Annotated in this window: 106 protein-coding genes, 1 tRNA gene and 2 pseudogenes (2 of these 109 only partly in view); 54 read left to right on the top strand and 55 right to left on the bottom strand. The window is 60.5% G+C overall.

Annotated features, from left to right (window positions below; all coding sequences use genetic code 11):
- On the top strand, positions 1-743 hold the 3' portion of the coding sequence (locus NL123_RS06505) for a CgnE/CgnB domain-containing protein (protein WP_494357432.1). 217 nt of this gene lie to the left of the window's left edge; only the last 743 of its 960 coding nucleotides appear in the window; the start codon falls outside the window, past its left edge; it ends in the stop codon at positions 741-743.
- 196 nt (positions 744-939) lie between these two features.
- On the opposite strand, the gene rluB is transcribed toward NL123_RS06505, so the two are convergent.
- The 5 genes from rluB to NL123_RS06480 form a co-directional block, all read right to left on the bottom strand.
- Positions 940-2,151: a 23S rRNA pseudouridine(2605) synthase RluB gene (gene rluB, locus NL123_RS06500; RefSeq protein WP_025858414.1), complete on the bottom strand. Its 1,212-nt coding sequence runs from the start codon at positions 2,149-2,151 to the stop codon at positions 940-942.
- A 187-nt stretch (positions 2,152-2,338) separates the two neighbouring features.
- Positions 2,339-3,259 (bottom strand): SMC-Scp complex subunit ScpB, encoded by a 921-nt coding sequence (gene scpB, locus NL123_RS06495; protein WP_248483997.1) that lies wholly within the window; start codon positions 3,257-3,259, stop codon positions 2,339-2,341.
- A gap of 12 nt (positions 3,260-3,271) precedes the next feature.
- Positions 3,272-4,090, bottom strand: coding sequence for a segregation and condensation protein A (locus NL123_RS06490; protein ID WP_494357431.1), 819 nt, complete (start codon positions 4,088-4,090; stop codon positions 3,272-3,274).
- Positions 4,091-4,720, bottom strand: coding sequence for an L-threonylcarbamoyladenylate synthase (locus NL123_RS06485; RefSeq protein WP_248483999.1), 630 nt, complete (start codon positions 4,718-4,720; stop codon positions 4,091-4,093).
- 13 nt (positions 4,721-4,733) lie between these two features.
- Positions 4,734-5,597 (bottom strand): PHP domain-containing protein, encoded by an 864-nt coding sequence (locus NL123_RS06480; protein ID WP_248484001.1) that lies wholly within the window; start codon positions 5,595-5,597, stop codon positions 4,734-4,736.
- 87 nt (positions 5,598-5,684) lie between these two features.
- On the opposite strand from NL123_RS06480, the gene NL123_RS06475 reads away from it, so the two are divergent.
- The 7 genes from NL123_RS06475 to NL123_RS06445 all read left to right on the top strand — a co-directional run bounded on the left by NL123_RS06475 (position 5,685) and on the right by NL123_RS06445 (position 11,169).
- Positions 5,685-6,281, top strand: a complete 597-nt coding sequence (locus NL123_RS06475) for a septation protein A (protein WP_071489418.1) — start codon at positions 5,685-5,687, stop codon at positions 6,279-6,281.
- Position 6,282: 1 nt separating this feature from the next.
- Positions 6,283-6,582 carry a YciI family protein gene (locus tag NL123_RS06470; protein ID WP_071489417.1) on the top strand — a complete coding sequence of 100 codons (300 nt, stop codon included), beginning with the start codon at positions 6,283-6,285 and terminating at the stop codon, positions 6,580-6,582.
- A 106-nt stretch (positions 6,583-6,688) separates the two neighbouring features.
- A complete protein-coding gene (locus tag NL123_RS06465; RefSeq protein ID WP_494357430.1) occupies positions 6,689-7,096 on the top strand; it encodes an SH3 domain-containing protein in 408 nt (135 codons plus the stop codon).
- Between the two features lie 7 nt (positions 7,097-7,103).
- The gene (locus NL123_RS06460; RefSeq protein WP_494357429.1) at positions 7,104-7,781 is read left to right on the top strand and encodes a response regulator transcription factor; all 678 of its coding nucleotides are present in this window, start codon (positions 7,104-7,106) and stop codon (positions 7,779-7,781) included.
- Between the two features lie 121 nt (positions 7,782-7,902).
- Complete coding sequence (locus NL123_RS06455; protein ID WP_248484005.1) at positions 7,903-8,367, top strand: LTXXQ domain protein; 465 nt, start codon at positions 7,903-7,905, stop codon at positions 8,365-8,367.
- Between the two features lie 68 nt (positions 8,368-8,435).
- A complete protein-coding gene (locus tag NL123_RS06450) occupies positions 8,436-9,779 on the top strand; it encodes a sensor histidine kinase (protein ID WP_248484007.1) in 1,344 nt (447 codons plus the stop codon).
- 40 nt (positions 9,780-9,819) lie between these two features.
- The gene (locus NL123_RS06445) at positions 9,820-11,169 is read left to right on the top strand and encodes a CoA transferase (protein ID WP_494357428.1); all 1,350 of its coding nucleotides are present in this window, start codon (positions 9,820-9,822) and stop codon (positions 11,167-11,169) included.
- A gap of 107 nt (positions 11,170-11,276) precedes the next feature.
- Here NL123_RS06445 and NL123_RS06440 read toward each other — a convergent pair whose 3' ends face one another.
- Entirely contained in the window at positions 11,277-12,140 is an 864-nt protein-coding gene (locus NL123_RS06440; RefSeq protein ID WP_248484011.1) for a DNA-3-methyladenine glycosylase family protein, read from the bottom strand.
- Positions 12,137-13,564, bottom strand: coding sequence for an arginine-ornithine antiporter (gene arcD, locus NL123_RS06435; RefSeq protein ID WP_494357427.1), 1,428 nt, complete (start codon positions 13,562-13,564; stop codon positions 12,137-12,139). Before arcD (NL123_RS06435) ends, NL123_RS06440 begins: the two co-directional genes overlap by 4 nt.
- A 435-nt stretch (positions 13,565-13,999) precedes the next feature.
- Between arcD (NL123_RS06435) and arcD (NL123_RS06430) the strand changes: the two genes are divergently transcribed.
- From arcD (NL123_RS06430) to NL123_RS06375, 12 genes are all read left to right on the top strand, one after another.
- Positions 14,000-15,427, top strand: a complete 1,428-nt coding sequence (gene arcD / locus NL123_RS06430; protein WP_494357426.1) for an arginine-ornithine antiporter — start codon at positions 14,000-14,002, stop codon at positions 15,425-15,427.
- Between the two features lie 20 nt (positions 15,428-15,447).
- Positions 15,448-16,704: an arginine deiminase gene (arcA, locus tag NL123_RS06425; RefSeq protein WP_248484017.1), complete on the top strand. Its 1,257-nt coding sequence runs from the start codon at positions 15,448-15,450 to the stop codon at positions 16,702-16,704.
- A 12-nt stretch (positions 16,705-16,716) separates the two neighbouring features.
- On the top strand, positions 16,717-17,727 hold the full coding sequence (locus tag NL123_RS06420) for an ornithine carbamoyltransferase (RefSeq protein ID WP_058423254.1): 1,011 nt from the start codon (positions 16,717-16,719) through the stop codon (positions 17,725-17,727).
- A gap of 138 nt (positions 17,728-17,865) precedes the next feature.
- Positions 17,866-18,795, top strand: a complete 930-nt coding sequence (gene arcC / locus NL123_RS06415; RefSeq protein WP_310863295.1) for a carbamate kinase — start codon at positions 17,866-17,868, stop codon at positions 18,793-18,795.
- 18 nt (positions 18,796-18,813) lie between these two features.
- On the top strand, positions 18,814-19,176 hold the full coding sequence (locus tag NL123_RS06410; RefSeq protein ID WP_058423256.1) for a DUF5064 family protein: 363 nt from the start codon (positions 18,814-18,816) through the stop codon (positions 19,174-19,176).
- Positions 19,177-19,350: 174 nt separating this feature from the next.
- A complete protein-coding gene (gene gcsR, locus NL123_RS06405) occupies positions 19,351-20,859 on the top strand; it encodes a transcriptional regulator GcsR (protein WP_095017427.1) in 1,509 nt (502 codons plus the stop codon).
- Positions 20,860-21,176: 317 nt separating this feature from the next.
- Positions 21,177-21,560 carry a glycine cleavage system protein GcvH gene (gcvH, locus tag NL123_RS06400; protein WP_010208126.1) on the top strand — a complete coding sequence of 128 codons (384 nt, stop codon included), beginning with the start codon at positions 21,177-21,179 and terminating at the stop codon, positions 21,558-21,560.
- Positions 21,561-21,570: 10 nt separating this feature from the next.
- The gene (gene gcvP, locus NL123_RS06395) at positions 21,571-24,411 is read left to right on the top strand and encodes an aminomethyl-transferring glycine dehydrogenase (protein ID WP_494357425.1); all 2,841 of its coding nucleotides are present in this window, start codon (positions 21,571-21,573) and stop codon (positions 24,409-24,411) included.
- Positions 24,412-24,571: 160 nt separating this feature from the next.
- Positions 24,572-25,948 (top strand): L-serine ammonia-lyase, encoded by a 1,377-nt coding sequence (locus NL123_RS06390; protein WP_494357424.1) that lies wholly within the window; start codon positions 24,572-24,574, stop codon positions 25,946-25,948.
- Positions 25,949-25,987: 39 nt separating this feature from the next.
- Positions 25,988-27,112, top strand: a complete 1,125-nt coding sequence (gcvT, locus tag NL123_RS06385; protein WP_494357423.1) for a glycine cleavage system aminomethyltransferase GcvT — start codon at positions 25,988-25,990, stop codon at positions 27,110-27,112.
- 392 nt (positions 27,113-27,504) lie between these two features.
- The gene (locus NL123_RS06380; protein WP_248484028.1) at positions 27,505-27,720 is read left to right on the top strand and encodes a cold-shock protein; all 216 of its coding nucleotides are present in this window, start codon (positions 27,505-27,507) and stop codon (positions 27,718-27,720) included.
- 96 nt (positions 27,721-27,816) lie between these two features.
- Complete coding sequence (locus tag NL123_RS06375) at positions 27,817-28,305, top strand: RDD family protein (RefSeq protein WP_494357422.1); 489 nt, start codon at positions 27,817-27,819, stop codon at positions 28,303-28,305.
- Positions 28,306-28,435: 130 nt separating this feature from the next.
- Here the strand turns inward: NL123_RS06375 and nadA are convergent, their stop codons facing one another.
- The 20 genes from nadA to NL123_RS06275 form a co-directional block, all read right to left on the bottom strand.
- Positions 28,436-29,494 carry a quinolinate synthase NadA gene (nadA, locus tag NL123_RS06370; protein ID WP_248484030.1) on the bottom strand — a complete coding sequence of 353 codons (1,059 nt, stop codon included), beginning with the start codon at positions 29,492-29,494 and terminating at the stop codon, positions 28,436-28,438.
- Positions 29,495-29,733: 239 nt separating this feature from the next.
- Positions 29,734-31,020: an OmpP1/FadL family transporter gene (locus tag NL123_RS06365; RefSeq protein WP_494357421.1), complete on the bottom strand. Its 1,287-nt coding sequence runs from the start codon at positions 31,018-31,020 to the stop codon at positions 29,734-29,736.
- A gap of 317 nt (positions 31,021-31,337) precedes the next feature.
- Positions 31,338-31,413 (bottom strand) — tRNA-Lys (locus NL123_RS06360).
- A gap of 63 nt (positions 31,414-31,476) precedes the next feature.
- Positions 31,477-32,151 (bottom strand): 7-cyano-7-deazaguanine synthase QueC, encoded by a 675-nt coding sequence (gene queC / locus NL123_RS06355; protein ID WP_058423303.1) that lies wholly within the window; start codon positions 32,149-32,151, stop codon positions 31,477-31,479.
- A gap of 16 nt (positions 32,152-32,167) precedes the next feature.
- Positions 32,168-32,815, bottom strand: coding sequence for a 7-carboxy-7-deazaguanine synthase QueE (gene queE, locus NL123_RS06350; protein WP_025854757.1), 648 nt, complete (start codon positions 32,813-32,815; stop codon positions 32,168-32,170).
- Positions 32,816-32,980: 165 nt separating this feature from the next.
- Positions 32,981-33,811, bottom strand: coding sequence for a tol-pal system protein YbgF (gene ybgF / locus NL123_RS06345; protein WP_058423266.1), 831 nt, complete (start codon positions 33,809-33,811; stop codon positions 32,981-32,983).
- A 6-nt stretch (positions 33,812-33,817) separates the two neighbouring features.
- Positions 33,818-34,318 carry a peptidoglycan-associated lipoprotein Pal gene (gene pal / locus NL123_RS06340; RefSeq protein WP_003209827.1) on the bottom strand — a complete coding sequence of 167 codons (501 nt, stop codon included), beginning with the start codon at positions 34,316-34,318 and terminating at the stop codon, positions 33,818-33,820.
- A 55-nt stretch (positions 34,319-34,373) separates the two neighbouring features.
- A complete protein-coding gene (gene tolB / locus NL123_RS06335; RefSeq protein WP_071496536.1) occupies positions 34,374-35,654 on the bottom strand; it encodes a Tol-Pal system beta propeller repeat protein TolB in 1,281 nt (426 codons plus the stop codon).
- 17 nt (positions 35,655-35,671) lie between these two features.
- Entirely contained in the window at positions 35,672-36,745 is a 1,074-nt protein-coding gene (gene tolA / locus NL123_RS06330; protein WP_071496535.1) for a cell envelope integrity protein TolA, read from the bottom strand.
- Positions 36,745-37,197 carry a protein TolR gene (gene tolR / locus NL123_RS06325; RefSeq protein WP_161793227.1) on the bottom strand — a complete coding sequence of 151 codons (453 nt, stop codon included), beginning with the start codon at positions 37,195-37,197 and terminating at the stop codon, positions 36,745-36,747. Before tolR ends, tolA begins: the two co-directional genes overlap by 1 nt.
- Before the next feature lie 23 nt (positions 37,198-37,220).
- Complete coding sequence (tolQ, locus tag NL123_RS06320) at positions 37,221-37,916, bottom strand: protein TolQ (protein WP_015885609.1); 696 nt, start codon at positions 37,914-37,916, stop codon at positions 37,221-37,223.
- A gap of 1 nt (position 37,917) precedes the next feature.
- Entirely contained in the window at positions 37,918-38,373 is a 456-nt protein-coding gene (ybgC, locus tag NL123_RS06315) for a tol-pal system-associated acyl-CoA thioesterase (RefSeq protein WP_025854760.1), read from the bottom strand.
- A gap of 139 nt (positions 38,374-38,512) precedes the next feature.
- Positions 38,513-39,571, bottom strand: a complete 1,059-nt coding sequence (ruvB, locus tag NL123_RS06310; protein ID WP_122758512.1) for a Holliday junction branch migration DNA helicase RuvB — start codon at positions 39,569-39,571, stop codon at positions 38,513-38,515.
- A complete protein-coding gene (gene ruvA, locus NL123_RS06305; protein WP_003175802.1) occupies positions 39,572-40,183 on the bottom strand; it encodes a Holliday junction branch migration protein RuvA in 612 nt (203 codons plus the stop codon).
- A gap of 64 nt (positions 40,184-40,247) precedes the next feature.
- Positions 40,248-40,772, bottom strand: a complete 525-nt coding sequence (gene ruvC / locus NL123_RS06300; protein ID WP_025854762.1) for a crossover junction endodeoxyribonuclease RuvC — start codon at positions 40,770-40,772, stop codon at positions 40,248-40,250.
- 157 nt (positions 40,773-40,929) lie between these two features.
- The gene (locus tag NL123_RS06295) at positions 40,930-41,676 is read right to left on the bottom strand and encodes a YebC/PmpR family DNA-binding transcriptional regulator (RefSeq protein WP_071489392.1); all 747 of its coding nucleotides are present in this window, start codon (positions 41,674-41,676) and stop codon (positions 40,930-40,932) included.
- 136 nt (positions 41,677-41,812) lie between these two features.
- A complete protein-coding gene (gene aspS, locus NL123_RS06290) occupies positions 41,813-43,588 on the bottom strand; it encodes an aspartate--tRNA ligase (protein ID WP_248484035.1) in 1,776 nt (591 codons plus the stop codon).
- Between the two features lie 107 nt (positions 43,589-43,695).
- Positions 43,696-43,917 carry an FmdB family zinc ribbon protein gene (locus NL123_RS06285; protein ID WP_003209804.1) on the bottom strand — a complete coding sequence of 74 codons (222 nt, stop codon included), beginning with the start codon at positions 43,915-43,917 and terminating at the stop codon, positions 43,696-43,698.
- 166 nt (positions 43,918-44,083) lie between these two features.
- On the bottom strand, positions 44,084-44,428 hold the full coding sequence (locus tag NL123_RS06280) for a ribbon-helix-helix domain-containing protein (protein ID WP_071496533.1): 345 nt from the start codon (positions 44,426-44,428) through the stop codon (positions 44,084-44,086).
- A gap of 180 nt (positions 44,429-44,608) precedes the next feature.
- Positions 44,609-45,082 (bottom strand): Dps family protein, encoded by a 474-nt coding sequence (locus NL123_RS06275; protein WP_003193874.1) that lies wholly within the window; start codon positions 45,080-45,082, stop codon positions 44,609-44,611.
- Between the two features lie 414 nt (positions 45,083-45,496).
- Here NL123_RS06275 and NL123_RS06270 point away from each other — a divergent pair, with 414 nt between their 5' ends.
- Positions 45,497-46,099, top strand: coding sequence for a cold-shock protein (locus tag NL123_RS06270; protein ID WP_058423272.1), 603 nt, complete (start codon positions 45,497-45,499; stop codon positions 46,097-46,099).
- A 67-nt stretch (positions 46,100-46,166) separates the two neighbouring features.
- Here the strand turns inward: NL123_RS06270 and NL123_RS06265 are convergent, their stop codons facing one another.
- Together NL123_RS06265 and NL123_RS06260 are read right to left on the bottom strand one after the other, a co-directional pair.
- Positions 46,167-46,373, bottom strand: coding sequence for a SlyX family protein (locus NL123_RS06265; protein WP_015885618.1), 207 nt, complete (start codon positions 46,371-46,373; stop codon positions 46,167-46,169).
- A gap of 3 nt (positions 46,374-46,376) precedes the next feature.
- The gene (locus tag NL123_RS06260) at positions 46,377-46,802 is read right to left on the bottom strand and encodes an HIT domain-containing protein (protein ID WP_071489388.1); all 426 of its coding nucleotides are present in this window, start codon (positions 46,800-46,802) and stop codon (positions 46,377-46,379) included.
- Positions 46,803-47,547: 745 nt separating this feature from the next.
- Between NL123_RS06260 and NL123_RS06255 the strand changes: the two genes are divergently transcribed.
- Positions 47,548-48,849, top strand: coding sequence for an OprD family porin (locus NL123_RS06255; protein ID WP_248484037.1), 1,302 nt, complete (start codon positions 47,548-47,550; stop codon positions 48,847-48,849).
- A 192-nt stretch (positions 48,850-49,041) separates the two neighbouring features.
- On the opposite strand, the gene NL123_RS06250 is transcribed toward NL123_RS06255, so the two are convergent.
- Together NL123_RS06250 and NL123_RS06245 are read right to left on the bottom strand one after the other, a co-directional pair.
- Entirely contained in the window at positions 49,042-49,884 is an 843-nt protein-coding gene (locus NL123_RS06250) for a mechanosensitive ion channel family protein (protein ID WP_248484039.1), read from the bottom strand.
- A gap of 135 nt (positions 49,885-50,019) precedes the next feature.
- Positions 50,020-50,505: a YajQ family cyclic di-GMP-binding protein gene (locus NL123_RS06245; protein WP_010208088.1), complete on the bottom strand. Its 486-nt coding sequence runs from the start codon at positions 50,503-50,505 to the stop codon at positions 50,020-50,022.
- A 123-nt stretch (positions 50,506-50,628) separates the two neighbouring features.
- On the opposite strand from NL123_RS06245, the gene NL123_RS06240 reads away from it, so the two are divergent.
- The 3 genes from NL123_RS06240 to NL123_RS06230 are packed head-to-tail and all read left to right on the top strand — an operon-like array spanning position 50,629 to position 54,210.
- Positions 50,629-51,546, top strand: coding sequence for a putative 2-dehydropantoate 2-reductase (locus tag NL123_RS06240; protein WP_248484041.1), 918 nt, complete (start codon positions 50,629-50,631; stop codon positions 51,544-51,546).
- Positions 51,547-51,592: 46 nt separating this feature from the next.
- Entirely contained in the window at positions 51,593-53,629 is a 2,037-nt protein-coding gene (locus tag NL123_RS06235) for a sensor histidine kinase (RefSeq protein WP_494357420.1), read from the top strand.
- A gap of 2 nt (positions 53,630-53,631) precedes the next feature.
- Entirely contained in the window at positions 53,632-54,210 is a 579-nt protein-coding gene (locus tag NL123_RS06230) for a cob(I)yrinic acid a,c-diamide adenosyltransferase (RefSeq protein WP_058423278.1), read from the top strand.
- A gap of 125 nt (positions 54,211-54,335) precedes the next feature.
- On the opposite strand, the gene NL123_RS06225 is transcribed toward NL123_RS06230, so the two are convergent.
- The 3 genes from NL123_RS06225 to secA all read right to left on the bottom strand — a co-directional run bounded on the left by NL123_RS06225 (position 54,336) and on the right by secA (position 59,370).
- The gene (locus tag NL123_RS06225) at positions 54,336-55,280 is read right to left on the bottom strand and encodes a Nudix family hydrolase (protein WP_248484045.1); all 945 of its coding nucleotides are present in this window, start codon (positions 55,278-55,280) and stop codon (positions 54,336-54,338) included.
- Between the two features lie 13 nt (positions 55,281-55,293).
- Positions 55,294-56,511: a bifunctional glutamate N-acetyltransferase/amino-acid acetyltransferase ArgJ gene (gene argJ / locus NL123_RS06220; protein WP_065889944.1), complete on the bottom strand. Its 1,218-nt coding sequence runs from the start codon at positions 56,509-56,511 to the stop codon at positions 55,294-55,296.
- Positions 56,512-56,634: 123 nt separating this feature from the next.
- A complete protein-coding gene (secA, locus tag NL123_RS06215) occupies positions 56,635-59,370 on the bottom strand; it encodes a preprotein translocase subunit SecA (protein WP_248484047.1) in 2,736 nt (911 codons plus the stop codon).
- 305 nt (positions 59,371-59,675) lie between these two features.
- On the opposite strand from secA, the gene NL123_RS06210 reads away from it, so the two are divergent.
- On the top strand, positions 59,676-60,131 hold the full coding sequence (locus NL123_RS06210; RefSeq protein ID WP_494357419.1) for a DUF721 domain-containing protein: 456 nt from the start codon (positions 59,676-59,678) through the stop codon (positions 60,129-60,131).
- A gap of 4 nt (positions 60,132-60,135) precedes the next feature.
- On the opposite strand, the gene NL123_RS06205 is transcribed toward NL123_RS06210, so the two are convergent.
- Complete coding sequence (locus NL123_RS06205) at positions 60,136-61,614, bottom strand: helicase HerA-like domain-containing protein (protein WP_494357418.1); 1,479 nt, start codon at positions 61,612-61,614, stop codon at positions 60,136-60,138.
- Between the two features lie 204 nt (positions 61,615-61,818).
- On the opposite strand from NL123_RS06205, the pseudogene NL123_RS06200 reads away from it, so the two are divergent.
- Positions 61,819-62,802: pseudogene (locus NL123_RS06200) on the top strand (cache domain-containing protein); the annotation flags it as partial.
- Positions 62,803-62,943: 141 nt separating this feature from the next.
- Positions 62,944-63,708, top strand: a complete 765-nt coding sequence (locus tag NL123_RS06195; RefSeq protein ID WP_375166131.1) for a methyl-accepting chemotaxis protein — start codon at positions 62,944-62,946, stop codon at positions 63,706-63,708.
- A 257-nt stretch (positions 63,709-63,965) separates the two neighbouring features.
- Here NL123_RS06195 and purU read toward each other — a convergent pair whose 3' ends face one another.
- Entirely contained in the window at positions 63,966-64,814 is an 849-nt protein-coding gene (gene purU, locus NL123_RS06190; RefSeq protein WP_010208067.1) for a formyltetrahydrofolate deformylase, read from the bottom strand.
- A 349-nt stretch (positions 64,815-65,163) separates the two neighbouring features.
- On the opposite strand from purU, the gene mvaT reads away from it, so the two are divergent.
- Entirely contained in the window at positions 65,164-65,538 is a 375-nt protein-coding gene (gene mvaT / locus NL123_RS06185) for a histone-like nucleoid-structuring protein MvaT (RefSeq protein ID WP_016970296.1), read from the top strand.
- A gap of 89 nt (positions 65,539-65,627) precedes the next feature.
- On the opposite strand, the gene sbcB is transcribed toward mvaT, so the two are convergent.
- Entirely contained in the window at positions 65,628-67,055 is a 1,428-nt protein-coding gene (gene sbcB, locus NL123_RS06180) for an exodeoxyribonuclease I (protein ID WP_494357417.1), read from the bottom strand.
- A 167-nt stretch (positions 67,056-67,222) separates the two neighbouring features.
- On the opposite strand from sbcB, the gene NL123_RS06175 reads away from it, so the two are divergent.
- The 6 genes from NL123_RS06175 to NL123_RS06150 are packed head-to-tail and all read left to right on the top strand — an operon-like array spanning position 67,223 to position 73,905.
- Positions 67,223-67,915 carry an RDD family protein gene (locus NL123_RS06175; RefSeq protein WP_058423285.1) on the top strand — a complete coding sequence of 231 codons (693 nt, stop codon included), beginning with the start codon at positions 67,223-67,225 and terminating at the stop codon, positions 67,913-67,915.
- On the top strand, positions 67,912-68,892 hold the full coding sequence (locus tag NL123_RS06170) for a stage II sporulation protein M (protein ID WP_494357416.1): 981 nt from the start codon (positions 67,912-67,914) through the stop codon (positions 68,890-68,892). The genes NL123_RS06175 and NL123_RS06170 overlap by 4 nt, the downstream gene beginning before the upstream one ends.
- Positions 68,879-70,405 carry a DUF4129 domain-containing protein gene (locus tag NL123_RS06165; protein ID WP_494357415.1) on the top strand — a complete coding sequence of 509 codons (1,527 nt, stop codon included), beginning with the start codon at positions 68,879-68,881 and terminating at the stop codon, positions 70,403-70,405. Before NL123_RS06170 ends, NL123_RS06165 begins: the two co-directional genes overlap by 14 nt.
- Positions 70,405-71,574: a DUF4350 domain-containing protein gene (locus NL123_RS06160; RefSeq protein WP_494357414.1), complete on the top strand. Its 1,170-nt coding sequence runs from the start codon at positions 70,405-70,407 to the stop codon at positions 71,572-71,574. Before NL123_RS06165 ends, NL123_RS06160 begins: the two co-directional genes overlap by 1 nt.
- Entirely contained in the window at positions 71,571-72,566 is a 996-nt protein-coding gene (locus NL123_RS06155; RefSeq protein ID WP_494357413.1) for an AAA family ATPase, read from the top strand. The genes NL123_RS06160 and NL123_RS06155 overlap by 4 nt, the downstream gene beginning before the upstream one ends.
- Before the next feature lie 7 nt (positions 72,567-72,573).
- The gene (locus NL123_RS06150; RefSeq protein ID WP_248484066.1) at positions 72,574-73,905 is read left to right on the top strand and encodes a DUF58 domain-containing protein; all 1,332 of its coding nucleotides are present in this window, start codon (positions 72,574-72,576) and stop codon (positions 73,903-73,905) included.
- A gap of 77 nt (positions 73,906-73,982) precedes the next feature.
- Here the strand turns inward: NL123_RS06150 and NL123_RS06145 are convergent, their stop codons facing one another.
- Together NL123_RS06145 and NL123_RS06140 are read right to left on the bottom strand one after the other, a co-directional pair.
- Complete coding sequence (locus tag NL123_RS06145) at positions 73,983-74,342, bottom strand: PilZ domain-containing protein (RefSeq protein ID WP_248484068.1); 360 nt, start codon at positions 74,340-74,342, stop codon at positions 73,983-73,985.
- 227 nt (positions 74,343-74,569) lie between these two features.
- Positions 74,570-74,944: a tetratricopeptide repeat protein gene (locus tag NL123_RS06140; RefSeq protein ID WP_494357412.1), complete on the bottom strand. Its 375-nt coding sequence runs from the start codon at positions 74,942-74,944 to the stop codon at positions 74,570-74,572.
- A gap of 173 nt (positions 74,945-75,117) precedes the next feature.
- Here NL123_RS06140 and pyk point away from each other — a divergent pair, with 173 nt between their 5' ends.
- Positions 75,118-76,569: a pyruvate kinase gene (gene pyk / locus NL123_RS06135; RefSeq protein ID WP_058423290.1), complete on the top strand. Its 1,452-nt coding sequence runs from the start codon at positions 75,118-75,120 to the stop codon at positions 76,567-76,569.
- Between the two features lie 184 nt (positions 76,570-76,753).
- On the opposite strand, the gene NL123_RS06130 is transcribed toward pyk, so the two are convergent.
- Together NL123_RS06130 and NL123_RS06125 are read right to left on the bottom strand one after the other, a co-directional pair.
- Positions 76,754-77,503 carry an enoyl-CoA hydratase-related protein gene (locus tag NL123_RS06130; RefSeq protein ID WP_494357411.1) on the bottom strand — a complete coding sequence of 250 codons (750 nt, stop codon included), beginning with the start codon at positions 77,501-77,503 and terminating at the stop codon, positions 76,754-76,756.
- A gap of 30 nt (positions 77,504-77,533) precedes the next feature.
- Positions 77,534-78,466: an iron-sulfur-binding ferredoxin reductase gene (locus NL123_RS06125; protein WP_494357410.1), complete on the bottom strand. Its 933-nt coding sequence runs from the start codon at positions 78,464-78,466 to the stop codon at positions 77,534-77,536.
- Positions 78,467-78,682: 216 nt separating this feature from the next.
- Between NL123_RS06125 and NL123_RS06120 the strand changes: the two genes are divergently transcribed.
- The 4 genes from NL123_RS06120 to NL123_RS06105 all read left to right on the top strand — a co-directional run bounded on the left by NL123_RS06120 (position 78,683) and on the right by NL123_RS06105 (position 85,223).
- Positions 78,683-80,206 (top strand): fumarate hydratase, encoded by a 1,524-nt coding sequence (locus NL123_RS06120; protein WP_010208051.1) that lies wholly within the window; start codon positions 78,683-78,685, stop codon positions 80,204-80,206.
- A gap of 325 nt (positions 80,207-80,531) precedes the next feature.
- The gene (locus NL123_RS06115; protein ID WP_248484075.1) at positions 80,532-82,298 is read left to right on the top strand and encodes a sensor histidine kinase; all 1,767 of its coding nucleotides are present in this window, start codon (positions 80,532-80,534) and stop codon (positions 82,296-82,298) included.
- Positions 82,292-83,617, top strand: a complete 1,326-nt coding sequence (locus tag NL123_RS06110) for a sigma-54-dependent transcriptional regulator (protein WP_248484077.1) — start codon at positions 82,292-82,294, stop codon at positions 83,615-83,617. The genes NL123_RS06115 and NL123_RS06110 overlap by 7 nt, the downstream gene beginning before the upstream one ends.
- Before the next feature lie 286 nt (positions 83,618-83,903).
- On the top strand, positions 83,904-85,223 hold the full coding sequence (locus NL123_RS06105) for an MFS transporter (protein ID WP_058423295.1): 1,320 nt from the start codon (positions 83,904-83,906) through the stop codon (positions 85,221-85,223).
- Between the two features lie 53 nt (positions 85,224-85,276).
- Here the strand turns inward: NL123_RS06105 and NL123_RS06100 are convergent, their stop codons facing one another.
- On the bottom strand, positions 85,277-86,032 hold the full coding sequence (locus NL123_RS06100; RefSeq protein ID WP_494357409.1) for a COG4705 family protein: 756 nt from the start codon (positions 86,030-86,032) through the stop codon (positions 85,277-85,279).
- A 160-nt stretch (positions 86,033-86,192) separates the two neighbouring features.
- On the opposite strand from NL123_RS06100, the gene NL123_RS06095 reads away from it, so the two are divergent.
- Positions 86,193-86,825 carry a flavin reductase family protein gene (locus NL123_RS06095; RefSeq protein ID WP_494357408.1) on the top strand — a complete coding sequence of 211 codons (633 nt, stop codon included), beginning with the start codon at positions 86,193-86,195 and terminating at the stop codon, positions 86,823-86,825.
- A 124-nt stretch (positions 86,826-86,949) separates the two neighbouring features.
- Here NL123_RS06095 and NL123_RS06090 read toward each other — a convergent pair whose 3' ends face one another.
- Positions 86,950-87,195 (bottom strand): hypothetical protein, encoded by a 246-nt coding sequence (locus tag NL123_RS06090; RefSeq protein ID WP_071496503.1) that lies wholly within the window; start codon positions 87,193-87,195, stop codon positions 86,950-86,952.
- Between the two features lie 42 nt (positions 87,196-87,237).
- Positions 87,238-87,579 (bottom strand): antibiotic biosynthesis monooxygenase family protein, encoded by a 342-nt coding sequence (locus NL123_RS06085; RefSeq protein ID WP_010208042.1) that lies wholly within the window; start codon positions 87,577-87,579, stop codon positions 87,238-87,240.
- A gap of 328 nt (positions 87,580-87,907) precedes the next feature.
- Between NL123_RS06085 and NL123_RS06080 the strand changes: the two genes are divergently transcribed.
- Entirely contained in the window at positions 87,908-88,837 is a 930-nt protein-coding gene (locus NL123_RS06080; RefSeq protein WP_071496502.1) for an AraC family transcriptional regulator, read from the top strand.
- Here the strand turns inward: NL123_RS06080 and NL123_RS06075 are convergent.
- The 4 genes from NL123_RS06075 to edd form a co-directional block, all read right to left on the bottom strand.
- Entirely contained in the window at positions 88,834-90,261 is a 1,428-nt protein-coding gene (locus NL123_RS06075) for an ATP-binding protein (protein ID WP_494358282.1), read from the bottom strand. The genes NL123_RS06080 and NL123_RS06075 overlap by 4 nt on opposite strands.
- Before the next feature lie 31 nt (positions 90,262-90,292).
- The gene (locus tag NL123_RS06070; RefSeq protein ID WP_494357407.1) at positions 90,293-91,069 is read right to left on the bottom strand and encodes a response regulator; all 777 of its coding nucleotides are present in this window, start codon (positions 91,067-91,069) and stop codon (positions 90,293-90,295) included.
- Between the two features lie 77 nt (positions 91,070-91,146).
- Positions 91,147-92,103 carry a glucokinase gene (locus tag NL123_RS06065; RefSeq protein ID WP_071496500.1) on the bottom strand — a complete coding sequence of 319 codons (957 nt, stop codon included), beginning with the start codon at positions 92,101-92,103 and terminating at the stop codon, positions 91,147-91,149.
- On the bottom strand, positions 92,100-93,926 hold the full coding sequence (gene edd / locus NL123_RS06060) for a phosphogluconate dehydratase (RefSeq protein ID WP_248484089.1): 1,827 nt from the start codon (positions 93,924-93,926) through the stop codon (positions 92,100-92,102). Before edd ends, NL123_RS06065 begins: the two co-directional genes overlap by 4 nt.
- A 221-nt stretch (positions 93,927-94,147) precedes the next feature.
- Here edd and gap point away from each other — a divergent pair, with 221 nt between their 5' ends.
- The 7 genes from gap to NL123_RS06025 all read left to right on the top strand — a co-directional run bounded on the left by gap (position 94,148) and on the right by NL123_RS06025 (position 103,101).
- Complete coding sequence (gene gap / locus NL123_RS06055) at positions 94,148-95,149, top strand: type I glyceraldehyde-3-phosphate dehydrogenase (protein ID WP_058426789.1); 1,002 nt, start codon at positions 94,148-94,150, stop codon at positions 95,147-95,149.
- A gap of 201 nt (positions 95,150-95,350) precedes the next feature.
- A complete protein-coding gene (locus tag NL123_RS06050; protein WP_033898538.1) occupies positions 95,351-95,869 on the top strand; it encodes an RNA polymerase sigma factor in 519 nt (172 codons plus the stop codon).
- Positions 95,870-95,943: 74 nt separating this feature from the next.
- Positions 95,944-96,912, top strand: a complete 969-nt coding sequence (locus tag NL123_RS06045; RefSeq protein WP_494357406.1) for a FecR family protein — start codon at positions 95,944-95,946, stop codon at positions 96,910-96,912.
- A gap of 115 nt (positions 96,913-97,027) precedes the next feature.
- Entirely contained in the window at positions 97,028-99,592 is a 2,565-nt protein-coding gene (locus NL123_RS06040; protein WP_494357405.1) for a TonB-dependent receptor, read from the top strand.
- A 134-nt stretch (positions 99,593-99,726) separates the two neighbouring features.
- Positions 99,727-100,335 (top strand): biliverdin-producing heme oxygenase, encoded by a 609-nt coding sequence (locus NL123_RS06035; RefSeq protein ID WP_248484095.1) that lies wholly within the window; start codon positions 99,727-99,729, stop codon positions 100,333-100,335.
- 86 nt (positions 100,336-100,421) lie between these two features.
- A complete protein-coding gene (locus NL123_RS06030; protein WP_248484097.1) occupies positions 100,422-100,823 on the top strand; it encodes a YbaN family protein in 402 nt (133 codons plus the stop codon).
- Positions 100,824-100,962: 139 nt separating this feature from the next.
- Entirely contained in the window at positions 100,963-103,101 is a 2,139-nt protein-coding gene (locus NL123_RS06025; protein ID WP_248484099.1) for a methyl-accepting chemotaxis protein, read from the top strand.
- 134 nt (positions 103,102-103,235) lie between these two features.
- On the opposite strand, the gene NL123_RS06020 is transcribed toward NL123_RS06025, so the two are convergent.
- Entirely contained in the window at positions 103,236-103,799 is a 564-nt protein-coding gene (locus NL123_RS06020; RefSeq protein WP_071496494.1) for an NAD(P)H nitroreductase, read from the bottom strand.
- Positions 103,800-103,939: 140 nt separating this feature from the next.
- Between NL123_RS06020 and NL123_RS06015 the strand changes: the two genes are divergently transcribed.
- From NL123_RS06015 to NL123_RS06005, 3 genes are read left to right on the top strand one after another with little or no spacing between them, the layout of a single operon-like run.
- The gene (locus tag NL123_RS06015) at positions 103,940-105,367 is read left to right on the top strand and encodes a di-heme oxidoreductase family protein (protein ID WP_494357404.1); all 1,428 of its coding nucleotides are present in this window, start codon (positions 103,940-103,942) and stop codon (positions 105,365-105,367) included.
- Positions 105,368-105,398: 31 nt separating this feature from the next.
- Positions 105,399-106,463, top strand: a complete 1,065-nt coding sequence (locus NL123_RS06010; protein WP_016975505.1) for an imelysin family protein — start codon at positions 105,399-105,401, stop codon at positions 106,461-106,463.
- A gap of 2 nt (positions 106,464-106,465) precedes the next feature.
- Positions 106,466-107,563, top strand: a complete 1,098-nt coding sequence (locus NL123_RS06005; RefSeq protein ID WP_248488257.1) for a DUF1513 domain-containing protein — start codon at positions 106,466-106,468, stop codon at positions 107,561-107,563.
- Positions 107,564-107,605: 42 nt separating this feature from the next.
- Here the strand turns inward: NL123_RS06005 and NL123_RS06000 are convergent.
- From NL123_RS06000 to colR, 6 genes and pseudogenes are all read right to left on the bottom strand, one after another.
- A pseudogene (locus NL123_RS06000) lies at positions 107,606-108,859 on the bottom strand (IS3 family transposase).
- Between the two features lie 109 nt (positions 108,860-108,968).
- The gene (locus NL123_RS05995; RefSeq protein WP_058426797.1) at positions 108,969-109,196 is read right to left on the bottom strand and encodes a hypothetical protein; all 228 of its coding nucleotides are present in this window, start codon (positions 109,194-109,196) and stop codon (positions 108,969-108,971) included.
- Complete coding sequence (locus tag NL123_RS05990) at positions 109,193-109,912, bottom strand: lipopolysaccharide kinase InaA family protein (RefSeq protein WP_248484103.1); 720 nt, start codon at positions 109,910-109,912, stop codon at positions 109,193-109,195. The genes NL123_RS05995 and NL123_RS05990 overlap by 4 nt, the downstream gene beginning before the upstream one ends.
- A 4-nt stretch (positions 109,913-109,916) precedes the next feature.
- Complete coding sequence (locus tag NL123_RS05985; protein WP_248484105.1) at positions 109,917-110,597, bottom strand: class I SAM-dependent methyltransferase; 681 nt, start codon at positions 110,595-110,597, stop codon at positions 109,917-109,919.
- 188 nt (positions 110,598-110,785) lie between these two features.
- Entirely contained in the window at positions 110,786-112,066 is a 1,281-nt protein-coding gene (locus tag NL123_RS05980) for a sensor histidine kinase (protein ID WP_179028699.1), read from the bottom strand.
- Positions 112,056-112,739: a two-component system response regulator ColR gene (gene colR / locus NL123_RS05975; protein WP_003175870.1), complete on the bottom strand. Its 684-nt coding sequence runs from the start codon at positions 112,737-112,739 to the stop codon at positions 112,056-112,058. Before colR ends, NL123_RS05980 begins: the two co-directional genes overlap by 11 nt.
- A 200-nt stretch (positions 112,740-112,939) precedes the next feature.
- On the opposite strand from colR, the gene NL123_RS05970 reads away from it, so the two are divergent.
- A complete protein-coding gene (locus NL123_RS05970; RefSeq protein WP_248484107.1) occupies positions 112,940-114,889 on the top strand; it encodes an LTA synthase family protein in 1,950 nt (649 codons plus the stop codon).
- Positions 114,890-114,967: 78 nt separating this feature from the next.
- Positions 114,968-115,343 carry the 5' portion of a response regulator gene (locus tag NL123_RS05965; protein ID WP_494357403.1) on the top strand. Its footprint extends 323 nt past the window's final position, so only the first 376 of its 699 coding nucleotides appear in the window; its start codon is at positions 114,968-114,970; the stop codon falls past the right edge of the window.

Genomic DNA, 115,343 nt, shown 5'->3' with positions numbered 1-115,343 from the left:
GCGACCTGTACCTGTTTCTCTACGACTCCTCCACCTTGCCCAACCCTCGCGCCGAAGGCCCGGACTTTATCCGTGCCCTGCAAGGCGTGATGGCCGAACACTGGAAAAAATCCCTGCTGTTCAAGGATTATGGCGACTATTTCTATGACACCTTCAGCGTCGAGCCCCAACGCATTGCCGACCTCAATGCCACGCTGATCCGGCGCATGTCCCAGGCCAACGTGCTGAGCTTTACCGACAAACATGGCTCACGGCTGGAAGCGCCAATGAGCAGCATCAAGAAGTGGACCAATATCAACGGAGTCGGCAATCACGACCTGGCCCCGGGCGAGATCGCCACCCACAGTGAGGCTATCAATGGTCAGGTGCGGTTTGTCGGCACCTTTCTCAGCACCATCCCGTTTGCGCGCAAATATGGTGTGCTGCAATCGCCGCTGGAGTTGTGGATCGAGAACTCGACCATCTGCAGCGTGGCCAGTGAAGTGCCGGGGTTGGCCGATGATTTCAACAAGTACCTGAATGCCAACCCGTCGAACCGGCGTGTGGAAGAGTTGGGGATTGGTACCAATGAAGGGGTGAAGGATCTGTATGCGCGCAACGCCGGGTTCGAGGAGCGCCATTGCGGGTTGCACCTGGGACTGGGCGGTGGGCAGAAAGGCAGCCATCATCTGGATCTGATCTTTGCCAGTGGGGTGTTGGCGCTGGATGACAAGCCGGTGTTTGATGGGGCCTTTGCGTTCTGAGCAAAGCGTTAACTAACGCTGAAAATCTGAATGTGGGAGGGGGCTTGCCCCCGATGGCAGTGTGTCAGTTTGCACATGCCTTGGCTGAACCAACGCTATCGGGGGCAAGCCCCCTCCCACAGTTGAATGCATTTCAAATTCAGATTAAAAAAAACGCCAACCCGAGGGTTGGCGTTTTTGTGCAGCAATTAAAACATCACTGCGGCTTCTTGCGACCAAAACCAGGACGCTGGCCAGAACCGGCCGGTGCGCCACGGCGCTTGCCAGACGGCTCGTCCGCGACCAGTTTCGGGCCGGGACGCTTGTTAGCGGCAGGCTTGGCTGGACGCTTGGTGCTGGCGTTGTCGGCCGGGCGATCCGCTTCACCCCGGTTGCTGCGGCCACCCGATGGGGCAGGACGCGGCGCACGTGGCGCACGCTCGCCTTCCTGACGCGACGGCGCGGTTGGGCGGCGCTCACCTTCGATCTGCGGCTCACGGGAAATACGACCGCCGGTCGCCGGAGCATTCAACGCCGGGCGCAGGGTGCGGGCAACCCGCTCGGTGCGCGCCACCGGGCGCGACGATTTACGCTGCATACGCTCAAGCTTGTCTTTGCTCTTGGCGTTCATCTGCGGCATCGCCACCGGCGTCAGGCCGACTTCGGCACTGAGGATGTCGACTTCGTACTGGCTCATTTCGCGCCAGCGGCCCATCGGCAGGTCGGAGTTGAGGAATACCGGGCCGAAACGCACGCGCTTCAGGCGGCTGACCACCAGGCCCTGGGATTCCCACAGGCGACGCACTTCACGGTTACGGCCTTCCATCACCACGCAGTGGTACCAGTGGTTGAAACCTTCACCACCTGGCGCCTGCTTGATGTCGGTGAACTTGGCCGGGCCGTCTTCCAGCACCACGCCCGCCTTGAGGCGCTCGATCATCTCGTCGTCGACTTCGCCGCGTACACGCACGGCGTACTCGCGGTCCATCTCGTAGGACGGGTGCATCAGGCGGTTGGCCAATTCACCGTCGGTGGTGAACATCAGCAAGCCAGTGGTGTTGATATCCAGGCGACCGATGTTGATCCAGCGGCCTTCTTTGGGCTTGGGCATCTTGTCGAACACGGTCGGACGGCCTTCCGGGTCGTCGCGGGTGCAGATCTCGCCATCGGGCTTGTTGTACATGATCACGCGGCGCACCGATTCGGCGGCCTCTTCACGCTTGATGACCTTGCCATCGATGGTGATTGCGTCGTGCAGGTCGACGCGCTGGCCGAGGGTAGCCTCGACGCCGTTGACCTTGATGCGCTTCTGGGTGATCCAGGCTTCGACGTCGCGGCGCGAGCCCACGCCGATACGCGCCAGCACCTTTTGCAGTTTTTCGCCTGCTGGGCCGATTTCCTGGCTGTCGTTCTGGTCTTTGTCGTTCATCTTAAGCACCTCCCGGTGGGTCGATTCAGGCGTGGCCTGAAGAGTGTTGAAAGCGGGGCTTTGGCCGAATAGCTCGGCAAAGGGTCGCGAATCATACGCGCATGGCGCGCGTTGCGCATCAGAGACTAGTCGATTAGTGGCCGGCAATCGGTTTTTCCGCCGACCGGTGGGCCATGTGGGATCCGGGTCAATCTTCGAACTGGCGACGCTCGGCCTCGATAGCTTCGGCCAGGGCCCGGGCTTCGTCTTCTTCGTCGCTCAGCGGCGGCTGTTCGAGGGCGGCGACGGCGGCCAGGAGTTTTTCACGGGCTTCGGCGACGCCGAGGATGTCTTCTTCAGGTTCGGGCTCAGGTTCAGGGTCAACGGTTTCCTGGGGTTCTGCCTCAGTCGCACCATCGCGCAGCAAGTCATCAAAGTCGGTCTTGATGCCCTGCTCCATGTCGTCCAGTTCCAGCAGCAAGGTGTGGAAGCTGGTTTCGTCCTTCGGTTCTTCCGGCTCTGCTGTCGCATCGGCGAGCTCCTGCAGGCTGGCCGGCACCGGGGCATCGTCGAAGTCGAGCACCGGCTCCGCTTCCATTTCGCGCAATTCGGCCAGCGGCGGCAAGTCGTCGAGGTTTTTCAGGTTGAAATGGTCGAGGAACACCTTGGTGGTTGCAAACATCGCCGGTTTGCCGGGCACGTCACGGTAACCGACGATGCGGATCCACTCGCGCTCCAGCAACGTCTTGACGATATGGCTGTTGACCGCCACGCCCCGCACGTCCTCGATCTCACCCCGGGTGATCGGCTGGCGATAGGCGATCAGCGCCATGGTCTCCAGCATCGCCCGAGAATAACGCTGGGGGCGCTCTTCCCACAGGCGTCCGACCCAAGGGGAAAATTTCTCACGAATCTGCAGGCGATAACCCGACGCCACTTCGCGTAATTCAAAAGCACGGCCGTCGCAGGATTTGCGCAGAATCTCCAGCGCCTTCTTGAACACCGGCGGCTCGGGACGTTCGGCCTCTTCAAAGAGCTCGAACAAACGCTCCAGGGATTGCGGTTTGCCCGACGCCAGTAGGAAAGCTTCCAGCAGCGGTGCCAGTTCGCGGGGTTCAGTCAGATTCATCGATTCAGCTCTTTATTCGGCTCGCGCCCGCACGTGGATAGCCGCAAAAGGCTCATTCTGGACCAGCTCGACCAACGACTCCTTGACCAGTTCGAGGATCGCCATAAACGTCACCACCACCCCCAGGCGCCCTTCTTCGGTGGTGAACAGCTCGACAAACGGCACGAAGCCGCCGCCCTTGAGGCGCTCCAGCACGTCGCTCATGCGCTCGCGGGTGGACAGCGCCTCGCGGCTGACCTGGTGACTTTCAAACATATCGCCCCGGCGCAGCACCTCGGCCATGGACATCAGCAATTCTTCCAGGCTCACGTCCGGCAACAGTTTGCGCGCACGGGCCTCGGGGGCATCCAGCTTGGGCACCACCACGTCGCGGCCCACCCGGCTCAGGCCATCGATGCCTTCGGCGGCGGCCTTGAAGCGTTCGTACTCCTGCAGGCGTCGGATCAGTTCAGCGCGTGGGTCGTCTTCTTCGGCCTCCACCGTCTCCGAGCGCGGCAGCAGCATGCGCGACTTGATCTCGGCGAGCATGGCAGCCATCACCAGGTACTCGGCGGCCAGCTCCAGGCGCACCGACTGCATCAGCTCCACATAGCCCATGTACTGGCGCGTGATTTCCGCCACCGGAATATCGAGGATGTTGATGTTCTGCTTGCGGATCAAATACAGCAGCAAATCCAGCGGGCCTTCGAAAGCCTCCAGGAAGACTTCCAGCGCGTCCGGCGGAATGTACAGATCCAGGGGCATTTCCATGACCGCCTGGCCGTACACGATGGCAAACGGCAGTTCCTGCTGGGCGCCCGCCTGGCTGTCGACGGTTTCCACGGCTGACATTCAGGCCTCGACCATGAACGGCGCCGGGTCGCCGCAACCCACGCGGATCACTTCGGGTTCGCCGTCGGCCAGGTTGATCACGGTGGAAGCTTTGCCGCCGCCGAAACCGCCGTCGATGATCAGGTCCACCTGCTTTTCCAGGAGCTGACGCATTTCATACGGATCTTCCAGGGGATGGGTGTCGCCGGGCATGATCAACGACACGCTCATCAACGGCTCACCCAGTTCTTCAAGCAGCGCCAGGGCAATGGGATGCTCTGGCACCCGCAGGCCAATGGTGCGCTTCTTCGGGTGCAGCAGCAGGCGCGGCACTTCGCGGGTGGCATTCAGAATAAAGGTGTAGGGCCCCGGCGTGTGAGCCTTGAGCAGGCGGAAGGTGCCGGTGTCGACCTTGGCGAACAGCCCCAACTGGGACAGGTCACTGCAGATCAGTGCGAAGTTGTGCTTGTCGTCCAACTGGCGCAGGCGTCTTACCCGCTCGACCGCGCCCTTGTCGCCGATCTGGCAACCAATGGCGTAGGACGAATCGGTTGGGTAGATCACCACGCCGCCGGCGCGGATGATCTCGACGGCCTGTTTGATCAGGCGCGCCTGGGGGTTTTCCGGATGAATCTGGAAGAATTGACTCACGTGTTCTACCTGTTCAGACGGTGGCAATAATGGGGTCATGCTTGAATCGCCCCCACAAGAGCGGCAAATCTTCCGGGACGGGGCGATACTCGCCGATCTCGGACCAGCCGCCTGGGCCATGAAAATCACTGCCGGCACTGACCAGCAGACCAAATTCGCGGGCAAGAATCGCCAGGCTGCCGACCTGCTCGGCGGGTTGATGCCCGTTGACCACTTCGATTGCGTGGCCGCCCGCTCCAATATAGTCGGCAATCAGCTTGCGGCGCTTGCTGCGGGTGAAATCGTAGTGCCAGGGATGGGCCAGGCTGACCCAGGCCCCGGAGGCCCGCAGGGTCTCGACGGTGTCCTCCAGGGTCGGCCAGTGTTGCTTCACATCACCCAACTTGCCGGCGCCCAGCCATTTGCGGAACGCTTCGGCGCGGTCCTTTACAAAACCTTCACGTACCATCCAGTCGGCAAAGTGCGGCCGCGCGGGTGCGTTGCCGCTGTCACCCAGTTCCTGCTGGATGGCGCGGGCGCCTTCCAGGGCACCGGACATGCCTTTAAGGCCGAGCTTGCGGCTTATTTCTTCGGACCGCAGCCAGCGGCCATCGTGCAACTGGGCAATGGCGGCGACCAAAGGCGGGGCTTTTTGATCAAAGCCGTAGCCGAGTACATGAATGGTGGCGCCACCCCAGGTGCAGGACAACTCCACACCGTTGACCAGCTGCATGCCCAACGCATGCGCGGCTTCGCGGGCTTCGTCGAGGCCTTCGAGGGTGTCGTGGTCGGTCAACGCCAGGACTCGCACGCCTTTTTCAAACGCACGCGCAACCAGTAACGCAGGCGCCAGGGCGCCGTCGGAGGCCGTGCTGTGGCAGTGCAAATCAACATTCACGGGGATGTGTAACCTCAAGTCAGCTGGCGCTTTCGCTACCAAGGATGTTTGTTATTATGCCGCCACATCCAGCTTCTGGCTCTTACTGTGAAACAATTCATCGACTTCATCCCGCTGTTGCTGTTTTTCATCGTTACCAAGCTCGACCCCAGGGTCATCGAAATCGCCGGTCATGCGTTCTCGTTCGGGGGCATCTACAGCGCCACCGCCGTACTGATCATCAGCTCTATCGTCGTCTACGGCGCCATTTTCATCTCCCAGCGCAAGCTGGAAAAAAGCCAATGGCTCACCCTGGTCGCATGCCTGGTATTCGGCGGCCTGACCCTGGCCTTCCACAGCGAAACCTTCCTCAAATGGAAAGCGCCGGTGGTGAACTGGCTGTTCGCCCTGGTGTTTATCGGCAGCCACTTCATCGGTGACCGCCTGTTGATCAAGCGGATCATGGGCCACGCGCTGACCCTGCCGGATCCGGTGTGGACACGCCTGAACGTTGCGTGGATCGTGTTCTTCCTGTTCTGCGGCGCCGCCAACCTGTTCGTGGCCTTTACCTTCCAGGACTACTGGGTCGACTTCAAGGTCTTCGGCAGCCTGGCCATGACCGTGCTGTTCCTGGTCGGCCAGGGTATCTACCTGTCGCGCCACCTGCATGACGTCGCCCCTACCACCCCGAAAACCGAGGATTGACATGCTCTACGCCATCATTGCCACCGACGTTGCCGACTCGCTGGAAAAACGCCTGAGCGTGCGCCCGGCCCATGTCGAGCGCCTCAAGCAGTTGCAGGCCGAAGGGCGTATCGTGCTGGCGGGTCCACACCCTGCGGTAGACAGCAACGACCCAGGCGACGCCGGTTTCACCGGTAGCCTGATCGTCGCCGAGTTTGCCTCCCTGGCCGATGCCCAGGCCTGGGCCAAGGCTGATCCTTATGTAGCTGCCGGCGTTTACGCCGACGTCGTGATCAAGCCGTTCAAGCAAGTCCTGCCTTGATAACGGCCACGCCGAACCTAATCGGTTCGGCGCGCTCCTAATTGCTCATTATTCTCGGTAACCTGCCGACAACGTTCTGAATATTCGTGTGGAATCAGGAGTTCCGATGCGCTTACGTCAGTTGTGTCTGTTGGCAGTGGTAATGATCGGGGCTACGGCCCACGCTGAAGAAACCTCGAACACCGGCAGTTCCACGCCTCTGTCCTTGAGTGCCGGCGCCCAGATCACCGAGTTGCAGCAGCGGTTGAAAGAGAGCGAACGCCAGCGTGAAGAATTGAGCAAGCAACTGCAAAACGTAGATGCTACCCGCGAAAGCGCCCAACTGAGTCGCCTTCGCCAAGAGAACCAACGCCTGGCCCAGCAACTCAAAGAAACACAGGGCGGCGCCTTGACCCGATGGCTGACCGAGCAGCAACAATGGTTCGTCACCGGTGGGGCCGTGGCGCTGATCGCCTTGCTGTGCGGGATCTTCGCCAGCGGTGGGCACCGTCGCCGTCGACAATGGCTAAATTGAGTGAGTCATGAGCGAGCTGTTACTGATAGATGATGACCAGGAGCTCTGCGAGCTGCTGACCAGTTGGTTGAGCCAGGAAGGCTTCCACGTACGCGCCTGCCATGACGGTTTGAGCGCCCGCAAAGCCTTGGCCGACAGTGCCCCGGCCGCAGTGGTGCTCGACGTGATGCTGCCCGACGGCAGCGGCCTGGAACTGCTCAAGCAATTACGCAACGACCACCCGGAGCTGCCGGTGCTGATGCTGTCGGCGCGCGGCGAACCACTGGACCGCATTCTCGGCCTGGAACTGGGTGCCGACGATTACCTGGCCAAGCCCTGCGACCCACGCGAGCTCACCGCACGCCTGCGCGCCGTGCTGCGCCGCAGCCACCCGGCCGCCGTGTCCACCCAGCTCGAATTGGGCGACCTGTGTTTCAGCCCGGTGCGCGGCGTGGTCAGCATCGATGAACAGGAATTTTCCCTCACCGTCTCCGAAAGCCGCCTGCTGGAAGCCTTGCTACGCCAGCCCGGCGAGCCCTTGGACAAACAGGAACTGGCGCAGATCGCCCTGGGCCGCAAACTGACCCTTTACGATCGCAGCCTGGACATGCACGTGAGCAACCTGCGCAAAAAGATCGGCCCGCACCCGGACGGCCGACCACGCATCGTGGCGTTGCGCAGTCGGGGCTACTATTACAGCCTTTGAAGCAGCTATCAGCTGCCGCCTTCCCCTTACCAAACCTTTACCCTCTCCTGACGGCGGCTGACCTTGATCTCCGTAATCTACTCACATCCGGACTCACCGGAATAGAGACAGGAGAATCACCATGCGCAAGACCCTTATCGCTTTGATGTTCGCCGCTGCCCTGCCGACCGTTGCCATGGCGGCAATGCCCGAAGGCCCAGGCCCGATGGGCGGCCCCGAAGGCCATATGATGGGTGGCCCGGGTCACGACGGCGAACACGGTCCGCGTGGCAAAGGCGGCCCCTTCAGCCAACTGGACCTGAGCAAGGAACAGCGCCAGCAGATCGGCAAACTGATGGGCGACCAATGGCACGCTCGCAAGGACCTGACCAGAAAGTACCTGGACAAGCTCCCGGCTGCTGACCAGAAGGCCATGCAGGACGAAATCGCCGCCGGCAAGCAGAAAACCCAGGCGGATATCCGTGCGCTGCTCAAGCCAGACCAGCAGAAGAAATTCGACGAGATCGTCAAGCAGCAGGAACAGCGCCGCGCCGAATGGAAGGAATTCCAGGCCTGGAAAGCGCAACAGCCGCAAAAAGCGCAATAATGCCCTCGCGTTAACGCTCCCAGCCCAGTGGCCCCCGCCACTGGGCTTTTCCTGCTTGAGGGTTTCCTGTGCGTTCATTGTTCTGGCGCATCCTGGCCAGTTTCTGGCTGGCCATCGCCTTGGTTGCCGGGTTGTCGATCCTGCTTGGGCATATGCTCAATCAAGATGCCTGGATTCTCAGCCGTCACCCTGGCCTCAACAACCTGGCCGAAGAGTGGACCCAACTCTACGAAACCCAGGGTGAGGACGCTGCCCAGGAGTTGCTGCAACAGCGCAAACGCCAGTACCACATCGACGTGCAGGTGCTGAACGAAAGCGGCGAGCCGGTGGTGCGCGGCACCTTCCCACGCCGCGCCGCCGCCTTCGAAGCCCGCCAGAACGATAGCAAGGACGGCCACCTGCCCTGGCGCCGCCTGACCGCTGAATACACCAGTGAGAAGACCGGCGACACTTACCTGTTGATCTACCGCATCCCGCACCCGGAACTGGACGAATGGCATCGCAGCAGCCTGACATGGCCTTTGAGCGCATTGGTCATCGCCTTGGTGGTGCTGACCCTGTTCAGCCTGTTCGTCACACTGTCCATCACGCGCCCCTTAAGCCGACTGCGCGGCGCAGTGCATGACCTTGGGCAAGCCACCTACCAACAAAACAGCCTGGCGCAACTGGCCAACCGGCGCGATGAGTTCGGCGTACTGGCCACCGACTTCAACCGCATGGGCGCGCGCCTGCAAAGCCTGATCGGCAGCCAGCGCCAGTTGCTGCGCGACGTGTCCCACGAACTGCGCTCGCCCCTGGCCCGCCTGCGCATCGCCCTGGCCTTGGCTGAACGCGCCAGCCCCGAAGAACGCGAAAGACTCTGGCCTCGCCTGACCCGCGAATGTGATCGCCTGGAGGCTCTGATCAGCGAGATTCTGGTACTGGCCCGCGTCGATGCCGATAACGCCAGCGCCGAAGAAATCGACCTCAACCCGTTGCTCAAGACCCTGCAAAAAGACGCACAGCTCAGCGCGCCGGATCAGGTGGTGCAGCTCACCACCGACACCGAACTGCACCTCAAGGGGTGGCCGACCATGATCGAACGGGCAGTGGATAACCTGCTGCGCAACGCCCAGCGCTTCAACCCGCCGGGCCAGCCGATCGAGCTACACGCCCACCTTCACGGCGAGCATATTGTGATCAGCGTGCGCGACCACGGCCCCGGCGTTGACGCCGAACACCTGAGCCAATTGGGCGAACCGTTCTATCGCGCCCCAGGCCAGACCGCACAAGGCCACGGTCTGGGTCTGGCGATTGCCCGTCGCGCCGCCGAGCGCCATGGCGGCAACCTGTTCCTGGCCAATCATGCCCAAGGCGGTTTTATCGCCAGTATCGATCTGCCGCTGGAACCTGGGATTGTCACACCGGCCTGATCATCTTCTATAGTGGCCCTTCTCTTACGGAGGGCCGTTGATGACTGACCTGCTGACTCCCATCCAAGCCGCACTCGATCTACCGCGCACGCCGCTGACCAGCACCGAAGCCGGCGTCCTGCCCTCGGCCTTTGCCGTCACCGACCTGGCGGTTGCCAGTATCGGTGCCGCCGGCCAGGCCGTGGCCCAGTTGATCTTGCAACAGACCGGGCGACTGCCCGGCGTGAGTGTGGACCGGCGACTGGCGTCCTTCTGGTTCTCGTCATCGATTCGCCCGATAGGCTGGAAAACGCCACCGCTGTGGGACCCGGTGGCCGGTGACTACGCCTGCGCCGATGGCTGGATTCGCCTGCACACCAACGCGCCCCATCACCGCGCCGCCGCTGAACGGGTACTGGGCAAGGTGGCTGATCGCATCGCGATGGCCGGCAAGGTAGCCAATTGGAATGCCGCCGAACTGGAACAGGCGATTGTCGATGAAGGCGGTTGTGCCGCGCAGATGCGTACCTGGCAAGCCTGGCAAACCCACCCTCAGGGCCTGGCCGTCAATGCCGAGGCACTGGTGCAGCGCCAGACCTTGGCAACCTCCGTCGACAAACCCTGGCTCGGCTCGGTGGCGCGTCCACTGGCGGGCCTCAAGGTATTGGACCTGACCCGCGTGCTGGCCGGCCCGGTGGCCAGCCGTTTCCTCGCAGGGCTGGGTGCGGATGTATTGCGCATCGACTCACCGACCTGGAACGAGCCCGGCGTAGTGCCGGAAATGACCCTGGGCAAACGCTGCGCCCGCCGGGACTTGAAGAGCGCCCAAGGCCGGCTGGTTTTCGAAAGCCTGCTCAAGGACGCCGACATTGTGTTCCACGGCTACCGCGCCGACGCCCTGGAGCAATTGGGCTACACCGCCAGCGCCCTGCAAGCCATTGCCCCCGGCCTGATCGACGTGAGCCTCAACGCCTACGGTTGGAGCGGCCCGTGGCGCAACCGCCGGGGTTTCGACAGCCTGGTGCAGATGAGCAGCGGGATTGCCGCCGCAGGCATGGCCTGGAAACACGCGGACAAACCGGTGCCGCTGCCGTTGCAGGCACTGGATCACGCCACCGGGTATTTGATGGCGGCCAGTGCGATTCGGGCATTGAGCGAACGGTTGAAAACCGGCCGTGGCGGTTCGGCGCGGTTGTCGTTGGCGCGTACGGCGAAGTTGCTGGTGGACGCCGGGCAGGTGCCGGAGCAGCCGGCATTGCGGGCCGAGCAACCGAGCGATCAAGGCCTGGTAGTGGAACAGACGGCCTGGGGCCAGGCGCATCGATTGTTGCCGCCGGTGACTATCAGCGGCACGCCGTTGCAGTGGGATCTGCCGGCTGGGGAACTGGGTTCACACCGAGCGCAGTGGTGACTCGACTATCGCCATCGGGGGCAAGCCCCCTCCCACATTTTTGGATGTTGTTCACAAATCAAACTGTGGGAGGGGGCTTGCCCCCGATGAGGCCCGTACCGTCACTATCAATCCACCCGTTGCAACGAAGTCCACAAATGCTGCGCCGCATACGCCCGCAACGGCCGCCACGCCTCGGCCCGCGCCAGCAACTGCCGCGCCGACACCGGCCCGCCCTCCAACGCCGCCAGCGCATTGATCAAGCCGATATCCCCCGACGCAAACGCATCCGTCTCGCGCATCTGGCGCATGGCGATGTATTGCGCGGTCCAGTCGCCAATCCCCGGCAACGCCACCAGCCGGGCCACACCATCCTTGAGGCTGGCCTTGGCTTCGAACAGCTGAGGGTCATCCAGCAACGCCTGCGCGACGCCGGACAAGGTCCGTCCACGCGCCTTCGGCATTCCCAGGGTGGCCAGGTCCGCTGCCGCCAATACTTCGGCCGAGGGGAACACATGGGTGATACCGACGTACGGCGTCTCCAGCGGCTGGCCATATTGCGCCACCAGCTTGCCCGCTAGGCGAATCGCCGCCACCACGGTAATCTGCTGGCCCAGCACCGCACGAATCGCCAGTTCCAGGCCATCCCAGGTGCCCGGCACGCGCAGGCCCGGACGGGCCGCGACCAACTGCGCCATCAAGGGATCCGTCGCCAATTGCGGGTTGATCAACTGGGGCTGCGCATCCAGATCGAACATCGTGCGCAGGCGCCGTTCGATCTCAGGCAACGCCGCCGGGTCTGGAGAACCCACCTCGACGTCTAGCCAATCGCCATCCCCCAGTGCCACGCTGATCCAGCCGTGCTGCCCGCCGAGGCTGATACTGCGCCGGTACACCCCCGCCTCGACCGTCTCCATCCCGCCGATCGCCCGCGCCGACAGAAACCCCACCATCGCCGCCCAATCATAAGGCGGCTGATACGCCAGTCTCACAACGACAACACCCCGCTGTACAGCCCATACGCCGCCAGCCCCGCGCCGGTGATCACACAGCTGAAAATGCCTTTTTCCATGTGGGTAAACAAGGGCTGGCGCTGCTCACGCTTGGCGAGGGCAAACAGGATCACCCCCGGTGCATACAACAGCGCCGACAGCAGCAGGTACTTCAAGCCCCCGGCATACAGCAGCCACACGGCGTAGCCGAGAGCGATCAGGCCCACCAGCAAGTCCTTCAAACGCTGGCCGTGGGCATCTTCGTAGGTTTCGCCGCGCCCGCTCAATAACACGGCATACGCCGCCGACCACAGGTAGGGCACCAGGATCATCGACGAGGCCAGGTAAATCAGGGTGGTGTAGGTGCTGTGGGAAAACAGCGTGATCACCAGGAACACCTGGATCATCACATTGGTCAGCCACAGCGCGTTGACCGGCACCTGGTTGGCGTTTTCCTTTTTCAGGAACGCCGGCATGGTCTTGTCATGGGCCGTGGCGTAGAGGATTTCCGCACAGAGCAGCGCCCAGGACAGCAAGGCACCGACCAGTGACACCGCCAGGCCGATGCTGATCGCCATCGCCCCCCAGGGGCCGACGATATGTTCCAGCACGCCGGCCAGGGACGGGTTTTGCAATTGCGCGAGTTCCGGCTGGCTCATGATGCCCAGGGACAGCACATTCACCAGCACCAACAGGGCCAGCACGCCGAGAAAACCGATCAGCGTGGCGCGGCCCACGTCCGAGCGTTTCTCGGCCCGCGCCGAGTACACGCTGGCACCCTCGATGCCGATAAACACAAACACGGTGACCAGCATCATGTTGCGCACCTGGTCCACCACGTTGCCCATATTCGGGTTGCCCAGGCCCCAGATATCGCGAGTGAAGATATCCGCCTTGAACGCCACGGCGGCGATCACGATAAACATCAGCAGCGGCACGATCTTCGCCACCGTGGTGATCTGGTTGATGAACGCCGCCTCCTTGATCCCGCGCAACACCAGGAAATGCACGGCCCACAGCAGCAACGAGGCACAGCCGATCGCCACCGGCGTGTTGCCCTGGCCGAACACCGGAAAAAAATAGCCTAGGGTACTGAACAGCAACACGAAGTAACCGACGTTGCCCATCCACGCGCTGATCCAGTAGCCCCAGGCCGACGAGAACCCCATGTAGTCACCGAACCCGGCCTTGGCGTAGGCATACACGCCCGAATCCAGTTCGGGCTTGCGATTGGCCAGGGTCTGGAACACGAAGGCCAGGGTCAGCATGCCGACCGCGGTGATTGCCCAACCGATTAACACGGCCCCCACCTCGGCGCGTGCGGCCATGTTTTGTGGCAAGGAAAAAATCCCGCCGCCGATCATCGAGCCCACCACCAGGGCAATCAGGGCACCAAGTCGCAGTTTCTGGGCCGGTTGAGACATGAACACTCCTGAATGAACAACAACTTGAGCTGACAACGGTGCACTCGGCTAATTAACTCAGCGAGTGTAGCGTTTATTAGTGAAGGCGATAAAACCAAGAGGCTCATAACGCAATCGCATGTCAGGCATTCGAGTTTAGTCTTATTTAGAATTTAAATATCGGATTGTCTGACCGTTCGCGAAACGCCTTTCGAAATGTTTGCATATTCAAGAATACGGTCTAGCTTAAAACCTCCATAGCGCTGACTAAATGATTAACCAAAAGGAAAGAATGGCTCTGCGTCAATACTTTCCGAGGATTCTTATCGCCCACGAGTTTCCAGCCTAAGTCATTAATTCACAATGGAATGTGCCAATGAAGTGATCTGAGTCAGCTGTTTGATTAGCGCACGGATTTATTCTGTGGTCTCTCTTCTCCTGCATTGGAGTTATGCGATGTCTGAATCTCCCGGAAAACTTCGACTGGGCGCACTGGTTGCACTTGTCGTGGGCTCGATGATTGGCGGCGGGATCTTTTCACTGCCGCAAAACATGGCCGCCAGTGCCGATGTCGGCGCGGTATTGATTGGTTGGGTGATTACCGCCATCGGCATGTTGACCCTCGCCTTTGTGTTCCAGACCCTCGCCAACCGCAAGCCCGACCTCGACGGTGGCGTATACGCCTACGCCAAGGCCGGTTTCGGCGACTACATGGGTTTCTCGTCCGCCTGGGGTTACTGGATCAGTGCGTGGCTGGGCAACGTCGGTTACTTCGTGTTGCTGTTCAGCACCCTGGGTTACTTCTTCCCCATTTTCGGCGAAGGCAACACGCCGGCTGCGGTGATCGGCGCCTCGGTGCTGCTGTGGGCCGTGCACTTCCTGGTACTGCGCGGGATCAAGGAAGCGGCGTTCATCAACCTGGTGACCACCGTCGCCAAGGTCGTGCCGCTGGTGCTGTTCGTGCTGATTGCGCTGTTCGCCTTCAAGCTGGAGATCTTCACCGCTGACATCTGGGGCGTGAAAAACCCCGACCTGGGCAGTGTGATGAACCAGGTGCGCAACATGATGCTGGTCACCGTGTGGGTGTTCATCGGCATCGAAGGCGCGAGCATCTTCTCGTCCCGTGCGGAAAAACGCTCCGACGTCGGCAAGGCCACCGTGATCGGCTTTATCACCGTGCTGCTGTTCCTGATGCTGGTGAACGTGCTGTCCCTGGGGATCATGACCCAGCCGGAGCTCGCCAAGTTGCAGAACCCGTCGATGGCCGCCGTGCTGGAGCATGTGGTGGGCCACTGGGGCGCGGTGCTGATCAGCGTCGGCTTGATCATCTCGCTGCTGGGGGCGCTGCTGTCGTGGGTGCTGCTGTGTGCGGAGATCATGTTCGCCGCCGCCAAGGACCACACCATGCCGGAGTTCCTGCGCAAGGAGAACGCCAACCACGTACCGGCCAACGCCCTGTGGCTGACCAACGCCATGGTGCAGATATTCCTGGTGATCACGCTGTTTTCCGCCAGCACCTACCTGTCGCTGATCTACCTCGCCACCTCGATGATCCTGGTGCCCTACCTGTGGTCGGCGGCCTACGCGTTGCTGCTGGCGGTGCGCGGCGAGACCTATGAAAACGCCCTGCGCGAACGCAAGAAAGACCTGTTCATCGGCGCCATCGCCCTGATCTACGCGGTCTGGCTGCTCTACGCCGGCGGCACCAAATACCTGCTGCTCTCCGCCCTGCTCTACGCCCCCGGCGCGATCCTGTTCGCCAAGGCCAAGCATGAACTGGGCAAACCGATTTTCACCAACGTCGAGAAGCTGATTTTCGCCGCAGTAGTCATTGGCGCCCTGGTGGCGGCCTATGGGCTCTACGACGGCTTCCTGACTCTGTAATTCTGACTGGAGGATCTGTAATGACCACGGAAAAAGTGAAGTACGGCGTACATTCCGAAGCCGGCAAACTGCGCAAAGTCATGGTGTGCTCCCCAGGTTTGGCCCACCAGCGGCTGACCCCCAACAACTGCGATGAACTGCTGTTCGATGACGTGCTGTGGGTGGCCCAGGCCAAGCGCGACCACTTCGACTTCGTGACCAAGATGCGCGAGCGGGATATTGATGTGCTGGAAATGCACAACCTGCTCACCGACATCGTCGCCATCCCCGAAGCGCTGGACTGGATCCTGGAGCGCAAGATTACCTCCAACACCGTGGGCCTGGGCCTGGTCGAGGAAGTCAGCTCCTGGCTGCGCAGCCTTGAGCCGCGCAAGATCGCCGAGTACCTGATCGGTGGCGTGTCGGCCGATGACCTGCCGAGCAGCTTCGGCGGCAAGACCATCGAAATGTTCCGCGACTTCCTCGGGCATTCCAGCTTCATCCTGCCGCCGCTGCCCAACACCCAGTTCACCCGCGACACCACCTGCTGGATCTACGGCGGCGTGACGCTCAACCCGATGTACTGGCCGGCGCGACGCCAGGAAACCCTGCTGGCCTCGGCCATCTACAAGTTCCACCCCGAGTTCACCAACGCCGACTTCCAGATCTGGTACGGCGACCCCGACCAGGAGCACGGCGCCTCCACCCTGGAAGGCGGCGACGTGATGCCGATTGGCAACGGCGTGGTCTTGATCGGCATGGGCGAGCGCTCGTCCCACCAGGCCATCGGTCAACTGGCGCGCAACCTGTTCAAGAACAAGGCGGTGGAACGCGTGATCGTCGCCGGCCTGCCGAAATCCCGCGCGGCGATGCACCTGGACACCGTGTTCAGCTTCTGCGACCGCGACCTGGTGACCATCTTCCCCGAAGTGGTCAACCAGATCGTGCCCTTCACCCTGCGCCCGGATGAAAGCAAGCCACACGGCATCGACATCCAACGCGAGAAAACCAACTTCCTCGAAACCGTCGCCGCGGCCCTCAACCTCAAGGCACTGCGTGTGGTCGAGACCGGCGGCAACAGCTTCGCCGCCGAGCGCGAACAATGGGATGACGGCAACAACGTGGTGGCGGTAGAGCCTGGCGTGGTGATCGGTTACGACCGCAACACCTACACCAACACCCTGCTACGCAAGGCCGGGGTGGAAGTCATCACTATCAGCGCCGGTGAGCTCGGCCGGGGCCGTGGCGGCGGCCACTGCATGACCTGCCCGATCATCCGCGACCCAATCGACTACTAAGGAGACTCCATCATGGCTTTCAACATGCGCAACCGCAGCCTGCTGTCGCTGATGCACCACACCACCCGCGAGCTGCACTACCTGCTGGACCTGTCCCGCGACCTCAAGCGCGCCAAATACACCGGCACCGAGCGTCCGCACCTGCAAGGCAAGAACATCGCGCTGATCTTCGAAAAGACCTCGACCCGCACCCGCTGCGCGTTCGAAGTCGCCGCCCATGACCAGGGCGCCCACGTCACCTACATCGACCCGGTGTCGTCGCAGATCGGCCACAAGGAAAGCATGAAAGACACCGCCCGCGTGCTCGGGCGCATGTTTGATGCGATCGAGTACCGTGGCTTCGAGCAGGAAATCGTCGAAGAGCTGGCCAAGTTCGCCGGCGTGCCGGTGTTCAACGGCCTCACCGCCGAATTCCACCCGACCCAAATGATCGCCGACACCCTGACCATGCGCGAGCACAGCGACAAGCCGCTGCATGACATCAGCTACGCCTACCTGGGGGATGCGCGCTACAACATGGGCAATTCGCTGCTGATGATCGGCGCCAAGCTGGGCATGGACGTGCGCATCGGCGCACCCAAAGCGCTGTGGCCGCACGCGGACTTCATCAAGCAATGCCAGGCGTTTGCCGAAGAAAGCGGCGCACGCATCACCATCACCGAAGACCCGAAGGAAGCAGTGAAAGGCGTGGACTTCATCCACACCGATATCTGGGTGTCCATGGGCGAGCCGGTGGAAGCGTGGGACGAGCGCATCGAGCAACTGCTGCCGTACCAGGTCAACGCCAAGATGATGAAAGCCTCGGGCAACCCACGGGTGAAATTCATGCACTGCCTGCCGGCGTTCCACAACAGCGAAACCAAGGTGGGCAAGGACATCGCCGCGCGGTATCCAAACCTGGCCAATGGCGTGGAAGTGACCGAAGAGGTGTTTGAGTCGCCGGCCAACATCGCGTTCGAGCAGGCGGAAAACCGCATGCATACCATCAAGGCGATTCTGGTGTCGGCACTCGCAGATATCTAAAAAATGTGGGAGGGGGCTTGCCCCCGATAACGGTACATCAGTAATAAAAGTGCTGGCTGAAACACCGCAATCGGGGGCAAGCCCCCTCCCACACTAACCGCGTTCACAACGATGAATTTCATCAGAAGGACATTCTTTATGCGCATCGTCGTAGCCCTGGGCGGCAACGCCCTGCTCCGCCGTGGTGAACCCATGACCGCGGACAACCAACGCGCCAATATCCGCATCGCCACCGAACAGATCGCCAAGATCCATGCCGGCAACGAGCTGGTGATCGCCCACGGCAATGGCCCGCAAGTCGGCCTGCTGTCGTTGCAGGCAGCGGCCTACACCCAGGTCTCGCCATACCCGCTGGACGTGCTCGGCGCCGAAACCGAAGGCATGATCGGCTACATCATCGAACAGGAACTGGGCAACCTGCTGGACTTCGAAGTGCCCTTCGCTACCCTGCTCACCCAAGTGGAAGTGGACGCCAAGGACCCCGCCTTCAAGAACCCGACCAAGCCCATAGGCCCGGTGTATTCCAAGGCCGAAGCGGAGAAACTCGCCGCCGAAAAAGGCTGGGCCATTGCGCCGGATGGTGACAAGTACCGTCGCGTGGTCGCCAGCCCACGGCCCAAACGCATCTTTGAAATCCGCCCGATCAAGTGGCTGCTGGAAAAAAGCGCCATCGTCATCTGCGCCGGCGGTGGCGGCATCCCGACGATGTATGGGGAAGACGGCAAACTGCGCGGGATTGAGGCCGTGATCGACAAAGACTTGTGTTCTTCGTTGCTGGCCTCGCAACTGGAGGCCGACCTGCTGGTGATCGCCACCGACGTCAACGCGGCCTTCATCGACTACGGCAAGCCGACCCAGAAAGCCATCGGCCAGGCCCACCCCGACGAAATGGAAAAGCTCGGCTTCGCCGCCGGTTCCATGGGGCCCAAGGTCCAAGCGGCCTGCGAGTTCGCCCGCAAGACTGGCAAAACCGCCGTCATCGGTTCACTCTCGGACATCGAAGCCATCGTCCAGGGCAGTGCCGGTACACGCATCAGTACGGCAACACCTGGCATCACCTATCTGTGAAGTAGAGGAGAGACGCCTATGGCCACCTTTGAACCCGGTCACTTGCATGTTGAACGTCACGCGCTGAATGCTCAGGACTACAGCTACAACCTGTGCATCGACTACGAAGTCAGCCAGGACCCAAAGGAAGGCAAGGGCATGCTGTTCAAGCTGCATGGCTCGGTGCAGGGCAAGGACCTCAAGGAAGAGTTCTTCCTGCCCAAGGACCAGGCATTCGACTTTGCGCGGCATGCGATGAACATCGCGCAGAAGTATGGGATGCCTAAGGTCGCGGTGTTGAATGGCTCGATGCACAAGCAGTACGACCTGATGTTCGAGGATGTGCGGCATCAATTGGATGTGAAGGCCGGGGATCCGATCAAGCCGGAACACCTGGAATAACTGGCACAACTCTGCTCCAACTGTGGGAGGGGGCTTGCCCCCGATAGCGGTGCATCAGTTACAAATTGGCTGACTGACACACCACTATCGGGGGCAAGCCCCTCCCACATTTTGATCTCCACCCTCTGCAAGGCATACTTGCCGCCTCTCGCTCCCTAGAATCGTTAGCGCCCCATGCGTATCCACGTCAGCTTCATCGACCGCGTCGGCATCACCCAGGAAGTCCTGGCCCTGCTCGGTGGGCGCAATCTCAACCTGGATGCGGTGGAGATGGTGCCGCCCAACGTCTACATAGACGCGCCGACCCTCAGCGCCGAGGTGCTCGAAGAGCTGCGCGACGCGCTGTTCAGCGTGCATGGCGTGCAGGCGGTGACCGTGGTGGACATCCTCCCCGGCCAACGCCGTCACCTGCAACTCGACGCCCTGCTGGCCGCCATGACCGACCCGGTGCTGGCGCTGGACAGCGCGGGCAAGATCCTGCTGGCCAACCCGGCGCTGATCGCCCTGTATGGCCGCGAACCGGCCGGCGAAAGCATCAGCGAGCTGTTTAATGACCCGGCGCTGCTCGACACCTTGCTGGAACACGGCTTTCGCTTGCCGCTGCGCGAGATCAGCGTCAACGGCCAGACCCTGCTGCTGGACGCCACGCCGATCACCGACGCGGGCGCCTTGCTCACCCTGTATCAACCCAACCGCATCGGCGAACAACTGTCGGCGCTGCACCATGACCATGCCGAAGGGTTTGATGCGCTGCTTGGCGAGTCCCCGGTGATCCGCACCCTCAAGGCGCGTGCGCAGCGGGTGGCGGCGCTGGATGCGCCGCTGTTGATCCAGGGCGAGACGGGCACCGGCAAAGAACTGGTGGCGCGTGCCTGCCACGCCATCAGTGCCCGCCACAGTGCGCCGTTCCTGGCCTTGAACTGCGCGGCGCTGCCGGAAAACCTCGCCGAAAGCGAACTGTTCGGCTATGCGCCCGGCGCCTTTACCGGCGCGCAACGCGGTGGCAAGCCAGGCCTGATGGAACTGGCTAACCAGGGCACGGTGTTCCTCGATGAAATCGGCGAGATGTCGCCGTACCTGCAGGCCAAGCTGCTGCGTTTTCTCAATGACGGCAGCTTCCGACGCGTTGGCGGCGACCGTGAAGTGAAGGTCAATGTGCGCATCCTCAGCGCCACCCACCGCGACCTGGAGAAGATGGTCAGCGAAGGCACCTTCCGCGAAGACCTGTTCTACCGCCTCAACGTGCTCAACGTCGAAGTGCCGCCCCTGCGTGCACGCGGCCAGGACATCCTGTTGCTGGCCCGCTATTTCATGCAGCAGGCCTGTGCGCAGATCCAGCGTCCGGTTTGCCGCCTGGCGCCCGGCACTTACCCGGCGCTGCTGGGCAACCGCTGGCCAGGCAACGTGCGGCAGTTGCAGAACGTGATCTTCCGCGCCGCCGCCATCTGCGAAAGCAGCCTGGTGGATATCGGCGACCTCGACATCGCCGGCACCTCGGTGGCGCGCCAGAGCGACGGCGAAATCGACAGCCTGGAACAGGCGGTGGAAGACTTCGAGCGCAACCTGCTGGAAACGCTCTACACCAGCTACCCCTCGACTCGACAACTGGCCAGCCGGTTGCAGACGTCCCATACGGCGATTGCCCATCGTCTGCGCAAGTACGGCATTCCCAACAAGCCTTGAGTGACATGGTTAAAAATGTCGGAGCGCATTGCAAATGTTGGTCTGAGAACGACATCGCGTGTACTGAAAGCGCTACAGCGTAACGATATCGCTACAACCCTGTTTTTTGCGCGCCATGCAAGGCTTTGATCCACATAGGCTTTTTTTCACAGGCCCAACTGTAGCGAAATCGCTACAGGCAAAATGCATATCGTCATAACCAATTCTATCAAGTCATTGATTTATATAGGCTTAATGACGTTGGCCGCGATATTGCTAAGCAACTCCCCATTATTCCAATCCCGTCCACCAGACGAATCTGGCCCTGAGGAGTTTCCATGAGCGAGTTGCGTTTCACTGAAGATCACGAATGGCTGCGCGCCGAAGCTGACGGCAGCGTCACCGTGGGTATCACCGCTTTCGCGCAGAACGCGCTGGGTGATGTGGTTTTCGTGCAACTGCCGGAGTTGCAGGCCTACGACAAGGGCGCCGAGGCGTCCACCGTGGAATCGGTCAAGGCCGCCAGCGGCGTGTACATGCCTCTGGACGGGGAAGTCCTCGAAGTGAACGACAAGCTCGACGGCAGCCCGGAGTTGGTCAACGAAGACCCGATGGGCGAAGGTTGGTTCTTCCGCTTTAAACCGGCCGATGCCGGGGCAGTCGCTAAACTGTTGGATCAGGACGCGTACGATCGCCTGATCAAAGCCAACGCTGAAGCTTGAGGAGCGCGCCATGACCGTTAATCTCACCACCGCCAACGAATTCATCGCCCGCCACATCGGCCCGCGCCAGGAAGATGAGCAGCAGATGCTCGCCAGCCTGGGTTTTGACTCCCTGGAAGCCCTGAGCGCCAGCGTGATCCCGGAAAGCATCAAGGGCACCAGCGTGCTCGGCCTGGAAGACGGCCTGAGCGAAGCCGAAGCCCTGGCCAAGATCAAGGCCATCGCCGGCAAGAACCAACTGTTCAAGACCTACATCGGCCAGGGCTACTACAACTGCCACACGCCGTCGCCAATCCTGCGCAACCTCCTGGAAAACCCGGCCTGGTACACCGCCTACACCCCGTACCAACCCGAGATTTCCCAAGGCCGCCTGGAAGCGCTGCTGAACTTCCAGACCCTGATCAGCGACCTCACCGGCCTGCCGATCGCCAACGCCTCCCTGCTCGACGAAGCCACCGCCGCCGCCGAAGCCATGACCTTCTGCAAGCGCCTGAGCAAGAACAAGGGCAGCAACGCCTTCTTCGCCTCGATCCACAGTCACCCGCAGACCCTCGACGTGCTGCGCACCCGTGCCGAGCCGCTGGGCATCGACGTGGTGGTGGGCGATGAGCGCGAACTGAGCGACGTCAGCCCATTCTTCGGCGCCCTGCTGCAATACCCGGCCAGCAACGGTGACGTGTTCGACTACCGCGAACTGACGGAGCGCTTCCACGCCGCCAATGCCCTGGTGGCCGTGGCCGCCGACCTGCTGGCCCTGACCCTGCTGACCCCGCCGGGTGAGTTCGGCGCCGACGTGGCCATCGGCAGCGCGCAACGCTTCGGCGTGCCGCTGGGCTTTGGTGGCCCGCACGCGGCGTACTTCTCCACCAAGGATGCGTTCAAGCGCGACATGCCGGGCCGTCTGGTCGGCGTGTCCGTCGACCGTTTCGGCAAGCCGGCCCTGCGCCTGGCCATGCAGACCCGCGAGCAACATATCCGCCGCGAGAAAGCCACGTCGAACATCTGCACCGCCCAGGTATTGCTGGCCAACATCGCCAGCATGTACGCCGTGTACCACGGTCCCAAGGGCCTGACCCAGATCGCCCGACGTGTGCACCAGTTGACCGCGATCCTGGCCAAGGGCCTGACTGCCCTGGGCCAGAACGTCGAGCAAACCCACTTCTTCGACACAATTACCCTGAACACCGGCGCCAACACTGCCGCCCTGCACGAAAAGGCCCGTGCCCAGAGCATCAACCTGCGCGTCGTGGACGGCGAGCATCTTGGTGTGTCGGTGGACGAAACCACCACCCAGGCCGATATCGAAACCCTGTGGGCGATCTTCGCCGACGGCAAGGCCCTGCCGGACTTCGCTGCCAAGGTTGAAAGCACCCTGCCGACCGCCCTGCTGCGTCAGTCGCCTGTGCTCAGCCACCCGGTATTCAACCGCTACCACTCCGAAACCGAGCTGATGCGCTACCTGCGCAAACTGGCCGACAAGGACCTGGCGCTGGACCGCACCATGATCCCGCTGGGCTCGTGCACCATGAAGCTCAACGCCGCCAGCGAAATGATCCCGGTGACCTGGGCCGAGTTCGGTGCCCTGCACCCGTTCGCCCCGGCCGAACAAAGCGCCGGCTACCTGCAACTGACGTCCGAACTGGAAGCGATGCTCTGCGCGGCTACCGGCTACGACGCGATCTCGTTGCAACCGAACGCCGGTTCCCAGGGTGAGTACGCCGGCCTCCTGGCCATCCGTGCCTACCACCAGAGCCGTGGCGAAGAACGCCGCGACATCTGCCTGATCCCGTCGTCAGCCCACGGCACCAACCCGGCAACCGCCAACATGGCCGGCATGCGCGTGGTCGTCACCGCGTGCGACGCCCGTGGCAACGTCGACATCGAAGACCTGCGCGCCAAGGCCATCGAGCACCGCGAGCACCTCGCCGCGCTGATGATCACCTACCCATCGACCCACGGTGTGTTCGAAGAAGGCATCCGCGAAATCTGCGGCATCATTCACGACAACGGCGGCCAGGTGTACATCGACGGCGCCAACATGAACGCCATGGTTGGCCTGTGCGCCCCAGGCAAGTTCGGTGGCGACGTGTCCCACCTGAACCTGCACAAGACCTTCTGCATCCCCCACGGCGGTGGCGGCCCGGGCGTCGGTCCGATTGGCGTCAAGTCGCACCTCACACCGTTCCTGCCTGGCCACGCGGCCATGGAACGCAAGGAAGGCGCGGTGTGCGCAGCGCCGTTCGGCAGCGCAAGCATCCTCCCGATCACCTGGATGTACATCAGCATGATGGGCGGTGCGGGCCTCAAGCGCGCTTCGCAATTGGCGATCCTGAATGCCAACTACATTTCCCGTCGCCTGGAAGAGCACTACCCGGTGCTGTACACCGGCAGCAACGGCCTGGTGGCTCACGAATGCATCCTGGATCTGCGCCCGCTGAAGGACAGCAGCGGCATCAGCGTGGATGACGTGGCCAAGCGCCTGATCGACTTCGGCTTCCATGCGCCGACCATGTCGTTCCCAGTGGCCGGCACCTTGATGATCGAGCCGACCGAAAGCGAATCCAAGGAGGAACTGGACCGTTTCTGCAACGCCATGATCGCCATCCGCGAAGAAATCCGCGCAGTGGAGAACGGCACGCTGGACAAGGACGACAACCCCCTGAAAAACGCCCCGCACACCGCCGCCGAACTGGTGAGTGAGTGGACCCACCCCTACACCCGCGAACAGGCGGTGTATCCAGTGCCATCGTTGATCGAAGGCAAGTACTGGCCGCCGGTGGGGCGTGTCGACAACGTGTTTGGTGACCGTAATCTGGTGTGTGCGTGCCCTTCGATCGAGAGCTACGCATAACCAAAGGATGCATTGGGTACAAATGTGGGAGGGGGCTTGCCCCCGAATGCGGTGCATCAGCCACAGATAAGCTGACTGACACACCGTCATCGGGGGCAAGCCCCCTCCCACACTAGATCGAGTCAACTTTCAGAAAATAATAAGAAACCGGAGAACAACCATGTCCCTTAGCGTGTTCGACCTGTTCAAGATTGGCATTGGCCCCTCCAGCTCCCACACCGTCGGCCCGATGCGTGCGGCCGCTCGATTCGTCGAGGGTCTCAAGCGTGACCACCTGCTGGGCGCCACCACCTGCGTCAACGTGGAACTCTATGGGTCGCTGGGCGCCACCGGCAAAGGCCACGGCAGCGACAAAGCCGTACTGCTGGGCCTGGAAGGCGAACACCCGGACACCGTGAATACCGAAACCGTGGCAACACGCCTGGCGCAGATGCGCAAGGACGGCCACCTGAACCTGCTCGGTGAACACCGCATTGCGTTCAGCGAGAAAGAACACCTGGCGATGATTCGCAAACCCCTCGCCTACCATCCCAACGGCATGATTTTTCGTGCCTTCGACGCCGCCCACATCCAGATCCGCAGCCGCGAGTACTACTCGGTCGGCGGTGGTTTTGTGGTGGACGAAGACGCCGCCGGCGCCGACCGGATTGTCGAAGACGCCACGCCCCTGACCTTCCCGTTCAAGCACGCCAAGGACTTGCTGAGCCATTGCACCACTTACGGGCTGTCCATCAGCCAGGTGATGCTGACCAATGAAAGCGCCTGGCGCCCGGAAGCGGAAACCCGCGCCGGTTTGCTGAAAATCTGGCAGGTGATGCAGGACTGCGTGGACGCCGGTTGTCGCAACGAAGGGATCCTGCCCGGTGGATTGAAGGTCAAGCGACGCGCGGCGGCCCTGCATCGCCAGCTGTGCAAGAACCCGGAGTCGGCGTTGCGCGACCCGCTGTCGGTGCTCGATTGGGTCAACCTCTACGCCCTGGCGGTCAACGAAGAAAACGCCAACGGCGGGCGCGTGGTCACGGCGCCCACCAATGGTGCGGCCGGGATCGTGCCGGCGGTGCTGCATTACTACATGCGTTTTATCCCTGGCGCGAATGAGGACGGCGTAGTGCGCTTCCTGCTCACCGCGGCCGCCATCGGCATTCTGTACAAAGAAAACGCCTCGATCTCCGGCGCCGAAGTCGGCTGCCAGGGCGAGGTCGGCGTGGCCTGTTCCATGGCCGCCGGTGCGTTGTGCGAAGTATTGGGCGGCAGCGTGTCCCAGGTGGAAAACGCCGCCGAAATCGGCATGGAGCACAACCTCGGCTTGACCTGCGACCCGATCGGCGGACTGGTGCAGGTGCCCTGCATCGAGCGTAACGCCATGGGCTCGGTCAAGGCGATCAACGCAGTGCGCATGGCCTTGCGCGGCGATGGGCAGCACTTTGTGTCCCTCGACAAGGTCATCCGCACCATGCGCCAGACCGGCGCCGACATGAAAAGCAAATACAAGGAAACCGCCCGTGGCGGTTTGGCGGTCAACATTATCGAGTGCTGACGCCTAAAAGCGCGCCAGCACGTTTTTCAGGAGCTGAATATGTCCACCGAAACCCTGTTGAAAACCCCTCTGCACGCCCTGCACCTCGAACTGGGCGCACGCATGGTGCCCTTCGCCGGCTACGACATGCCAGTGCAATACCCGCTGGGCGTGATGAAGGAACACCTGCACACCCGTGATCAAGCCGGCTTGTTCGATGTGTCCCACATGGGCCAGATCCGCCTCACCGGTGCCAACGCCGCCAAGGCCCTGGAAACCCTGGTGCCGGTCGACATCATCGATCTGCCGGTGGGCATGCAGCGTTACGCGATGTTCACCAATGACCAGGGCGGCATTCTCGATGACCTGATGGTGGCGAACCTGGGTAACGACGAACTGTTCCTGGTGGTCAATGCGGCCTGCAAGGACCAGGACCTGGCGCACCTGCGCCAGCATATCGGCGACCAGTGCACCATCGAGCCGCTGTTCGAAGAGCGTGCATTGCTGGCGCTGCAGGGCCCGGCGGCAGTCAAGGTACTGGCGCGCCTGGCACCGGAAGTGACCAAGATGACCTTCATGCAATTCGCTTCCCTGCGCCTGCTGGGCGTGGACTGCTATGTCAGCCGTTCGGGCTACACCGGTGAGGACGGCTTCGAAATCTCCGTGCCTGCCGCCAACGCGGAAAGCCTGGCGCGCAGCCTGCTGGCCGAGACCGAAGTACAGGCCATCGGCCTGGGCGCCCGCGACTCGTTGCGCCTGGAAGCCGGCCTGTGCCTCTACGGCCACGACATGAATACCGACACCACCCCGATCGAGGCCAGCCTGTTGTGGGCTATCTCGAAGGCCCGCCGTGCCGACGGTGCGCGTGCCGGTGGCTTTCCCGGTGCCGACACCATCTTCACCCAGCAGCAAGCCGGCGTGAGCCGCAAACGTGTAGGCCTGCTGCCACAGGAGCGTACGCCCGTGCGTGAAGGCGCGGAAATTGTCGACGCAGACGGCACCGTGATCGGCAGCGTGTGCAGCGGCGGTTTCGGCCCGACCCTCGGCGGCCCGCTGGCCATGGGTTACCTGGACAGCGCATTCATCGCACTGGATACCGAAGTCTCTGCGTTGGTGCGTGGGAAAAAGGTGCCACTTCGTGTAAGTAAAATGCCATTTGTGCCACAACGTTACTATCGTGGCTGATTGACTGTTTCTATAAGTAACGCGATTGCGTTAACGTGCACTAATCTGTAACGCAATCGCCATAAAACAGTGCACTTCCGATAGTCTTTTATAGAGGGATCAACCTATAACAAGTGACCAACTCTATCGAATAAGTCAGTTCCACACTGTTCAACAAAGTGTCATGAGCCCCAGCAAAACCTGGGCTTTTGGCAGGGCTTGTTTTTTCTCTATTAGTTGGCGTAGAGTTTGCCCACTGTGTTTGCATGGGTCGCTTGGAACCTGGACCTGGGCAGTAGCTGAAGAAGTCCGCTACAACCCGTTCGACGTCTCTTACTTTCCTGCAACCCAGCCCAGTACTCTTTCATGCGAAAGGGGCTGTCATTAATTTTTAGCGTCAAGGAAATAAGAAAATGGCTGAACGTCAGAGCGGTACCGTCAAGTGGTTTAACGACGAGAAAGGGTTTGGTTTTATCACTCCAGAAAGCGGTCCGGATCTGTTCGTGCATTTCCGCGCTATTCAGGGCAACGGCTTCAAGAGCCTGAAAGAAGGCCAGAAAGTGACATTCGTTGCTGTGCAAGGCCAGAAAGGCATGCAGGCTGACGAAGTACTGGCAGAAAACCACTGAGTTCTTCTGCGACAAAAAGCCCCTGATGGTGACATCAGGGGCTTTTTTATGTGCATTTGCTCGTAAAATGGCTTTTTTTCATAAGAGAGCCCTGCCATGTTGAAACCCCTGCTGAGCCCCCAAGGCGAATTCCCCGCCGTTGGCCTGGGCCGTCGCCTGGCAGCGATGTTCTATGATTTCCTGCTATGCACCGCACTGCTGATCGTCACAGCGTTTATCTACAAGCTGATCTGGATCGCGTTTGTCGGTGAAGCCAGGATGCGCACCCTCACCGAATCCGGCGCGCTGGATGGCGACCCGTTGTTATCGACGATTCTGTTGTTTGTGCTGTTTGGCTTTTTCGCCAAGTTCTGGACCCATTCCGGGCAGACCCTGGGCATGCAGGTGTGGGGCGTACGCGTACAGAACGCTGACGGCTCGCGGATCAGCCTGTGGCAGGCGCTGTTGCGCTTCGTGGTGTCGATTGCGTCGTGGTTGTGCGTGGGGCTGGGGTTTATCTGGTCGCTGTTTGATAAGCGCAAACGCAGCTGGCATGACATCTATTCCGACAGCCAGCTGGTGCGTATCCCCAAACAGAAAAAGTAGCCTTCTACCTATTGGATATCAAAATGTGGGAGGGGGCTTGCCCCCGATAGCAGTGTGTCAGTCACAGGTGTATTAACTGATCCACTGCTATCGGGGGCAAGCCCCCTCCCACATTTTTTACCGCGTTCGACTATGCGTTACCGGCCCGCTTCAGCCGCGCCGCCTGGGTGAAATCCAACATGCGCTTGAGCGGGCGTACTGCCTGCGGGATCACCGAAGGCTCGACGAATATCTCGTTACTGCCCTCACGCAGACACTGCAACGTGCGCTCCAGCGTGTTCATCGCCATCCACGGGCAGTGCGCGCAACTACGGCACGCCGCGCCGTTACCGGCGGTAGGCGCTTCGACGAAGACCTTGTCCGGGCACAGCTGCTGCATCTTGTAAAAGATGCCGCGGTCGGTGGCGACGATAAACGTCTTGTTCGGCAGGCGCTGGGCCGCGGCAATCAGCTGGCTGGTAGAACCCACGGCATCCGCCAGTTCGATCACCGAGGTCGGCGACTCCGGATGCACCAGAATGGCTGCATCCGGGTAAAGCGCCTTCATGTCTTCCAACTGCTTGGATTTGAATTCTTCGTGGACGATGCAGGCACCGTCCCACAGCAACATATCGGCACCGGTCTGGCGCTGGATGTATGTGCCCAGGTGCTTGTCTGGCCCCCAGATGATTGTCTCGCCGTTGTCCATCAGGCTTTCGACGATTTCCAGCGCGCAGCTTGACGTCACCACCCAATCCGCCCGGGCTTTGACCGCCGCCGAGGTGTTGGCATACACCACCACGGTGCGTTCGGGATGCTGGTCGCAGAACGCCGAAAACTCATCGACTGGGCAGCCCAGGTCCAGGGAGCAGGTGGCTTCCAGGGTGGGCATGAGGATGCGCTTTTCAGGCGTGAGGATCTTGGCAGTCTCGCCCATGAAACGTACGCCAGCGACCAAGACTGTCTTGGCCGGGTGAGCGGCGCCGAAGCGGGCCATTTCCAAGGAGTCGGAGACACAGCCACCGGTTTCTTCGGCCAGGGCCTGGATAACCGGATCACAGTAGAAGTGGGCAACCAGCACCGCATCCTGAGCCTTGAGCTCGGCGGCGATGGCAGTGCGCAGGCTCGCCTCTTCATCGGCGCTGAGGGCCTTGGGCTGCTTGGCGTCGAGGTGGGCTTGAACCAGAAGGCGTTCGGAAATTTGCGTCATGTTCGCAAGACCTGCAGGCGCAGTTGCGCGAAAGTCGAGTGTACCACCGGCTCTGGAGCCCTTCGGGCACCGCCGGACGAAGTGATTGTGTTCATCAAGCACGGGTTAAGGTGAAGCTCGGCAAGGCTACAGAATATCGAATGGTTTCAAAAGCCTAATCTGGTACTCGCCTGCGCCTTCGTGGAGCAAAAAAAAGGAAACCCCGCTTGGGGTTTCCTGCGTTTACCGCCGGTTGTTCATCAAAAACGGTAAGTCACCGAACCACCAACCCCGTTGGCGCTGTTTTCATACTTCGCATCGTAGGTCAGGCCAACCTGGGAAAGGTTCTGCCGCACCTTGATCGGCTCTTCCTTGAGGTAGGAATACGCCACATCGAAGGTCAGGTTATCGACGGGCGTCCAGCCGGCACCCAGGCTGAAAACGGTGCGGTCCCCCGTGGGAATCCGCACGGAGCGGTCGGTGTTGTTGGTAGGCGTCTGGTCCACCGAGAGACCGGTCCGCAGTACGAGTTCTTTGTTGACCCGATAGGCCGCACCGATCGCGTGAGACCAGGTGTCATGCCAGTGCTGCTGCTCTGTGATGGCGCCCAGGCCACCGAATTGAGCAGTGAGGTCGGAGACTCCATCGTTATTGATGGTGATCTTTTTCAACTGACTCCAGCGGGTATAGGTGCTGCCAAGGTACAAGGTCCAGTCGTCATTCAGTTGATGGGTTACCGAGAAATCCACCGATGACGGCGTGGTCACGTCCAGGCTGGCGTCATACTTCTGCGGCCCACCGTCGAAGGCATCGGAAATCAAGCCGGAGGCATGGGTCTTGCCGCTGAGGTGGTAGACCACCTGCGAGTGGTAGGTCACACCGATGCGCGTGCTCTCAAGAGGCTGCACCAGGAGACCGGCGTTGAACCCGGTAGCGTTGTCGTCACCTTTGACTTTCACACTTTCGCCGGCGCCGCCACCCAGCGGCACATTGGAATCCAGCTCGCCACTGATGCGGTTGAAGGTCGGGCCAAAGCCCACCGACACTTTATCGTTGAAGGCATAGCTGACCGTCGGTTGCACGGTGATGACCTGGACCTTGCTCTTGTTGCCAAAGCCATTGCCCTGGAAGCTGTGTTCATAGTCGGTCACCAGGCCGAACGGCGCGTAGATGCCCAGGCCGAATGCCCAGTGCTCATCAATGGGCGTGACCAGGTAGCCCATCGGCACGGCAATGCCGGGCACCATATCGCCCTTGTTGGTGCCTGGGTTGTCGGCACCGAACTGCGAGGAACTGGCGTCCTTGATGTTGGATTTGGCATCGAGGTAAGTCGCACCGAGGCTGACTTCATTCTGCTTCAGACGCGACATGCCGGCGGGGTTGCCGAACACCGTGCTGGCGTCTTCGGCCGAGGAGGAACGACCGGCGTAGCCCGTACCCATTGAACTGATGCTTTGTTCATTGAGCGCGAAACCACCGGCGAACAACGGGGTTGAGGCAAGGGAAACGGCAAGCGCCAAGGCGCCTTTAAGAGTTTTGTTATTCATTATTAGGACTCGAATTATGGGGCAGCGATGGGGAAGCTACCAACGTTCGAGCGAGGGGTTTATGAAGAGTTTTTCATGCACTGAATTGTCGGACAATTCTATGCATTTCAATGACTTTAGCTGTTTTTTCGTTTCCAGCAATGACCTTTTCACCCGAATCTGACCAGCCGGTTTTAACCACGGATTGGTTATGGCTCAGATATAAAAAACCCCAAGCGCTTCATACGCTTGGGGCATTCGGTGTGTTCAAACAGGCAAAAAAAAACCCGGAAATCCTCACTTGCGTGGGCCTTCCGGATTTTCTAAACCGCCAAAAATGGTGGGTCGTGTGGGATTCGAACCTACGACCAATTGGTTAAAAGCCAACTGCTCTACCAACTGAGCTAACGACCCGCTGTGTGGTGGCGCGTATAATACTGATTTCTAAGGATTATTCAACACCTTATTTGAAATAAATCAGAAATAACGCGTTGGGTCAGTAATTCCGGCGGCTTGGAAGCCTTCTGCACGCAGTCGGCAGCTGTCGCATTTCCCACAAGCACGGCCGTCATCGTCTGCCTGGTAGCAGGAAACCGTCAGCGAATAATCGACGCCAAGTCCTACACCTGCCTTCACGATGTCAGCCTTGCTCAGGTTTTGCAGCGGCGCCAGGATACGGAAGCCCTGCCCTTCTACACCGGCCTTTGTTGCCAGGTTGGCCATGCGCTCGAATGACTCGACGAATTCTGGGCGGCAGTCCGGGTAGCCGGAATAATCCACCGCATTGACTCCGATAAAGATATCGCGGGCGTTGAGCACTTCTGCCCAGCCAAGTGCGAGGGATAGGAACACGGTATTACGCGCTGGTACGTAAGTCACCGGGATGCCTTCGCCGGGGGTTTCCGGCACATCGATGCTGCTGTCAGTGAGGGCCGAGCCGCCGATGCCATTGAGGTTCAAACCGATAACCTTGTGCTCGACCACCCCCATGTCACGGGCAACGCGGGCAGCAGCGTTCAGTTCGGCGCGGTGGCGCTGGCCGTAGTCGAAACTCATGGTGTAGCAGGCATAACCTTCAGCTTGCGCCATCGCCACCACGGTTGCCGAGTCCAGGCCACCGGACAGCAGGATTACCGCGCGTTTTTGATCAATCATTGGTTCAGTCATTTCAGCGTCCTGGCTCGTCGTTCCAAAGGTATTTATGCAGTTGCAATTGCAGACGGACTGGCAGGTTATCAGCCACCACCCAGTCGGCAAGGTCGCGCGCGTTCAGATCATGGTGGCTTGGCGAGAACAATACTTCGCCTGCGCGACGATCAAGGCCGTACTGAATCAGCTTGGAGTTCGCCCAGTCGTAGTCATCGCGCGAACAGATAACGAACTTGACCTGATCGTTGGCCGTCAGCAATTCGATGTTCTCGTAGCGATTGCGGTGCGCTTCCTTGGAGCCGGGGGTCTTGAGATCCACCACGCGGCTTACACGCGGATCGACCGCCGAGATATCCAGCGCGCCACTGGTTTCCAGGGAGACCTCGTAACCGGCGTCACACAGCTGCTTGAGCAATGGGATGGCATTGGGCTGGGCCAGCGGCTCACCACCGGTCACGCAGACGTAGCGCGGCTTGTAGCCGGCAACCTGTTCCAGGATGTCATCGAGGGTGCGCACCGTGCCGCCACTGAAGGCGTAGGCGCTATCGCAGTACTGGCAACGCAAGGGGCAACCGGTCAGACGCACAAATACTGTGGGCAGGCCGGCCGTTCGCGTTTCACCCTGCAACGAGTAAAAAACTTCGGTAATACGTAATGTGTCTTGCATAGTCGCCACGGGCGTAACAGCTAAACAGGCTGTCCGCCTCCGTCAGGCACTTTAAGGGACCCCGCCAACGCGTAGACCCCAAAAAGCGTGTTTCATAAAAGGGCGTGGATTCTAACGAAAAAACCCGCGCCAGGCGCGGGTTTCTTCTAAACGGGCAAACGTCGCTTACAAGCGCTGCAGATCCCGTTGGGCCAACTGGGCAGCGGAAGTCCCCGGATACTGGGCCACCACCTGTTGCAGAATGCCTTTGACCTTGTCGGTATGACCCAGGCGGCGTTCTACGTCAGCGAGTTTGTACAGCGAGTCCGGCACCTTGGCGTGCTTGGGGTACAGCTGGCTGACCTTGGCAAATGCCTGGCCCGCGCCCTGTAGATCACCCTTTGCCAGGTTGACTTCACCTAACCAGTACTGGGCGTTGCCCGCGTATTGGCTGTTCGGGTATTTGCGCAGGAAAGCGGTAAAGGCCTGGCTGGCCTTGTCGAAATCCTTGGCTTTGATCAGGTCGAAGGCTGCATCGTAATACAGCTTTTCCTTCGCCGGATCACCCGGTTCGCTGCTCGCGGCAGGGGCTTGGCTGGCAGCCGCCCCTGCTGCTGCACCGGCAGCAGCGCTAGGCGCGCCACCGGCAGAAGAATTATCAGGAGTTGCGGCAGGTTGAACGCCGGCTCCAATACGTTGATCAAGATCCTTGTAACGCTCCAGGCCTTCTTGCTTGAGCTGGTTCACCTGGTTTTGCAGTACCTCAATAGCGCCTTGCTGCTGCGCGATTTGATCCTGCATGCGTTGCAGCTGGTTGAACAGTTCGCCCTGTGCCGAGGGAGCGGACGTAGCCGCTCCCCCCGCATAGGCGCCGTTCGTGCCATAACCCGCTGGCGGATAACTGCTCCCGCTATTGTTATAGCCAGAGTTGCTATCTTCCACAGGAACCGCAGCCCACACCGCAAGCGGTGCGAGGCTGAGAGCCAATACAGTCAGAGCACGACGGCACGTTCGCATGACGAATTACTTACGCAGTTCGACGCGACGGTTTTGAGCCCAGGACTGCTCGTCGTGGCCAGTAGCAACTGGACGCTCTTTACCGTAGGAAACCAGTTCCAGTTGGCCTGGAGCAACACCTTGCAGTACCAGGTAGCGCTGAACGGCTTTCGCACGACGCTCGCCCAGTGCCATGTTGTACTCACGAGTACCACGTTCGTCAGTGTTACCTTCCAGAACAACGCGAGCGCCGTTAGCTTTCAGGTCCTTCGCGTGAACGTCCAGAGCGCGCATGGCTTCTGGTTTCAGGTCCGAACTGTCGTATTCGAAGTAGAAAGTGGTGATAGCGCGCAGAGCAGCTTCTTCGCTCAGGGAGCCGTCAACCGCACCAGTGTTAGCGCCGTAACCAGCGTTTGGATCAACAGCTGCGCCTTCACCGGCATTGTCGCCGCCTTTAGACGAGCAACCAACGGCTACGGACAGAGCCAGAGCCAGAGCAGCAAACTTACCAAACTTCAGCATTTCCATCGTGAAACTCCTAATGAACCCCAGTGTGTTAAGCAAATCTTTTTGTAGCGCCGCGTCAGTTCAGGTAAGGGGACCAGGATGGTTCTCTGACTTCGCCTTGTGCGGTAGGAAGTGGGAGCCTTACGCGTCCATTAATGGACACGAGCATCAAGACTCCCCGGCCCTGCTGGCGGGTGGCGTAGATTACCATGGTGCCGTTGGGCGCAACAGTGGCTGACTCATCAAGGTTGGTATCTGTAAGGATTTTTACGGTTCCGCGCTGCAAATCCTGGGCCGCAACCCGGAAATTAGTGAAACCATCCTGACGGTGAATCATCACCAACGTCTTTTCATCAGCCGAAAGTTTAGGGTTGGCGTTGTAGTTACCGATAAAAGTAACCCGTTCTGCACCGCCACCATTCACGTTCGCCTTATAGACCTGTGGCTTGCCGCCTCGGTCAGAGGTGAAGTAGATGGTCGAACCATCCTTGCCCCAGAACGGTTCGGTATTGATACCCGGACCGCTGGTTGCACGAGTGATCTGGCGCGTGGCCATGTTCATCACGTAGATGTCCGGGTTGCCGTCTTTGGACAGCACGAACGCCAGGCGCGAACCATCCGGTGACCACGCTGGCGCACCGTTGAGGCCTTCGAAGTTGGTGATCTGCTCACGACGGCCAGTATCAATGTGCTGGACGAAGATACGCGGACGCTTCTGCTCGAAAGACACGTAGGCAATGCGCTTGCCGTCCGGCGCAAAACGCGGCGACAGGATTGGCTCACGGGATTGCAGCAAGGTTACAGCGCGCGCACCGTCGTAGTCCGAACGCTGCAAGGTGTAGCGAGTGTTGTCCACCGAGAAACGCTCAGCCGTTACGTACAGCAGGCGCGTCGAGAAAGCCCCCTTGATGCCGGTGAGCTTTTCAAACGACTGGTCCGAAATGTAGTGGGCCATGTCGCGGATCTGCTCGGCAGTGCCCGAGACGCTGCCGGTCAGGACCTGCTGCTCGGTCGCCACGTTGAACAAGGTGTAGGTGATTTGCAGGCGACCGCCGGCCGGCGTGATGTTGCCGACCATCAGGTACTGCGCACCCACCGCTTTCCAATCACGGAACACGACTTCGCTGGCCTGGTTTGGCTGGCTGATCATGTTGCCTTTTGGAATGGGCGCGTAGTAACCGGAGTTGCGCAGGTCGTCACTGACGATCTGGGCCATGTCGTCCGGCAGCACGCTGCCGCCCTGCCAGCCGAACGGTACTACCGCGATCGGGGTGGCCCGGTCGCTACCGCTGGTGACCAGGATGTTCTTTTCATCCGCCGCCGCTATCCCTGCCATACAGCAAATAACGACAAGCATTCCTCGAAGAAGGTTTCTCACAAGGCTAGATCCTCAGGTGTGAATGTCATCTTGAATGAACGATAGGGAGCGAAGTCACTTGGTTTCATTCCCTGCATCTCGGTCAACCGGCCAATGTTCTTGACTGCGGCAACCGCCGAACTGTCGAACGAACCGTCACCACTGGACTTGGCCACGCTGACCGAAGTCACCGTACCGTCCGGCAACATGCCGATCTGCAGCACTACTGTCATGCCTTTGCGCGCCGAAGGTGGACGAGTCCAGCCTTCTGCTGCCCGCGCCCGAATCAGGTCATCGAAACTGCCCGCGACTTCATCACCACGTTCATCGGCCAAGGCTTGCTGACGCTGCGGCGTGTCGGAGAGCAAATCTGCCAAGGCCTGGGCCTTCTTCTCTTCGGCGGACTTGCGCGCTGCTTCCTGGGCCTTTTTCTTCTGGGCGTCAGCGGCAGCTTTCTTCTTCGCGTCGTCGGCGACTTTTTTCTTCGCCTCGTCTGCTTCAGCTTTTTTCTTGGCGTCTTCGGCGGCTTTTTTCTTCGCGTCTTCGACTATTTTCTTCTTGGCGTCTTCAGCGGCCTTTTTCTTGGCCTCTTCTTCGGCAGCCTTCTTGGCTTCTTCTTCAGATTTCTTCTTGGCTATATCAGCCAATTGTTTCTCTTCGGCCTTTTTCGCTTCGGCAGCTTTCTCGGCTTTCTTGGCTTCATCAGCCTTTTTCGCCTCGTCAGCCTTCTTGGCTTCATCAGCCTTTTTCGATTCCTCGGCCTTTTGAGCCGCCTCTTCTTTCTTTTGTTCCGCAGCCGCCTTCACCGCTTCCTGCTCGACCTTCTTCTGTTCCATCTGTTCGACTTCAGTCTGGCGTGCAGCCGACTTCTGGGCCTCACCTGCAATCTTCTGATTGGTCTGGGTGGTGGCCTGGCTTTTCGATTTCAGCTGATACAGGGTCGCCTGCACGATCGGCTTGGCTGGCGGCAGGTCCGGGGTCATGGCAAAGCTGACGAACAGCATGCCAAACACCAGGACGTGCAGGGCAATCGCCCAGACGCTAGGCCAGAAGAAGCTTTCCGAGGCGGACGGCTCTCGCTGTTGCTGCATCAGGGCGCCTCGGTAATCAAGCCAACGTTACCCACGCCGGCCTTCTGCAGCCCGCCCATGGCGCCCATGACAGAGCCGTAGTCGACCGATTTGTCGCCACGGATGAACACCTGGGTGTGCTTGCCGCCTTCGTTGCCGGAGCGAATGATCTTGGTCACCGCATCGGTCATAGCAGGCAAGGTGAGAGCCTTGTCTTGCTGCTTCTGCGTGTCAACTTCGCTGCCAAGGTTCCAGTAATAGGTCTTGTCAGCCTTGATCGAAATGGTCAGGACTTGAGTGTTGTTGTCTTGCGGCAAGGCTTCACTGGAAACCTTGGGCAAATCAACCTTCACGCCCTGGTTGAGCATCGGCGCGGTCACCATGAAGATAACCAGCAGCACCAGCATCACGTCGATGTAAGGCACTACGTTCATCTCGGCGACCGGCTTGCGCTTTTTGCGAGCTCGAGCGATTAAAGCCATTGGGAATTACCTGCTTATTCTTCGCTGGTGTGCACTTTACGGTGCAGGATCGCCTGGAACTCATCGGCGAAGGTGTAGTAACGGCCGATCAACGTTTCGCTGGTGGCAGCGAAGCGGTTGTAGGCGATTACTGCGGGGATAGCGGCAAACAGGCCGATCGCGGTAGCGATCAAGGCTTCGGCGATGCCCGGGGCCACGGTAGCCAGGGTCGCTTGCTGGGCCTGGGCCAGGCCACGGAAGGAGTTCATGATCCCCCACACGGTACCGAACAGGCCGATGTACGGGCTGACGGAACCGACGGTGGCAAGGAACGGCAGGCTTTGCTCAAGCTTTTCTTCTTCACGGGAAATGGCGACGCGCATGGCACGGGCCACACCTTCCATCACCGCTTCCGGGTCAACGCCTGGCTGCTGGCGCAGACGGGAGAATTCCTTGAAGCCGGCGCGGAAGATCTGCTCGACGCCCGAATCCGGGTCCGGGTTGCTGCCAGCCTGGCGGTACAGCTTGGACAGGTCGATACCCGACCAGAAGCGCTCTTCAAAGCTCTCCAGGGCACGTCGACCGGCACGCAGCAGGTTGCTGCGCTGAAAAATCATGACCCAAGAGGTAACCGATGCGGCTACCAGGGTCAGCATGACCAGTTGAACCACAACACTGGCATTGCTGACCAGGCTCCACATGGAGGAATGGTCGACGACGGTAGGTTCCACGCTAAATCTCCTGCTTTGATTGTTTACCCGCGCCGCTTACGTCGGCAAAGGCCGCACGTAGAGCTTCGGGAATGGCCCGGGGTTTCAAACTATTGGTGCGCACACAAGCCACCAGGAACTGCCCCTCACAGAGCAGCGTTGCATCCGTTGCCCGCCTGACCTGCTGTTTGAAACGCAGGCTGACACGGTTCAATTCGATTACTTCAGCGCTGACCAACAGCTCGTCGTCCAGCCGCGCCGGCGCGTGATACCGCGCCTCGCTGGAGTGCACGACGAATAACAGGTCCTCCCCTGCCAGCTCGGATTGGGCAAAGCCCAGCTCCCGTAGCCGCTCGGTTCGAGCCCGCTCCATGAACTTGAGGTAGTTGACGTAATACACGATGCCGCCGGCATCGGTGTCCTCGTAATAAACGCGACAGCGATGTGCGAACGACTGATCCCCGTTTTGCGCGCGCATACTCTAGTGCTTACTCCTCAGGTTGCCAATCCGGCTGGGCAACTGTTTTTTCATTGTCTGAAACTTTTCTACCGACTGAATGACGACACCAGCCACTAGGACAGCACAAACCTCGGATAAATCGTCTGGCGTGAAGCTTTTAATCGTCCACTGCATCGAGAAATTCGTCTACTACAGGCATCTCGCCCAATCGTGACGGAATGTTTAACCCAAAGTGCAGATAGGCGTGGCGCGTCACCACCCTGCCCCTTGGGGTACGCATGATGTAACCCTGCTGAATCAGGTACGGCTCCAGCACGTCCTCAATAGTATGGCGCTCTTCACTGATCGCCGCCGCCAGACTATCGACACCCACCGGCCCTCCGTCGAACTTCTCGATCATGGTCAAGAGTAGACGCCGATCCTGGTGATCGAAGCCATGCTCGTCCACATCCAGCAGGTTCAAGGCCAGGTCGGCCACGGCCTTGGTGATATGCCCCTTGGCCCGCACCTCGGCAAAATCCCGCACGCGACGCAGCAAACGGTTGGCGATCCGTGGCGTGCCGCGGGCTCGACGGGCAATTTCAAACGCGCCTTCCGGGTCCAGCGGCAAGCCGAGAATATTCGCCGAACGGCTGACAATGGTCGCCAGGTCAGCCGTGCTATAGAACTCTAGACGTTGAACAATGCCGAAACGGTCTCGCAGCGGGTTGGTCAACATGCCCGCACGGGTCGTGGCACCGACCAGCGTGAACGGCGGCAGGTCGAGCTTGATCGAGCGCGCCGCCGGGCCTTCGCCGATCATGATGTCGAGCTGGAAGTCTTCCATGGCCGGGTACAGCACTTCTTCGACGATCGGCGAGAGCCGGTGGATCTCGTCGATAAACAGCACATCGTGGGGTTCAAGGTTGGTCAGTAATGCGGCCAGATCCCCCGGACGCTCCAGCACCGGACCGGAGGTGGACTTGATCGACACGCCCATTTCCTGAGCAATAATATTCGCCAGCGTGGTCTTGCCCAACCCTGGCGGGCCGAAGATCAACGTGTGATCCAGGGACTCATTGCGCCCGCGTGCAGCCTGGATAAACAACTCCATCTGCTCGCGCACGGTGGGCTGGCCGATGTACTCGGCCAGGCTCAGGGGCCGGATGGCGCGGTCCTGGACCTCTTCACGGTCGCGCGGGCCGGTGGCTGCAATCAGACGATCAGCTTCAATCACTTAAATCATTCCCTTCAGGGCGCGGCGGATCATGTCTTCACTGCTCAGGTTCTTGTCCTTGATGGCCGATACGGCCTTGCTGGCTTCCTGCGGCTTGTAACCCAGGGAAATCAGCGCGCTGACTGCATCGCTCTCGGCACTCGCCACCTGGCCGGCCGGCATGTCCGGCTGGTTCGGGACGAGGGCAAACATGCTCGGTACGACTTCCCAGGCCTTGAAGCGGTCCTTGAGCTCCACCAGCAGGCGCTCGGCGGTCTTCTTGCCGACGCCTGGCACCTTGGTCAGCGCCGAGGTGTCCTGGGCCGAAACGGCACGCACCAGCTCATCCACTTCCAGGCTCGACATCAGAGCCAGGGCCAGTTTCGGCCCCACGCCATTCAGGCGGATCAGCTCACGGAAGAAGTCGCGGTCACGCTTGCCAATAAAACCATAGAGCAATTGCGCATCTTCGCGCACCACCAGGTGGGTGTGCAGCGTAATCGGCTCACCGACCGACGGTAGGCGATACAGGGTGGTCATGGGTACTTCCAGCTCATACCCCAACCCATTTACATCCAGAATCAGGTGCGGCGGCTGTTTTTCAGCCAGGGTGCCGCGCAAGCGTCCAATCACGGTTCAGATCCTTAAAGCTAGGGTCAGAGCAAGGCCCGACCGGAAAACGATTGCGCTGATGCTATCAGAGACGCAGGCGCCCGCCACGACTGCGTGCCGTACCCAGGCCGTGGGGCAGCAAGCTTGAGCGGGTGTGCGCATGACAAATGGCAATAGCCAGGGCGTCCGAGGCGTCGATCTGCGGCTTGGCGGTGAGCTTGAGCATGTGCATGACCATCATCTGCACCTGCTCTTTGTTGGCTGCCCCGGTGCCGACCACGGCCTGCTTGACCTGGGTCGCAGTGTATTCGGCGATCTCCATGCCCTCCTCGGCGCCCGCCACGATGGCAGCGCCGCGGGCCTGGCCAAGCTTCAACGCGGAGTCGGCATTCTTTGCCATGAACACCTTCTCGATGCCCATGGTCACCGGCCCGTAGGTCTGGATCACTTCACGCACGCCGCGATAGACGATCTGCAGGCGCTCGGCCAACTCGCCCGCACCGGTGCGGATGCAGCCCGAAGCCACATACACGCAGCCACGCGGGGTCTGTTGCACCACGCCAAAACCGGTAATGCGCGAACCGGGGTCGATACCTAGGATTAAAGTCATAACGCCTGCGGGTTGGGTAAACACAATTTTTCATACAGAGACTAACCAATGTGGGAGGGGGCTTGCCCCCGATGGCAGTGTGTCGGTTATCTCCCAACCGACTGAACCACCGCCATCGGGGGCAAGCCCCCTCCCACATTTAAAACTACATCGCCCTTCAGCCTAGCTGTTCGGCGACAGACTCTGGGATATCCGCATTCGAATAAACGTTCTGCACATCATCCAGGTCTTCGAGCATATCCAGCATCTTCAGCACTTTCTGCGCGCCATCCAGGTCCAGCTCGGCGCTGGTGGTCGGCAGCATCACGATTTCCGCGTCAGTACCTTTGAAACCGGCGGCTTCCAGGGCATTACGCACGGCGTAGAAGCTGGCGAACGAGGTGAACACGTCGATTGAACCGTCTTCGTTGGTCACCACGTCGTCGGCATCCGCCTCCATCGCCGCTTCCATCAGCGCATCTTCATCGGTGCCCGGCGCGAAGGTAATCTGCCCCTTGCGCTCGAACAGGTAAGCCACCGAACCGTCAGTGCCGAGGTTGCCACCACATTTGCTGAATGCGTGGCGCACAGCGGCGGCAGTACGGTTGCGGTTGTCGGTCATGCACTCGACCATCACCGCCACGCCCCCCGGGCCGTAGCCTTCGTAGCTCAGCTCGACCATATCGTCGGTATCGGCCGCACCGGCGCCACGGGCCACGGCACGGTCGATGATGTCGCGGCTCATGTTGGCACCCAGGGCCTTGTCCAACGCCAGGCGCAGACGCGGGTTGGAGCCCGGGTCCCCTCCGCCCTGGCGAGCGGCGACGGTCAGCTCGCGGATCCACTTGGTGAAGATCTTGCCTTTCTTGGCATCCTGACGCTCTTTGCGGTGCTTGATGTTCGCCCACTTGGAATGGCCAGCCATAACACAACTCCAAAAATTCTCTAGAAACCTTATCAATTCCGCCCCAGGCAGAATGCAACCCTTGTAACGCAAAGGCGCATCCGAAGATGCGCCTTTTTAGACTGCGTAAACCTCAGTGCGCTTTCACGCAGCAGCCTTACTCAGCCTTCGGCGTCTCGCGCAGACGGATGTGCAGCTCGCGCAGTGCCTTGGCATCCACCACACCTGGAGCCTGGGTCATGACGTCCGCAGCGCTCTGGGTTTTCGGGAAGGCGATCACTTCACGGATCGACTGGGCGCCGGTCATCAGCATCACCAGACGGTCCAGGCCGAACGCCAAGCCACCGTGCGGCGGCGCGCCGTATTTCAGGGCGTCGAGCAGGAAGCCGAACTTCTCTTCCTGTTCCGCTTCGTTGATGCCCAACAGGCGGAAGACCGCTTGCTGCATCTCTTTGCGGTGGATACGGATCGAACCGCCACCCAGTTCGGTGCCGTTGAGCACCATGTCATAGGCCCGGGACAGCGCGCCAGCCGGGTTGGCTTCCAGCTCGGCCGGCGAGCACTTCGGCGCGGTGAACGGGTGGTGCAAGGCGCTGAAGCTGCCGTCGTCGTTCTCTTCGAACATCGGGAAGTCAACGACCCACATCGGAGCCCATTCGCAGGTCAGCAGGTTCAAGTCGTGACCCAGCTTGATGCGCAGTGCGCCCAGGGCTTCGCTGACGATCTTGGCCTTGTCGGCGCCGAAGAACACGATGTCACCGTCGACTGCACCGACGCGATCGAGGATCGCGTTCAGGTTGTCCAGCGGAATGTTTTTAACGATCGGCGATTGCAGGCCGTCAACGCCATTGGCGCGCTCGTTGACCTTGATGTACGCCAGGCCCTTGGCACCATAGATGCCGACGAACTTGGTGTAGTCGTCGATCTGCTTGCGCGGCATGCTCGCGCCGCCTGGCACGCGCAGGGCGGCGATGCGGCATTTAGGGTCGTTGGCCGGGCCGCTGAACACCTTGAAGTCGACTTCTTTGAGTTGGTCGGCCACGTCCACCAGTTCCAGCGGGTTACGCAGGTCTGGCTTGTCGGAGCCGTAGCGGCGCATGGCTTCTTCGAAGGTCATGTGCGGGAAGTCGCCGAACTCCAGGTCCAGCACTTCCTTGAACAGGTTGCGGATCATCTGTTCGGTCAGGCCCATGATTTCTTTTTCATCGAGGAAGCTGGTCTCGATGTCGATCTGGGTGAATTCAGGCTGGCGGTCAGCGCGCAGGTCTTCGTCGCGGAAGCACTTAGCGATCTGGTAGTAGCGGTCGAAGCCGGCGACCATCAGCAGTTGCTTGAACAGCTGAGGCGATTGCGGCAGGGCGAAGAACGAACCGGCGTGGGTACGGCTAGGCACCAGGTAGTCACGCGCGCCTTCCGGGGTGGCCCGGGTCAGGATCGGCGTTTCTACGTCCAGGAAACCGTTTTCGTCAAGGAAACGACGGATGCTGGTGGTCATGCGCGAACGCAGGCGCAGCTTCTCGGCCATTTCCGGACGACGCAGGTCCAGGAAGCGATAGCGCAGGCGGGTCTCTTCGCCCACGTCAGAGTATTCGTTGAGTGGGAACGGCGGGGTTTCCGACTCGTTCAGCACTTCCAGCTCATAGCCCAGCACTTCGATGCCGCCGGACGCCATGTTCTTGTTCACGGCACCCGCCGGACGCAGGCGAACCTTGCCGGTGATCTTCACAACGTATTCGCTGCGCACGCGGTCGGCGGCGGCGAAGCTTGCGGCGCGATCCGGGTCGAACACCACTTGGGCCAGACCATCACGATCACGGATATCGAGGAAGATCACCCCGCCGTGGTCGCGGCGACGGTGAACCCATCCGCAAAGGGTGATTTCCTGACCTTCCAGGGTCTCGTTCAGTTGGCCGCAATAATGGCTGCGCATCATGGTAGTGGTTTCACTTCTCGTAATTCGAAATTCGGTGGAGGCCTGCCTCGTCACCGTACATTAAAGCAGGGGACGGATAATGCAGGAGCCTGCGCGTAGAGTTCAACTCAGTCTGCTTTGTCGCCGCCGGCCAGGTTCTTCTTCGAGCCGGTCTTGAAATCGGTCTCGTACCAGCCATTGCCGCTCAAGCGGAAGCCCGGCATGGACAACATCTTCTTGAGTTCCGGTGCCTGGCAGGCTGGGCAATCGACCAGCGGCGCTGCGCTGATCTTCTGAATGGCTTCCAACTGATGACCGCAGGAAGCACATTGGTAGTCGTACATGGGCATGGCGATGTCTCGGCGATCAGAACGTTACTGCGCCACGCCTGCCCTACGGGTCCGCAGCATGCGTAGCAAAGCGCGGGATTATATCCGGTAAATCGAGGCAGCGCAGCCGGCATTCTGCCCGGGGCCCTGCCCGCCATGATAGAGGGCCGGCCCCGAAGCCCGGTGGCTATACCGGTGAACAGGCGGGTTCAGCACGCCCTTTCAGGACGTGCACCACACAAACCACCCTGACCAACCCACTGAAGTTCTTCACCCCGCCATAACGCAAGTGCACTTCCCGATCGACATAAGACAGCAACGCACTGACTGAGCAGGCATTGATCCTGGCGATTTCCGTGAGGATATTCCAATAGATCTGCTCCAGCCGCAGGCACGTGGAAAATCCATTGAGCCTTACCGATCGGGACAGCGGCTTGGCCAGTCCCATATCGAACCCTTTTGCAAACGGGTCGATCTTTATCTTATGAAAACCACCGGTTTCCATCACTCCATTACCCACTCCGCGTGACATACACCTGACACTCCATTGCCAAACAACCGCCCATGGGTGGTCCCATTGGGCAATGGGCCTATAAGACAGCAGGGAGCGGGAGGCAGCCAGAAGACGCGGCGTTGATCGGCGTAGGACAACGCCAGGAAATGCGCGGAAACAAGCGAGCGGCGCCAGGGTGGCGCCACTCAAGGTCAGCGTTTACTGATTTTCAAGCAGGGAACGCAGCATCCACGCGGTTTTCTCATGCACCTGCATACGCTGGGTCAGCAGGTCGGCCGTCGGCTCATCGCTGACCTTGTCGAGCAACGGGAAGATACCGCGCGCGGTGCGGGTGACCGCTTCCTGGCCAGCCACCAGTTGCTTGATCATCTCTTCGGCGCTGGGCACGCCTTCTTCTTCCTTGATGGAAGAAAGACGGGCATAGATGGAGTAGGCACCCGGCGCCGGGAACCCCAGGGCACGGATACGCTCGGCAATGGAGTCCACGGCCAGGGCCAGCTCGTTGTACTGCTCTTCGAACATCAAGTGCAGCGTGCGGAACATGGGACCCGTGACGTTCCAATGGAAGTTGTGGGTTTTCAGATACAGAACATAGGTATCGGAAAGCAGTCGCGAAAGCCCGTCGACGATGGATTTACGATCTTCTTCACTGATACCGATATCGATTGCCATGTTTATCCCCTTCAATTGACAAGCATTCATTGATCAGGTGCAGGACCACTCTAGCAAGAGTGCCGGTGATGCGCAGCCCGGCGCGGCAATTCGCCCCGGTGCGCCCTGTCGACCGGCACAACCCAAGCCTTTGAGGCAAGTAGGAAATTTCTCTGCTGGCCGTTTGAAAAAACTGCACACGTCTAGGACAAGCGTTTGCTGCAGAAATGCCATCGCCCTTGCAATACCCCGAAATGCTTGATTTGAGTAGGCACAGCCTTTGCTGTTAAATAGATGGCGTGTCGCCGCCGTTACTTTCTGCGGCAGCGGCATAGGCTGATACCCCGCGCACGTGCCCAACGCCTCCCATTGTTCAGAAGCGAACCGTGCCAGTCAGCTCTTCCTTGTGATCCGTCTTAACGTGAGTTAATCAAAATGTTGAAAATCGTCCACCTGCTAACGGGCGTTGCAGCTTTGCTGCTGTCCTTTATCCCGAGCCTGCAGCCTGAAAGCCTGCCGTATCTGGAACAACACGACGCTCTGTACCTGGCCATGTTCGGCCTTCTTAACCTGACGCTGGCACCGGTGATCCCTTACTGGAACAAAGGCCCACGTCATCAACTGCAAAACCTGGTCAGCGCGCTGCTGGTACTGACCGTTGTCGTACAAACCCTCACCCTCCTGGCACCCATGCCTGAAGTCGGCGGCCACCCGGCCATCCTGCTCAGCCTGGTGATTGCTGTGGTCGCCATCGTTCTTCACCTGGCCATCAGCTTCTACCGTTCGTCCCCTGCGGCCTCGTCGCAAACCTACGACATGACCAATCGGGATACCGGTACCGTCAAGTGGTTCAACACATCCAAAGGCTTCGGCTTTATTTCCCGTGATTCGGGCGACGATATCTTCGTCCACTTCCGGGCCATTCGCGGCGAAGGCCATCGCGTCCTGGTGGAAGGCCAGCGCGTGGAGTTCTCCGTGATGAATCGCGACAAAGGCCTGCAGGCCGAAGACGTGATCGCTGCACTGCCGCGCCGCTGATACCTGCGTTCGCAGCAAAAAACCGCGATCCAGCCTGGCTGGGTCGCGGTTTTTTTATGCGTGGCTATCAATAGTGAGGCGGCGGCGCTTCTTCTTCGGAGGTTTCGAATTGGCCGCCCATTTCTTCCTGGCGCTTGAGCAGCGCGGTCATCTGCAATTGCAGGCGCTCTACAGCACGCTGCTGCGTGACGAGGATGTCATTGAGGGTCTCGATGGTGTCGTCCTGGAAGGCCAGTCGGCTTTCCAGGTCGGTGACGCGGTCTTGCAGGTCCATGATTCAGCCCTGGTTGAAAATGAAGTCGGCAGGCAACAGCTCGCGCAGACGGGCGCGGATGGCAGCGACTTGCTCATCGGTGTAAGGCTGCGCCGGATGCTTGCCCCATACCGGCGCCGGCCAGGCAGCATCGTCGCGCTTGCGCACGATCACATGCACGTGCAACTGGCTGACCACATTGCCCAGGGCGCCGATGTTCATCTTGTCGGCGGCCAAGCCTTCATTCAGCAACTGGGCCAGGGCAGTCGTCTCTTGCCACAAACGCTGCTGGTCGGCGACATCCAGTTGAAACACTTCGCTGATAGCGTTGATGCGTGGCACCAGGATGAACCACGGGTAGTTTGAGTCATTGGACAGCAGCAGGCGGCACAGCGGGAAGTCCCCGATGACCAGTGTGTCTTGTTGCAGGCGTTGATCTAGGGCGAACACCGCGGGCACTCCGTTCGGCAAGTCAGGTTCAGGCGCCCAGCATACCTTCGAATGCGCACGGCTTCACGACGAATGCAGCAAAGCGCCGGCGCCAGTGATGAAAAAACATGCACTCTTTCGAGGCGGTCGAATATTTGAGCTACGCTAAACCGGGCCTCACCGGGACGCACCAAAATGACCCACTTGTGCCTCAAAGGGATCCGCCGATTACCCACTCATGAGGGTGAACCGGTAACGTTTTCCCCTCGCACAGGTTTTATGCACCACCGAACAGGGGTAACACCGCCGCGTCAAGCCCAAACCAAACGGCGTAAAAAGCCCGTGCTTATGCGGTTTTTACACGTCCGTAACGGTTTTCACGAAAAAATGACATTCGGTTACCGCTTTGTGCACGCTTGTTGCATTGACACCTGCATCGTCGGCAACGACACCTGAATGGAAACAGGTGTTTCGCGATAAAAAACAGCAGCGTTTCAATGCGTATCAAGGAAGTGTTCAAACTTTGAAAAGGGTTTGGAAACAGTATTGAAGTTGTCAGTCCGGTTACAGTTGGACTGTGAATTTGCGACATGGAGCTAGCAATTTACGACAGCCTCGTAAAGAAGCTGAAAGGATAGATGGGTAAGTATCGTCAATAGGGTCTGCGTGATATAACTTTGCGCCGACACATAAAAGAAAGAGCCGCCCAGATAAAAATACAGGTGGGACGGCAGTACTCTTCCTAAAACCAAAGGAGCAAATCACGATGCGCGTGATGAAGTGGAGCATGATCGCCCTGGCTGTTTCAGCAGGCACCTCGCAGTTCGCAATGGCGTCCGCCCAGGACGATTCCAAGGGCTTTATCGAGGACAGTACCGCCAGCATTCTGACTCGTACCCTGTACTTCAGCCGTGACTTCCGTAACAACGCGCCTGGCACTCAAAGCCGCCGCGAAGAGACCGGTCTTGGTTTCCATGGCCTGTTCAGTTCGGGCTACACCCAAGGCACCATTGGGGTCGGTGTCGATGCCATTGGCCTGTTGGGCGTCAAACTCGACAGCGGCAAAGGCCGTGCCGGCACCGGCCTGTTCCCTAACGGCTCAGATGGCCGTGCGCAGGATGACTACTCCAAAGGCGGCGCCGCCATCAAGTTCCGTATTTCCGATACGGTCCTGAAAGTGGGTGACCAGTACACCACCGCCCCGGTATTCGCATCCGACGACAGCCGTCTGCTCCCGGAACTGCCACAAGGCATCTCGATCACCAGCAATGAGATCAAGGGTCTTAAGCTGGAAGCAGGTCACTTCACCTCGATCGTTGCCCAGGACCACACCTACAAAGACAGTATCGCCAGCTCCGAGCCAGGCACTGGCACTGGCCTGCGTGATGCCAACTTCGTCGGCGGCGTCTACTCCTGGACCCCAGAGTTCACCACCAGCCTCTACTACTCGAAAGTGGAAGATTACTGGAAGAAACTCTACGCCAACGTGAACTGGACCCACGCGCTGAGCGATGACCAATCGGTGGCTGTAGACTTCAACATCTACAGCACCAAGAGCGACGGCGCAGGCCTGACACGAGCTGAAAAAGACGGCACCACCAAGCTCGACAACCGCGCATTCAGCTTGCAGGGTGCGTACACCCTCGGAGCTCATACCTTCACCCTGGCAGCCCAGAAGGTTACCGGTGACGGCGACTACGCTTACGGCGTAGACGGTGGGGGCACGATTTTCCTGGCCAACTCCATCGCTCGTTCCGACTTCAACGCTGAAGGCGAGAAATCGTTCCAGGCACGGTATGACCTCAACATGGCAACCTTCGGCATCCCTGGCCTGAGCTTCATGACTCGTTACGTTACCGGTAGCGGCGCCAACACGGGCACCACTTCGAACGGCAAAGAGTGGGAACGCGATATCGAAGGCAAATACGTAATCCAGAGCGGCCCAGCCAAAGACCTGAGCCTGCGTATTCGTCAAGCCACGTATCGTTCGTCTGACGGCGTTTACTACGGTTCGGCGTCCATCGACGAACTGCGTCTTATCGCACAATACCCGCTGAACATCTTGTAATTGATCGTTTGATTACAACGATGACTTAAGGCCTCGGCCTTAAACAAAAAGCCGCTCCCTTATTTAACAAGGGAGCGGCTTTTTTATGGCTGTAATGTTTCAGCACAGAAATAACTAGCAAGCTAACTAACGAGATTAACATGTGCACCTTGAACCTGACCTATCGGCCAAGTTCAAGACGATGACCTCAAATTACTTGGCAGCTGTTTCCTGCATCACCCGAATAACCCGCTGCGGAAATGGAATATCAATCCCCGCCGCTTTTAAACGGTCACGTGCCAGTTCGTTCAACATGAACACCACATCCCAATAATCCGCGGTCTTGGTCCAGCAACGCAGGGAAACGGTGATCGAACTGTCACCCAAAGTCGAAACCACCGCCACGGCAGCCGGATCGGCCAGTACACGTGGATCTTTTGCCAGCTCCAGCAGCACTTCACGGGCTTTCTGCAGATCAGCCTCATAGTCAACCCCCACATCAAACACCACCTTGCGGGTCGGCTGGCGGTTGGTGTTGGTGATGAGCCCGTTGGACAGGCTGCCGTTAGGAATGATCACAGTCTTGTTGTCGCCGGTGCGCAAGACGGTGTGGAAGATCTGGATGCTGTCGACGGTACCCGAGGTGCCTTGGGCTTCGATCCAGTCACCAATGCGGAACGGGCGAAACAGCAGAATCAGCACGCCGCCGGCGAAGTTCGCCAGGCTGCCTTGCAAGGCCAGGCCAATGGCCAGGGTCGCGGCACCAATCGCGGCCACGAACGAGGTGGTTGCCACGCCGATCATCGAGGCCACGTTGACCACCAGCATGACTTTGAGCGCGATGTTCGCCAGGCTGGTGATGAAGTGTTGCAGGGCCAGGTCAGCATTGCGCAGTGCCAGCAAACGCCCCACACGGTGGGTCAATACGTTGATCAGCCACCAACCGATGGCCAGAGTGACCACTGCCAGCAAAAACCGGCTGCCGTATTCCATGATCATCGGCAGCCACGACTCTGAGGTCTTGATCAAGTGATCTACTTCAGCATTGAAATCCATCTACATTCTCCTGGTTACCGGATGTTCGGCGTATCGAGTGGCCATAAATGCAATTGAGCCCCGAAGGGCTCAATAGTAGGCGCAGGTTGTGGGGCGTGGGACGTCAAAAACGCCCGCAGGTTCCCCAATGTGCCATCAGTCGCGGAAGTTATTGAACTGCAGCGGCATGTCGAAGGTCTTGGCGCGCAGGGCCGCGATGGCTTCTTGCAGGTCGTCACGCTTCTTGCCGGTGACGCGAACCTGCTCACCCTGGATCGCGGCCTGGACTTTCAGCTTGGCGTCCTTGATGTGGGCGACGATTTTCTTCGCCAGCTCCTTGTCGATGCCTTCCTTGAGGATGGCTTCCTGCTTCATCAGCTTGCCGGAGGCGTAGGCGTCCTTGATTTCAAGGCATTGCGCGTCGATCTTGCGCTTGACCAGCGACAGCTTGAGGATCTCGATCATCGCTTCCAGCTGGAAATCGGCTTCAGCGGTCAGGTTGACGGTCAGCTCTTTTTCCTTGAACTCGAAGCTGCCCTTGCCTTTCAAGTCATAGCGACGGTCCAGCTCCTTGACGGCGTTTTCGACGGCGTTGGTGACTTCGTGTTTGTCCAGTTCGGATACCACGTCGAACGAAGGCATGTCATATCTCCAATATAAGGGGCGGGCTCAGTAGAGATGGAGCGCGCCCAAGCTAAAATGCCGGGGCATTATAGCGGTTCTTTTGTCCCGTTCGCTGCGGGCGACCCTACGGAGCAAAAACTGATGTCGACCACCTGGCATATTCTCGGCGCCGGCAGCCTGGGCACACTTTGGACCACTCGCCTGGCGCGTGCTGGCGTGCCCGTGCGGTTGATCCTGCGCGATGAAGCGCGCCTGGCCAACTATCAGACAGCCAAGGGGCTGACCTTGGTGGAACAAGGTGTAGAACACACTTACCCGGTGACAGGCGAAACATCCGACAGTCCTGGGCTGATTCATCGCCTGCTGGTGGCGTGCAAAGCCTACGACGCTCAAGCAGCCGTCGCACAGTTGCAACATCGACTGGCGCCCGATGCCGAACTGATCCTGCTGCAGAACGGCCTCGGCAGCCAGGACGCAGTCGCCGCGCAACTGCCCCAGGCCCGCTGCATCTTCGCCTCCAGCACCGAAGGCGCGTTTCGCGACGGCGACTGGCGCGTGGTGTTCGCCGGCCATGGCTACACCTGGCTGGGCGATGCAGGCCACCCAACCCCGCCGCTGTGGCTGGAGGATTTGCAAGCCGCCGGCATCCCCCACGACTGGAGCACCGATATCCTCACGCGGCTCTGGCGCAAGCTGGCGCTCAATTGCGCCATCAACCCGCTGACCGTGCTGTATCAGTGCCGCAATGGCGAGCTACAGGCCCACCAGTGCGAAGTCGCCACCCTGTGCGCCGAACTCGGCGAACTGCTGGAATGCTGTGGCCAGCCCGCCGCCGCGCTGGACCTGCAACACGAGGTGGAACGGGTGATCCAGGCCACCGCCGCCAACTACTCCTCCATGTACCAGGACGTGGCCGCAGGCCGCCGCACCGAAATCAGCTACCTATTGGGCTATGCTTGCCAGGCGGCCGCCCGTCACCAACTGAACCTGCCGCACCTTCAACAGCTGCAAGTGCGCCTGGTCGAGCAGTTGCTTGCACGCGGATTGCCCCGCGACTGAGCCACGCGCTACCCTGCCCGCCTGTCTATCACCTGGGAAAACCCTGATGCCGCTGCGCCAGCGTCTTGAAAACCTACCGGTCGGGCAGAAACTGCTGGCCGCCCTGCTGGTGCTGTTGACCACCGTACTGCTGGTGGCCAACCTGACCTTTATCAGCGCCGCCTACTGGATCTCCCAGGAAAGCATGGCGCCCCAGGCCTTGCAGGCCATCGGCCGCCTGGTGTCCAACCCTGCGCTCGCCGCCGAGGCCCTCGAATCGCCGGCCAAGGCCGACGCATTGCTCAATGAGTTGACCAGCTATTCGCCGTTGCGCGCCGCCGCTCTGTACGACGGCGACGGCAACCGCCTGGCGCAGATGCAACACGGCGACCGCCTGCACCTGCCCGATGACTACCGGCACATCGAGGCCTGGCGTGTCACCGAGTTTCGCAGCAACCAGGTCATCACCCTGCCCCGCGCCGGCCAACCGTCCGGGCATTTGCTGCTGGTGGCCAGCAGTGAGCTACCAGTGGCGTTCTACACCGGCACATTGACTGCCAGCCTGGGCATCCTGATTTTCAGCGTACTGTTGTGGCTGGTCATCGCCCGTCAGATCAAACGCCTGATCACGCGGCCGATCCACGAACTGGAAGAACTGTCGCGCCAGGTCACTCGCGAAGAGAACTACGCCCTGCGCGCCGGTCGTGGCAACCACGATGAAATAGGCAGCCTGGCCGAAGCCTTCAACACAATGCTGTCGCGCATCGAAGCCCGCGAGCAACAGCTCAAGCGCGCACGGGACGACTCCCAGGCGGCCTACGACCAGGCCCAAGGCCTGGCCGAAGAGACGCGCCACACCAACCGCAAGCTGGAACTGGAAGTCCAGGTCCGTAGCAAGATCGAGAAGAAACTCACCGGTTTCCAGAATTACCTGAACAGCATCATCGACTCGATGCCCTCGGCATTGATCGCCCTGGATGAACAGCTCTACGTCACCCAATGGAACCAGGAAGCCAGCGCCCTCTCCGGCACACGCTTGGATGAAGCTTTGAACCAGCCGATCTACCTGGCCTTCCAGCCGCTCAAGCCTTACTTGCCGCAGATCAGGGCAGCGGTCGAACAACACACGGTGGAGCGCATCGAACGCGTCACCTGGTTCAAGGATGACGAACCCAAACACTACGCCCTGACCTTCTACCCGCTGATGGGCGGTGCCGGACGTGGCGTGGTAATCCGTATCGATGACATCACCCAGCGCCTGTCCCTGGAAGAAATGATGGTGCAGTCGGAGAAGATGCTTTCCGTCGGCGGCCTGGCCGCCGGCATGGCCCACGAGATCAACAACCCGCTGGGGGCGATCCTGCATAACGTGCAGAACATCCGCCGCCGCTTGTCGCCTGACTTGCCGAAGAACCTGGAACACGCGGAACAGGTGGGTATCGAGTTGGAGACCGTCAACCGCTACCTGCAAAGCCGCGAAGTGCCGCAACTGCTCGATGGCATCCAGCAGGCCGGGGCGCGGGCGGCGAAGATCGTCACCCATATGCTCAGTTTCAGTCGCCGCAGCAACCGACAGATGGCACCTTGCGACTTGCCGGCATTGATCGACCAGGCGGTGGAGATTGCCGGTAACGATTTCGACCTGGCCATCGGCTTTGACTTCAAGGGCCAGGCGATCATCCGCCAGTTCGACCCGCAACTGGGTCCGGTGCCAGGCACCGCCAACGAACTCGAACAGGTCCTGCTCAACCTGCTGAAAAACGCGGCCCAGGCCATTCACCTGCGGGAAGACGACAGCGAACCGGGGCGCATCATCCTGCGTACGCGCCTCAACCCGCCGTGGGCGGAGATCCAGGTGGAAGACAACGGCATCGGCATGAGCGAAAACGTGCGCAAACGCACCTTCGAGCCGTTCTTCACCACCAAGGAAATCGGCCAGGGCACCGGGCTAGGGCTGTCGGTGTCGTATTTCATCATCACCAATAACCACAAGGGCCAGATGGAAGTGCACTCCACCCTCGGCCAGGGCACCTGCTTTACCTTGCGCTTACCCCTGGCCGGCAGCCAACTGCCGCCTTACGAACTCACCCAACTGGAGCAATGACCATGGGCTTTCGCCTGTCGAAGATCTACACCCGTACCGGCGACAAAGGCGAAACCGGCCTGGGCGACGGCCGCCGTGTGCCCAAGGATCACCCACGGGTGGAGGCCATCGGTGAGGTGGATACGCTGAACAGCCAGTTGGGATTGTTACTGGCCAATCTTGAAGAACAGAGCGGCAAACATCCGGAACTGAAGGATGTGATCGAGGTGCTTACGCCGTGCCAGCATCGCTTGTTCGACCTGGGGGGCGAGTTGGCGATGCCAGTGTACAAGGCGCTGAATGCGGCGGAAGTGGATCGGCTGGAAGCAGCAATTGATCGCTGGAATGAAGAAGTGGGATCGCTAGAGAACTTCATCCTGCCCGGTGGCTCGGCGTTGATCGCCCAGGCCCACGTGTGCCGCAGCCTCGCGCGCAGTGCAGAGCGGCGGTGCCAGCAGTTGAATGCGGTCGAGCCGTTGGAAGGCGTGGGGTTGGCGTACATCAATCGGTTATCGGACTTGTTGTTTGTGGCGGCGCGGGTAATTGCAAGGCGCCAGGGCGTTGCTGAGGTTTTATGGCAGGCTGCCGCTAAACCCCACTGATTATTCAGCGCCTGATCTGACGCCTTCGCGAGCAAGCCCGCTCCCACATTTGACCGCATTCCAACGGTAGAACTCGGTCGAATGTGGGAGGGGGCTTGCCCCCGATAAGGCCGGTCAGAACAGCCTCAAATCTCAGGCCAGAACGCGCGAATCCCTGCCACACCTTGGGCCCCAGCCTCCCAAGCCTTCTCCCGCTCGGCGGGTCCAACCCCGCCCAACAGAAACACCGGCTTGCTGAACCCGGCGATCAACGCCGCTACCTGCTCCCAGCCCAACGGCTGCGCATCAGGATGGGTCTGGGTCGGCTGCACCGGCGACAGCGTGACAAAATCCACGTCCATCATTTCTGCCAGTGCCAACTCCTCAGCGTTATGGCAGGAAGCAGCCAGCCAGCGATCCTTCGGCAGCGGACGCCCCTTGCTGGCGTACTTACGCAGTTGCGCCGAGGTCATGTGCCAACCGGCCGCAGGAAAATCCCCCAGCCATTCAAACGGCCCCTTGAGCATCAACTGGGCCTTGCCCGCGCACAGGCCCACCGCATCCACCGCAAGGTCGCGGTATTTGGGGTCGTAGCCGTTGGGCGCACGCAGTTGTACCAACTTGATGCCGCCAGCAATGGCTTTCTGGATACCCCGCAGTAACGTCGGGGTTTCCAGTTCGCCCGGGGTGATCAGGTACTCGGCAGGCAAGCGCGCAGCCGCAACGATCGGCGCGTTGGCCGCCGGGAACTCGTAGTTGAGCAGCTCCCGAGGCGCCACCCATTCCAGCGGTTGCCCTTCGGCGCCATGGGGCTCACCGGTAAACGCCGAGACTTCCCAGACATCCAGCAACACCTGTTTGTCCGGATAGTCATGCTGCACCTTGATCAGCGGCCGCGCCGTGGTGACCTCGATGCCCAGCTCTTCCTGCAATTCGCGGGACAGCGCGCCGGCGACCGATTCATCGGCTTCCACCTTGCCCCCGGGGAATTCCCAGAGGCCGCCCTGGTGCTGGGTATCGGCGCGGCGCGCCAGCAGGATTTTGCCGTCGACACCGCGGATCACCGCTGCTGCTACATGCACTCGTTTCACCGCGCTTATCCTCTTAGGTACGGTATTCCGCGTTGATCTTCACGTACTCGTGGGACAGGTCGGTGGTCCAGATGGTTTCGCTGCACTCGCCGCGACCCAACTCGATACGGATGGTGATTTCTTCCTGCTGCATCACCGCCGAACCCTGGGCTTCGGTGTAGGTTTCGGCACGGGCGCCACGGCTGGCGATGCACACATCGCCGAGGAACACGTCGATCTTGCTCACATCCAGGTCTGGCACACCGGCACGACCGACGGCCGCCAGGATACGGCCCCAGTTCGGGTCAGAGGCGAACAACGCAGTCTTGATCAGTGGCGAGTGAGCCACGGTGTAACCCACGTCCAGGCATTCCTGGTGGTTGCCGCCGCCGTTGACTTCAACCGTGACGAACTTGGTGGCACCCTCGCCGTCACGCACGATGGCCTGGGCCACGTCCATGCACACTTCGAATACCGCCTGCTTCAACGCGGCGAACAACGGGCCGCTGGCCTCGGTGATTTCCGGCAGGTTGGCCTGGCCGGTAGCGATCAGCATGCAGCAGTCGTTGGTCGAGGTGTCGCCATCGATGGTGATGCGGTTGAACGACTTGTTGGCACCGTCCAGGATCAGGCTGTGCAGCACGTCGCGGGAGACTTTGGCATCGGTAGCGATGTAGCCGAGCATGGTGGCCATGTTCGGACGGATCATGCCCGCGCCCTTGCTGATACCGGTCACGGTGACAGTCACGCCATCGTGCACGAACTGGCGGCTTGCGCCTTTTGGCAGGGTGTCGGTGGTCATGATGCCGGTGGCGGCGGCGGCCCAGTTATCCACAGACAGGTCGTCCAGCGCGGCTTGCAGCGCGCCTTCGATTTTCTCGACCGGCAACGGCTCACCGATCACACCGGTGGAATACGGCAGGACCTGGCTGGCGTCCACGCCGGTCAGTTGGGCCAGCTTGGCGCAGGTGCGCGCAGCCGCCACCAGGCCAGGCTCGCCGGTGCCGGCATTGGCGTTGCCGGTGTTGGTCAGCAGGTAGCGGATCGTACCGGCCACGCGTTGCTTTGCCAGAATCACCGGCGCAGCGCAAAACGCGTTGAGGGTAAACACACCGGCGACGGTCGAGCCTTCGGCGCAACGCATCACGACTACATCCTTGCGCCCAGGGCGCTTGATGCCGGCCGAAGCGATACCGAGTTCAAAACCGGCAACCGGGTGCAACGTGGGCAAAGGACCAAGACCAACAGCCATGAATGCGCTCCTTAAAAATGGGTGATGTCTGTGCCGTCGTGAGCGACGGTGAAATTAATGGCAAAACGCCGCGACGGCAGGAGCCGGTCGCGGCGCAGGGTGTTGCAGCGTCAGGCGAAAATCTTATTCGATCTGGCCGTGGCAGTGTTTGAACTTCTTGCCCGAGCCGCAATAGCACAGCTCGTTGCGGCCCAGCTTCTGTTCGTTGCGCACCGGGCTTTGAGCCAGGGCCACATCGACCTCCTCACCCAATACCTCAGGCGCTTCCAGGCCTGGCGCTTCGTCGTGCTGGAACTGCATGCGCGCAGCCAGTGCCTCGGCTTCCTGACGCAGGCGAGCTTCTTCCTCGATCGGGTCTTCGCGACGCACCTGAACGTGGGACAGCACGCGGATGGAATCGCGCTTGATCGAATCCAGCAGCTCGGAGAACAGCGTGAACGACTCGCGCTTGTACTCCTGCTTCGGGTTCTTCTGGGCGTAACCCCGCAGGTGGATGCCGTGACGCAGGTGGTCCATGGTCGACAGGTGGTCTTTCCACAGGTCGTCCAGCACGCGCAGAACGATTTGCTTCTCGAAGGTGCGCAGTGCTTCGGCACTCGCCTGCTCTTCTTTCTCGTTGTACGCGGCCAGCAATTCGGCCATCAGTTTTTCACGCAGGGTTTCTTCGTACAGGTGGTCGTCTTCGTCCAGCCACTGCTGGACTGGCAAGTCGACACCGAAGTCGCTCTTCAACGCCGCTTCCAGGCCGGCAACATCCCACTGCTCTGGCAAGGACTGTGGCGGAATGTGTGCGCTGACGGTGGCGTTGAGCACGTCCTGACGGAAGTCGGCGATGGTCTCGCCAATGTTGTCGGCGGCCAGCAACGTGTTACGCATGTGATAGATCACTTTACGCTGTTCGTTGTTGACGTCATCGAACTCGAGCAGTTGCTTACGAATATCGAAGTTGCGGCCTTCAACCTTGCGCTGGGCCTTCTCGATGGCGTTGGTCACCATGCGGTGCTCGATCGCTTCGCCGGACTGCATGCCCAGGGCCTTCATGAAGTTCTTCACGCGGTCCGAAGCGAAGATGCGCATCAGGCTGTCTTCCAGGGACAGGTAGAAGCGGCTGGAACCGGCGTCACCCTGGCGACCGGCACGGCCACGCAGCTGGTTGTCGATACGACGCGATTCATGACGCTCGGAGGCGATCACCTGCAGGCCACCGGATTCCAGCACGGCCTGGTGACGCTTCTGCCAATCGGCCTTGATCTGGGCGATCTGCTCAGGGCTCGGGTTTTCCAGGGCCGCGACTTCCACTTCCCAGTTGCCGCCCAACAGGATGTCGGTACCACGACCGGCCATGTTGGTGGCGATGGTCAGTGCGCCAGGGCGACCGGCCTGGGCGATGATCTCGGCTTCTTTTTCGTGGAACTTGGCGTTGAGGACCTTGTGCTCGATGCCTTCCTTATTGAGCAGGTTGGACACGTGCTCGGAAGTCTCGATGGTAGCGGTGCCCACCAGGATCGGACGGCCCTGGGCCATACCGTCCTTGATGTCGTTGATGATTGCCGCGTATTTCTCTTCGGCCGTCAGGAACACCAGGTCATTGAAGTCTTTACGAGCCAAAGGCTTGTTCGGCGGAATGACCATCACAGACAGGCCGTAGATCTGGTGGAATTCGAACGCTTCAGTGTCGGCCGTACCGGTCATCCCGGACAGTTTGTTGTACAGACGGAAGTAGTTCTGGAAGGTGGTGGACGCCAACGTCTGGCTTTCAGCCTGGATGTTGAGGTGCTCCTTCGCTTCGATGGCCTGGTGCAGGCCCTCGGACAGACGGCGGCCCGGCATGGTACGACCGGTGTGCTCGTCGACCAGCACGACCTGGCCGTCCTGCACGATGTACTCGACGTTGCGATGGAACAGCTTGTGGGCACGCAGGCCGGCATACACGTGGGTCAACAGGCCCAGGTTGTGCGCCGAGTACAGGCTTTCACCCTCGGCCAATTCGCCGATCTGGGTCAGCATCTCTTCGACGAACTGGTGACCGGCTTCGTTGAGTTCGACCTGGCGGGTCTTCTCGTCGATGCTGAAGTGACCTTCTTTGGTCACCACGCCTTCGACTTCCTCGATGTGCTGCTCCAGACGCGGAATCAACTTGTTGATTTCGGTGTACAGGCGCGAGCTGTCTTCGGCCTGGCCGGAGATGATCAGCGGGGTACGGGCTTCGTCGATGAGGATGGAGTCGACTTCGTCGATCACGGCAAAGTTGAGTTCGCGCTGGAATTTTTCATCCATGCTGAACGCCATGTTGTCGCGCAGGTAGTCGAAACCGAATTCGTTGTTGGTGCCGTAGGTAATGTCGCACGCGTAGGCAGCGCGCTTCTCTTCCGGCGGCTGGAATGGCGTAACGACGCCAACGGTCAGGCCGAGGAATTCATAGAGCGGGCGCATCCAGTTAGCGTCGCGGCGGGCCAGGTAGTCGTTCACCGTCACCACGTGCACGCCCTTGCCGGACAATGCGTTGAGGTAAACGCCCAGGGTTGCCACCAGGGTCTTGCCTTCACCGGTACGCATTTCGGCAATCATGCCTTCATGCAAGGTCATGCCGCCGATCAACTGGACGTCGAAGTGGCGCATGCCCATGACACGCTTACCGGCTTCACGGGCGACCGCAAAGGCTTCGGGAAGCAGCTTGTCGAGGGTTTCACCTTTGGCTATGCGGGCCTTGAACTCTTGGGTCTTGGCGCGCAATTGCTCGTCCGAAAGGGCAACCATCTGCTCTTCGAAGGCATTGACCAGCTGCACCGTCTTGAGCATGCGTTTGACTTCGCGCTCATTCTTGCTTCCAAAAAGTTTCTTTAACAAAGGCGCAAACATATCGGCAGGTTCTTCCACACATAGGGATGGAGGGCGCACCGTGAGTGGCCCGAGCAGCCCTCACGGCCGCATGCGAACGCGCATTCTACCCGGAATCGTGGGGGAGGAAAGTGGCGTTGTTCCCCGATGCTGGCATGGTGCTGTGAGAGGGCCTGTTTAAAATAAGGGCTTTTACCGGAACTTCAACCCATGGAGCGCAGAAGTTACCGATTGATTTCACGCACAAAAGCCCATGGATGCTTTGCCTGGGGAGATGCAGACGCTTTCTGCTAAGATGGCGGCTCTGTTACTTAAGGTGTCCAACAATGGCATTTCGCCCCTCGCCAGCCCGCGCGCCTGCCGTGTTGCTTCGCGATGCCAAGCCGCTGAAAGCCATCTTTGGCCATGCGCAACGCCTGGGCCATCTGCAACGCCTGCTCGAAAGCCAACTGCAACCGGCCGCGCGCGAACACTGCCGCGTGGCGTCCTGGCGTGAAGGCAACCTGCTGCTAATTGTCACAGATGGGCACTGGGCGACACGTCTGCGTTATCAGCAAAAACGCCTGCAACGTCAATTGATAGCGTTTGATGAATTCGCCGGTTTGACGCGCATTCAGTTCAAGGTACAACCGCCCACCACCCTGCCTGGCGTGGTGCAGCACACTCATGACCTCTCGACGAATGCCGCCGAAACCATTCAGGCAACGGCCGACGGGATCAGCAACCCGGCCTTGCGCGCAGCCCTTGAGCGACTGGCAGCCCACGCCAGGCCCAAGCCCTGAGTCTCTATTTGCGCTTGCTGCCGCCCAGTAACGACCCCAACAAACCACGTACCAGTTGCCGCCCCATCTGATTGGCGGCCTGCTGCATCGCCGATTTCAGCGCCTTGCCTGCCGTGGTGCCCAGAAACGCACCGGCCCTGTCGGTAAAACTCGGCTCGTCGGTAGTCGGCTTGGTCTCTTCGGTCGGGCCAAGCTCCTTGCGTGACATCAGCACTTCGTAAGCGGATTCCCGATCAATCGGCTTGTCATAACGGCCTTGCAGCGGCGAACTGGCGACCAACGCGGCGCGTTCGGCTTCGCTGAGCGGCCCGATGCGTGATTGCGGCGGAGCAACCAAAACGCGATGGACGACTTCCGGCGTGCCTTTTTCCTGCAAGGTGCCCACCAACGCCTCACCCGTGCCCAGCTCGGTCAGTACCGACAAGGCATCGAATGCTGGATTGGGCCGAAACCCCTCCGCGACGGCACGCAGGGATTTCTGTTCCTTGGTGGTGAACGCCCGCAAGCCATGCTGGATACGCAGACCGAGCTGGGCCAGCACGCTGTCCGGCAGGTCGCCCGGCGATTGAGTGACAAAATACACACCGACGCCTTTGGAGCGAATCAGCCGCACCACCTGTTCCAGGCGCTCCTGCAAGGCCTTGGGCGTATCGGCGAACAACAAATGTGCCTCATCAAAAAACAGCGCCAGCAGCGGTTTTTCGGCATCACCACGCTCGGGCAGTTGCTCGAACAACTCCGCCAACAGCCACAGCAGGAACGTCGCGTATACCTTCGGTGCCTCGTGCACCAGACGGCTGGCGTCCAGCAGATGGATGCGCCCGCGTCCATCACCAGTGGGCTGCAGGATATCTTCCAACTGCAGGGCCGGCTCACCAAACAAGGCTTCAGCCCCCTGTTGTTCCAGCACCGCCAGGCGCCGCAAGAGGGCCTGGCTGGATCCGGTGGTCATCAGCGCTGCGTCTTCGCCCAGCAATTCCGGGTGATAGCGCAGGTGGTTAAGCAGTGCCTTGAGGTCCTTGAGGTCCAGCAGCAGCAAGCCTTCGCGATCCGCCACCTTGAACGCCGCGTAAAGCGCTGACTGCTGGCTGTCAGTAAGTTCCAACAGGCTACCGAGCAACAACGGGCCCATTTCGCTGATGGTGGTGCGCAATGGATGGCCGGACTGCCCGTGGATATCCCACAGCGTGACCGGATAAGCCTTGGCCGTGTAATTCAGGAAAGGCATGCCGGCGATGCGCTCGGCGACCTTGCCTTGCGGATTCGCCGCAGCGCCGAGCCCGCATAGGTCCCCCTTGATGTCCGCGGCAAACACCGCCACGCCGGCGTCACTGAAGGCTTCCGCCAGGCGTTGCAATGTAACGGTCTTGCCCGTGCCGGTGGCACCGGCGATCAACCCGTGGCGATTGGCCAACCGCATGGCCTGGGCGATGGGCTGGCCGGAAAGGTCGGCACCGATAAGCAGTTGCGAGGAGTCAGGCATTTCGTCACCCATGGTTAATCTTTAGTGTTGCCAAGTCGATACAGGCAGATGTAAGACCCACAAAGTCTAAAAATAGGTCAGATAGTTCCTACATGGACCACCGGAGCTATCACAAGAAGTATCACACCTTTTTTGACGCTGTCATTTTGCGCATCCCACAAGGACGCGCTTTGGATATTAAGACCTTAGCGGACCCTACAAGCCATGAATAAAAATCTGCGCTTCAGCCACAAAATCCTGCTTGCAGCCTCCCTTATCGTCATCGCGGCTTTCGCGCTGTTTACCCTTTACAACGACTACCTGCAACGCAACGCCATTCGCGACGACCTCAACAATTACCTGCATGAAATGGGCGACGTCACCGCCAGCAATATTCAAACCTGGCTCACCGGGCGCATTGCCCTGGTGGAGAACGCCGCACAAAACATCGCCATCAACCCCGAGCCTTCCGCAGTTGCCAGCCTGCTGGAGCAGAAAACCCTGACGTCCTCATTCATGGCGACCTACGTCGGTGACAGCCAGGGCGCCTTTACCATCCGCCCCGACACCAAGATGCCGGACGGCTTCGACCCGCGTGTGCGGCCCTGGTACAAGGGCGCCCAGAGCAGCAACGGCTCAACCCTGACCGAACCCTATATCGATGCCGCCACCGGCAAGTTGATCATTTCCGTTGCCACCCCCAGCACCCGGGATACTCAGAGCATCGGCGTAGTGGGCGGCGACCTGAGCCTGCAAACCCTGGTGGATAACATTGGCGCGCTGAACTTCGGCGGCATGGGCTATGCGTTTCTGGTCAGCGCCGATGGCAGAGTATTGGTACATCCGGATAAAAACCTGGTGATGAAGACCCTGGCCGATGTGTATCCGAAAAATACGCCAAAAATCAGCGCCGATTTCAGCGAAGTCGAGGCCAACGGCAAGGCCAACATCGTGACCTTCATACCGATCAAGGGCCTGCCTTCGGTGAACTGGTACCTCGGTATTTCAGTAGATAAAGACAAATCCTTCGCCATGCTCAGCGAGTTCCGCACCTCGGCGGTCATCGCCACGGTGATTGCGGTGGTGATCATCATCGCCCTGCTGGGCATGCTGATCCGCGTATTGATGCAACCTCTGCATGTCATGACCCGCGCCATGCAGGACATCGCCGATGGCGAGGGGGACCTGACGCGCCGCCTGACCATCCAGAATCATGATGAATTCGGCACGCTGGGTAACGCCTTCAACCGCTTCGTGGAGCGCATTCACACATCGATCAGCGAAGTGTCCTCAGCCACCGAACAGGTGAATGAGGTAGCACTACGGGTGGTCAGCGCGTCCAACTCGTCGATGGTCAACTCCGACGAGCAGGCCAACCGTACCAACAGTGTCGCCGCCGCCATCAATGAATTGGGCGCCGCCGCCCAGGAAATTGCGCGCAATGCCGCGCAAGCCTCCCATCAGGCCAGCGATGCCCGGCACCTGGCTGAGGACGGCCAGCAAGTGGTCGAGCGCAATATCAAGGCGATGAATCAGCTTTCAGCGATGATCAGCGCGTCCAGCAGCAATATCGAAGCGCTTAACAGCAAGACGGTGAACATCGGCCAGATTCTCGAAGTGATCACCAGCATTTCCCAGCAAACCAACCTGCTGGCACTGAACGCCGCCATTGAAGCGGCGCGTGCCGGGGAAGCGGGCCGTGGGTTTGCGGTGGTTGCCGATGAAGTGCGCAACTTGGCGCATCGCACGCAGGAGTCCGCGCAGCAAGTGCAGAAGATGATCGAGGAGCTGCAAGTCGGCGCCCGGGATTCGGTCAGCACCATGAGTGAAAGCCAGCGCCACAGCCTCGACAGCGTGGACATCGCCAACCTGGCCGGCGAGCGCCTGAACAGCGTGACCCAGCGCATCGGCGAGATCGACGGCATGAACCAGTCGGTCGCCACTGCCACGGAAGAACAGACTTCAGTGGTGGAGTCGATCAACATGGACATTACCGAGATCAACACCCTCAATCAGGAAGGGGTGGAAAACCTGCAGTCCACGCTGCGAGCATGTGCCGACCTTGAGCAACAAGCGGCACGGTTGAAGCAGTTGGTCGGTAGTTTCCGGATCTGATCAGAAGTCCTCGGGCTCGGACTTGGCCTGCTCTTGCTCCCACAACTCGGCGGCACCGGGAAATTCGGTGCCGTCCTCGCTGCTCAGGTCATCCGGGTCATATCGGCTCAAACAGCCCTCCCCTAAGGTTGCCGGGGCTTTTGACGTGGCTTTGTCCAACGGATCATTCATCGCTCAATCCTCAAGGGCACGCAAAGAAAAAGGGCCCGGAACGATTTAACGCCCAGGCCCTTCATTCTTCAATCACAACAGGTCGGTCAGAACACCACCGTCTTGTTGCCGTGCACCAGCACGCGGTCTTCCAGGTGGTAGCGCAGGCCACGGGCCAGGACCATCTTCTCGACGTCGCGGCCGAAACGCACCATGTCTTCAATGCTGTCGCTGTGGCTGACACGCACCACGTCCTGCTCGATGATCGGGCCGGCGTCCAGCTCTTCGGTGACGTAGTGGCAAGTCGCGCCGATCAACTTCACACCCCGCAGGGAAGCCTGGTGATACGGCTTGGCCCCTACGAACGACGGCAGGAAGCTGTGGTGAATGTTGATCACCTTGCCGGCGTATTCGCGGCACAGTTCCGGCGGCAGGATTTGCATGTAGCGCGCCAGCACCACAACGTCAGCCTCGTGTTGCTTGACCAGGCGGGAGACCTCGGCGAACGCCGGCTCCTTGTCCTGCGGGTTGACCGGCACGTGGTAATACGGGATGCCGTGCCACTCGACCATGCTGCGCAGGTCGTCATGGTTGGAAATCACGCAAGCGATCTCGCAGTCCAGCTCATCGCTGTGCCAGCGGTGCAGCAAATCGGCCAGGCAGTGGGATTCGCGGCTGGCCATCAACACCACGCGCTTTTTCTGCTCGGTGTCGGTGATGTGCCAGGTCATCGAAAACTCTTCAGCGATCGGCGCAAACGCGTCACGGAAGGCATCAAGACCAAAAGGCAGCGAATCGGCACGAATCTCGTGACGCATGAAGAACCAACCGCTGAGATTGTCCGAGTGATGACTCGCTTCGGTAATCCAGCCGTTGTGGGAGGCCAGAAAGTTACTGACTTTGGCAACGATGCCGACCCGGTCCGGGCAAGCAATCACCAGCCGAAAAGTGCGCATTAGGGGGAAACTCCAGAACTTCGCAAAGGCCGCCATTCTAGCGATTGCGCAGGAAAACTGCAGTATTCGTTAACGTTTATTCTGATCGCCGGCCCCAGCTTTGTCCCTTAATAGCCTATGGTTTTACCACCCTTATATGAATCTGTGCGGCATACCACGGCTGTTCCCGCTTTTCCAAGCAGATTATCTCTGGGTCTACGCCCTAGTAATTAACTCGAATGCATAGCATTGCTACAAACATTCAAAGTAATTCACATAAATGCGAGCTTAAATGTTTACTTGAGGAAACCGCCTGACTATTATTGGGCCACTATCCCTGTCAATCAGCGCTCTACATAAGGTAGTCCACATGTCTCTGATCAACGAATACCGTGCCACCGAAGAAGCTATCAAAGAGCTGCAAGCCCGTTTGAAGAACCTGTCCCAAGACGACAAACTGCAAACCGAGCTGGAATTCGAAGGTAAATTGCGTGCCCTGATGGGTGAATACTCCAAATCCCTGCGTGACATCATCGCGCTGCTGGATCCAGAGTCGAAAGTTAAAGCTCCACGCGGCGCCGTAAAAACTACCGGTACCAAGCGTGCCCGCAAAGTCAAACAGTACAAAAACCCGCACAACGGCGAAGTGATTGAAACCAAAGGTGGCAACCACAAAACGCTGAAAGAGTGGAAAGCCAAGTGGGGCGGTGACGTGGTTGAAGGTTGGGCTACCCTGCTGGGCTAAGCCTCATCAGGTTTGCGCCTGACCCGTGACACATTAAAAACGCCAGCTTGCTGGCGTTTTTTATTGTCCGCATAGTCTGCGAAAACCGACTACAGATTCATTCTGGTCGCTAGAGCGTCCGCATACTCCTGCCATTGGTCCAGCACCTGAGACTGGAACGGTGTAGCACTAACAGCAAACTCAAGCCGAGCCTGTTTAAACGCATCAAGGGTATTCGGCGCGTCCCATTCCGGGCTCGACAAACGTTGCTGACAGAAAAGTTTCCAGCGCAGTTGCTCCTCGCTGTTCAACGTATCGGGGAAGTTGCGCGCTCGGTAGCGGAATAATAATTCAGGCAAACGCTCGTCATCAAAAGGCCACTGCTGGCGCGCTAATTGCGCAGGCTCAGCGGTCCGGACTTGTTCACATAAACGCCGGTCACGGTCTCCGATAAAACCGTCGTAAAGCTGTTGCTCAGGATCCGAACTCGGCGTGAAGTCTTCGTGCGCGTAAATGACCGCCAACTTATCGCGCCAAAGTTCCTGTGCGTCAGTTAGCCGCAGCGCCCGTTCCTGAAAAATATTCATGTCCAAGTGCAGACGCTCACGATCTTCTGCGCGCAGCACATTCAAGGGCGCCACCACGGGGCAGCGGTTGATATGCACCAATTTGAGGGGGACCGGCAATTCACCGTCGGCGAGATCGTCACGACGGGTATAGAGGCGCTGGCGCAAGGCCTCGGCATCAAGGTCCAGCAGCCCCTGCGGATCGAGTCCGAGGTCACAGACGATCAATGCATTGCGATTACGCGGATGCCATGCGAGCGGCAGCACAACACCCAGGTAATGACGTTCGGCAGAAAAACGCCCGGAAATATGCACCATTGGCTGCAGCAGACGCACCTGGTCCATTACCCGTTGCTTGCTGCGCAGCTGAAACAGCCATTCATACAACTTGGGCTGTTTCTCACGTACCAGCCGAGCCAACGCAATCGTGGCACGCACATCGGACAACGCATCGTGCGCCTGACCATGGTCGATCCCATTGGCTTCGGTCAGACGCTCCAGCTTGAGCGTGACGCGCCCATCCTGCTGCGGCCATTCAATGCCCTCCGGGCGCAGGGCGTAGGCCGTGCGGACCACGTCGATCAAATCCCAGCGACTGTTACCGCCCTGCCATTCTCGTGCGTAGGGGTCGAAAAAATTGCGATAGAGGCTGTAGCGCGTCATCTCGTCATCAAACCGCAGCGTGTTGTAACCGGCACCGCACGTACCGGGGGCGGCCAGTTCAGTGTGCACCCGAGTAATGAAGTCGGCCTCGGCCAAGCCTTTTTCCGCGAGTATTGCGGGCGTGATACCAGTGATCGCACACGCGATGGGGTGCGGCAGGATATCGTCGCTGGGCTGGCAATAGAGATTGACCGGCGAGCCGATCTCGTTGAGTTCGAGGTCGGTACGAATGCCGGCTACCTGAAGCGGGCGATCGCTGCGCGGATTGATGCCGGTGGTTTCATAGTCGTACCAGAAAATGGAGGTCACGGGCTGTTCCTGTACTGAAGATCGACAAAGTCTAGGCGCTGAAAGGCTTCCGCGACCAGCACCAAATACACTGTACAAACACCCAGCAAAACCTTGAATGGTTGCTTCCATCCCCGACACTGCTAGCATCCGTGTCTTCCTGTCACTCTGCACTGCCAAGGATCGCGATGCCGTCAGCCCCATTGGACACCCGCTACCAGATCGAGACCCCGGAGGGCATCGACCTGCCCCTGCGTCCGGCCGGCCTGGTGCCGCGCGTGCTCGCCTTTGCCTTCGACCTAGGTGTACGCGGGGTGATCATGGGCGTTCTGTTGGTGCCATTGGCTTTGCTTGGCAACGTCGGGATCGGCCTGGGAGCGCTGCTGCTGTTTTTGATCAGTTGGTGGTACATGGTGCTGTTCGAGGTGCTCAACCAGGGTTGCTCACCCGGCAAGCAGGTTATGGGGCTGCGTGTCGTACAAGATGACGGCACTCCGATTGGCTGGTCCGCTTCACTGATTCGTAACCTGCTGCGGTTTGTGGACATGCTGCCGTTCGGCTACTGCCTTGGCGCGATCAGTTGCCTGCAGCACCCCCACTTCAAGCGCCTGGGCGACCTGGCCGCCGGCACACTGGTGATCTACCGGGAACAACCGCTGGTACGGCCCCAGATTCCTCAAGCAACAGCCCTGCGCTTGCCCTTTGCCCTGGATTTGAGCGAACAACGGGCGATCCTTGGTTTTGCGGAACGCCAAGGGGAACTGTCCACCGAGCGTGTTCACGAATTGGCCTCGATTCTCGCCGCGCCCTTGCAGGTATCCCCCGCCCGCGCTGCGGAACAACTCAATGGCGTGGCCCGCGGCCTGCTGGGGCCGACATGAAACAGAGCCTTTTCGAAAGCCGTCACCAACGCCAATGGCAAACCTTCGCCGAGCAGCTCACACAGTTGGAGCAAGGGCAGGCCAAAGCCGCTGAAGTGGCCGATTTCCCTCATCAATATCGACGCCTGTGCCAGCACCTGGCCCTGGCCCAGGAACGTGGCTACAGCAGCTACCTGGTAGACCCATTGCAACAACTGGCCCTGCGCGGCCACCAACAACTCTACCGTCATCGCAGCCAACTGGCGGCGAATGCGCTGAGCTTTGTACTCGCCGATTTTCCTCGGCTGGTACGGGAACAGTGGCGTTTCGTGCTGATCGCCAGCCTGCTGTTCTTCGGCAGCCTGGTGGGTATTGCCCTGCTGGTCTACCTGTTTCCCGACCTGATCTACAGCATCGTCAGCCCGCAACAGGTGGCCGAGATGCAGGCCATGTACGACCCTGATGCAAGCCGCCTGGGCCGCGCCGCCGAGCGTGCATCAAGTGAAGACTGGATAATGTTCGGCTACTACGTGATGCACAACATCGGTATCGCGTTCCAGACGTTTGCCGCCGGTTTATTGTTCGGCCTGGGCAGCGTGTTCTTTCTGATTTTCAACGGGCTCATCATCGGTGCGGTCTCCGGTCACCTGACCGAGATCGGCTATGGCCAGACCTTCTGGTCATTCGTCATCGGCCATGGCGCATTCGAACTGACCGCGATCGCCCTCGCCGGTGCCGCAGGCTTGCAGTTGGGGTGGGCACTGATCGCCCCTGGACAACTGACCCGTGGTGAATCATTGCGGCTGGCTGCACGCAAGAGCGTGCGAATGCTGTGCGGTGTCATGCTGTTTCTGCTGATCGCAGCTTTCATCGAGGCATATTGGTCATCCACCACCGTGATAACCCCGTGGATCAAATACCTGGTGGGCGCTGTTCTGTGGCTGCTGGTGGGCACTTACCTGGGCTTTGCCGGAAGGAATCGCCATGCGCCTGACTGATGTCAGTGTGGTCATCCGGCCGCGTACTGCCTGGGAAGCCATGGATCTTGGCGCCTTGATGGCACGGGAGCATCGCGTGCTATTGATGGGCAGTTGGGCGTTGGTCACCCTACCTGTGTTCGCCTTGCTTACAGCCCTGCTGTGGCAGTATCCGTCCACCGCCATATTTCTGTTCTGGTGGCTCAAGCCGGCCTTCGACCGCTTGCCGCTGTACATTCTGTCCAAGGCCCTGTTTGGTGAAACGCCCACTATCAAGCACGCTGTGCGCCAGTGGCCGCGCCTCCTCAAGGGTCAACTGCTGGCCAGCCTGACCTGGCGACGGCTCAGCCTGAGCCGCAGCTTTGAAATGCCGGTTAGCCAACTCGAAGGCCTGGACGGCCCGGCACGCCAGAAACGCCTGGGCGTGTTGCAGCAACGCAATGCCGGAGCCGCACGCTGGCTCACCATCATCGGGATGCACCTTGAAATCGGCCTGTGGTTCGGCTGCATGGCACTGTTCTATCTGTTCATCCCGCAAAACCTCGAGATGGATTGGGACTGGCAACGCCTGTTATTGGCGACAAGCTCGGAAGGGTTGTGGCTGGAACACTTGGGCAACGCGTTCTATGCCCTGCTACTGGTGTTTTGGGAGCCCATCTATGTCGCCTGCGGCTTCAGCCTCTACCTTAATCGTCGCACCGTATTGGAAGCCTGGGACTTGGAGCTGGTATTCCGACGCCTGCGTCAACGCTTGAGCAATGTGGCACCGATGTTGTTACTGATGATCGGACTGATGCTGCTGCCTCTCAGCCTTCCCGTCATGGCCGATGCTTCCAGCCCCTCCAAACCACTGAGCACTCCGAGCGCGAGTCAATCCATCAAATCGCTGCTGGACAAGCCGCCCTTCAAAAACCCGGAAACCGTGACCCGTTATCGGTTTGGAGAAGAAAAGCCAGCCGGTAAAAACAAAACGCCCAATAACGGCAGACTTCCCGATTGGCTGAAGGCCCTGCTGGACAACCTCAACAGCAATACCTTCAAGCACATCGCCCAAGGCCTGGAAATTCTGCTGTGGAGCGTGTTCATTGGTAGCCTGATCATGCTTGTGTGGCGCTATCGCGAGTGGTTGCGCACCTTTGTCAGCAGACGCGGGCCGCGCAAGACAGAGGCTGTCAAACCGCTGCCCACGCAGTTGTTCGGCCTTGAACTGGGCACCGAAACCTTGCCCGACGACGTTGCCGGCGCCGCCGAACACCTATGGGCCACCCACCCCAGGGAAGCCCTCGGCCTGCTGTACCGAGGCCTGCTCAGCCGGTTGTTGCATGATTTCAACCTGCCGTTGAAAGACGCTGATACCGAAGGCCAGGTCCTGGCACGTGTACACCAGTTGCAACACCCCCAACTGCTGGCCTTCAGTGATGAGCTGACCCGGCATTGGCAAAACCTCGCCTATGGTCACCACCTCCCAGCGCTCCCTGCCCAGCAGAAACTATGCAGTGATTGGCGCGCCCTGTTCAGTCCAGGGAGCAACTGATGAATCGTCCATTACTGTGGGTGGGGTTATTGCTGGCATGCCTGCTTGGAGCGGGCGGTTACTACGTGTGGAGCAAGGCGATTCCCTATGACGAAGTGGTGGATCGTGGTCCTTCGCCGGAGGCACTGGCCAATCCCTATCTGGCGGCCGAACACTTTCTGCGTCAACAAGGCCTCACCGTAGAACACGCCAATAGCCTGAAACGGCTGGGCACCCTGCCTTCCAAAGGCAACAGCCTGCTGCTGCTCGGCGAACGCAGTAACCTGTCACCACGCCAGGTAGAACAGTTGCTGGCGTGGGCCAGATCCGGCGGTCATTTGCTTGTGGTCGCCGAGGCGCTGTGGGATGAAGAGACAGGCAAAAGCGGCGACCTGCTGCTCGATCGCCTGCATATTCACCAGACCTTGAGTGACGAGCCTGAAGAATCTGCCACTTCCGTCAAGAAGCCCTCGAAGAAGAAAGCCCCGGACCTGACCAAGCTCTATGTCGACAATGAAACCGCATCGGCTTACTTCAGTTTCGACACAGATTTCAACCTCACCGACCCCAGGCACCTGGCTCAATTTTCCGCCAACAGCGCGAGGGCCAGCCACCTGATGCAGCTTGACCTCGGGGAAGGCCGCGTCACAGTGATCACGGACAGCGACCTGTGGAAAACCCCGAACATCGGAAAGCACGACAATGCCTGGCTGCTCTGGTACTTGAACCAGGACACCGCCGTGACCTTGCTGTTCAACAGCGATTTCGACGACCTGCTTAGCTTGCTGATGCGCTATTTCCCCCAAGCCCTGGTCGCACTCGTTGCCCTCGTCGCCTTGGGACTTTGGCGTGCCGGCGTGCGTCAAGGCCCGATCCAGCACCCCGCTTCCCCTGCTCGTCGCCAACTGCAGGAACATCTGAAAGCCAGTGCCGACTTCCTGCTGCGCCGCAGCGGCCAAGGCACACTGCTGCAGACTTTGCAGCGCGATATCCTGCGTGCGGCCCGACGCCGTCACCCCGGCTTTGAACACCTCGACAACGCAGAACAGTGCCGGGTGCTTGAACACCTGACGCGCCAACCCCCTCACGTGATCAACCAGGCCCTTGGCCCACTCCCGGCAAAACGGCTTTCCAGCGCCGACTTCAGCCGGCAGGTGGCGTGCCTGCAAACCCTCAGGAATGCCTTATGAGTGATTTCCCAAGCGCCACTGCCTTGACCCGCGAATCCCTGCAACGCGCCACTGGGCAAGCTCAAGCCCTGCGAACCGAGTTGCGCAAGGCGGTGATTGGCCAGGACGCGGTGATCGACGATGTCCTGACCGCACTCATCGCTGGCGGCCATGTGCTGCTCGAAGGTGTGCCGGGGCTGGGTAAAACCTTGCTGGTACGTGCCTTGGCACGCTGCTTCGAGGGCGATTTCGCACGTATCCAGTTCACCCCGGACCTGATGCCCAGCGATGTCACCGGCCACGCCGTGTACGACCTGCACACCGAACAATTCAAGCTGCGCAAGGGGCCGGTGTTCACTCATCTGTTACTGGCCGACGAAATCAACCGTGCCCCGGCCAAGACCCAGGCGGCCTTGCTTGAGGCCATGCAGGAGCGGCAGGTGACCCTCGAAGGCGAGGCGCTGCCCATCGGCCAACCGTTCATGGTACTGGCAACCCAGAATCCCATCGAACAGGAAGGCACCTACCCCCTGCCAGAGGCGGAACTGGATCGCTTCATGCTCAAGGTGCGCATGGATTACCCCGACGCGCAGCAGGAACTGGACATGGTGCGCGAAGTCACACGCTCGTCGCGGGCCGACATGCTGGATGTACACCCATTGCGCACGGTGTTGCAGGCCGAAGATGTGCTGCAACTGCAGCAGGTTGCCAGTGACCTTGCCCTGGACGAACAGGTGCTCGACTATGCCGTGCGCCTGGCGCGCGCCACCCGTAACTGGCCAGGCCTGGCGATCGGTGCTGGCCCACGGGCGTCCATTGACCTGGTACGCGGCGCCCGCGCCCGCGCCTTGTTGCGCGGTGGTGAGTTCGTCACGCCGGATGACATCAAGGAATGCGCCCTGGCAGTACTGCGTCACCGCGTACGTATCGCGCCAGAGTTGGATATAGAAGGGCTGGAGGTCGACCAGGTGCTCAGGCAATTGCTCGATCAGATTCCGGCACCTCGGCAATGACTCGCCTATGAAGCCGACCCGTCTGCTGTTGAACTGGCTCGGCGCATTGCTGGGTCTGGGCATCCTGCTGGGCACTGCGGCAGCGTTGCAGCTCACAGTATCGGACACCTTGCACTCACTCGTCTGGGGATTACTCCTGGCGTTGTTGCTGTTGGCCATGCTGGACGCCGTACGAGGGCATCGCCGCCCCTCTCCGCGTATACAACGACAGATGCCCGGCAGCCTGGCGTTGGGGCGCTGGGGCGAAATCCGCCTGGCCCTGGACCACGACTTCCCACAGCCGCTGACGGTGCAGGTATTCGATCATGCCCCCGACGGGTTGAGCGTGGAGAACATGCCTCAGTCCATAACCTTGTATCCCGGTGAACGCTGCGAACTGGGCTACCGTCTTCGCCCCCTGCGGCGCGGGCATTTCAGTTTCAGCCGCTGCGAAGTTCATCTGCCCAGCCCCATGGGGCTATGGTCTGCACGACGCTATATCGAGGTGAACGACACCACCCGCGTCTACCCGGATTTCGCCCGACTGTACGGCGCCCAACTGCTGGGCGTAGACAACTGGTTGAGCCAATTGGGCGTTCGTCAACGCCAACGGCGTGGGTTGGGGCTGGAGTTTCATCAGTTGCGCGAGTTTCGCGAAGGCGACAGCCTGCGCCAGATCGACTGGAAAGCTACTGCCCGACAACGCACCCCCATCGCCCGTGAATACCAGGATGAGCGCGACCAACAAATCGTGTTCATGCTTGACTGCGGGCGGCGCATGCGCAGCCAGGATGACGAACTGTCTCACTTTGACCATGCTCTCAACGCGTGCCTGCTGCTCAGCTACGTTGCCTTGCGCCAAGGCGATGCCGTGGGGCTGTGCACCTTTGCCGGTGACCAGTCGCGCTACCTGGCGCCGGTCAAGGGCAGTAGCCAGTTGAACCTGTTGCTCAATGCGGTGTACGACCTGGACACCACCCGACGCACTGCCGATTACCAGGCGGCGGCAAGCCAACTGCTGGCCCGGCAGAAGCGTCGAGCCTTGGTCATTGTGGTGAGTAACCTGCGGGACGAGGACGATGAAGCACTGTTGACTGCCGTCAAACGCATCAGTCGCCAACATAAGGTGCTGGTGGCCAGCTTGCGCGAGGAGGTACTCGACCAACTGCGCCATACCCCTGTGCAAACCTTGCCCGAAGCCCTGGCCTACAGCGGCACCATCGACTACCTCAACACACGGGATGAGTTGCATGACCGCCTGAGCGCGCACGGTTTGTCCGTGCTGGACACCTTGCCCTCTGAGCTGGGCCCCGCATTGGTGACACGCTACATGGGTTGGAAAAAAGCCGGGACCCTCTGAGGAGAAAGGTTCTGAAAAGAAACACTCGACCACGGCAGGGCATAAAGCCCCTGAACCGGGTCGAGAGCAGGTTGCCGCTAAGCCGAAGCCTGCAAAGGATCAAAACTGAAGTAATGCAACAACACGTTGATCAATTGCCCATACTCCTCCGGGGCCTGCTGCACACTGAACCCGGAGTCGTAATGCTGGGGGTTGATATCTTCGTGACTCCACAGGCAGGTAGCCGTGAGATCAATTGGATGGAAGGTGCCGTCAGCCTCCGGAATCTTCAAGCGCAGCTCGAAATCCACGTCGACCATCATGGGCAATTGGCTGATCAACATCAGCCCATCTTCCGATACATTGCCCAAAAAGCCGATGGGCTTATCGGTGAGTCGGTTAAACACTTGCAGGAAATAAGGTAGCTGATGCCGCTCGATCCGTCGGTCGGTAAACATGGTGAGATCGCCATCCAGTGGCCATAACTGCGGCCGTGCCAGTGATTCGGAACGAGAAAATAACGCCCGCTCTCCATGGATCTCGGTACGACAACAGGCAATAGTCCGCCGCCAGAACAGCTACCGAATCCGGGCCCCACATTCGTTTGCATGGAAACTTGTACAAACGAACATCCAAAGGATAGCCCAAGACTGGCAACAGGCCAGTTATGAAATGACGAATATCATCACAACGAAGCGGGACGTGGCTGAGCGACACTTGCACCGGGGTAATGCCCCAGCTGCTGCAAGGTATCGAGCCTTGCGCGAGCCCGATAGGCGTACTCACTCGACGGGTACTGATTGATGATGAATTGATAGGTCTGCACCGCATCAACGAACAGTTTTTGCCGCTCCAGGCATTGCCCGCGCAACATCGAGACCTCCGGCTGCACATAGCGGCGCGAACGGCTTTCACGGTCGACCTGGGACAATTCCAGGGTGACACGCTCACAATCACCGACCTTGTAGGCGCGGTAGGCATTGTTCAAATGATGGTCCATCGACCAACGGGTGCAGCCGACAACACTGACGGCCAGGGCAGCAACGAGCAAAATTCGCATGAGGGTTCTCCTGTCTTGTGCAGTGTATCGACCCCTCGTCGAAAATCTTCAAGGATGTTCGTATTCAGCCGCAGCGAAAACAAGTCAATCATCGATAAGTAGTGCAAACGAACAATGACTACAACGAAAGAGCATAGTAGCCTTCCTCAGCGCTTGAACTCAGGAGTCTGTGCATGTCCGTCCGTCGTACCAAAATCGTCGCCACCCTTGGCCCGGCCAGTAACTCGCCGGAAGTCCTCGAACAGCTGATTCTGGCTGGTTTGGACGTTGCCCGTCTGAACTTCTCCCACGGCACCCCGGACGAGCACAAGGCTCGCGCCAAGCTGGTGCGTGACCTGGCTGCCAAGCACGGCCGCTTCGTGGCACTGCTGGGCGACCTGCAAGGCCCGAAAATCCGTATTGCCAAATTCGCCAACAAGCGGATCGAGCTGAAGATCGGTGACACCTTCACCTTCTCCACCAGCCACCCGCTGACCGAAGGCAACCAGCAAGTCGTGGGTATCGACTACCCGGACCTGGTCAAGGACTGCGGCGTCGGCGACGAACTGCTGCTGGACGATGGCCGCGTGGTCATGCGCGTCGATACCGCCACCGGCACCGAGCTGATCTGCACCGTGACCATCGGCGGCCCGCTGTCCGACCACAAAGGCATCAACCGTCGTGGCGGTGGCTTGACGGCACCGGCCCTGACTGAAAAAGACAAGGCCGACATCAAGCTCGCCGCTGAAATGGAAGTGGACTACCTCGCCGTGTCCTTCCCGCGCGACGCCGCCGACATGGAATACGCCCGCAAACTGCGCGACGAAGCCGGCGGTACCGCCTGGCTGGTGGCGAAGATCGAACGCGCCGAAGCCGTGGCCGACGACGAAACCCTCGACGGCCTGATCAAGGCTTCCGACGCGGTGATGGTTGCCCGTGGCGACCTGGGCGTGGAAATCGGTGACGCCGAGCTGATCGGTATCCAGAAGAAGATCATCCTGCACGCACGCCGCCACAACAAAGCGGTGATCGTGGCGACCCAGATGATGGAGTCGATGATCCAGAACCCGATGCCGACCCGCGCCGAAGTGTCCGACGTGGCCAACGCCGTGCTCGACTACACCGACGCTGTGATGCTGTCGGCCGAAAGCGCCGCCGGCCCGTACCCACTGGAAGCCGTGCAGGCCATGGCGCGTATTTGCGTCGGCGCCGAAAAGCACCCGACCAGCAAGACCTCCAGCCACCGTATCGGCAAGGTGTTCGAAAGCTGCGACCAGAGCATCGCCCTGGCCGCCATGTACACCGCCAACCACTTCCCGGGCGTTAAAGCGATCATCGCCTTGACCGAAAGTGGCTACACGCCGTTGATCATGTCGCGCATCCGTTCCTCGGTGCCGATCTACGCGTTCACTCCGCACCGCGAAGCCCAGGCCCGCGCGGCACTGTTCCGTGGCGTGTACACCATTCCGTTTGATCCGGCTTCGCTGGCACCGAACGAAGTCAGCCAGAAGGCAATCGACGAGTTGGTCAAGCGCGGTGTCGTGGAGCAAGGCGACTGGGTCATCCTGACCAAGGGCGACAGCTACCACACCACCGGTGGCACCAATGGCATGAAGATCCTGCACGTGGGCGACCCGCAGGTCTGAGTGACACGCTGAAAAACAAAAGCCCCGCCATGAAAATGGCGGGGCTTTTTGCATTTCAGGGAAGCTGTTGTGTGATGCCAAAGGACCTCATCGGGGGCAAGCCCCCTCCCACCTTTTGACCGCGCTGCCTATCACATGTGGGAGGGGGCTTGCCCCCGATGAAGCCCGATCAACCACCACACGTTCATCGCCGGGTGATAAACGCTGACAACGCCGCAATCGCCTCAGGCGACTTCAACCGTTGGGTGAACAAAGCGCCCTCCTCCTCGATCACCTGACGCAACTGCTCACGATCCACACTCTTCATCAACTGCTTGGTGACCTGCACCGCCCCCGGCGCCAGGGTCTCGAAACGCACGGCCACTGCCCGAGCCTTGGCCAACGCCGCCTCGCCACTGCCCAGCGCTTCGGTGGCAAGCCCCCACGCCGCTGCCTGTTCGCCGCTAAACCCCTCGCCCAGCAGCAGCAATTCGGCGGCTTTCGCGTGCCCCAGCAACCTCGGCAAAATCAGGCTGGACCCGAACTCCGGACACAGCCCCAGGTTGACGAACGGCATGCGCAGCCGCGCATCGCGGCTGATATACACCAAGTCACAATGCAGCAGCAGGGTTGTGCCAATCCCCACCGCAGCCCCCGCCACGGCAGCAATCACTGGCTTTCTGCAATTGAGCAGGCTTTTCATGAAGTGAAACGGTGGGCTGTCGAGGTCGTTGGGCGGCTGTTCGAGAAAATCGCTGATGTCGTTGCCGGCCGTGAAACACTCATTGCTGCCCTGGATCAGCACGCAACGGATATCCGCGTCCGCGTCGGCGTGCTCCAGTGCATTGGCCAATTGCGTGTACATGGCACGGGTCAAAGCATTTTTCTTGTCGGGACGGTTGAGCTGCAGGATCAGCAGCCCGCGTTCGCGCACCTGTTGGATGGTATCGGTCATGACGAGTCTCGCGGCGGGAAAAATCAGCGCTCAACCACGAGGCAGAAACACATCGGCCAGCAGCTGATTACGCGGCAATCCTGCCAGGAACAGGCGCTTGGAAAACGCCTCGACGCTGGCTGGGTGCCCGCAGAGTAAGGCCAGCGTTTGCCGCGAAACAAGCCGCAGTTGCGCCAATGCCTGGGCCACCTGCGCCGCCGTCCACAGTTCCACCGACACGTTTGGATGCTGTGCAGCCAACTGCTCCAAGGGTTCGGCCAGATAATGGCCTTCGGCATCATGGGCCAGGTGAATCACGCGGATGGCGCCCTGGTGATCCTGACGCAGCGCCTCACGCAACACGCCCCACAACGGCCCCAACCCGGTGCCGGACGCCAGCAGCCACAATGGCCGCGTTTGCCAGTCCGGATCATATTGCAGCGCACCGCCGCGCAAATCACCCAGGCGCAGCCGATCACCCACCTGCAACTGCCGGGCAAGATCGCTGAATTCGCCCGGCAGGCGACAATCGAGATGAAACTCCAGGAATGGATCTTCCTGGGGCAAGCTCGCCAGGGAATACGGCCGCGCCACCTGCCCGGCCCACAACACCAGGTGCTGCCCAGCCCGGTAACGCAAACCGCGCTCCGGTTGCAGGCGCAGGCGCAGCACGTTCGGGTTCAGCCAATCGACACCCACCACCTGGGCCGGCAAGCCATCACGCGTCGGATCAAACGCTTCAACCCGCAGATCGCCGCTGACCTGACACTGGCAGGCCAACCGCCAGCCGTCCTGGCGCTGCGCCGGGCTCAAGGCTTCGGGCTGCTTGTCTTCGACCTCGCCCTGGCAACGCACCAGGCAGGCATGGCAACTGCCGGCGCGGCAACTGTAAGGCACGGCCACACCCGCCTGGTTCAAGGCATCCAGCAGGTTGCTGCCGGGGGTTACCGACCAATGGCGTTCGCCGACGTACAGTTCAGGCATATAAGGACTCAGTCACAAGGGGCGCGCACAGGGAATCATGCCTGCGACAGTTTGACCATAGTCGGGTGTATCGGCCACCGCGCCGGGTTATACTGCCGCGCCTTTTTAGCGTCGCGCCTGCACCACTTTGGCGTGCCTTGGAAAGGTGGACCCAGCCGACCGATGCAACACTGGGCCCACCTTTATTGAATGTTCCCTTATAGAGGAGCGCGACTCATGACCGTGATCAAGCAAGACGACCTGATTCAGAGCGTTGCCGACGCCCTGCAATTCATTTCCTACTACCACCCCGTGGATTTCATCCAGGCCATGCACGAAGCCTACCTGCGCGAAGAATCGCCAGCGGCCCGTGATTCCATCGCCCAGATCCTGATCAACTCGCGCATGTGCGCCACCGGCCATCGCCCGATCTGCCAGGACACCGGTATCGTCACCGTGTTCGTGCGCGTGGGCATGGACGTGCGTTGGGATGGCGCCACCATGGGCCTGGACGACATGATCAACGAAGGCGTGCGTCGCGCCTACAACTTGCCGGAAAACGTCCTGCGTGCATCCATCCTGGCCGACCCGGCAGGTGCACGTAAGAACACCAAGGACAACACCCCGGCCGTGATCCACTACTCCATCGTCCCGGGTAACACCGTGGAAGTGGACGTGGCGGCCAAGGGCGGCGGTTCCGAGAACAAGTCGAAAATGGCCATGCTCAACCCGTCCGACTCGATTGTCGACTGGGTGCTCAAGACCGTTCCGACCATGGGCGCCGGCTGGTGCCCACCGGGCATGCTGGGTATCGGCATCGGCGGCACCGCCGAGAAAGCCGCAGTGATGGCCAAGGAAGTGTTGATGGAATCCATCGACATCCACGAGCTGAAAAAGCGCGGCCCGCAGAACCGTATCGAAGAGATGCGCCTGGAGCTGTTCGAGAAGGTCAACCAACTGGGCATCGGCGCCCAAGGCCTGGGTGGCCTGACCACCGTGCTCGACGTGAAGATCATGGACTACCCGACCCACGCCGCGTCCCTGCCGGTGTGCATGATCCCCAACTGCGCCGCCACCCGTCACGCGCATTTTGTGCTCGACGGTTCTGGCCCGGCGTCGCTGGAAGCGCCACCGTTGGACGCCTACCCGGAAATCGTCTGGGAAGCCGGCCCGTCGGCCCGTCGCGTCAACCTCGACACCCTGACCCCGGAAGAAGTACAGAGCTGGAAGCCGGGCGAAACCGTGTTGCTCAACGGCAAGATGCTCACCGGTCGCGACGCCGCGCACAAGCGCATGGTCGAGATGCTGAACAAGGGCGAAACCCTGCCCGTGGACCTGAAAGGTCGCTTCATCTACTACGTCGGCCCGGTTGATCCGGTACGCGAAGAAGTGGTCGGCCCGGCTGGCCCGACCACCGCGACGCGGATGGACAAGTTCACCCGTCAGATCCTTGAGCAAACCGGCCTGCTGGGCATGATCGGCAAATCCGAACGCGGCCCGACTGCGATCGAAGCGATCAAGGACCACAAGGCCGTGTACCTGATGGCCGTCGGCGGCGCCGCTTACCTGGTGGCGCAAGCCATCAAGAAGTCGCGCGTAGTCGCGTTTGCCGAACTGGGCATGGAAGCGATCTACGAGTTCGACGTGAAGGACATGCCGGTGACCGTTGCTGTCGACAGCAAGGGCGAATCCGTGCACATCACCGGTCCTGCCATCTGGCAGAAAAAGATCAGTGAAAGCCTGGCGGTAGAAGTGCAGTAAGCGCTTCCCCTCCAAACATAAAGGCGACTGCGGCCCATGGCCCAGTCGCCTTTTTTATGGCCTGTGGAAAACGCGGCGGTTGTGACCTCTGGGCTTTCTGTGTGACCACTGGGCTTGTTGTGGCGAGCGGGCTCGCCCCGCGTTGGGCTGCGCAGCAGCCCCAATAAGGCCACCGCAGTGTGTCAGGCATATCTCGGTGGCAGGTTTCAGGGCGGCTTCGCCACCCAACGCGGGGCAAGCCCGCTCGCCACAACAGCACCGCTCCCCAACATAAACGTCGTGCATGCTATGGTGCACTCCCCTTACCGTGCCTGCCCATCACCGTATGATCGCGATCCCCCGCCCCCTGCGCCTGACCTTCTACTCCCTGCTGATCATCGCCGGTGCCCTGCTGGCCGCAGCCTTGGCCACTCGCCACGCCGAACGCCAGGCCCTGGTGGACGATGCCGCCCGTGCCAATCAGCAACTGGCACTCTATGCCAACTCGTTGCACACCCTGATCGAACGCTACCGCGCGCTACCCGCCGTGCTGGCGCTGGACTCGGAAATGATCAGCGCGTTGAAAGGCCCGCTGGACGCCGCCACTCAGGACGTGCTCAACCGCAAGCTTGAACGCATCAATGGCGCCGCGCAGTCCTCCACCCTGGAATTGATGGACCGCACCGGCCTGGCGGTGGCCGCCAGCAACTGGAACCTGCCGAGCAGTTATGTAGGGCATAACTATGCGTTCCGGCCCTACTTCAGCCAGACCTTGAGCCAGGGCGCCGGGCGTTTTTATGCGGTGGGGGTGACGACCGGCATCCCAGGGTATTTCCTCTCCAGCGCGGTGCTGGATGAACACGAGCAGTTCCTCGGCGCCATGGTGGTCAAGCTGGAATTTCCCGAGCTTGAGCGTGAATGGGCCCAGGGCAATGATTTGCTGCTGGTCAGCGATGCGCGGGGCATCGTGTTTATCGCCAACCAGCCCGGCTGGCGTTATCGCAACCTGCGTCCGTTGTCGGCCAACGACCTCGCCGAGCTGAAAGCCACCCGCCAATACGACAAAAAACAACTGCAGGCGCTGGAGACCCAGACCCTGCAGCGCTTTGACGAAAACAGCCACCTGATGCGCGTCAACGGCCCGGACGGCAATGCCAATTACATCTGGGAGTCCTTGCCGCTGAAAGCCGAAGGCTGGACCCTGCACCTGTTGCGCAAGCCCCAGTTCGCCTTTGAAGATCAACGCAACGCCGGCCTGGCGGCCGCCGGTTCCTGGCTGGCGTTGGTATTCCTAGTGCTGTTCCTGACCCAACGCTGGCGCCTGGCCCGCTTGCGCCAGCGCAGTCGCGAGGAGCTTGAGCAACTGGTGGAAGAACGCACCCAGGCGTTGCGCACCGCCCAGGATGGCCTGGTGCAATCGGCCAAATTGGCGGCGCTGGGGCAGATGTCCGCCGCCCTCGCCCACGAAATCAACCAGCCACTGACCGCCCAGCGCATGCAGTTGGCCACCTTGCGCCTGCTGCTCGATCACGGCCGCGTCGACGACGCCTACCAGGCCCTCACGCCACTCGACGATATGCTCACGCGCATGGCCGCCCTCACCGGCCACCTCAAGACCTTCGCGCGCAAAAGCCCGAGCGGCCTGCGTGAACGCCTGGACCTGGCCACCGTGGTCGACCAGTCCCTGCACCTGCTTGACGCCCGCCTGCGCGATGAGGCGATCGGCGTGGTGCTGGACCTGACCCGACCTGCCTGGGTGCGCGGCGATGCCATCCGCCTGGAGCAGGTGCTGATCAACCTGCTGCGCAACGCCCTCGACGCCATGGCCGACAAACCGCGCAAACGCCTGGAAATCCGCCTGCACGCCGATCAGCAGCTGTGGCAACTGACGGTCAGCGACAGCGGCGGCGGGATTGCCGAAGAACACCTGAACAGTGTGTTCGACCCGTTCTTTACCACCAAGCCGGTGGGTGACGGGCTCGGTTTGGGGCTGGCGGTGTCCTACGCTATCGTGCACGAATTGGGCGGTCGCCTGATCGCCGGCAACCGTGGCGACGGTGCGGTATTTACCCTGACTCTACCCATCGCGCTGGAGACGCCCGACCTATGTTGAACGCGGTGATTGTGGTCGATGACGAAGCCAGCATCCGCACGGCCGTCGAGCAATGGCTGAGCCTGTCAGGCTTTGAGGTGCAGTTGTTCAGCCGCGCCGACGAATGCCTGGCGCAACTGCCCCGTGATTTCCCCGGCGTGATCCTCAGCGACGTGCGTATGCCGGGGCTCAGCGGCCTGGAGCTGCTGGCCGAAGTGCGACGCCGTGATGCCGATTTGCCGGTGATTCTGCTCACCGGCCATGGCGATGTACCGATGGCGGTCGAAGCCATGCGCGATGGCGCCTACGACTTCCTCGAAAAACCCTTCAGCCCCGATGCCCTGCTCAACAGCCTGCGCCGTGCTTTGGACAAGCGCGGGCTGATCCTGGAAAACCGTCGCCTGCACCAACAGGCCGATCATCGGGCGCAATTGGAATCGACACTGCTGGGCGTATCCCGAAGCTTGCAGACCTTGCGTCGCCAGGTGCTGGACCTGGCGAGCCTGCCGGTCAACGTACTGATCCGTGGCGAGACCGGCAGCGGCAAGGAAATGGTCGCGCGCTGCCTGCATGATTTCGGCCCTCGGTCAAAGAAGCCTTTTGTAGCGCTCAATTGCGCGGCGATCCCTGAGCAGTTGTTCGAGGCCGAGCTGTTTGGTCACGAAAGCGGCGCGTTTACCGGCGCCCAGGGCAAGCGCATCGGTAAACTGGAATACGCCCACGGCGGCACGTTGTTCCTCGATGAAATCGAAAGCATGCCGCTGGCCCAGCAGGTAAAACTGCTGCGTGTGCTGCAGGAGCAGAAGCTGGAGCGGCTGGGCTCCAACCAGAGCATCCACGTGGACCTGCGCATCATCGCTGCCACCAAGCCGGACCTGCTGGAAGAAGCCCGCGCCGGGCGCTTTCGCGAAGACCTGGCGTATCGATTGAATGTCGCGCAATTGCGCCTGCCGCCCCTGCGGGAGCGTCGCGAAGATATCCCGTTGCTGTTCGATCACTTCGCACAGAGTGCCGCCGAACGCCTGGGCCGCAGCGTCGAGCCATTGAGCGGCGCGCAGTTGGGACGCTTGCTCAGCCATGACTGGCCGGGCAACGTGCGCGAGTTGGCCAACGTCGCCGAACGCCAGGTGCTGGGCCTTGGCGACCCGGAACCGGAAGGCATCGAGGCCGGACAGTCCCTGGCCGCACAGCAAGAGGCCTTCGAAGCGCACTGCCTGAAAGCCGCGCTGACCCGACACAAGGGCGATATCAAGGCAGTACTGGCCGAGCTGCAACTGCCGCGTCGTACCTTCAATGAGAAGATGCAGCGGCATGGGTTGGTGCGGGAGATGTTTCTCTAGGCGAATCTTTGTGTTGACTGGCAGGCCGCTATCGGGGGCAAGCCCCCTCCCACATTTTGATTTGTGAACGCGCTCAAGTGTGGGAGGGGGCTTGCCCCCGATGAGGACAGCAGCCATAAGCGGATTTCCGCTCACCCCCCTGAAAATCATCAGCGACTTTCCGCTCAAAAAAATCACCAAACCCTTCTAGGCCGGGCCTTCATCCACCTGGCACAGCTCCTGCTATAGCTCGAGCCAGGCTGCGCACGCGCCGCTCCATAAAAACAACTAGATGAAGGATCCTTCAATGGATAACTCCAACGCCCTGCCTCTGGGGTCGGCGGCCGCGCCGACGAAAGAGCGCACTACCTCCAGCCGCATCAAATCGATTTTCAGTGGTTCCGTCGGCAACATGGTCGAGTGGTACGACTGGTACGTCTACGCCGCTTTCTCGTTGTACTTCGCCAAGACTTTCTTCCCCAAAGGCGACACCACCGCCCAACTGCTCAACACCGCCGCGATCTTCGCCGTGGGCTTTTTGATGCGCCCGATCGGTGGCTGGCTGATGGGCCTGTACGCCGACAAGGTCGGCCGTAAAAAAGCCTTGATGGCCTCGGTCTACCTGATGTGCTTCGGCTCGCTGCTGATTGCCCTGAGCCCGGGCTATGAAATCATTGGTATCGGTGCGCCGATCCTGCTGGTCTTTGCCCGTTTGCTGCAGGGGCTGTCGGTCGGCGGCGAATACGGCACCTCCGCCACATACCTCAGCGAGATGGCGACCAAGGAACGTCGTGGTTTCTACTCCAGCTTCCAGTACGTGACCCTGATCTCCGGCCAGCTCATCGCCCTGGCGGTGCTGATCGTGTTGCAACAACTGCTGACCACCGAGCAACTGTATGCCTGGGGCTGGCGTATCCCGTTCGCCATCGGTGCCCTCTGCGCGGTGGTGGCGCTGTACCTGCGGCGCGGTATGGAAGAAACCGAGTCGTTCACCAAGAAGGAAAAAGCCAAGGAAAGCGCGATGCGCACCTTGATGCGCCACCCCAAGGAACTGCTGACCGTGGTCGGCCTGACCATGGGCGGTACGCTGGCGTTCTACACCTACACCACCTACATGCAGAAGTACCTGGTGAACACCGTCGGCATGAGCATTTCCGACTCCACCACCATCTCGGCGGCGACGCTGTTCCTGTTCATGTGCCTGCAACCCATTGTCGGCGGGCTGTCGGATAAGATCGGCCGGCGGCCGATCCTGATCGCCTTCGGCATCCTCGGCACCCTGTTCACCGTGCCGATCCTCACCACCCTGCACACCATCCAGACCTGGTGGGGTGCGTTCTTCCTGATCATGGCGGCGCTGATCATCGTCAGCGGCTATACCTCGATCAACGCCGTGGTGAAGGCCGAGTTGTTCCCCACCGAAATCCGCGCCCTGGGCGTGGGCCTGCCGTATGCGCTGACAGTGTCGATCTTCGGCGGCACCGCTGAATACATCGCGCTTTGGTTCAAGAGCATCGGCATGGAAACCGGTTACTACTGGTACGTGACCGCGTGCATCGCGGTGTCGCTGGTGGTCTACGTGACCATGAAGGACACCCGCAAACACTCGCGCATTACCACCGACTAAACGTCAGTTGCAGTCAACCTGTGGGAGGGGGCAAGCCCCTCCCACAGGTTGAATCAGGACAACTCGGCGATCGTCTTGCGTCCGTACCGCCGCTGCGCGTACGACGCCCCCGCAATCATCAACACCAACACCGCCGCCAAAACTGCCGACGAACCGATGGTGCCGAAATCCAACCCGCCCTTTTCATGGGGCTTGGTAAGGAAGTCACCCAAGGTCGCGCCGAACGGCCGGGTCAGTACAAACGCCACCCAGAACAACAGCACTGAAGAAATCCTGGTGAAGTATTTGAGTGCCACCACCGCCGCAATCGCCGAGCCGATCAACAACGCGCCGCCGGCAAAACCCAGCCCTGAGTCATCTGCCAGGAAATCGCCCAACGCGGTGCCCAAGGTGTTGGAGAACAGGATGGCCATCCAGTAGAACAACTCACCCCGGAAGGTCTGCACCTTGTTCACGTTCAGCGAATCGCCGCTGAGGTGCCACAACGCGAAGATGATCATCAGGATCGCGACCAGGATCATGGAGCCCGCGGCATAACCCAGCCCCAAGGTGCGGTCCATGAAATCCGACATGGTGGTGCCTGCGGTGCTGGTGGACAAAATCACGATCCAGTACAGCACCGGGTTGTAGGTTTTCGAGCGCAGTTGCGTCACCAGGGTGATCAGGAACACGCTGATCAGCATCATCGAACTGATGGCATAACCGACATTGAGGGTCATCGACAGCAAATCCCCGGCGGTTTCGCCCAGGGTGGTCGCGCAGATTTTCATGACCCAGAACGCCAGGGTGATCTGAGGAAGTTTATTCATAAAGGGGAAGGCTCCAAAGCTCAGTCTCTCAATAGGCCGACTTATCGGGTTGTCGACAGTGGGCGCAGACTGACGGTGGAGCTGTGAAAAATAGGTGGGCGATGAATGAAAATTCCATAGTATGGCCACTTCATCGACGACCACTGCAGGAACCCCGGCCATGCCCGACGATATCCACTTCTACGAACCCGCCAACGGCCACGGCCTGCCCCATGACCCGTTCAATGCCATCGTCGGTCCACGGCCGATCGGCTGGATTTCGTCCCACGACCGCGAAGGCCGCCTGAACCTGGCGCCCTACAGTTTTTTCAATGCGTTCAACTACATTCCGCCGATCATTGGATTCTCCAGCGTCGGGCGCAAAGACAGCCTGAACAACATCGAGCAGACCGGCGAGTTTGTGTGGAACCTGGCCACCCGCCCGTTGGCCGAGCAGATGAACCAGAGTTGTGCCCCGGTATCACCGGACGTGAATGAATTCGAATTGTCCGGGCTGACCCCAGTGGCCTCGAAGATCGTTGGTGTACCGCGGGTGGGCGAGAGCCCGGTGTCGTTCGAATGCAAGGTGACGCAGATCATCCAGCTGCAACGTGCCGACAAAGAGTTGGTGCCGAGCTGGCTGGTGCTCGGTGAGGTGGTCGCGGTGCATATTGCCAAGTGGCTGCTCAAGGATGGCATCTACGACACCGCCGCCGCCGAGCCGATCTTGCGCGGTGGCGGACCGGCGGATTACTTCCAGCTGGGGCCGGAGGCCCTGTTCAAGATGTATCGCCCAGGCGCCGGCAAACCTTGACTGAAACACAATAAAACGTGGGAGGGGGCTTGCCCCCGATGGCAATGGCACATCCAACATCGTTGTTGACTGACACACTGCTATCGGGGGCAAGCCCCCTCCCACATTGGATTGTCGGCGTTGCTCAGTTGGCGGCGCTCGCCCAGGTCAGCTGCCCCTCTTCATCCACACCGATCAGCCGTTCAAGCTGCACGGTGGCTGCATCATCGGCATCGGCGGCCGTCTTGAACGTCTGTCCGTCCAGAATTTTGTGAAACTGCGGGGCCCCCATGCCATCCAGTGCCTTGACGGCGACGGCGGCGCTGTAGCCCCCTTCACCCGGTACTACGGCGGATACGGCTTCGTGGTGGGCAAATTGTTTACGTGCCATGTTGCAGGTCCTGGCCAATGGAAAGTCGGCCATTCTAGACCTTCAGCCGGCGAGTTGCAGGTACTCGCCGTAGGCGTGTGCGGCGGATGCATCGGTAAAGGTCTGGAAGTCCATGCTGCGCACGACCATGTCGTTCAACAGCTCGGTAAAGATCATCAGCGCTGGAGAATTGAAGTAGGCGCTCATCGCCTGTTCGCTGCTCCAGAAACCGGAGATCAACCATACATCGGGATCGACCTGGGAATGCTGCAACGAGAATTGCAGGCAACCCTGAGCCTGGCGGCCCGGTTCGATCAAACTGCTCAAGCGTGCACCGAGTTCGGTGCTGCACCCGGTGCGGGCGCGGATAAAGGCCATATGGCTCGCGGGAATGGGGGTGGACATGTTCGACTCTCCCGTTGAGAAGTGATGCTCGGCAAGCACTGTGAGGGCGTGTTGCCACAGGATCAAAGATAACGGCGCGGGTAGTCGCGCGGTTAGTCAATTCCTGTCGGCTTATTGCACAATCCTGCGAGAAGCGTAGGGAGGACGTTCGGCACAGCGGTTTTATTCCAGGGCCCAACGCCTTATTTCAGGGAGATGACAGGTGCCGCGATTGCCTGATTCACGATGTATCGCAGGATCAGGCAAGGATTGTGCAGAATCGACGTAACACTGTTTGAAAAGCCGCCGCTAAGCTGAACCCATCGAAGTAGCCCCTAGAGGACGTTCCATGTCGTCGCCCGAACATAAAGCCATCCCCCTCGACGCCGAGATGGAAAAACAGCGCGCCGAACTGGCCAGCATCGTGCACCGGCATACCTGGGAGGACGGCTCCTACGGTACGGCCATCACCACTCTGTTTCTGAACCGCCACAACACCCCGCGCGACTTCATGCCGGTGCTGGTGGAACCGGCCCTGTGCATCCTGGCCAGTGGCAGCAAGGAAGTCCGCCTGGCCGACGAGATCTTTGCCTACGACCCGCTCAACTACCTGGTGTTCTCGGTGGCGATGCCGGTGGCCGGGCGGATCATCGATGCCACGCCGGAAGACCCGAACCTTTCGGTGCGCATCAATATCGATCCGGCGCAACTGACAGCCCTGATCGCAGAAGCAGGCCCAATGGGCGTGCCGTCGCGCCCGACTTCTCGCGGCATGTACGTCGATCGCATCGACGGTCAACTGCTGGACGCCGTACTGCGATTGGCCCGCCTGTTGGATACGCCGAAAGACATCGCCATGCTCGCGCCGTTGATCAACCGCGAGATTCTTTATCGCCTGTTGCGCGGCCCGCAGGGTTATCGGCTGTATGAAATCGCCGTGGCCAACAGTCAGAGCCATCGGGTCAGCCAGGCGATCAAGTGGTTGAACGGCAACTACGAACAACCGCTGCGCATCGATGACCTCGCCAAGGAGGTGAACCTGAGCGTCTCGACCCTGCACCACCGTTTCAAGGCGATCACCGCCATGAGCCCGTTGCAATACCAGAAGCAGTTGCGCTTGCAGGAGGCACGGCGCTTGATGATTGCCGAAGGGTTGGAAGCGTCGGCGGCGGGGTATCGGGTGGGGTATGAAAGCCCATCGCAATTCAGCCGGGAATACAGCCGGTTGTTTGGCGCGCCGCCGTTGCGTGACCTGGCCCGGTTGCGCCAGAGCATTTAATCGAGGGTGCGCGGCAGCTGCAACGTCACCCGTAACCCACCCTCACGCAAATTCTGCAAACTCACTTCTCCGCCATGGCTGTGCGCAATGTTGCGCGCAATCCCCAGGCCCAAGCCGTAACCCTGTTGCTGCCCCGCCAGGCGGAAGTGTGGCTCGAATACTTGCTCCAACCGCTGCTCCGGCACGCCAGGCCCCTCGTCGTCCACATGCAGGACGAACTCCGCGCCATCGTCCTCGATGTGCAGATGAGCGTTCTGCCCGTACTTCAAGGCATTGTCGATCAGGTTGCCAATGCAACGTTTGAGCGCCAGCGGCTTGCCCGGATACGCCGCCAGGGCTGCACCGTTCAGCGTGACCCGGCCGTTGCCGTTGGGTGCCACGTAAGGCTCCACCAGGCATTCGAGCACATGGTTGAGGTCCACCGGCTCGATGTTTTCGTGGATGTCCGTGTCTTTCACGCATTGCAGCGCGCCCTTCACCAGCAACTCCAGTTCATCCAGGTCGCGGCCGAACTTGGTTTGCAGGTTTTCGTCTTCCAGCAGTTCCACGCGCAGGCGCAGGCGGGTGATCGGTGTGCGCAAGTCGTGGGAAATCGCACTGAACAACTGGCTGCGCTCCGTCAGGTAGCGGCTGATGCGCTCACGCATGGCGTTGAAGGCACGGCCCACTTCCACCACTTCGCTGCCGCCGCCTTCGGCCACCGGCTCCACGTCGGCGCCCAGGGACATGTCCCGCGCCGCCCGCGCCAAACGCTTGAGCGGCCGGCTTTGCCAGTGCACCAGCAGGCCGATGAACAGCAACAGGAAACCGCTGGTCAGCACGATAAACCACACCTGCTGGGACGGCAGGCCCTGTTCTTCAAGGCTGGTGTAGGGCTCGGGCAACAGCGAGGCGATATACAACCATTCGCCCGGGGCGAGCTGGATCTGGGTGACCAGCACCGGCGGGTTCACCGGTTCCAGGGTCAGCGCGTAGTGAGCCCAGGAACGCGGCAGCTCATCGAGTTTCAGGCCGGCATTGAAGATGCGCAGGTCTTCGGCGCTGACGAACTCCACCGACATATGCACATCGGCGCCGAGGGTCTGCTTCAGCACCTCATCCACCGCTTCAAGCACCGCCTGTTTACGCGGGGTCTGCGGCAGGATGGCCATGTCCAGCGGGCGGTCATTGAGGGTCACCACGAAACGCGTGCCGCCCATGCTGCGCAGTTGATCGAGCACCAGTGGGCGGTAGGCCACCGGCAACGAGCGGAAATAACTCACGCTGGCGGTCATCGAATGCGCCAGGCTGCGGGCGCTGGTGACCAGGCCTTCGAGCTGGGTGGCGCGCAATTGCGAGACCCAGATCACGCTGGACAGCGCCTGGGCGAACAGCACCGCCAGCAGCGTCAGCAGCAGCATGCGCCCCAGCAGCGAACGCGGCACCGGGAAACGCCGGCGGTGTTCGGTCAAATGTTCAGTGGACATTGCCGGCAACCACGCTGGCTGCCAGTTGATAACCACTGCCCCGCACGGTGCGGATCAGACGAGGGGGCTTTTCGGTGTCGCGCAGGCGTTGGCGCAGGCGGCTGACGGCCATGTCGACGATGCGATCCAACGGCATCAGGTCGCGACCCCGGGTAGCATTGCCGATGGTGTCACGGTCGAGAATCTGCTGCGGATGGTCGAGAAACAATTTGAGCAAGGCAAAGTCGGCACCGGAAAGGATGACTTCTTCGCCGTCCACATGGAACAGGCGGTGGCTGATCATATCCAGCCGCCACTCATCGAATACCAGCACTTCGCCGCCGCTGCTGCGCTCCTGGCCGAACTGGCAACGGCGCAACAAGGCCTTGATCCGCGCTTGCAACTCGCGAGGGCTGAAGGGTTTGCCGATGTAGTCGTCGGCGCCCAGCTCCAGGCCGATCACACGGTCGGCCTCGTCGGAACTGGCGGTGAGCATGATGATCGGCACCTGCGCCTGGCGCGGGTGCTGGCGGATCCAGCGGCAAAGGCTGAAACCGTCTTCGTCCGGCAACATCACATCGAGGATGACCAGGTCGCACGGCGCCTCGTTCATCGCCTGGCGGAACCCCGCGCCATCCGGCACCCCACGCACCTGGAAACCGGCGCGACTGAGGTAGGTCTGCAGCAATTCGCGGATTTCCTGGTCGTCGTCGACCAGGAGGATCGATTTACTGATTACGCTCACGGGGTCCTCCTTGTTGTTATGGGGTGTTGTTGATGGCCTCATCGGGGGCAAGCCCCCTCCCACATTGGAATGCGTTCCCAATGTGGGAGGGGGCTTGCCCCCGATAGGGCCATCAGTCCCTATGCAAAAGCCTGTTCCAACGCGACGCCAGCCCCGGTCAACCCGGAATACGGCGCGGTCACCAACCACACCGGAATACCCTTGAAGTAGTCGCTCATGCAGCCTTTGTCAGCAAAGCTCCTGGCAAAACCGCTGTGGATAAAGAAGTCGGCAAACCTCGGTATCACCCCGCCCACGATGTACACACCACCGCGTCCACCGGTGGTCAGCACATTGTTACCGGCGACGCGGCCCAGCCAGATGCTGAACTGGTCCAACACCTCCATCGCCACCGGGTCACCGGCCAGACCGGCGGCCGTGATGGCTTCGGGCGTTTCCAGTACCGGCGCATGGCCGTCGACTGCACAGATCGCCCGGTACAGACGTGGCAACCCACCACCGCTCAAAGCGGTTTCAGCGCTGACATGCCCGATCTCGGTGTAGATGTGCTGCCACAGTTGGGTTTCCCGTGGGCTGCTCAGCGGCAGGTCGACATGCCCGCCTTCCCCCGGCAGCGCCGCAAAGCGGCCACCGCCCAAGTCCAGCAATGTACCGACACCCAGGCCAGTGCCCGGACCGATCACCACCGCAGGCCGCAACGGCTCCGGCGTGCCTTCGCAGACCACGCGGAATTCGTCGGGCTTGAGGCGGGTCATGCCCAGGGCCATGGCCGAGAAGTCATTGACCAGCAGCAGTTCGTCCACCTGCAACGCCTTGCAAAACGCAGTCTTGCTCAGGCGCCAGTGATTGTTGGTGAATTTAAATTCATCTCCGCTCACCGGGCCAGCGACAGAAAGACACACCGCGCCGATGTCCCCGATTTCCAGGCCTTCCTCTTTGAGGTAGACCTTGATCGCCTCTTCAGGACTCTTGTGATCCGCCGTGGCATGCACACGGATCGAATGCAGTTCCTGATCCCGCCACAACGCAAAACGGGCATTGGTGCCCCCGATGTCACCGACCAGCGCAAGCTTCACTTAAGCGTCTCCAAGGCACAGGTAAAGGCGCTGGCGCCCTGCTCTGCGGAGCTTGCGGCCAAGCGCATAAATGCAAACAGCTCGCGACCGGCCCCCACGTTATTGCCCAACAGGCCCGTGGCAGGCGCGCGCGCTGCAAATTCTTCGGCGTCCACCTTAAGCTCCAGGGTGCCCTTCACGCCATCCACGCGAATGATATCGCCATCGCGCACCCGCGCCAGTGGTCCGCCGCTCTGGGCTTCGGGGTTGACGTGAATCGCGGCGGGGATCTTACCCGACGCGCCCGACATACGCCCGTCTGTTACCAGCGCGACCTTGAAGCCACGGTCCTGCAACACACCGAGGAACGGCGTCATCTTGTGCAATTCGGGCATGCCATTGGAGCGCGGGCCCTGGAAGCGCATCACCGCGACGAAGTCTTTTTCCAACTGGCCGGCCTTGAACGCGTCGGCCAGGTCCTGCTGATCCTGGAACACCACGGCAGGTGCTTCGACAATCTGGTGTTCAAGGGCCACGGCCGAGACTTTCATCACGCCACGCCCCAGGTTGCCCTCCATCACGCGCAAGCCGCCCTCGGGCGAGAACGCACGGGCCACGGGGCGCAGGATGCTTTCGTCGAGGCTCTCGATCGGGCCGTCGCGCCAGATCAGCTCACCGTCGACCAGGAACGGCTCCTGGGTGTAGCGGCTCAGGCCCTTGCCGGCCACGGTGTTGACGTCTTCGTGGAGCAGGCCGGCTTCGAGTAGCTCGCGGATCAGGAACGACATGCCGCCCGCCGCCTGGAAGTGGTTGATGTCGGCCTTGCCGTTCGGATACACGTGGGACAGGGTCGGCACCACCTCGGAAAGGTCGGCCATGTCGTCCCAGGTGAGGATGATGCCCGCCGACATGGCGATGGCCGGCATGTGCAGGGTGTGGTTGGTCGAGCCGCCGGTGGCGTTGAGCGCGATGATGGAGTTGACGATGGACTTTTCGTCGACGATCTCGCCGATCGGCATGAAGTTGCCGTTGGCCTTGGTCAGGCGCGTGACCTGGTGCGCGGCTTCGCGGGTCAGCGCGTCACGCAGCGGTGTGTACGGGTTGACGAACGAGGCGCCCGGCAGGTGCAGGCCCATCACTTCCATCAACAACTGGTTGGTGTTGGCGGTGCCGTAGAAGGTGCAGGTGCCGGGGCTGTGATAGGACTTCATCTCCGATTCCAGCAGCTCTTCGCGGGTGGCCTTGCCTTCAGCGTAGCGCTGGCGCACATCGGCTTTCTGCTTGTTGGAAATGCCCGACGGCATCGGCCCGCCCGGTACGAAGATCATCGGCAGGTGACCGTAGCGCAGCGCGCCCATCATCAGGCCGGGGACGATCTTGTCGCAGATGCCCAGCATCAAGGCCGCGTCGAACATGTTGTGGGACAGCGCTACCGCCGTGGACATGGCAATGACTTCACGGCTGAGCAGGCTCAGCTCCATGCCGGGCTCGCCCTGGGTCACGCCGTCGCACATCGCGGGCGTGCCGCCGGCGAACTGGCCGACCGAGCCGACTTCGCGCAGTGCTTTCTTGATCTGTTCAGGGAAATGTTCGTACGGCTGGTGCGCCGAGAGCATGTCGTTATATGACGAAACAATTGCCACGTTGGCGGCATTCATCATGCGCAGGCTATTTTTATCTTCAGTGCCGCAACCGGCCACGCCGTGGGCAAAGTTGGCGCATTGCAGCTTGCCGCGCATCGGACCGTCGCTGGCTGCGCCGCGAATGAGCGCAAGGTAAGCCTCGCGGGTGGCGCGGCTGCGGGCGATAAGCCGTTCGGTGACCTCAAGAACGCGGGGATGCATGTGTAGAACTCCAGGCTAACGGATGTGGCGACCTGAGTGTCTATGCTGATCAAACGCCCGCAGCGCATGGGATGGCAGGGAGTCGTTTGGATCATCGGACCAGTTGATTCAGGTCACTCGTTGTAGATTGAACAAAATATTGCCACTAAAAAGGCTTGTTTTCTATTTTTATGCGAATAATCTTGTAATTCTTACAACAAATCGACGACAGGCACTTTCCAATGACTCTTCGTATCGCAATCAATGGTTTTGGCCGTATCGGCCGTAATGTCCTGCGCGCACTGTATACCCAAGGCTACCGCCAGGATTTGCAGATCGTCGCCATCAATGATCTGGGCGACAGTTCGATCAATGCCCACCTGCTCAAATACGACACCGTACATGGCACTTTCGAAGCAGAGGTCGCCCACGATCAGGAAAGCCTGACCGTCAATGGTGACCGGATTGCCGTCAGTGCCATTCGCAACCCGGCCGACCTGCCCTGGGCTGCGCACAAGATCGACGTGGTGTTCGAATGCACCGGCCTGTTCACCGACCGTGACAAGGCTGCCGCCCATATTACCGCCGGCGCACGCAAGGTGATCATCTCGGCACCGGCCAAGGGCGCGGACGCCACCGTGGTCTACGGCGTCAACCATGACATTCTGCGTCAATCCCACCAGATCATCTCTAACGCCTCGTGCACCACCAACTGCCTGGCGCCTGTGGCTCAAGTGCTGCACCGCGAGCTGGGTATCGAAAGCGGCCTGATGACCACCATCCACGCCTACACCAATGACCAGAACCTGACCGACGTCTACCACACCGACCCGTACCGCGCACGTTCGGCCACCCAGAACATGATCCCGAGCAAGACCGGCGCCGCCGAAGCGGTAGGCCTGGTGCTGCCGGAACTGGCGGGCAAGCTGACCGGCATGGCGGTGCGGGTGCCAGTGATCAACGTGTCGCTGGTGGACCTCACCGTACAACTGAAGAAAGAAGCCACGGCGCAAGAAGTCAACGCGCTGCTCAAAGAAGCAAGCCAGCACTCGAAGATCCTCGGCTACAACACCCTGCCGCTGGTTTCCAGTGACTTCAACCACAATCCGCTGTCGTCGATCTTCGATGCCAATCACACCAAAGTCAGCGGTAAATTGCTGAAAGTGCTGGCCTGGTACGATAACGAGTGGGGCTTCTCCAACCGCATGCTGGATAACTGCCTGGCGCTGTGCAACGCCGAATAAATCCGCTTTGCGGCGGGCTTGTGTGGGAGGGGGCTTGCCCCCGATAGCGGTGGGCCAGTCAACTTATGTATGACTGATCCACTGCCATCGGGGGCAAGCCCCCTCCCACATTGGTTTGTGTCGCGCATAAGGAAAATAGCCACTTGCCATTTAGGTTGATGATAAGCATTATCATTAACTGCAAATCGGTCTGGTAGCACTGTGAGCCAATCTCGCTTCAACCACGTCTTTCTCACCCAACGGGTGGTTCTGCTTCGCACCTTGCAGCGGATGGTGAATAACCACAGCACCGCCGAGGACCTGTTGCAGGAAACCTACCTGCGCGTCACTCGGGCCCTGAGCGAGCGGCCGATCGATCACCTTGAACCCTTCGTCTATCAGACCGCGCGCAACCTGGCGCTGGATCATCTGCGTGCGCGCAGGATCCAGGCCCGTACGCTGCAGGAAGATGTCCCGCTGGACGTCCTGCAAAGTGTCGCCGCCCCCATCAGCACGCCCGAAGATGCCACCCAGGCCGAGCAAATGCTTGAGGCCCTGAGCGTCAGCCTGGGCCAGTTGAGCGCCCGCCAGCAGCAGATATTCATCCTCAGCCGCCTGCACGGTTGCAGTTACCAGGAGATTGCCGATCAGCTGGAAGTGTCCTTGAGCACCGTGCAAAAGGAACTGAAGTTGATCATGGCCATCTGTGTAGGTGTGGCCGAACGGCTGGATCGGCCTTAAGCTTCACCCGACAGAAACGTCGACCCAAGCTGTAGGAAAGTTGAATAGAACGTGGCGAAGACCCGAGGAACACCGTGACGGACCCGAACAAACTGCGCCCCCATGAGTTGGCTCATGAGGTGTTGCAAGACACGGCTATGGACCAAGCCCTCGACTGGCTGATCGCCTTGCAGTGCCCGCAGCCCGGGCAGCAGGCCGAATTCGAAACCTGGCTGGCCAGCGATCCCGCCCACGTCCACGCCTTCGCCAAGGCCCAGGCTGCCTGGGGTGGCGCGCCAGTGCACAGCGCCGCCGTGGCCCTGGCAGCACCGCGCAAGCCCAGCGCCTGGCGGCGGATCAAGCCCCATTGGAAACCGTTGGCCACCGCCGCCGTGTTGCTGATCGGCCTGTTCAGCTTCAGCAACCTGCCGGTGCGCCTGCAAGCCGATCACCTCACCGTGGTGGGTGAACGCCAGCGCCTGCAACTGGACGATGGTTCAAAGGTGTTGCTCAACACCAACTCGGCGTTTTCCAGCAGCATCAAGGACCACCAGCGCATCGCCCGCCTGTACCAGGGCGAGGCGTTTTTCGAAATCAAGCCCAACCATGGCCTGCCCCTGGAAATCGACGCCGGCCCCGTACGTGCCAGCGTGCGCGATACAGCCTTCGCCGTGCGCTACCTCAATGGCGAAGCACAGGTGCAAGTGCAGCGTGGTGATGTCGACCTGAGCAATACCTTCGACGATGCCCGCGTGCGCCTGAGCGCCGGTGAAAGCATCCGTATCGGCCCCAAGGGTTTCGGTGCGCCCGCCAAACTGGACGCCAACAAGGACCTGGCCTGGGTGCAAGGTCGGCTGATCTTCGAAAACTGCCCGATGAGCGAAGTCCTTGCCGAACTGCGCCGCTATTACCCCGGCTGGATCGTCAACACCAACGACCAACTCGCCAGCGTCGCCGTCACCGGCAATTACCGCCTGGACCAGCCGCTGGACGTGGTGCGCTCCCTGGCCCACATCACCTCGGCCAAGCTGTCGGAATACCCGGCACTGGTGATCCTCAACTAAATGAGAATTATTTTTACTCGATAGTCGGCAGTGGTACGTCTCGTCTTAGCCAATGCAACTGATTCCTATTTGATTCAGTTCGCAACTATAAGATTCGTACCCCGGAGCGCTCTCGATGTCCTCTTGTTTCAACCGCCGGTCCTCTTCGCCCGTCCTGTCCTTGCTGACGGCCGCCATCCTGCTGGCCGGTGCGCCAATGATGACCGCCACCGCCGCCGAACCTGCCCCACGCAGCCACGGCAACTACAACTTCAGCATCGAGCAGCAATCGCTGGTCTCCGCGCTCAACGCTTTTACCGCCGTGACCGGCTGGCAAGTCGGCCTGCCGGCGGAACTGGCCCAGGGTGTGTCGTCCCCTGGCGTACGTGGCCCGTTGCCGCCGGAAAAGGCCCTGGACCGGCTGTTGGTGGGGACCAACCTGAGCTACCGCAAGCTGAGCAGCAACAACATTGTTCTCGAAAAGCGCACGGCGGGCAGCACCCTCAACCTGCAACAGGTGACCATCAGCGCCACCCGCAACGAGCAGGATGTAAACAGCGTACCGAGCACCGTCAGCGTGCAGGATCGCGAAGAACTGGACCGCCAGAACGTCAACAACATCCGCGAACTGGTGCGCTACGAGCCCGGTGTCTCGGTCGGCGGCGCGGGCACCCGCTCCGGTAACGCCGGCTTCAACATCCGCGGTATCGACGGCGACCGCATCCTCACCCAGGTGGACGGCGTGGAAGTGCCGGACAACTTCTTCAACGGCCCCTACGCCAAGACCCGCCGCAACTACGTCGACCCGGAAATCGTCAAGCGTGTCGAGATCCTGCGCGGCCCAGCCTCCGCCCTGTATGGCAGCAGCGCCATCGGTGGTGCCGTGAGCTACTTCACCCTCGACCCGGACGACATCATCAAGCCCGGCCAGGATTCCGGCGCCCGCCTCAAGACCGGCTACAGCTCCGCCGACGAAAGCTGGCTGACCTCCGGCACCGTCGCCGGCCGCGTACAGGACTTCGATGGCCTGCTGCACCTTAGCCAGCGCAATGGCCACGAGACCGAATCCTACGACGGCAACAACGCCACCGGCCTGGCCCGCACCGGCGCCAACCCCGAGGACGCGCGCACCACCAACATCCTGGCCAAGCTCGGCTGGAACTATGGCGATGACAACCGCCTGGGCCTGACCTATGAGAAGTACAAAGATGATCGCGACGTCAACCTGAAGAACGCCGTAGGCGGCCCGTTCATCGGCGGCCGAGGCTTTAACCTCTACCGTGATCGTCGTGGCAACGACACCATTACCCGTGAACGTTTCGGCCTGGAAAACAGCTTTGCCCTCGAGTCACCGATTGCCGACCGCATCAAGACCAGCCTCAACTACCAGATCGCCAAGACCGACCAGACCACCGCCGAGATCTATCAGTCAGGCCGTCGTGTCTTGCGCACCCGCGACACGCTCTACCAGGAAAAACAGTGGATCTTCGACGCCCAGTTGGACAAAGCATTCAGCCTCGGTGAAACCGACCACCAAGTGACCTACGGCACCACCCTCAAGCAGCAGAAAGTCACCGGTTCGCGCGAGGGCAACGCGACCTGCGTGGCCGTCGGCAGTGGTTGCACCGCCATCGGCGCGCCCAGCCCGATTGCCAGCGACAGTGTGAAGAAGTCCAGCGACTTCCCCGATCCGACCATCAACACGTATTCGCTGTTCGCACAGGACCAGATCACCTGGGACAAGTGGACCTTCCTGCCCGCCGTGCGCTACGACTACACCCAGCTCAAACCCAAGCTGACCCAGGAGTTCCTCAACACCGTCAACCCGACAGGCGCGGACCCGGTGAGCGACAAGGAAAAAACCTGGCACCGTGTGACGCCCAAGTTTGGCCTGACTTACGCCCTGACCGATCAATACACCTGGTTCGGCCAATACGCCGAAGGTTTCCGTACGCCGTCCGCCAAGGCCTTGTACGGCCGCTTTGAAAACCTGAACCTGGGCTACACCGTCGAGCCGAACCCCGACCTCAAGCCAGAAACCAGCAAAGGCGTCGAAACCGGGATTCGCGGCAAGTTCGACGAAGGCTCCTTCGAGATCGCCGTGTTTTACAACAAATACCGCGACTTTATCGACGAAGACAATGCCGTTGCCGGCGGCAGCCTTGAACAGTTCCAGGCCATCAACATCAAGCGCGCCACCATCAAGGGCGCCGAAGCCAAGGGCCGCCTGAACCTGGATGCCTTCGGCGCGCCGCAAGGCCTCTACACCCAGGGCTCGGTGTCCTATGCCTACGGCCGCAACGACGATAATGGCGAGCCGTTGAACAGCGTCAACCCGCTCAAGGGCGTCTTCGGCCTGGGCTATGACCAGGACAACTACGGTGGCCTGTTGAGCTGGACCTTGGTGAAAAAGCAGGATCGCGTCGACAGCACGACCTTCCACGCGCCGGACGGCGACACCAGCGGCCCCTTCAAGACCCCTGGCTTCGGTGTGGTCGACCTGACGGCCTTCTACAAAGTCACTCAGGACGTGACCATCAACGGCGGCCTCTACAACCTCACCGACAAGAAGTACTGGAACTGGGATGACGTGCGCAGCTACGACAGCGTCGGTGAAGCCGCTGTGACCGGCCCGGCCAACCTCGACCGCCTGACCCAGCCCGGCCGCAACTTTGCGATCAACGTGATCTGGGACATCTAGCAACGCCCTACTCACCTCGTCGAAATTTCATCGACGGGGTGAGGATTTTTTACTGTGCCGCGTCTTCTTGTTCGTCTAGTTGATAACAGCTCTCTTTCGGGCACTAAGGCGTATCCCTTCTCAAGGACTTTTTCATGACCGCTTCCCCTACCGCAGAACGCGCAAGCCTGCGCTCCCAACGCCTGAACCAGATCACCAACGAGCCGCACACCAAGCTGGACGCACTGGTCAAGGCCCACGCCCCGTTTGAAACCCAGGCCAACTTCGCCCGTTTCGTGGTGGCGCAGTACCTGTTCCAATCGGAACTGGTAGCCCTGTACAACGATGCCGAACTGATCAAGATCGTGCCGGACCTGGCCGAGCGTTGCCGTGCCGAAGCCGCCAAACTTGACTTGGGCGACCTCGACACCGACGTACCTGCACCGGTTGCCGGCGCAGTGAAAAACCCGAGCAAGGCCGAAGCCCTAGGCTGGCTGTTCGTGTCCGAAGGCTCCAAGCTGGGCGCTGCGTTCCTGATCAAGCGCGCCGTAGGCCTGGGCCTGAGCGAAACCTTCGGCGCTCGCCACCTGGGTGAGCCGGCGGGTGGTCGTGCCGAGGGCTGGAAAAGCTTCACCCGCACCCTCGACGCCCTGGAATTCAGCGCCGAAGAAGAAGCCGCCGTGGAAAAAGGCGCAATCGACGCGTTTGTGCGCTTCACCGTGTTGCTCGAACAGGCGTACGCTAGCGCCCCTGAATTGGCCTGACATCCAGATTGAAATGCCATCAACTGTGGGAGGGGGCAAGCCCCCTCCCACAGTTGGCGCTCACTTCGCGACGCTACAAATAAACCATGACCCGCAAAACCCCTTCCACCTCGAAAATCGCCCGGATCCTCTTCGGCCTGCTGGCCTATGTCAGCCTGGGCATTGGGTTGATCGCGATTGTCGTGCCGGGTTTGCCCACCACCGAATTCATCCTGCTGGCCGCCTGGGCCGCCACCAAAAGCTCGCCACGCCTCAGCGCCTGGCTGGAGAACCACCGGCTGTTCGGGCCGATCCTGTTCAACTGGCGCAACGGCAAGATCATCGCTCGCCGGGCCAAGGTCAGCGCCACCGTAAGCATGCTGCTGTGCGCCGTCCTGATGCTGGTGATGCTCGACCACGGCTGGCCAATCTACCTGGCCATTGCCGGAATGAGCCTGGGCAACCTGTGGATCTGGTCTCGACCCGAACGACTCGCACAGCCCGTATGACGTTGGCTGTAGGCATTTTCCTACCACTCATCGCCTGCTGCTCATGAATAAATTTGTTACGCCGATGTTTCAGACATAGCGCTGAATGGACTTGGCCTGCACTGCGTGCCTTCCAACAAGTCCATTCGCGAGTGAGCCTATGTTCAACACCCTCTCCATCCGCTTGAAAATCGTGCTGTTGTCCGGCCTTTGCCTGCTGGGGGTGATAGCGCTGGTCGTCAGCATCAATATCTACAACACCAGCCAGAATGATCTGTTGGTCAGCGATTCCAGCTCGCGCATGCTCACCGCCAGCGTGGAACAACTGCTGCAAGCCAGGGCCGCCGAGCAAGCGGGCCAGTTGCAGAAAACCTTCGGCGACAGCCTGATGGCGCTGACCGCGCTGGCCGACCAGATCAAGGATTTGCGCAGCATGGCCAGCAAGCGTGGCCTGGAAGCCGGCGCGCTGCGCGAAGAAATCAACCAGAGCCTGAAAACCACCTTCGATCGCAACAGCAAAGTGCTCGGTTTCTGGCTGTCATTCGAACCGAACGGCCTCGACGGCAAAGACAGCGAATTCGTCGATGACAAGGCGCGCGTCTCCAACGAGAAAGGGCGCTTCTCCAGCTATTGGAGCCGTGCCGGCGGTGAGGGCTTGAACACCATCATGGTCGAAGAAGACCTGAACAAGACCAGCCTCACCCTCAACGGTACGCCCTACAATATCTGGTACACCTGCCCACGGGACACCCGCAATACCTGCCTGCTGGACCCGTATGAAGACACGGTGGCGGGCAAAAAGGTATTGATGACCACCATCGCCTCGCCGCTGATCGTGGAGGGCAAACTCATCGGCGTCGTCGGTGTCGACATCGCCCTCACCGCCCTGCAAGCAACCGCCGATGCCGCACAGAAAGACCTGTTCAACGGCGCCGCACACCTGGAAATTCTGTCCAGCACTGGTCTGATCGCGGCCTATAGCGGCGAACCCGCCAAAGTCGGCAAGAACCTGGTCGACACCCTCGGCGCCGAGGGCAAGGAAATCGTGCAGCTGCTGGCCAGTGACAACCGCATGATCCGCGAACAGGACGGCACCATGCGCGCCGTGTACCCGGTCAAACCGATTGCCGACGCCAAAACCTGGGGCGTGGTGATCAAGCTGCCAAAAGCGGTAATGCTCGCCGATAACGTCAAGTTGCAGGGAGTACTTGACAACGCTCAGGCAGCCGGCACCCTCAAGGCCCTGCTGGTAGCCGCCGCCGCTGGCCTGCTGGGTTTGCTGCTGATCTGGCTGACCGCCACCGGCGTGACCCGGCCGATCAACAGCGTGGCCGCCATGCTCAAGGACATCGCCAGCGGCGACGGCGACCTCACCCAACGCCTGGCCTACGCCAAGAAGGATGAACTCGGCGAACTGGTGAACTGGTTCAACCGCTTCCTCGACAAGCTGCAACCGACCATCGCCCAGATCAAGCAAAGCATCACCGAAGCACGTGGCACCGCAGACCAGTCTTCAGCCATCGCACGCCAGACCAGCGAAGGCATGCAGGTGCAGTTCCGCGAAATCGACCAGGTGGCCACCGCGTCCAACGAAATGAGCGCCACCGCCCACGACGTCGCCAACAGCGCGTCGAATGCCGCCAGCGCGGCACGCGGTGCCGACCAGTCGGCGCGGGAAGGCATGTCGATCATCGAGCAGAGCACCCGCGACATCACCACCCTGGCCGAAGAAGTCAGCAAGGCCGTGGGCGAAGTCGAAGCGCTGGCGGTCAACAGCGAGCAGATTGGTTCAGTGCTGGAAGTGATCCGCAGCATTGCCGAGCAGACCAACCTGCTGGCCCTCAATGCCGCCATCGAAGCCGCACGCGCCGGGGAAAGCGGCCGAGGGTTTGCGGTGGTGGCCGACGAAGTGCGCAACCTGGCCAAGCGCACCCAGGATTCGGTGGAGGAAATCCGCCTGGTGATCGAACGCATCCAGAGCGGCACCCGTGGCGTGGTGGCGACCATGCATTCCAGCCAGAGCCAGGCCCAGAGCAATGCCGGGCAGATCCATCAGGCGGTGCAGGCCTTGGGCAAGATCAGCGATGCGGTCACCGTGATCAGCGACATGAACCTGCAGATCGCCAGCGCCGCCGAACAACAGAGCGCCGTGGCCGAAGAGGTCAACCGCAACGTCTCGGCGATCCGTACCGTGACCGAAACCCTCACCGGCCAGGCCACCGAGTCGGCGGCGATCAGCAGCCAACTCAATGCACTGGCCAGCCAGCAGATGAAGTTGATGGATCAGTTCAGGGTGTAAACCCAATCTCAAAAACAACACAGTTCCAATGTGGGAGGGGGCTTGCCCCCGATAGCAGAGTGCCAGTGAACGCCTCTGTAGCTGACACACCCCCATCGGGGGCAAGCCCCTCCCACAGTTGGTTCACTTTGGATTTAGAGACCGGTCCAGGCACTGACAAACTGCGTCAGGTCTTCTTTAGCAGCAGTACGCGGCGGGTTCTGCGGCGTGCCCAGGTACAGGAAGCCAATCACCTCCTCATCCGCCGTCAGCCCCAGGCCTTTGGCCACATGGGCCGAATAGGACAACTCACCGGTGCGCCACACCGCACCAATCCCCTGGGCATAAGCCGCCAACAGAATGCCATGAGCCGCACAGGCAGCAGCCAGCAGTTGCTCGGACTTCGGCACCTTGAAGTGCTCCTGCAAACGAGCAATCACCACCACCACCAACGGCGCGCGCAACGGGCCGTTCTGGGCCTTGTCGATCACCGCTTGCGGCGCATCGGCGTCTTGCAGGCGGGCCGCTTCGGCCAACAAAGTGCCCATCTGCTCGCGGGCAGTGCCTTCAACCGTGAGGAAACGCCAAGGCCGCAGTTGGCCGTGGTCGGGCGCACGCATGGCGGCGGCGAACAGCACGTCGCGCTGCTCCTGGGTCGGTGCCGGTTCCAGCAGACGCGGCACGGAAACACGGTTGAGCAAAGCGTCGAGAGCCTGCATGGGCCACCTCCAGAAAAAAATGTGCGGTCATTCTAGCGGGAATGAATCGGGATGCCACCAAACGATAATTGCTCTTATTCATTGCGCCCTGCCCTGTTAGACTTTGCGACCCTATTTTCAGCAGTGGTTCAGGAAACTCGATGTTCCGTTCGCTTTTTCGCCTGTCCGCAGCATTGCTGGCCTTGAGCCTGGCTGGCTGCGATGACGCCCCGAGGTTTACCAAGGCCGATCCGGGTGAATCACGGGCGGGCGGCGCTGCGACGGTGAACAAGCGCGACCAGAACGCGTTTTCCCTGCCCTCGGCCAACCTGTCGCCCACGCGGCGCCTGGACTTCAGCGTCGGCAACAGCTTCTTTCGCAGCCCCTGGGTGATCGCACCGTCTACCACCACGGCGCGTGACGGCCTCGGCCCGCTGTTCAACACCAATGCTTGCCAGAACTGCCATATAAAAGACGGCCGTGGTCACCCGCCGCTGCCCGATGCGCCCAACGCGGTGTCGATGCTGGTACGCCTGTCGATTCCGGATACGCCCGCCCATGCCAAGGCCATCGAGCAGATTGGCGTGGTGCCCGAGCCGGTCTACGGCGGGCAATTGCAGGACATGGCGGTGCCGGGCGTGCCACCGGAAGGCAAGGTGCGCGTCGACTACACGCCGGTCAACGTCACCTTCAAGGACGGCACGGTGGTCGAGTTGCGCAAGCCCGACCTGCAGATCACCCAGCTTGGCTATGGCCCGATGCACCCCGACACGCGCTTTTCTGCGCGCATCGCCCCGCCGATGATTGGCCTGGGCCTGCTGGAAGCCATCAGCGACGCCGATATCCTGCGCAACACCGACCCGAAGACCGCCGCCAAGGGCGCCATCGTCGGCCGTGCCAATTGGGTCTGGGACGACGCCCAGCAAAAAACCGTGCTCGGGCGTTTTGGCTGGAAAGCCGGGCAGCCCAACCTCAATCAACAAAATGTTCACGCGTTCTCTGGTGATATGGGCCTCACCACGTCCCTGAGACCCTTTGATGACTGCACCGATGCCCAAGTCGCCTGCAAACAGGCCCCCAACGGTAATGGCCCCGATGGCGAGCCGGAAGTCAGCGACAACATCCTGCGCCTGGTGCTGTTCTACACCCGCAACCTGGCCGTACCCGCGCGCCGTGGCGTCAACACGCCGCAGGTGCTGGCCGGTAAAAACCTGTTCTATCAAGCCGGCTGCCAGGGTTGCCACACGCCAGCATTCACCACGGCCGCCAATGCCGCCGAACCTGAACTGGCCAACCAGGTGATCCGCCCCTACAGCGACCTGCTGTTGCATGACATGGGAGCGGGCCTCGCCGACAACCGCACAGAATTCAAGGCCGGTGGCCGCGACTGGCGCACGCCGCCGTTGTGGGGCATCGGCCTGACGCAAACCGTGAGTGGCCACACCCAGTTCTTGCATGACGGCCGCGCCCGCAACCTGCTCGAAGCCGTGCTATGGCATGGCGGCGAAGCCCAAGCGGCGCAGCAGCATGTGTTGTCCTTCAATGCCGAGCAGCGCGCTGCGTTGCTGGCGTTCCTGAATTCTTTATAAGCTTCGCCCCACTTACAGAAGGGAGCTCGACATGTTCCGTCCCAAGTTGTTGTTCACCAGCCTGGCCGCCCTAGCCCTCGGCGCCTGCTCGCCGCAAGACCCGCAAGCGGTGACCTCGGCGGCCATCGCCAAGCAAGTGATCCTGCCGACCTACAGCCGTTGGGTCGAAGCCGACCGCCAACTGGCCGTCAGCGCGCTGGCCTACTGCCAGGGCAAGGAAAGCCTGGACACCGCGCGTGCCGACTTCCTGCATGCACAGAAGGCCTGGGCCGAGTTGCAACCGCTGCTGATCGGGCCGCTGGCCGAGGGCAACCGTTCGTGGCAGGTGCAATTCTGGCCGGACAAGAAGAACCTGGTCGGCCGCCAAGTCGAGCAACTGGTCGCCAGCCAACCGCAGATCGACGGCGCCGCCCTGGCCAAGTCCAGCGTGGTGGTGCAAGGCCTGTCCGCCTACGAATACATCCTCTACGACGCCAAGACCGATATCGCCGACGACGCGCAAAAGGCCCGTTACTGCCCGCTGCTGGTCGCCATCGGTGACCGCCAGAAGGCCCTGGCCGAAGAGATCCTGGCCAGCTGGAACAGCACCGACGGTATGCTGGCGCAGATGACCAAGTTCCCCAACCAGCGCTACGCCGACTCCCACGAAGCCATTGCCGATCTGCTGCGCGTGCAGGTGACTGCACTGGACACCCTGAAGAAAAAGCTCGGCACGCCGATGGGCCGCCAGACCAAGGGCATCCCGCAGCCGTTCCAGGCCGATGCATGGCGCAGCCAGTCGTCCCTGCAAAGCCTCGAAGCCAGCCTGGCGGCAGCCCAGACCGTGTGGGTCGGCGTCGACAACAAAGGCCTGCGTGGCCTGCTGCCGTCCGAGCAGAAGCCATTGGCCGACAAGATCGACGCCGCCTATGCCGCGTCGTTGAAACTGTTCGCCAGTAACCAGCGCACCCTCAATGAACTGCTGGCCGACGACGCCGGGCGCCAGCAACTCAACGATATCTACGACAGCCTCAACGTCGTCCACCGCCTGCATGAAGGCGAACTGGCCAAGGCGCTGGGCATCCAACTGGGCTTTAACGCCAACGACGGTGACTGATGATGCTCAGGCGACAGGCTTTGGCCGTTGGTAGCGTGCTGCTCAGTGCACTCACACTGGGCGGCTGGACGCTGTTCAAAAGCAAAGACAAGGGCCCGCTGCTGCTCTCGGCGCGGGATGATGCAGACGGCAAGCACTACGCCGTGGGCTATCGCCTGGACGGCAAGCCGGTGTTTGCCACCCAGGTCGGCCAGCGCTGCCACGACATCATCAACCACCCGACGCTGCCGATTGCGCTGTTTGTCGCCCGTCGCCCGGGCACCGAGAGTTACCTGATCGACCTGCGCGATGGCGCGCTGTTGCAAACCATCACCTCCCACGTCAACCGCCACTTCTATGGCCACGCGGTCATCCACAAGAGTGGCGACTGGCTGTACGCCACCGAGAACGACACGTCCGACCCCGGCCGTGGCCTGCTCGGTGTGTACCGGTTCGAAGGTGAGCGGCTGGTGCACAGCGGTGAAATCTCCACCCACGGCATCGGCCCGCACCAGGTGTCGTGGATGCCCGACGGCGAAACCCTGGTGGTGGCTAACGGTGGCATTCGCACCGAAGCCGAAAGCCGCGTGGAGATGAACCTCAACGCCATGGAACCGAGCCTGGTGCTGATGCAGCGCGACGGCACCTTGATCAGCAAGGAAACCCTCGGCCAGCAGATGAACAGCGTGCGTCACATGGGGATCGCCAGCGATGGCACCATCCTCACCGGGCAACAGTTCATGGGGCCGTCCCAGGAGCGCTCCGAGTTGTTGGCGATCAAGCGTCCAGGGCAGCCGTTCGTGGCGTTTCCGGTGGCCGACGAGCAGTTGCAGGCGATGGGGCACTACACCGCCAGCGTGGCGGTACACAGCGAATTGCGCCTGGTGGCGTTGACCGCGCCGCGTGGCAATCGCTTCTTTATCTGGGACATGGACAGCGGCGAGCTGCGCCTGGATGGCCCCCTGCCCGACTGTGCCGGCGTGGGCGCGGTCGAGGATGGGTTTGTCGTGACGTCGGGCCAGGGCCGTTGCCGGTTCTACGATTGTCGCCAGAAACAGCTGGTTGCAAAACCGCTGGAATTGCCGGCAGGGCTCTGGGATAACCATCTGCATCTGATCTGAGTTCGCGTCGCTTTTCACCCGACACGAGCCGGATGCCAATGTCTAGTCCTGAAATAGGTTTACACCTGTTTCACCCCAACGCCCGATGCACTGCATCGGGCGTTTTGTATTTTAAGGACAAGTGCGGGCGCTCCTGGTTGTAGATCAAGATCGCCTCCCGCACCATTTGCTCCGCTTGAACCAAGTCTGTCGGCCGGTGAAGCAAGAGTTCCGCCTTCAAGATTCCGTTGACCCGTTCTGCCAAGGCGTTTTGGTAGCAATCGTAGCCATCAGTCATCGAGCATGTGATGCCATGCTTGGCATGGATTTTTTGATAGAGCACTGAGCAGTACTGCACGCCGCGATCCGAGTGATGAACCAGTTTCTGGCCCGTTCGACGTGCCTTCAACGCCATGCGTAAGGCTTGGGCTACCGAATCGGCATGTAGACTGCCATGCACGTGATAACCAACTATTTTCCTCGAGAAGGCATCCGTCACCAAACTTAGGTAGGCCGGTTCATCGCGCCCTGTAGATAGGTAGGTGATATCCGCCACCCAGACCTGTTCCGGGCCAGTAGCTACGACTTGTTGCGGGCCAGGCTTTAGCAAATTGGGATGGCAGCGAAAGCGATGATGGCTATCGGTCGTCTTGTGATAGGCCCGTCTCCTGCGCACCAACTGCCGGTGCTCTCGTAAAACCCCAAACAAACGATCTCGTCCGACATGCAATTCTGGCTTGTCATGCTTCGCTTGCATCATCGAGTGCAATTTGCGGGTGCCAATGCACGGTTGGCGCACACGAACTTCCTGCACAAACTGGAGAAGTTTCTGATCTTGATCGGCTCGGGCACGATGGACCCGGTCACGCTTGTAATAGGCTTGGCGACTGATACTCATAAACTGGCAAGCCCTGCTGACACTCAGGGTCTGGGTTTGCGCAACGACTTGCCGGACCGCTTTTTTACAACGGATACACCGTAATCGTTCTTCAGAACATCGACCACGTCTTCAAAGAATTTGGCCTTCTGGTTGGCCAGTGCCAGTTGTTCCTCGAGCTCTTTGATTCTTTGCTCGGGAGTCAACGGCAAGGTAGGTTTGTCCATCGGTCGGCTCCTCTGGGTCCGAATGGAGGCGCCTTGGCTCCAGTCCTGCCGACCATGCTTGCGTAACCACACCAACACCGTCGAACGACCCTGAATCCCATAACGCCGTTGAGCTTCTTTATAACTCAACTCGCCTTTTTCGACTTGGTCGACAACCGACAATTTAAAAGTCAGCGTGTAATCTCGTTGACTGCGTTTTGCGCCCGTATTCATTGCACCTTCCCGATAAGACGTCAGAAGGTGTAAACCTTATTTAGGACGAGACACAACCCAAAAAAAAGGCCTCGCAACGCGAGGCCTTTTCATTTTGGTTTTAAACTCATCAACTCTGTGGCCTCATCCCTTGAGACATTCCAAACATGAACAGCAATAACTCATGATCAGGCTTGGCCGCCGTGCTCGCTTTGGCAACGCGCGGCAATAGGCATTGCGCGCCACCCTGCGTTGCACTGAGCACCTGTGTGCGAGGCTGTTCCCACGCCGCCAGCGCCAAGGCTGCGATGCCCAGCGCTCCGACCAAAAACAGACCTCGTGCTATTTCTAGCTTCATCTGGTTAAACCCTTGATAGCGCTGCCAAACGCCGTCTCGTAAAAGTAGCTGAGTTTCTTCCAGTCGGTATCGTTCCACGACGAATGGCGGCGCAATTGCAGCATGTCATGGGAGGCGGCCCGATAAGCGGTCAGGCGCTGGCGACATTTCTCGAAATCCAGCAGCGCCACTTCGACGTTGGCCGAGTCACCCTCGCCCGTCACCCGCACGAAGATGTGCTTGATGTAGAGGCAGCCATGTTGCCATCGGCCCTTGTGCATGCGCGCCAGGGTGCCGGCCAGTTCCTTGAGTACACGCTCATGCACCAGTTCGCCGTATTGCTCGCGGCCACCGGCGGCGTACCAGTTCTCGATTTCGTCGAAACCGTCGAGAGCCGCAGTGACCAACAGCGCTTTCCATTGGTGCTCGGGGTCGCGGCGCGCTTCGCAAAACACCATTTCCGGCACACGCACGTCCAAAAGGCGCAGGCCCTTGATCGCATCGCGCTCGCGCAGCACCGTCGGGCGGCCAAACGGATGCAGCCAACTGCGGTAGATGTGCCCGGTCTGGCGTTTGCTGTAGAGCAAGCGGCCGTTGGGGCTGATCACACGCTGCACACCGCTTTCACCACCACGCCGACGGTTGGGCTCTTCGACCCACTCGCCCTGCTGGCGCCAGAAATAATCAAAGCGTTCTTCGGGCGCTACATGACTGCCTGCTACGCACTCAACTGCCATCCTGTTACCTCTTGCGCAATACATACACTCGCCACATGGCGTAGAGCGGTATGAAGTCCAGGGATTCCTGAACACGAAAACCGGCTTCCTCAAATTCTGCTTCAACAGTAGCAGCCGGTAACACAAACCTGTTTTGGTAACCTTCCTGCTCACCTTTTACACGACGTTGCTGTTCAAGACGCTTGCGTTTCCAGGCCTTGAAATTGCCGTCTACCCATAACGAAATAATCACGCTGTCACGGGTAACGCGTTGAAACTCCCGCAATATGGCCATGCGATGTGCCGGGTCACCAATGTGGTGCAACAGGCGCATACAGAAAATGCTGTCGACCGCGTTATCTTGCAGATCAATATCAAAGGCAGATGTCTGCAAGGGCCGTACCCGTTTCACCACATCGGCGGGCTGAGCGGCCATCGCCACCTTCAACATGGACGCCGAATTGTCGGCACCGATGATCACGCGGTTGGGTTTTTCCGCCAGCAAGGGCCAGAAACGCCCAGCGCCGCACGGCAAGTCCAGCACCAGGCCAGGCTCACCCGCCATCGCCAGCGCACCACGGGCCAATTGCTCGTCGCGTTTGTGGGACAACCGGCGCGCCAGATTGTCCTGATGCTTGAGCAAATATTCCTGAGCGTGTTCGTCGTCGTACTTTTCGGAAAATTCGAGCTTGATCGGATCAGACATCAACGGATCTCCAGTAGCTGATGCCTACAACCTTAAGCAGCGCACTGTGATCAACAGGTCAACCCGTTGTGAAAAACTTGTCCTGTCCAATCCCATACATTTCAAGACTTTACAGACACAAGCGATAGCATGGGGCCATCTTCGCCGAATTACCGGGATCTCTGGCAGGATAGCGGCAGGGGGTGGAGTCAGGCGTTGACCTGACTCAATTGCACATGAAAGCGGCAGCCGTTGGGCTCCATGGTGCTGAGGCTGACGCTCCAGCCCTGGTTCTCACAGATACGCTGCACCAGTGACAGCCCCAACCCCAGGCCCTCACCGCGCTTCTCGCTGCCGCGTACGAACGGCTCGAACATTGCCTCGCGCTTGTCCTCGGGGATACCGACACCGCTGTCCTCCACGATAAATCCGCTCGGTTCCAGGGTGAGTCGGATAAACCCCTGCTCGGTGTAGTGCAGGGCATTGCGCAGCAGGTTGCCCATCACCGCATGCAGGAAGGTGGTGTTATAGCGTGTATCCAGGGGATTGCCGGGCTGGTAGATCAGCTCCAGGCCTTTGTGCTCGATGGGCTCACGCCAGATGCCGAGCAGATCATCCGCCACCTGCGTCAGGCTGACCTGGGGCGACATCGCCGCGTCGTTGTGCTGGGCACGGGCCAGCATCAGGAAGGTCTGCACCAGTTCGCGCATTTCTTCGCAGGCCCGAGCAATGCGCAATACCTGGTTGCGCCCGCGCTGATCGATAGCGGGGTTTTCCAGCAGCAATTCACAGGAGCTGGCCAGTACCATCAACGGTGTGCGCAGTTCATGGCTCACGTCACTGGTAAACAGCTGTTCACGGGACAGCGCCTGGCGCAGCCGTCCCAGCGTGGCGTCGAACGCCACCGCCAACTCGCCCACTTCATCCGCCGCGTAATCCGGCGCCAAGGGCGGGGCCAGGCCGAGCAGTTGGTCGCGGTGACGCACTTGACGGGCCAGACGCACCACCGGCGCCATCACCTTGCGAGCGAGTACCCAACCAAGGAACACCGCCAGCGCCAGGCTGAGCACAAAGCCCACCAGCACCACGGCGAACAACACGCGCTCGCGCTCTTCGAAATCGCTTTGATCCTGCAACAGCACGTAGCGCCGCCCGTCGACCACTTCGACCATGGCGTGGTACGACAGCGCCTCGCGGAATACTTCATGGAAACCGGGCTCAAGGTGGCGCAGGTCCTTGGGCAACTCGAAGTCGCCGGGGCCGCCGCTGAAATAAAACAGCTGGTCTGGCTCGGGCCGGTGCCGCCAGTCCTCGACGGTGTCCATCAGCAGCAGGCGTTGCAAGTCGCCGCCCAAGCCGGCCGAGATCAACTTCTCTTCCACCAGGTGCACCGTCGCGACGATGCCCATGGCGAAGGCCCCCGCCACCAACGCACTCATCAAGGCAAAGGCGATGATGATCCGTTGCGCAAGGCTTTGCTTAAACTCCATCACGACCCTCGGCCAGGCGATAGCCCACACCGTGTACCGTTTGCAGCAACGGCTTGGCGAACGGCTTATCGATCACTTGGCGCAATTGGTGAACGTGGCTGCGCAGGCTGTCGCTGTCCGGGCAGTCATCGCCCCACAGGGCTTCTTCGAGAATTTCTCGGCGCAGCACGTGCGGGCTCTTCTGCATCAACACCGCCAGCAGCTTCAGGCCGACCGGGTTGAGCTTGAGCAGGCGCCCTTCGCGGGTGACTTCCAGGGTATCGAGGTCGTAGCTCAGATCACCCACCTGCAGGGCGCGGCGACCGCCGCCCTGGGCACGGCGCAGCACGGCTTCGATGCGGGCGGCCAGTTCCGACAGGGCAAAGGGCTTGAGCAGGTAGTCATCGGCGCCGGACTTGAAGCCCTGTAGCCGATCGTCCAGTTGGTCGCGGGCGGTGAGCATGATCACCGGCGTATCGCGGCGGGCATCTTCACGCAGGCGCTTGCACAGGGTGTAGCCATCGATGCCGGGCAGCATGATGTCGAGCACGATCAGGTCGTAATGCTCGGTGGCGGCCAGGTGCAGGCCCGACAAACCGTCCTGCGCACAGTCCACGGTGTAGCCCTTGAGCCCCAGGTAATCGGCCAGGTTGGCCAGAATATCGCGGTTGTCTTCAACCAATAGAATTCGCATGGGCAGTGTCTCCGTACGCGGTAACGGCCGTGTTGGCTCGCGCAGCTTAAGGCCAAGTGTGGCTCAGGGATAGACCCGCAAGGGCCGTCGATAAAGGTTTTCAACCGATATTTTAGTTGAACGAGATTTTCACTATAGCTTCACAAACTGACTACAGTGTCAGGGCGAAGATCGCGCCCATCGATATAAGGAAGTTGGACATGGGGTTTCTCAAAACAGCGCCTATGCGCTATTTGCTGTTGGTCACCGGTGCCTGGCTGGTTGTGTTCCTGCTCACGCGCAGCGTGTTGCTCATTACTCACCTGGATGAAGTCGGTGGCAACCTGCTGCCGGTGTTTGGCGTGGGCCTGCTGTACGACCTCGGCTTTCTGGCCTACGCGGCCCTGCCACTGGGGCTGTATCTGCTGCTATGCCCACCCGCCCTCTGGCGCCGTCGCGGTCACCGCTGGTTCCTGCAGGCGGTGCTGACCGTCAGCCTGTTCGCCATGCTGTTCACCTCGGTCGCCGAGTGGTTGTTCTGGGATGAATTCGGCGTGCGCTTCAACTTTATCGCCGTCGATTACCTGGTGTACTCCGATGAGGTGTTGAACAACGTTCTGGAGTCCTACCCGATCGGCAAGTTGCTTAGCCTGCTGGCGATGCTCGCCGTTGTGTTGAGCCTGGCCCTGCGCAAACCGTTCAACGCCGCGATGAATGCACCGCTGCCGACAATGCGGGGTCGCCTGGTCAATGCCCTGGGCCTTTTGATCGTTGCCGGCCTCAGCCTGCAACTGATCAGCCAGGACAGCCCGCGCGCCCAAGGCGGCAACGCCTACAAAAACGAGCTGGCGAGCAATGGCCCGTATCAGTTTTTCGCCGCGTTCCGTAACAATGAACTGGACTACACCCAGTTCTATAAAAGCCTGCCCGCGGATGTCGTCGCCAAACAGTTGCGCGCCGAACTGAGTGAGCCCAATGCTCGCTTCATCGACAAGGACCCCTTGGATATCCGCCGCGCCATCGACAACCCCGGCACGCCGCGCACACCCAATATCGTGCTGGTGACCATCGAAAGCTTCAGCGCCAAATACATGGGCAGCAACGGCGACGAGCGCAACCTCACGCCCAACCTGGATGCGCTGCGCAAGCAGAGCCTGTACTTCAATAACTTCTATGCCACCGGCACCCGCACGGATCGGGGCCTGGAGGCCATCACCCTGGCGATCCCACCGACACCGGGCCGCTCGATCGTCAAACGCATCGGCCGCGAAAGTGGCTTCGCCAGCCTGGGCCAGCAACTCACCGCCATCGGCTATGACAGCGTGTTCGTCTATGGCGGGCGCGGTTACTTCGACAATATGAATGCGTTCTTCAGCGGCAACGGCTATCGGGTCGTCGACCAGAGCAGCGTGCCCGAATCGGAGATCTCATTCAAAAACGCCTGGGGCATGGCCGACGAAGACCTCTACAAACAAACCCTGAAGCTGGCCGATGCCGACTACGCCAAGCAGCAGCCGTTCCTGCTGCAACTGATGACCACCTCCAACCATCGCCCCTACACCTACCCGGATGGGCGCATCGATATCAAATCCGGCAACGGCCGCGACGGCGCGGTGAAGTACACCGACCACGCCATCGGCGAATTCCTGGAGGCGGCACGCCAGAAGCCGTGGTTCGATAACACGATCTTCGTGTTCGTCGCCGACCACACGGCCGGCAGCGCAGGCAAGGAAGACCTGCCCATCAGCAACTACCAGATTCCGCTGTTCATCTATGCGCCCAAACTGGTCGACGCCCGGGAAACCGCGCAACTGGCCAGCCAGATCGACCTGGCGCCCACCTTGCTCGGCCTGCTCAACCTGAGCTACGAATCGACCTTCTTCGGCCGTAACCTGTTGCAAGACAATCCGCTACCACCGCGTGTGGTGGTCGGCAACTACCAGCACCTGGGGTTGTTTGACGGCAAAGACCTGGCGATCCTCAGCCCACGCCAGGGCCTGCGTCGCCACGATCAGGCCCTGGGTGAAAGCCAGGAGCTGCGGGTGGGCAGTGATGACCCGCTGATCCTGCGCGCCATCACCTACTACCAGGCCGCAAGCTATGGTTTCAAACAGCAGTTGCTGGGCTGGAAAGCACCGAAGGTTGCAGAACCTGCGATCAGCGCCCGCTGATCGCCACACGTGGGCCCTTGCCTCCTGCGGGGCAAGGGCGTAACACTTGCGCCCATTCTCCGGCGACGACGCCCTTTCATGTCCGACACCCTGCTGCTGATCGAAGATGACCGCCCACTGGCCGCCCTGACGGCGGAGTTCCTGCGCGCCGAAGGTTTCAGCGTGGCGGTGGAGCACCGTGGCGACCGGGCCGCCCAGCGTATTCTCGACGAAAAACCGGCGTTGTTGATCCTGGATGTGATGCTACCCGGCATCGACGGTTTTACCCTGTGCCGACAGATCCGCGAGCAGTACCCCGGCCTGATCCTGATGATGACGGCGCTGGACGAAAACGCCGAGCAATTGACGGGGTTCAACGTTGGTGCGGACGATTACGTGGTCAAGCCGGTCAACCCGCTGTTGTTGCTGGCGCGTATCCGCTCGCTGCTGCGTCGCCATCCCCAGGCGCCCCGTG

This window comes from Pseudomonas sp. FBCC-B1565, assembly GCF_059133265.1.
The sequence above is the reverse complement of the archived record's forward strand: the minus strand, read 5'-3'. Positions and strand labels throughout refer to the sequence as shown.

Excerpts from the sequence above, each read along its gene's own strand:
- rluB (WP_025858414.1), bottom strand. The coding sequence starts at position 2,151 with ATGAACGACAAAGACCAGAACGACAGCCAGGAAATCGGCCCAGCAGGC.
- scpB (WP_248483997.1), bottom strand. The coding sequence starts at position 3,259 with ATGAATCTGACTGAACCCCGCGAACTGGCACCGCTGCTGGAAGCTTTC.
- NL123_RS06490 (WP_494357431.1), bottom strand. The coding sequence starts at position 4,090 with ATGTCAGCCGTGGAAACCGTCGACAGCCAGGCGGGCGCCCAGCAGGAA.
- NL123_RS06470 (WP_071489417.1), top strand. The coding sequence starts at position 6,283 with ATGCTCTACGCCATCATTGCCACCGACGTTGCCGACTCGCTGGAAAAA.
- NL123_RS06465 (WP_494357430.1), top strand. The coding sequence starts at position 6,689 with ATGCGCTTACGTCAGTTGTGTCTGTTGGCAGTGGTAATGATCGGGGCT.
- NL123_RS06460 (WP_494357429.1), top strand. The coding sequence starts at position 7,104 with ATGAGCGAGCTGTTACTGATAGATGATGACCAGGAGCTCTGCGAGCTG.
- NL123_RS06455 (WP_248484005.1), top strand. The coding sequence starts at position 7,903 with ATGCGCAAGACCCTTATCGCTTTGATGTTCGCCGCTGCCCTGCCGACC.
- NL123_RS06445 (WP_494357428.1), top strand. The coding sequence starts at position 9,820 with ATGACTGACCTGCTGACTCCCATCCAAGCCGCACTCGATCTACCGCGC.
- arcD (WP_494357427.1), bottom strand. The coding sequence starts at position 13,564 with ATGTCTCAACCGGCCCAGAAACTGCGACTTGGTGCCCTGATTGCCCTG.
- arcD (WP_494357426.1), top strand. The coding sequence starts at position 14,000 with ATGTCTGAATCTCCCGGAAAACTTCGACTGGGCGCACTGGTTGCACTT.
- arcA (WP_248484017.1), top strand. The coding sequence starts at position 15,448 with ATGACCACGGAAAAAGTGAAGTACGGCGTACATTCCGAAGCCGGCAAA.
- NL123_RS06420 (WP_058423254.1), top strand. The coding sequence starts at position 16,717 with ATGGCTTTCAACATGCGCAACCGCAGCCTGCTGTCGCTGATGCACCAC.
- arcC (WP_310863295.1), top strand. The coding sequence starts at position 17,866 with ATGCGCATCGTCGTAGCCCTGGGCGGCAACGCCCTGCTCCGCCGTGGT.
- NL123_RS06410 (WP_058423256.1), top strand. The coding sequence starts at position 18,814 with ATGGCCACCTTTGAACCCGGTCACTTGCATGTTGAACGTCACGCGCTG.
- gcsR (WP_095017427.1), top strand. The coding sequence starts at position 19,351 with ATGCGTATCCACGTCAGCTTCATCGACCGCGTCGGCATCACCCAGGAA.
- gcvH (WP_010208126.1), top strand. The coding sequence starts at position 21,177 with ATGAGCGAGTTGCGTTTCACTGAAGATCACGAATGGCTGCGCGCCGAA.
- gcvP (WP_494357425.1), top strand. The coding sequence starts at position 21,571 with ATGACCGTTAATCTCACCACCGCCAACGAATTCATCGCCCGCCACATC.
- NL123_RS06390 (WP_494357424.1), top strand. The coding sequence starts at position 24,572 with ATGTCCCTTAGCGTGTTCGACCTGTTCAAGATTGGCATTGGCCCCTCC.
- gcvT (WP_494357423.1), top strand. The coding sequence starts at position 25,988 with ATGTCCACCGAAACCCTGTTGAAAACCCCTCTGCACGCCCTGCACCTC.
- NL123_RS06380 (WP_248484028.1), top strand. The coding sequence starts at position 27,505 with ATGGCTGAACGTCAGAGCGGTACCGTCAAGTGGTTTAACGACGAGAAA.
- NL123_RS06375 (WP_494357422.1), top strand. The coding sequence starts at position 27,817 with ATGTTGAAACCCCTGCTGAGCCCCCAAGGCGAATTCCCCGCCGTTGGC.
- nadA (WP_248484030.1), bottom strand. The coding sequence starts at position 29,494 with ATGACGCAAATTTCCGAACGCCTTCTGGTTCAAGCCCACCTCGACGCC.
- NL123_RS06365 (WP_494357421.1), bottom strand. The coding sequence starts at position 31,020 with ATGAATAACAAAACTCTTAAAGGCGCCTTGGCGCTTGCCGTTTCCCTT.
- queE (WP_025854757.1), bottom strand. The coding sequence starts at position 32,815 with ATGCAAGACACATTACGTATTACCGAAGTTTTTTACTCGTTGCAGGGT.
- ybgF (WP_058423266.1), bottom strand. The coding sequence starts at position 33,811 with ATGCGAACGTGCCGTCGTGCTCTGACTGTATTGGCTCTCAGCCTCGCA.
- pal (WP_003209827.1), bottom strand. The coding sequence starts at position 34,318 with ATGGAAATGCTGAAGTTTGGTAAGTTTGCTGCTCTGGCTCTGGCTCTG.
- tolB (WP_071496536.1), bottom strand. The coding sequence starts at position 35,654 with ATGCTTGTCGTTATTTGCTGTATGGCAGGGATAGCGGCGGCGGATGAA.
- tolA (WP_071496535.1), bottom strand. The coding sequence starts at position 36,745 with ATGCAGCAACAGCGAGAGCCGTCCGCCTCGGAAAGCTTCTTCTGGCCT.
- ybgC (WP_025854760.1), bottom strand. The coding sequence starts at position 38,373 with ATGCGCGCGCAAAACGGGGATCAGTCGTTCGCACATCGCTGTCGCGTT.
- ruvC (WP_025854762.1), bottom strand. The coding sequence starts at position 40,772 with ATGACTTTAATCCTAGGTATCGACCCCGGTTCGCGCATTACCGGTTTT.
- NL123_RS06295 (WP_071489392.1), bottom strand. The coding sequence starts at position 41,676 with ATGGCTGGCCATTCCAAGTGGGCGAACATCAAGCACCGCAAAGAGCGT.
- aspS (WP_248484035.1), bottom strand. The coding sequence starts at position 43,588 with ATGATGCGCAGCCATTATTGCGGCCAACTGAACGAGACCCTGGAAGGT.
- NL123_RS06285 (WP_003209804.1), bottom strand. The coding sequence starts at position 43,917 with ATGCCCATGTACGACTACCAATGTGCTTCCTGCGGTCATCAGTTGGAA.
- NL123_RS06280 (WP_071496533.1), bottom strand. The coding sequence starts at position 44,428 with ATGTCACGCGGAGTGGGTAATGGAGTGATGGAAACCGGTGGTTTTCAT.
- NL123_RS06275 (WP_003193874.1), bottom strand. The coding sequence starts at position 45,082 with ATGGCAATCGATATCGGTATCAGTGAAGAAGATCGTAAATCCATCGTC.
- NL123_RS06270 (WP_058423272.1), top strand. The coding sequence starts at position 45,497 with ATGTTGAAAATCGTCCACCTGCTAACGGGCGTTGCAGCTTTGCTGCTG.
- NL123_RS06265 (WP_015885618.1), bottom strand. The coding sequence starts at position 46,373 with ATGGACCTGCAAGACCGCGTCACCGACCTGGAAAGCCGACTGGCCTTC.
- NL123_RS06255 (WP_248484037.1), top strand. The coding sequence starts at position 47,548 with ATGCGCGTGATGAAGTGGAGCATGATCGCCCTGGCTGTTTCAGCAGGC.
- NL123_RS06250 (WP_248484039.1), bottom strand. The coding sequence starts at position 49,884 with ATGGATTTCAATGCTGAAGTAGATCACTTGATCAAGACCTCAGAGTCG.
- NL123_RS06245 (WP_010208088.1), bottom strand. The coding sequence starts at position 50,505 with ATGCCTTCGTTCGACGTGGTATCCGAACTGGACAAACACGAAGTCACC.
- NL123_RS06240 (WP_248484041.1), top strand. The coding sequence starts at position 50,629 with ATGTCGACCACCTGGCATATTCTCGGCGCCGGCAGCCTGGGCACACTT.
- NL123_RS06235 (WP_494357420.1), top strand. The coding sequence starts at position 51,593 with ATGCCGCTGCGCCAGCGTCTTGAAAACCTACCGGTCGGGCAGAAACTG.
- NL123_RS06230 (WP_058423278.1), top strand. The coding sequence starts at position 53,632 with ATGGGCTTTCGCCTGTCGAAGATCTACACCCGTACCGGCGACAAAGGC.
- argJ (WP_065889944.1), bottom strand. The coding sequence starts at position 56,511 with ATGGCTGTTGGTCTTGGTCCTTTGCCCACGTTGCACCCGGTTGCCGGT.
- secA (WP_248484047.1), bottom strand. The coding sequence starts at position 59,370 with ATGTTTGCGCCTTTGTTAAAGAAACTTTTTGGAAGCAAGAATGAGCGC.
- NL123_RS06210 (WP_494357419.1), top strand. The coding sequence starts at position 59,676 with ATGGCATTTCGCCCCTCGCCAGCCCGCGCGCCTGCCGTGTTGCTTCGC.
- NL123_RS06205 (WP_494357418.1), bottom strand. The coding sequence starts at position 61,614 with ATGCCTGACTCCTCGCAACTGCTTATCGGTGCCGACCTTTCCGGCCAG.
- NL123_RS06195 (WP_375166131.1), top strand. The coding sequence starts at position 62,944 with ATGGTCAACTCCGACGAGCAGGCCAACCGTACCAACAGTGTCGCCGCC.
- purU (WP_010208067.1), bottom strand. The coding sequence starts at position 64,814 with ATGCGCACTTTTCGGCTGGTGATTGCTTGCCCGGACCGGGTCGGCATC.
- mvaT (WP_016970296.1), top strand. The coding sequence starts at position 65,164 with ATGTCTCTGATCAACGAATACCGTGCCACCGAAGAAGCTATCAAAGAG.
- NL123_RS06175 (WP_058423285.1), top strand. The coding sequence starts at position 67,223 with ATGCCGTCAGCCCCATTGGACACCCGCTACCAGATCGAGACCCCGGAG.
- NL123_RS06170 (WP_494357416.1), top strand. The coding sequence starts at position 67,912 with ATGAAACAGAGCCTTTTCGAAAGCCGTCACCAACGCCAATGGCAAACC.
- NL123_RS06165 (WP_494357415.1), top strand. The coding sequence starts at position 68,879 with ATGCGCCTGACTGATGTCAGTGTGGTCATCCGGCCGCGTACTGCCTGG.
- NL123_RS06160 (WP_494357414.1), top strand. The coding sequence starts at position 70,405 with ATGAATCGTCCATTACTGTGGGTGGGGTTATTGCTGGCATGCCTGCTT.
- NL123_RS06155 (WP_494357413.1), top strand. The coding sequence starts at position 71,571 with ATGAGTGATTTCCCAAGCGCCACTGCCTTGACCCGCGAATCCCTGCAA.
- NL123_RS06150 (WP_248484066.1), top strand. The coding sequence starts at position 72,574 with ATGAAGCCGACCCGTCTGCTGTTGAACTGGCTCGGCGCATTGCTGGGT.
- NL123_RS06145 (WP_248484068.1), bottom strand. The coding sequence starts at position 74,342 with ATGTTTACCGACCGACGGATCGAGCGGCATCAGCTACCTTATTTCCTG.
- NL123_RS06140 (WP_494357412.1), bottom strand. The coding sequence starts at position 74,944 with ATGCGAATTTTGCTCGTTGCTGCCCTGGCCGTCAGTGTTGTCGGCTGC.
- pyk (WP_058423290.1), top strand. The coding sequence starts at position 75,118 with ATGTCCGTCCGTCGTACCAAAATCGTCGCCACCCTTGGCCCGGCCAGT.
- NL123_RS06130 (WP_494357411.1), bottom strand. The coding sequence starts at position 77,503 with ATGACCGATACCATCCAACAGGTGCGCGAACGCGGGCTGCTGATCCTG.
- NL123_RS06125 (WP_494357410.1), bottom strand. The coding sequence starts at position 78,466 with ATGCCTGAACTGTACGTCGGCGAACGCCATTGGTCGGTAACCCCCGGC.
- NL123_RS06120 (WP_010208051.1), top strand. The coding sequence starts at position 78,683 with ATGACCGTGATCAAGCAAGACGACCTGATTCAGAGCGTTGCCGACGCC.
- NL123_RS06115 (WP_248484075.1), top strand. The coding sequence starts at position 80,532 with ATGATCGCGATCCCCCGCCCCCTGCGCCTGACCTTCTACTCCCTGCTG.
- NL123_RS06110 (WP_248484077.1), top strand. The coding sequence starts at position 82,292 with ATGTTGAACGCGGTGATTGTGGTCGATGACGAAGCCAGCATCCGCACG.
- NL123_RS06105 (WP_058423295.1), top strand. The coding sequence starts at position 83,904 with ATGGATAACTCCAACGCCCTGCCTCTGGGGTCGGCGGCCGCGCCGACG.
- NL123_RS06100 (WP_494357409.1), bottom strand. The coding sequence starts at position 86,032 with ATGAATAAACTTCCTCAGATCACCCTGGCGTTCTGGGTCATGAAAATC.
- NL123_RS06095 (WP_494357408.1), top strand. The coding sequence starts at position 86,193 with ATGCCCGACGATATCCACTTCTACGAACCCGCCAACGGCCACGGCCTG.
- NL123_RS06090 (WP_071496503.1), bottom strand. The coding sequence starts at position 87,195 with ATGGCACGTAAACAATTTGCCCACCACGAAGCCGTATCCGCCGTAGTA.
- NL123_RS06085 (WP_010208042.1), bottom strand. The coding sequence starts at position 87,579 with ATGTCCACCCCCATTCCCGCGAGCCATATGGCCTTTATCCGCGCCCGC.
- NL123_RS06080 (WP_071496502.1), top strand. The coding sequence starts at position 87,908 with ATGTCGTCGCCCGAACATAAAGCCATCCCCCTCGACGCCGAGATGGAA.
- NL123_RS06070 (WP_494357407.1), bottom strand. The coding sequence starts at position 91,069 with ATGAGGCCATCAACAACACCCCATAACAACAAGGAGGACCCCGTGAGC.
- edd (WP_248484089.1), bottom strand. The coding sequence starts at position 93,926 with ATGCATCCCCGCGTTCTTGAGGTCACCGAACGGCTTATCGCCCGCAGC.
- gap (WP_058426789.1), top strand. The coding sequence starts at position 94,148 with ATGACTCTTCGTATCGCAATCAATGGTTTTGGCCGTATCGGCCGTAAT.
- NL123_RS06040 (WP_494357405.1), top strand. The coding sequence starts at position 97,028 with ATGTCCTCTTGTTTCAACCGCCGGTCCTCTTCGCCCGTCCTGTCCTTG.
- NL123_RS06035 (WP_248484095.1), top strand. The coding sequence starts at position 99,727 with ATGACCGCTTCCCCTACCGCAGAACGCGCAAGCCTGCGCTCCCAACGC.
- NL123_RS06030 (WP_248484097.1), top strand. The coding sequence starts at position 100,422 with ATGACCCGCAAAACCCCTTCCACCTCGAAAATCGCCCGGATCCTCTTC.
- NL123_RS06025 (WP_248484099.1), top strand. The coding sequence starts at position 100,963 with ATGTTCAACACCCTCTCCATCCGCTTGAAAATCGTGCTGTTGTCCGGC.
- NL123_RS06020 (WP_071496494.1), bottom strand. The coding sequence starts at position 103,799 with ATGCAGGCTCTCGACGCTTTGCTCAACCGTGTTTCCGTGCCGCGTCTG.
- NL123_RS06015 (WP_494357404.1), top strand. The coding sequence starts at position 103,940 with ATGTTCCGTTCGCTTTTTCGCCTGTCCGCAGCATTGCTGGCCTTGAGC.
- NL123_RS06010 (WP_016975505.1), top strand. The coding sequence starts at position 105,399 with ATGTTCCGTCCCAAGTTGTTGTTCACCAGCCTGGCCGCCCTAGCCCTC.
- NL123_RS06005 (WP_248488257.1), top strand. The coding sequence starts at position 106,466 with ATGCTCAGGCGACAGGCTTTGGCCGTTGGTAGCGTGCTGCTCAGTGCA.
- NL123_RS05995 (WP_058426797.1), bottom strand. The coding sequence starts at position 109,196 with ATGAAGCTAGAAATAGCACGAGGTCTGTTTTTGGTCGGAGCGCTGGGC.
- NL123_RS05990 (WP_248484103.1), bottom strand. The coding sequence starts at position 109,912 with ATGGCAGTTGAGTGCGTAGCAGGCAGTCATGTAGCGCCCGAAGAACGC.
- NL123_RS05985 (WP_248484105.1), bottom strand. The coding sequence starts at position 110,597 with ATGTCTGATCCGATCAAGCTCGAATTTTCCGAAAAGTACGACGACGAA.
- NL123_RS05980 (WP_179028699.1), bottom strand. The coding sequence starts at position 112,066 with ATGGAGTTTAAGCAAAGCCTTGCGCAACGGATCATCATCGCCTTTGCC.
- colR (WP_003175870.1), bottom strand. The coding sequence starts at position 112,739 with ATGCGAATTCTATTGGTTGAAGACAACCGCGATATTCTGGCCAACCTG.
- NL123_RS05970 (WP_248484107.1), top strand. The coding sequence starts at position 112,940 with ATGGGGTTTCTCAAAACAGCGCCTATGCGCTATTTGCTGTTGGTCACC.